Source organism: Bradyrhizobium sp. 164 (assembly GCF_023073715.1).
Classification (GTDB): domain Bacteria; phylum Pseudomonadota; class Alphaproteobacteria; order Rhizobiales; family Xanthobacteraceae; genus Bradyrhizobium.
In genome coordinates, this window is the sequence record NZ_JADPKA010000029.1 from 165,619 (window position 1) to 275,670 (window position 110,052).

The following is a 110,052-nucleotide window of genomic DNA, read 5'->3' on the forward strand; positions in this document are numbered from 1 at the left end:
CAAGCAGTCCCCCATGCTGGGGTTCCAGTAACAGTTATGGTTGTCGTGCTATTGAGAGAGACAACACCACTTGCGATTGCCAGCATGCAAAAATCTGAGCCGCCGCTGATTGAAAAGTTGCCTTCCGAAGCAATATTGCCGTTCAGATACGCGCGACAATGGAACGTTGGCGCCGCGCCGAAATCCACGTTACGGAAGTAAATAGCGCCGCCGTTGATCGCGTCCAGACAACCGCCGCTGGTGGTCGTCTTGAGCTGCATGCCGCGGATTTTCCACGGATCTGTCCCATCGGATTGGAAACACGTTGCACTTGTAGGGTTGACTACAACATTCGTCGGGGTAGCCTCATTCCCAACAATGATGGGTTGAAGCGTGCCTAGATAGCTCCGGAGTGTACTAGCGCCGGCATAAGTGCCATTGGCGACCTGAATGGTCACCTGATAGGTTCCCATGTCGAGTGCTGAAGTCGCATCGATCGCCTTCTGGATCGTCAGGAAGGCGCCACCGGCGGTATTCGTTAGACCGTTGTTGCTGTCGCTACCATCCGTGCGGACGTAGTAGGTTCGGGCAGCGGTTAGAACCTCGCGAACAGGAGCCCAAGAACCATCACCGCGCCAGAACGTAGAAGACGATGCTCCTGATCCGCCATTAAGCTGAGAGACGGGGAGATTGCCCGTCACAGTATGATCAGCATCCCACTTCGGGCCGTCAACCAACACCTTAGGGTTTGCGGCGGCTCCCGTCAGGGACGCGTGCTTGATGCTAAGCGTCAAGTGGCGTGCCCTCCGAAAACGCCGGAAGCGAAAACGGCGGATGCGAAGACCTTATCCGGCTTGGGCACCACAGTGTCCGACATCAGATGATCCTCAGAAGGTAATTCAGGACGATCGTTGGCTGAACGATGGCGAATGCTGTACTCGATCCACCCTGCGCGTTGCCGGTGAACGTGAACTGATTGCCATTCAGCGTGACGCTGGCATTGTTTGTGAGGGGGACCGTATTCGATCCACCGGCGTTTACCGTGATGTTACTGGTGTTCTTTTGGATAGTAGTTTCACTGCTCAATCCTGTCCCGCTAATGGCGCCAGAGGGCGTATAGGGTGGCAGGTTAGCGGTAATCAGGGTGCGCGTTTGAGCGCCACCCGACTCACCAAGACCATCACCAAAACCAGCCGCCGCATCGGTTAGCCGCCCAGCAGCCGAGCCGCCCATCGTATCAAGCCCAGCCACCACGCGACCGCGCAAATCCGGGACGTTGAAGGTGGTCGACCCATCGCCGGAGCCATAGGTCGTTCCGAGCAATGAGAACAGCGACGAATACGTCGTTCGCGAGATTGCTTGGCCATAAGGCAGCACGAATGAACTGTTTGGCGCCGCTGAGCCCGTATAGGGCATAAGGCCGCCGATCGGAATGTTGTACGGATTTCCAAAAGAATTGTGGAGATTAAACTCGCCAGCGCTTGAATTGTATACGACGAGGTATGGCGTATTCTGGATCAACACGCCGGATGTCAGATCGACATTGTGAAACTGACGAATTGGAGCGGCACCCAACCCATCAACGTTGAGCGTGCATGCTCCGGTATTGGTGGTGTGGGGGACGAACGCGATCATCTGGCCGTTGAGCCGCGAAATGGCGTCAAAGCTCTGGTGGCTGGTCACCGTGTAAGCAGTAGACGTGCCGCCCGTTGCAATCGCCCCAGCAATGTCGTCGCGCCACTTGGCCGCGGAGGCCATCAGAGCACGCGCGCTGTCATTGACGGAGCTAGGCGATTGTCCTTCTGCCCAATTTATAGCGGGATCGAACGTCGCGTTGTTCGCCGCCGTCTGCGACCACCATGCAACGCCGCTCATGCGTGCTCCTGACACTTGGCAATGACGGGATAGGTGCGCACCACCCGATCACCGTCCAGGCGAAGGGGGAGCGGCTTCAGCCGCCAGTGCTTGGCAGGGTCGAAAGGCTCGGTGTCCTCGTTCTCGATCGGCAGCCACTCGCCGCCATCAGGATCTTTTGCCGGCTTGAAGCTGGTCGAGATCAGCTCGCCATCCCGAACCAGGCAATATTGCTGCTCGCCCACAGGGAAGCCCTCAGACGCCAGCGCAGCGTCTGCAATCGATCGTAGGTAGGCAGAGACAGTCAGCCCCTTGCGCTCGGCAGCGGCCTTTAGAAGCTCCTCGCGGGCATATCGAAATTCAGGCACGGACGACCATCTCCATCAGCGTAAACCTCTCGTGGCTAGAAACAGGGGGATGCCGGGGATCTTCTCGCCAACCTTGTAAGCGAGGTCGCCGGCATCAGTTTGCGGCTGATGCGGTTCGCCAAAGACCGCCTGCGCTAACGTCGCGATCTGCTCGGAGGTCGGCAGAAGCTGCGGCCGCTGAGCGTAAATCTGGCGCATTGCCTCAGCAGATGGGCCTTCGTACCCAAGACGGTGCTCAATCGGTCTGATGTAGGCGTCATGTCCGGCCGCAATCATCTGTCGCACGTCACCAGGCAGACCAGCCAACATGCCGGCGCCGTGCGTCAGCCCGCTACCGAATGAGCGAGCAACGTCCGAGAAATCCCAACCGGATCGGTCCGGGATCGACGGCGGCATATCGGCGCTGAGCGGTGGGGATGCCCCATCGTTACCAGCAAGGTAATCAAGCAGTCCCGCCATCAGCGGCGCGCGCTCCCTCGCAAATCATCTCTCCAAATCATGCAGAGAGTGTACGGCGAGCGTCCGATAATTGCCATGACGTTTGTACGTAGCGTGTTACGTAGTGAGAATGCCTGATAAAAATAATGCGTTTTTCGGCTTCAAACGCGGTCCTTCGGCAGAACCAGTTTCCGCCTAGGTGCCGATTTGCTTAGCGACGCGCGCTCTCAGATCATCCTCGATCCAGCCGAACACGATCTCAGGATCGACTGCGTTAGCCGTCGCCTGGATCAGCCCCACCAGCCGCCGCATCATCTGCATCTCGGCGGAGTCCATCGGACCAGTGCGGTTTTCGATCGAGACCGCGATGTCTTTCGGGATGATGGAGAACAGGACGCGGAGATACGTGCTCGGGTCGGTCGCCCTCACGCGCTCGAGCGTGTCCTTGCCGTTGGCTGTCCAATCCGCCAGTGCGTCGGCGCATGCCGCCTCGGAGAACTTGCTACGGCTGCCCTGCGGCCTTCCCAGCGGGTTGCCAGACTGCCCCGGCTTCCAAAGCTGCGGCTTATTGCTCTTCGCCTGTTTATTCACAATCCACATTCCTTCTGTTGCGCTGTTGCGCTGCTGTTGCGCGTAACGTTGCGGTAACGGCTGTTGCGCTGTTGCGTTACTCCCCACCACCCTAAAGGGGTGGGGGTAACCGCAACGCGTAACGCGACTGACACATGACCAACCCTCAACCTCTCAACTTGGGTGTTTTACCTGGTGGAGTGATCTTCCAACCCCTTTGCTGTATCAGCTCCAGGGCGGCTCTTACCTGCATGTCTGAGAGCTGACAGAGTGGCGTATGGTGCTGGAGCATCCGTGCGAGCTCGCTCAATTCGGTGCCGGTGAGATCAGGCATTATTCACCTTCCATGTGCCGGCGTATTCGCGCACAAGCCCCTTGTCTCGGAGCTGGGCCTTGACGTTGACGAGAGTGGCCCTCCGGCCGCCTAGACCGTTCTCTCGAGCCTTGGCGTTCCAATCCTCGGTGCTCAGTCCGGCCGCTCCAGCATCGCGGAGAAGGCGATACATGGCCTCCTGCGTCTCGGTCAGCCTCGCCTCTCTGGGTTTTCGCGCAACTTGCCCAGAAACTTCCTCGCTGCTGACAATGTTGACCGTGATCGGGTCGCCATCCTCATCGAGGCCGAAGTCGTGAACCTCAGACTTGAACGAGAACAGCGGACCTTCCGGCGCGTCGTTGGCCTTAGTGATCGTCACCATCTTGATGTCGTCGCCTGAAATTGAAACCATCACATCAACGTCGCCGAGAAGCGCATTAGATCCTCTGGCACCGCGGCTCTCGTCCTTGCCGGTGTGACCGATCAAGGCGACATGGACGCCGGTAACGCTCTTCACCCGCTGGAGGTTGGCGAAGACGGCTCCCTGATCCTTGGCGCTGTTCTCGTCACCGCCGCCGGCAGCAATGAGCTTGGCAAAGGTGTCGATTACAATCATCCCGATCTCGGCGGACAAAACCGCGTTGGCGGAGCGAATGGTATCGATGACCTTCTTGAAGGCTTCAGGATGAGTTAGGTCGATCGTCTCGCTGGAGACTGCGATAGGCGTTCCCTCCAGCCCCAACAGGCGCTTGTGGGCTCGCAAACGTCGTTTCACGAGGTCGGAGCGTTCAATGGCGAAGTAGACAACGCCTGCAGCATCCTTATTCCGATGTCCGTGCCAGTCGAGACCGGCGGCGACGCAAACGGTTGCCTCCGCCAACAATGCGGATTTCATCGCTCCAGGCGGAGCAATCCACGCGGAGGTTTCCCCCCGCGCGAAGATGCCCTTGATCAGCCAATCCTTTGCCGGCGCCTCAACGTCCATTTCATCGAACGTGACGAACCGATACCCGGCCATCATGCTGGCCCGGTCTTTCTGGATTACCTTGATGTCGAGTGCGCGGTTCACATCGGCCGGCAATGGGGTTTCCTGGAGAACCTGATAGGCTCGATCAACGAGCGAGTCCGGGAGCGGCTTGAGCCGCGCCCGAACCGCCATTGCGCGGTTCGCTGCTTCTTGCCGCTCAATCTCAACGGTCTTGTGGTCATAATCGTCGGGAAATTCCGGCTCAATCATTCGGCACCCATCAATTCCGGGTAAACCAGATCCAACGCGCCCATCTCCTCCAGCTTGTCGTCAACGTCGTCACAGGTCATGTTGCCGGCCTTCAGAGCGATCCCAAGCTTGGTGGCCTCGCTTTCTAGCCATCGCGCGCGGCTGCACATGAAGCGCAGGCCGGCAAGCTGGAGCATCTTGCGGATTTTCGGGTCAGTGACGGCGAGAGGCCGAGTTTCCGACAAGTTGCCGGTAACTTGCGCAACTTGCGCAGGTTTGACATGCATCATGCCGACACCCTCCGCATGAGCCGGCGCCGCTTCCGTTCAACTACGGGCACAATGGGCTTGCCGAACACGATCGCGGCGAGCTGATACGCAAACGCGCGCTCCGCCACGGGATCAGCTTGAATTGGAGGGAGATCGGCGATAGATTCAGAAGTGATCGAAGCGCCCGCTAGATCATCAATCTGAACCCCGCGCGCCGCCAGCGTTGCGGGGTTTCCTTTGGGGATCTGCATCAGGCGGCAACCTCCGCCGCCGGCTTCCACTCGCCGCGTTGCCAAGCGATCACTTCATCCTCCCACCAAACGACGGCTTGGCCGTTCGGGTCGAGCTTGTGCGGCTTGGGGAAAACTTTTTCGACGTTCATCTTGCGATAGAGCGTCGGTACTGACCAACCCGTGGCCTCCAGAACGCGGGGCCGGCGAATTGCCTTGCGTAGCGCTGTCGTCATTTAGGTGCTCCGTGCGTTCTTGGGACTATCCTCAAGAACGTGGGCACCTAGTTATACCGATCGGACTCGCGACAGAATCGAAAGGTCGGGACACTAATTCCGATCTTGGGACACTAATTATTTTCGACGGAAGGGTAGCACTTTCGCGCTCGGGCGCTTGGATGCGTGCTGCACCTTCACGAGCTTGTTGATAACTCGCCGTATCCGCTTCTCATGTGAGGCTGTTGTTGCCTTGCTGTCGAGCGCATAGCCGCGGTTGCGAATGGCATCATTGATGATGCTTGCTAATGAGCGTCCCGTCGTGTCGCTCAAATATTCGACGATGATAAGGGCGTCCGGCCCGTCGATCATTTCGTCCATCGGCCGTCCAGGTCCACGGATGCTCATCGACGTGCTCCAATAGCCACTACATTGTCGCCTACCGGCGCCTTGCTTTCGCAGTAGTTCGCCCAGTCTTCCATCAGCCGACGGCGCTTCTCGAACATGTCGCCACGGCGATAGGCCGCCTCGACCTTGTTTGAGACCGTGTGCGCCATCGCCATTTCGCTCAGTTCGTTGGCGTAGGAGGTCTGTTCCGACGCCCAATCCTTGAACGTGCTGCGGAAGCCGTGAACGGTGGCGACATCGCCGCTATAGCCCATCTCCTTGAGCGTTTCGGCCATCGCCATGTTGCTGAGCCCTTCGCCTTCCTTAGCACCGGGGAAAATGTACTCGCCCTCTCGGGGGAGATCCTGCAGGATCGCCAGCGCGCGATCGGAGAGGGGGATAACGTGGTCAGGACGGCGCCGGCCCTTCTTTCCCTTGAGCATGGCGCCCGGGATGGTCCATTTCTTCTCAGCTTCGTTGATTTGGTCCCAACGTGCGCCGATCGTGTTGGCCGTGCGGGTTACGTTCAGAACCGTAAACTCCAGAGCTCGCGCGCTGATGCCGTCACGCTTGCGAAGCTTCACCATGAAGCCGGGCAGTTGCTTGTAGGGCAGGGCGGCGAAGTGCTCCACCGGGGAGACCTGCGTCTTACGGGGTAAGAGCTGGTCCAGGTGCCCAACCCAGCGGGCCGGGTTCTCGCCATCCCGCAGACCGATCGCCTTCGCCCGATCCAGTATCTTCTCAATCCGGCCGCGAACTCGGCTGGCGGTCTCGGTCTTGGTTGTCCAGATTGGCTCGAGAATTTTCATGATGTGGTTGCGGTCGACCAGCGCCACCGGCAGCGAGCCGATAACCGGGTAGGCGTAGGCCTCAAGAGTAGCAGTCCACTGGCTGGCATGCTTAGAACTCTTCCAGCCGGACTGATGGGCCTTGATGTAGGCCTCCGCACACTGCTTGAAGGTCGTCGCCTTGGCCTTCGCGGTTTCCCGCTCCACTGCCAGCGCATTTTTGCGGGCCTTCCGCTCCTCGATCGGGTCGAAGCCATCAACAACCAGCAGCCGCTTCGCCTGGGCCAGCTTGCGGGCGTCCTTGAGGCTTACCTGATCGATATCGCCCAAGCCCATCTTCCGAGCCCGGCCGCGGATCATGAACCGGAAGATCCACGACTTCGTAGGGCTCTCGCCCTCGGTGTTGGATGGGCTGACCTGAAGGTAAAGGCCGTTCCCGTCGCCATATAGGCCCGGCTTGATATCGGTTTTCCTGATCCACTTGTCCGAAAGCTGATTGACCGGCCGCCCCATGGTCCCCTCCGTGTACGGATAAAGCTACGTACAAAACAGAATGAGAACCTACGATAAGTTGTGATAGCTGTCTAGACTCCTTGACGAGAATTTCTACAGGATTCAAAGTAGGTTGCGATAACGCCTGAGAGCTCATGAGAGTAGGAAAATGATCCCTCCGTCTCCGCCAGCCGAGCTGTACTGATCTTCAATATCCCCCGCGCCCGCCCCTAGAATACTGCCGCCTCTACGGCGGGTGTCGCCGTGACCGCATGGCGCTATCGCAGAAACTGTAACCAGGACAGTATGTTGCGAGAGGGAAGGCGGCTAACCGGAGTTAAGGCCAAGGGAGCCAAGCTCAGGACGCCGCCATCCAGCTGATCTGGAACAAGATTCGGGCATCGACCCGCGCACGGCGACCAGATACGGCGGGCATGCTTTCACCCGAAAGATGGCGCGGCTATTCCACGCTGCCGGTGCCGCGGCGCAGGTCGGCCTCGATCTGCAACCGGGTGCCGCCGCCGAAGCGGGCGCGGTAGACCTGAAGGTTTTCCATGATCCGCTGCACGTAATTGCGCGTCTCGGAGAACGGAATCAGCTCCACCCAATCGACCGCGTCAACTTTCGGATCGCGTGGATCGCCGTAGCGCTCGACCCATTTCTTCACGCTGCCGCGACCGGCATTGTAGGCGGCAAAGGTCATGATGTAGGAGCCGCGATAATCCTCGAGCAGCCCACCGAGTTCGGCCGAGCCGAGCGTGGCGTTGTAGACCGAATCGTTCTTCAGCCGGGACAGGTCGTAAGTCGCGCCGTGGCGTTTGCAAACGTAGCGCGCGGCGTCCGGCGTCACCTGCATCAGCCCGTAGGCCTGCGCCGGCGAGACCACCGACGGATTGAACGCGCTCTCCTGTCGCGCGATCGCATAGACGATGCTGCGCTCGACCTCGGGCCCGATCGGCGTGAACTGCGGAATGCCGTTGACGGGATAGGCGTAGAAGTCGAACGGCAGGCCGCGATTGAGTGCGGCCTTGCCGAGCAGCAGCATGCCGCGCGCGTCGCCGTAGCGCTGGGTGAGCTCGCCAAGGCCGGCAAGCGCTTCGGGATCGCCGTTCTCGCCCATGTCGGCGAGCAACGGCACTGCTATCTCACGCTCGTCAAGCTCGTAGAGCAGTTGCGCGGCGCGCACGATCTCGAGCCGCTCGGCGCCGCGGCCCCGCGGCTGACTGTGGAGCTCGATCTGGGGCAGTCCGAGTTTTGCGCGCGCGAGCTGGCCGTAATAGCTGGTCGACTGCTCGGCTGCGCGGGCATAGGCGTTGCGCGCCTCCTGCTGGCGGCCCATCGCTTCCGCGGCGCGGCCCTGCCAATAGCCGGCGCGCGCTAGCGTCGTCGGATTGACGCTGCCGACCCCGATGCGGGCGAAATGCTGGGCGGCGGTCGCGGGATCGTTGAGGAAGCGGAGTGCGATCCAGCCCGCTGTAAATTCCTGCTCGGTCTTGTAGATGTCGCGCGAGGGCAGGGCGGCATCGCGCGCGATCAGATAGGCGCTGCGGAATTCCTCGGTGTCGATCATCTTGCGCGCCAGGAGGCGCCGCTCGATCCACCATTCGTCGAGATTGTAGAGCCGGTTCGGATCCTTCGGCGCCGACAGCATGAGCTGCGCCGCTTCGGCAAACTTCTCCTCGCGGCGCAGGAGCTGGATCTTGCTGAAGACGAAGCCGGGATCGTTGTGCAGCTCACGCGGCACGGCGTCGAGCAGCGCGCGCGCGTTCGGCGCCTTCTTGACGGCGGCGATGCGAGCCTTGGCGAGCGCGACATAGCCGGCGCCAAGGCGCTTGGCGGCGCGCAGCGCGGCCTCGTTCTCGCTGCCGTAGAGCAAAGTGTCCATCCGCGCCTTCTGATCGCCTGGCGTCAGCAGGGCGCCGAACTGGTCGAGCGCGTTGTTCTCGGTGTCCTCCGACATCGGATCGCTGCGCCAGGCGTCGCGCACCAGCCGCTCGGCGTTGGCGCGGTCGCCGCGCGCCAGCATCGCCTTGGCGAGCGTGAAGCGGCCCTTGGCGGAGATCGGCGACTCATTCTCGAACCACGACCACGCAACTGAATCGTCGCGCCTGTCGTCCCACATCGCGGCCTCCAGGCGCCGGCGGAGGAAAGTCTGCGACGGCCAGCTCGGATTGGCGGACAGGAAGGCGCGGTAGCGCTCCACGGTCGCGCCATTGTCCTCGCTGCGCAGGATGATCCATTCCGCGAGCTTTCGCGCGACGGGATCCAAGATCGAAGCTGCATAATTGGTGGCATCGCCCGCCTTGCGCTTGCGCACGAGCTCGATGACGGTCTCCAGCGTGTCCTTGTCGGCCTGCGAGGTCGACGACGTTGCGGCGACCGCAGCCGGTATGACCGGCTTGCGCGGCGCTGCATGCTGGCGGGTCGCAGGAGCCAGCACGGGAGCTGCGACGGGTTTGGCCGCGGCCGGGGCGGCCGGTCTGACGGTGGCCGTTGAAGCCGGGGCGGGTGCGGTTTTGGGCGGCGCGCCGTTGGCGGCCGGTTTTGATGCTGGCGCGGGGGGAGCTGTCGCGGGCTTGGATGCTGCCGCGGGCTTGGACGCTGCCGTGGGATTGGGCGCTGCCGCGGGTTTTGGCCTGTCCTTCGCGGGTTCCTTGCCGGCGTTCGTCCCAGCGTCCTTGGCAGATTTCTTCGCGGTATCTTTCGCCGGGGCGCTGGCGGCACCCTTGCTGGCCCCCTTGGCCGTATCCTTCGAAGTTGCCTTGCCGGTTCCCTTGGACGAGTCCTTGGCGGCTGGCTTCGCGGAATTCTTAGCCTCGTCCGCAGTCGTCTCGTTGGACTTGTCATTGGACTTGGCCAAGGCAGCACAGCCGACCGACAGCCCTGCCATCAGGCACACGACCAGACCGGTGGATCGCCATGCGGCACGAGGGAGGGAGGTCACGGCGTTTCGTCGCCCCGAATCAGTCAAGTGGCCCAAGATCTAGCTGAATTTGATTGAATATGCGGACAAAATACCAACAGCCGCTTACCTCGGGCCGATTTGCACCATCACCGCGGCAAAATCGCGGCCTAAACGGTGAGTCACACGCGGCGGGCCTTTTACCGGCCGGACAGACCCGATATGAATGGGCCTTGCTCAAGAGATCGCCGCGTACGGAGGAAGTCCATGGCAGCCAAGACGAAATTCCGGGGGTCGTTCACCGCCTTGGTCACGCCGTTCAAGAACGGCTCGCTGGACGAGGCGGCGTTCCGCTCCCTGGTGAATTGGCAGATTTCAGAGGGCACCAACGGCCTGGTCCCGGTCGGCACCACCGGCGAGAGCCCGACGCTCAGCCACGACGAGCACAAGAAGGTCGTCGAATGGTGCATCGCTGAAGCCAAGGGCCGCGTGCCGGTGATCGCGGGCGCCGGCTCCAACTCGACCAAAGAGGCCATCGAACTCTCCCAGCACGCCGAGAAGGCGGGCGCCGATGCCGTGCTGGTCGTCACGCCCTACTACAACAAGCCGACCCAGGAAGGCATGTATCAGCACTTCAAGGCGATCAACGACGCGATCGGCATCCCCATCATCATCTACAACATTCCGCCGCGCTCGGTGATCGACATGTCGGTCGACACCATGAAGCGCTTGTGGGAGCTCAACAACATCGCCGGCGTGAAGGACGCCACCGCCAGCATGGTCCGCGTGTCGCAGCAGCGCGCGGCGATGGGCGAGGATTTCAATCAGCTCTCCGGCGAGGACGCAACCATCCTCGGCTACATGGCCCATGGCGGCCACGGCTGCATCTCGGTGACCTCGAACGTCGCGCCGCGCTTGTGTTCGGAGTTCCACGTCGCCTGGCAGAAGGGCGACCATGCCACCGCCTTGAAGCTGCATGACAAGCTGATGCCGCTGCACAACAACCTTTTCATCGAGAGCAATCCTGCGCCGATCAAATACGCGATGTCGCTGCTCGGCAAGCTGGACGAGACGCTGCGGCTCCCGATGGTGCCGGTCTCCGAGCCGACCCGCGTTGCCGTGCGCAGCGCGATGGTGCACGCGGGCCTGATCAACTGACGCGTTGGCCTTCGGGGAGCCTTTCATGAGCGTCGAGGAAAAGGGCACGCGTATGCTCAAGGAGTTCCGCGAGTTCGCCATGAAGGGGAACGTCGTCGATCTCGCGGTCGGCGTCATCATCGGCGCGGCCTTCGGTGCCATCGTCAACTCGCTGGTCGGCGATGTCATCATGCCGATCATCGGCGCCGTCACCGGCGGACTCGACTTCTCGAACTACTTCACCCCCTTGTCGGCGAAGGTCACAGCCACCAACTTAGCCGATGCAAAAAAGCAAGGCGCCGTACTTGCTTGGGGCAGCTTTCTCACGCTGACGATCAACTTCATCATCATCGCCTTCGTGCTCTTCCTGGTGATCCGCGCCATGAATACCTTGAAGCGCAAAGAGGAGGCGGCACCTGCCGCTCCGCCGAAGCCGTCGGCCGAGGTCGAGCTGCTGACCGAGATCCGTGATCTCCTCAAGAAGTCTTGACGCGCGCGCTTCATCCGACCTGTTAGAATCCGTGCGCATCTTGATCAGGTTTGTCTGCGATGGCCGATAAGAACGAACGTCCGATCAAGGTCATGGCGGAAAATCGCAAGGCCCGCTTCAACTACGCCATCGAGGATACGATCGAGGCGGGCATCGCGCTGACCGGCACCGAGGTCAAGTCGATCCGCAACGGCAAGAGCACGATCGCGGAATCCTATGCCGACTCGAAGAACGGCGAGATCTGGCTGATCAACGCCACCATTCCCGAATATCTCCAGGGCAACCGCTTCAATCATGAGCCCAAACGGCCGCGAAAACTGCTGCTTCACCGCCGACAGATCAACAAGCTGATGGGCGCGGTCGACCGCGAAGGCATGACGCTGATCCCGCTCAAGCTGTACTTCAACGAGCGCGGTCGGGCCAAATTGCAGCTGGCGATTGCCAAGGGCAAGAAGCTGCACGACAAGCGCGAGTCCGAGAAGAAGCGCGATTGGAGCCGGGAGAAGGGCCGCCTGATGCGGGCAAGGGGATAGGGGATGATCCAGAGGAACCTGCTCGAGGTCGATTGGAGCCAGATTCCCGCGCCGGCCGACGACGGCGGCGCCGCGCATCTGACGGGCATGACGTTGCCGGCGATCGGCCTGCGCGCGACGGACGACACGTCAGTCACGCTGTCGGCGCTGCGCGGCCGGACCGTGGTGTTCGCCTATCCCCGCACAGGCGAGCCCGGCAAGATCGCACTGGTCGACGATTGGGACATGATCCCGGGCGCGCGCGGCTGCACCCCTCAGACTTGCGCGTTTCGCGACCTGTTTGCCGATTTGAAGGCGGCTGGCGCCTCGCACGTGTTCGGTCTCTCGGCCCAGAGCAACGACTACCAGATCGAGATGGCCTCGCGGCTGCATCTGCCGTTCCCGGTGCTGTCGGACGAGAAGCTGAAGCTGACGCGCGCCCTGAATTTACCGACGATGCAGGTCGCAGGCCTGACGCTGATCAAGCGGCTTGCACTGATCATCGACGACGCCAGGATCACGCACGTGTTCTATCCGGTGTTTCCGCCGGACCGGAACGCCGGCGATGTGCTCGGTTGGCTGAAGGCCAATCCAGTCAGGGGCTAGGTCGGGGCCTAATCGAGGTCGGCTTTCACCTTCGCGAACACGGACCGGAACATGTCGGGCGTCAGCACCCCTGTGTTGGTGTTGTAGCGGGAGCAGTGATAGCTGTCGTAAAGCTTGACCGCGCCCGCCTGGTGCACGGCGCCGTGGCCGAAGGGAGCTTGCGAGCCCTTCAGATTCAGCGGCTTGAGCACGCTGTCGTGCGCAATCCGCCCGAGCGCGACGATGGCGCGCAGGTTCGGCATGGTCGCCAGATTGGCGACGAGAAACCGGCGGCAGGTGGTGATCTCGATCGGAAGCGGCTTGTTCTGCGGCGGCACGCAATGCACGGCATTGGCGATCCGGCAATCGACCAGCTTCAGGCCGTCATCGGGGCGCGCCTGATAGGTGCCCTTGGCGAACCCATATTCGAGCAGCGTCGCGTAAAGGAGATCACCGGCATAGTCGCCGGTGAAGGGACGACCGGTGCGGTTGGCTCCCTGCATCCCCGGCGCAAGGCCGACGATCAGCAGGCGCGCCTTTATGTCACCGAAGGGCGCAACCGGCGCATTGTGCCACGACGGCTCACGCGCGCGGTTGGCCTCGCGAAAGGCGACCAGGCGCGGACAGAGGGGGCAGTCACGGTCGGGAACGACGGTGGATGGCTGGCGGCTTGGCCGGGCCGCCTCACTCCTCGAAGTCGTCATCGCCCCTCGGCGCCATCGTGGTTGCGCGCTGGAGGAATTGCGGGGCGTGGTGGCGTCCCTCGCGCTCGCCGCGATCACGCGGGGCGGGGCGTTCGGACGGGTCGCGGCCGAGCTTGGATTGCAGCTCGACGAGGTCGGTGAAGACGTCGGCCTGGCGGCGCAGCTCGTCGGCGATCATCGGCGGCTGGCTGGCAATGGTGGAGACCACGGTGACCCGCACGCCGCGGCGCTGGACGGCCTCGACCAGGGAGCGGAAGTCGCCGTCACCCGAGAACAGCACCATCTGGTCGATATGCTCGGCGAGCTCCATGGCGTCGACGGCGAGCTCGATGTCCATGTTACCCTTGACCTTGCGGCGGCCGGAGGCGTCGATGAATTCCTTGGTCGCCTTGGTGACGACGGTGTAGCCGTTGTAGTCCAGCCAATCGATCAGCGGGCGAATCGAGGAGTATTCCTGATCCTCGATGATAGCGGTGTAGTAGAACGCCCGAAGCAGAGTCCCGCGGCTCTGAAACTCCTTCAGCAGGCGCTTGTAATCGATGTCGAAGCCCAGAGTTTTCGCCGTCGCGTAGAGATTGGCGCCATCGATGAAGAGCGCGATCTTGTTGGTAGGAGAAATTGACATTCAGTTTGCTCGCGTAGTGGTCGTGATTGATCGTTTATTGTTGGCGCGGCGGCAGCAAGCCGCGCAGTTCTAAGGCGCCGTCGAAAGCCGTCGAAACCGCAAATCCGGAGAAGTCGGGGCAATCAAGGTATAGTTATGGCGGACTTCCACACGCCCGGCGTTACCTTCGATGGCAGCCCGGGAAATCACCCATCCCAGCCCCAATGTGGGGGTAGCAGAGCCGTTTGGCGAGGCCAAATCACAAATTGGCCTTGCGAAAGCGGCCCGGTCCCTATAACTAGCCCCGATCACCCACATATTTCGTCCCACCCACAACGGAGCGACAGTCCATGGCTCGCGTCACCGTAGAAGATTGTATCGACAAGGTCGACAACCGGTTTGACCTGGTCCTGCTGGCCGCCCACCGCGCCCGCATGATTTCGTCCGGTTCACAACTAACGGTTGATCGCGATAACGACAAGAACCCTGTTGTGTCCTTGCGCGAAATTGCCGAGACGACCATTTCGCCGGAGGACCTCCGCGAGGAGCTGGTGCACTCGCTCCAGAAGTTCGTCGAGGTCGACGAGCCGGAGCCTGATACGGTGCCGCTGATCGGTTCCGCGGGCGCGAGCGTCGATGCGGACGATACCGAGGTCGCCGTCGAACGCATGACCGAAGAGGAGCTCCTAAAGGGTCTCGAAGGCCTCGCACCGCCCGAGGAGCAGCCGGAGGAGGACGAGTAGGTCGTCCCGTCGCAATCATCGACCTCTTGTGATCTTATCAAGGCCCGAACCGTTGTTCGGGCCTTTGCTTTTGTTGGCGTTTTCGTGGTTACCATAGTGTTGTCGGTTCGCGCTGCGCCCTGTCACTGAATTGATCGGACGCGCCGGGGATCGGCGTTAAGATGTATGCAACGGGTCGCGTCGGGGTCCGTTTGAAGGCAGGACTTATGGTGTATCGGCGCTGGAAACCAATGCAGATGCAGGCCGCAACCGAATCGGTTGCCGTGGCCCCGACTGCGCCGGTGGCGCGCCCGGCGAAGCCTCGCGCACGCATGATGCGTCAATATGACCTCGTCGAGCGCGTCAGGTCTTACAATCCCAACACCAACGAAGACCTGCTCAACCGTGCCTATGTCTATGCGATGAAGGCGCACGGCTCGCAGACCCGCGCCTCAGGCGATCCGTATTTCTCGCACCCGCTTGAAGTGGCGGCGATTCTCACCGACCTCAAGCTCGACGACGCCACCATCGTGGCCGCGCTGCTGCACGACACGATCGAGGACACTGAAGCGACACGGGCCGAGATCGACCAGATCTTCGGGCCCGAGATCGGCGCTCTGGTCGAGGGCCTGACCAAGCTGAAGCGGCTGGAGCTGGTGTCGCGGGAGGCCAAACAGGCCGAGAACCTGCGCAAATTGTTGCTGGCCATTGCCGACGATGTCCGAGTGCTTCTGGTCAAGCTCGCCGACCGCCTGCACAACATGCGCACGCTGGACTTCGTGCCGACGGAATCGCGCAGGCGCATTGCCGAGGAGACGCTCGACATCTATGCGCCGCTGGCCGGCCGCATGGGCATGCAGGAAATGCGTGAAGAGCTGGAGGATCTGTCCTTCCGCACGCTCGATCCCGAAGCCTATTCGGTGGTGATGCAGCGGCTCGATGCGCTCGCCGAGCGCAACCGCAATCTGATCGGCGAGATCGAGGACCAGCTCTCCAACAATCTGCGCCACCGGGGGCTGGGCGCAAGGGTCTATGGCCGCCGCAAGAAGCCGTTCTCGATCTGGACCAAGATGGAGCGCAAGTCGGTCGGCTTCGAGCAATTGTCCGACATCTTCGGCTTTCGCCTCGTCGTCAGCGACATCGAAGCCTGCTATCGCGCGCTCGGCATCGTCCACACCACCTGGCCGGTCGTGCCGGGGCGTTTCAAGGACTACATCTCGACGCCGAAGCAGAACGACTACCGTTCGATCCACACCACCGTGATCGGCCCCGGCAACCAGCGCGTCGAGCTCCAGATCCGCACCGAGGCGATGGACCAGATCGCCGAGCGCGGCATCGCCGCGCACGTCTTCTATAAGGAGGGCGTAGGCTCGCCGACCGAATACCTCAAGCGCGAATCCAACGCCTTCGCCTGGCTGCGCCACACCATCGGCATCCTCTCCGAGAGCGCCAATCCCGAGGAATTCCTCGAGCACACCAAGCTCGAGCTGTTCCATGATCAGGTGTTCTGCTTCACCCCCAAGGGCAAGCTGATCGCGCTGCCGCGCCATGCCAACGTGATCGACTTCGCCTATGCGGTGCATACCGACGTCGGCAATAGCGCGGTCGGCTGCAAGATCAACGGCAAGTTCGCGCCGCTGTCCTCGGAGCTCCAGAACGGCGACGAGGTGGAGGTGCTGACCTCGGAAGCGCAGTCGGCACCGCCGTCGGCCTGGGAGACGCTCGCGGTCACCGGCAAGGCGCGCGCCGCGATCCGCCGCGCCACGCGCACCGCCATGCGCGATCAATATGTCGGTCTCGGCCGGCGCATCGTCGAGCGCCTGTTCGAGCGCGCCAAGATCGAATATGCCGACGACAAGCTCAAGGGCGCGCTGCCGCGGCTGGCGCGGACCTCGATCGAGGACGTCATGGCGGCGGTCGGGCGCGGCGAGATCAAGGCTTCCCACGTCGCGCGCGCGATGTATCCGGACTACAAGGAGGAGCGCATCGCGCGCTACGGCATCAAGAAGGGGCTCGCCGCCAAGCTCAAGGAGAAGTCGTCGGAGTCGCCACGCAGCCCGGTCGCCATTCCGATCCGCGGCATCAATTCCGACCTGCCGGTGAAGTTCGCGCCGAACGGCGGCGCCGTGCCCGGCGACCGCATCGTCGGCATCGTGACGCCGGGCGAGGGCATTACGATCTACCCGATCCAGGCGCCCGCCCTGAAGGATTTCGAGGAGGAGCCGGAGCGCTGGCTCGACGTGCGCTGGGACATCGAGGATTCCTTGCCGCAGCGCTTCCCGGCCCGCATCAAGGTCGAGAACGTCAACGAGCCCGGCGCGCTGGCACAGATCGCGACCGTGATCGCCGAGCACGATGGCAACATCGACAACATCAGCATGCAGCGCCGCTCACCTGATTTCACGGAGACGACGATCGACCTCGAAGTCTACGATCTGAAGCATTTGAGCGCGATCCTGGCCCAATTGCGCGCCAAGGCGGTCGTCGCCCGCGTCGAACGTGTTAATGGATAGACGCTTCTCGCATGCGTCTGTCCCCCTGAGCTCGAGAGTCCTGCAATGCCCGCACTTCCGCTCCGCCTCGGCGTCAACGTCGACCATGTCGCGACCCTGCGCAACGCCCGCGCCGGCCGCAATCCCGATCCGGTGCGCGCCGCGCTGGTGGCGATCGAGGCCGGCGCGGATGGCATCACGGCGCATTTGCGTGAGGATCGCCGGCACATCCGCGACGAGGACATGGCGCGGCTAAAGGCGGAGATCTCCAAGCCGCTCAATTTCGAGATGGCGGCGACCGACGACATGATGCGGATCTCGCTCGCCACAAGGCCCCACGCGGTGTGCCTCGTGCCGGAGCGGCGGCAGGAGGTGACGACCGAGGGTGGGTTAGATGTCGTCGGCCAGCACGATGCGCTCGCGCCCTACATCGCGCGGCTGAGCGATGCCGGCATCCGGGTCTCGCTGTTCATCGCCGCCGACCCCGCGCAGATCGAGATGGCGGCGCGGCTGCGCGCCCCCGTGATCGAGATCCACACCGGCGCCTGGTGCGACGCCGTCCTCGACGGCCCGACCGGCAAGGCCGATGCCGAATGGCAGCGGATCGTGGCGGGGGCGAAGCTGGCGAAGGAAGCGGGGCTCGAGGTCCATGCCGGCCACGGGCTCGACTATACGACGGCGGAGACGATCGCGGCGCTGCCTGAGATCATGGAGCTCAACATCGGCTACTACATGATCGGCGAGGCGCTGTTCGTAGGGCTCGCCGAGACCGTGCGCAGCATGCGCGCGGCGATGGACCGCGGCCGGAGCCGGGCATGATCATCGGAATCGGCTCGGACCTGATCGACATCACCCGCGTCGGCAAGGTGATCGAGCGCCATGGCGAGCGCTTCCTCGACCGCATCTTCACCGCGGCCGAGCGGGCCAAGGCGGAGCGGCGCGCCAAGAACGAGAAGATGGTGGTGGCGACCTACGCCAAGCGCTTTGCCGCCAAGGAGGCCTGCTCCAAGGCGCTCGGTACCGGGATCCGGCGCGGCGTCTGGTGGCGCGACATGGGGGTGGTCAACTTGCCGGGCGGACGGCCGACCATGCAACTGACCGGCGGCGCCTTGGCTCGGCTTCAGGCCCTGACACCGGAAGGGTTCGAGGCGCGGATCGATGTTTCGATCACAGACGACTGGCCGCTCGCGCAGGCCTTCGTCGTCATTTCCGCCGTCCCGCTGGCCAAGCCCTGACCGGATCCTGTAATCTCATAATTCATTTGAAATACCAATATCTTATGCAGTTTTGATGCGATCCTTGATTGCGCGGTCTCCGACAACCGTCTAAAAGTCCGTCGACGCAAATCAGGCTGGGTGAATTCGGCTTTACGCCGGAATTGGCCCTCACTATCAGAATCAGGACAATCTCCTTGGGCCGCGAGCCGATCGGCTGTTCGCGGGAGGAGGGCGCTCTGTGACCGCCGGCCGGAATTGAGAGAGCAATGAGCGTGACTTCGGGAACGAAAACTGAGAGCGGTGTCGGCGAAACGATTCGGGTCGTGATCCATGCTCTGCTGATCGCGCTGGTGATCCGCACGTTCCTGTTCCAGCCGTTCAACATCCCGTCCGGTTCGATGAAGGCCACGCTGCTGGTCGGCGACTATCTGTTCGTCTCGAAATATTCCTACGGCTATAGTCACTATTCGATCCCGTTTTCGCCGCCGCTGTTCTCGGGGCGGGTCTGGGGCTCTGACCCCGACCGCGGCGACATCGTCGTGTTTCGGCTGCCCAAGGACGATTCCACCGACTACATCAAGCGCGTGATCGGTCTTCCCGGCGACCGCATCCAGATGCGGGACGGTCTGCTCTACATCAACGATACCCCGGTCGAGCGGCAGCGCATGAGCGAGTTCGTCGGCGAGGATCCGTGCGGCTCCGAAGGCGGGGGCATCTCCCGGGTGAAGCGCTGGAAGGAGACGCTACCGAACGGCGTGTCCTACGAGACGCTGGACTGCGCCGACAACGGCTACATGGACAACACCAACGTCTACACGGTGCCGCCCGGTCACTTCTTCATGATGGGCGACAACCGCGACAACTCGACCGACAGCCGCTTCCTCGGCCAGGTCGGTTATGTACCGCAGGAGAACTTGATCGGCCGCGCGCAGATGATCTTCTTCTCCATCGCCGAAGGCGAGCATGCCTGGATGTTCTGGCGCTGGCCTTGGGCGGTGCGCTGGAATCGTTTCTTCAATATCGTCCGATGAAAGACGAAGCCAAGGACATCGCGACCCCACTGACGGAGGCGCAAGCCGGCCCCGAGGGCGAAGCTGCGACCAAACCGCTTGCGAGCAAGGCGCCCGCGAAGAAGAAGCGGACGCGAAGCAGCAAGGCCAAGGGCGCGGACGCGAACGCGGCGCTCGAGGCGCGCATCGGCCACAGCTTCACTGACCCGAACCTCTTGATGCAGGCGATCACGCATGTCTCGGCACTGAAGTCCGGGCGCAAGCGCGGCGACAGCTATCAGCGGCTGGAATTTCTCGGCGACCACGTGCTCGGGCTGGTCGTCTCCGACATGCTCTATCACACCTTTCCGAACGCCGACGAAGGCGAGCTGTCCAAGCGGCTTGCCGAGCTCGTGCGCAAGGAGAGCTGCGCCGACGTCGCAAAATCGCTCGGTCTGCTCGACGACATCAAGCTCGGCTCGGTCGGCCCCAGCGCCGACGCCCGCCTGCGCAAGAGCGTGCTCGGGGACATCTGCGAGGCCGTGATCGGCGCCGTTTTCCTCGACGGCGGGTACGCGGCGGCGGCCGAATTCGTCAGGCGCAACTGGACCGAGCGCATGCACAAGCCGCGCCGTCCCTTGCGCGACCCCAAGACCGTGCTCCAGGAATGGGCGCAGGGGAAAGGCTTGCCGACCCCTGTCTACCGCGAGGTCGAGCGCACCGGCCCGCATCACGATCCGCAATTCCGCGTCGCCGTCGACCTGCCGGGATTGGCCCCGGCCGAAGGCATCGGCGGCAGCAAGCGTGCGGCAGAGAAGGTGGCGGCTTCAGTGATGATCGAACGCGAAGGCGTTGGCGGCGGCAATGACGGCTGAAGCAAGCGGCGAGGCGCCCACTGCTACGCGCTGCGGCTTCGTTGCGCTGATCGGCGCGCCGAATGTCGGCAAGTCCACGCTGACGAACGCGCTGGTCGGCGCCAAGGTCACGATCGTTTCGCGCAAGGTGCAGACCACGCGCGCGCTGATCCGCGGCATCGTGATCGAGAACAACGCGCAGATCATCCTGGTCGACACGCCCGGCATCTTCTCGCCGAAGCGCCGGCTCGACCGTGCCATGGTCTCGACCGCCTGGAGCGGGGCTCACGACGCCGATCTCGTCTGCGTGCTGCTCGATGCCAAGACCGGGATCGACGAGGAGGCCGAGGCGATCCTCGCCAAGGCGGCCAGCGTCAATCACGAGAAGATCCTGGTGATCAACAAGGTCGACCTGGTCCAGCGCGAGAAGCTGCTGGCGTTGGCCCAAGCCGCCAACGAGCGCATGAAATTCGCGAAGACCTTCATGATTGCGGCGATCTCGGGCGACGGCGTCGACGACATCCGCACGACGCTGGCCGAGATGGTGCCTCCTGGTCCATTCCTCTATCCCGAGGACCAGATGTCGGACGCGCCGATGCGGCAGCTGGCTGCCGAAATCACGCGCGAAAAAATCTATCAGAAGTTGCACCAGGAATTGCCCTACCAGTCCACGGTCGAGACCGACAAGTGGGAGGAGCGCAAGGACAAGTCAGTCCGCATCGAGCAGACGATCTTCGTCGAGCGCGAAAGCCAGCGCAAGATCGTGCTCGGCAAGGGCGGCGCCACCATCAAGTCGATCGGCGCCGACTCGCGCAAAGAACTGATGCAGATCCTGGATGTGCCGGTGCATCTGTTCCTGTTCGTCAAGGTGCGCGAGAACTGGGGCGACGATCCGGATCGCTATCGCGAGATGGGCCTGGACTTCCCCAAGGAATAACCAAGAAAAGATCGGTATCCGATGAGCGTGCCCAGCAACGTCCGGCGCTTCGAAGCGCTGCTCTATGCATCGTTGATGCTGGATGCCCTGTCGGTCGCGGTGCAGGACCGCACGCCCAACGCCGAGATGGCCGAGCAAATGATCATGACCGCCACCCTGCTCGCCGGCGGCATGATCCTGCTTCTCGTCTATTTCGTCTGGCTCGCCGCGCATGGACGCAAGAACTGGCCGCGCTGGGTGCTTGCGGCAGCCCTCGTGCTGTCGGTGATCTCGCTCGGCCAGATCATCGGCGAGAAGGGCATGGAGCTCGACAGTGCCATCGAGATCGTCTCCTGCGTGCTGACGACGATGGGCCTGTATTTCTCCTTCACGGGCGATGCGCAGAGCTGGTTCAACGCCTAGCGTCTCGCGCGACGCCGCAGGGTGGGCTACACTTCCTGCCATGGAATGGACCGACGAAGGCATCGTGCTGGGGGTGCGGCGGCATGGCGAGAGCAGCGCCATCGTCGAGTTGCTGACGCGCGCGCACGGCCGGCATCTTGGTCTCGTCCGCGGCGGTGCCGGCTCGCGGATGCGGCCGCTTTTGCAGCCGGGGAACAGCGTCAGTGCGGTGTGGCGGGCGCGGCTCGACGAGCATCTCGGGACCTATGCGATCGAGGGATTGAAGCTGCGCGCGGCGACGCTGCTGGCATCATCCCACGGCGTCTACGGCGTTACCCATCTCGCTTCGATCGCGCGGCTGCTGCCCGAGCGCGATCCGCATGAGGCGATCTTTGCTCTGCTCGAACATTCGCTCGACGATTTCGACGATATCGGCGGCGCCGCCGTGCATGTCATCCATTTCGAGCTGGCGATGCTCGCCGAACTCGGCTTTGGGCTCGCGCTGGAGAATTGCGCGGTGACCGGGGAGACCACGGACCTGATCTATGTCTCGCCCAAATCCGGCGGCGCGGTGTCGCGCGGCGCGGGCGAGCCGTGGCGCGATCGGCTGTTGCGGCTGCCGTCATTCCTGCGCCAGGGCGAGGTGCACACCGACCTTACCGAGCAGGATCTCCAGGACGGCTTTCGGCTCACCGGCTTGTTCCTGCTGCGCCACGTGCTGGAGCCGCGCGGGCAGGGCCATTCCGACGCGCGCGCCGGATTCATCAACGCCTTGATGCGGCAGCAGGCAAGGGCGGAGATTCCGGTGCCATGATGAAAAGCGCCTGGGCCTGCCAACCTACTTGAAAGTTCCCCGGGAACCAAATCTCGGCCGGCCGAATTGACCCGCCGGTTCCACAGCGGGGTTAGCCTAAATGTTGATCAAGGGATTCGCCTTATCGGCGGCGCTGCTCGCGTGCGCGCCTGATGCAATGGCCGGCGAGCCGCAACCTGGCGTGTTTCGTCGGGCATCCTGCACCGTCATCCGGTACTATGTGGCCAAATATTCGGCTGCAGCCGCAGAGGCATGGGCGCGGTCCAAGGGCGCGAGCGAGGCTGAGATCGAGACCGCCCGGCATTGCCTGGCGAATGCACCGTCCAGCACGCAGGCTCAGAGTCCGCAAACCACCCAGCCTGTGACGGCCGGCTGGGCGGGGCACTAGCCACCCACAAGGAACCAATCCATCCTTGCCCGATTCGCTTCCACGGTTTAACCGGGCGACATGGGAAAACGAATCGTTCCGCCGGAAGAACCGGCCGAAATTCACGAGGTGCCGCTGCGTGAAGCGCTGGAAGAGCGCTATCTCGCCTATGCGCTCTCCACCATCATGCACCGTGCGCTGCCGGACGCGCGCGACGGCCTGAAGCCGGTGCACCGGCGCATCCTCTACGGCATGCGCCTGCTCCGGCTCGACCCCGGCACGGCCTTCAAGAAATCCGCAAAAATCGTCGGCGACGTGATGGGCTCGTTCCATCCGCATGGCGACCAGGCCATCTATGACGCCATGGTGCGTCTCGCGCAGGACTTCTCCTCGCGCTACCCGCTGGTCGACGGCCAGGGCAATTTCGGCAATATCGACGGTGATAACCCGGCCGCCTACCGTTACACCGAAGCGCGCATGACCGACGTCGCGCGTCTTCTGCTCGATGGCATCGACGAGGACGGGGTCGAGTTCCGCGCCAATTACGACGGCCAGTCGAAGGAGCCGATCGTCCTGCCCGGCGGCTTCCCGAACCTGCTTGCCAACGGCGCGCAAGGAATCGCGGTCGGCATGGCGACCTCGATCCCGCCGCACAACGCCGCCGAGCTGTGCGACGCCGCGCTGCATCTGATCGAGAAGCCCGACGCGAAATCCAAGGCGCTGCTGAAGTGGGTCAAGGGTCCGGATTTCCCGACCGGCGGCATCATCGTCGATTCCAAGCAGGCGATCGCCGAGGCGTACACGACGGGCCGCGGTTCGTTCCGCGTGCGCGCGCGGTGGGAGCAGGAGGAGGGCGCTCGCGGCACCTGGGTGGTCGTTGTCACCGAGATCCCCTGGCTGGTGCAGAAGTCGCGGATGGTGGAGAGGATCGCCGAGCTTTTGGATCAGAAGAAGCTCCCGCTGGTCGGTGATGTCAGGGACGAATCGGCCGAGGACGTCCGTCTCGTCATCGAGCCGAAGTCGAAGAACGTCGATCCCGCGCTGATGATGGAGTCGCTGTTCCGGCTGACCGAGCTTGAAAGCAAGATCCCGCTGAACCTGAACGTACTGATCAAGGGCAAGGTGCCCAAGGTGGTCGGCCTGGCCGAGTGCTTGCGCGAGTGGCTCGACCATCTGCGCGACGTGCTGATCCGCCGCAACAATCACCGCAAGGCGCAGATCGAGCACCGGCTGGAAGTGCTCGGCGGCCTCCTGATCGCCTATCTGAACATCGACAAGGTGATCAAGATCATCCGCACCGAGGATGAGCCGAAGCCCGAGCTGATGAAGGCGTTCAAGCTCACCGAGGTGCAGACTGAAGCCATCCTCAACATGCGGCTGCGCAGTTTGCGCAAGCTCGAGGAGATGGAGATCCGCACCGAGGACAAGAAGCTTCGCGCCGAGCTCAAGGGCATCAATGCGGTGCTCGCCTCGGAAGCCGAGCAATGGAAAAAGGTCGGCGAGCAGGTCGGCAAGGTCCGCGACATGTTCGGGCCGAAGACGCCGCTCGGCAAGCGCCGCACCACCTTTGCCGACGCACCCGAGCACGATCTCGCCGCGATCGAGGAAGCCTTTGTCGAGCGCGAGCCGGTGACGGTCGTGGTCTCTGACAAGGGCTGGATCCGCACCATGAAGGGCCATGTCGAGGATCTCTCCGGCCTTGCCTTCAAGCAGGACGACAAGCTCGGTTTCGCCTTCTTTGCGGAGACGACCTCGAAGCTGCTGCTGTTCGCCACCAACGGCAAGTTCTACTCGCTCGATGTGGCGAAGCTGCCCGGGGGCCGCGGCCACGGCGAACCGATCCGCCTGTTCATCGACCTCGAGCAGGAGGCTGCGCCGGTTGCGCTGTTCGTCAACAAGGGCGGGCGCAAATTCCTGGTCGCGAGCCACGAAGGCCAGGGTTTTGTGGTCAACGAGGACGATTGCGTCGGCACCACCAAGAAGGGCAAGCAGGTCCTCAACGTCGAGATGCCGAACGAGGCGCGCGCGATCACCGAGGTAACAGGCGACACCGTTGCTGTCATCGGCGAGAACCGCAAGATGCTGATTTTCCCGCTTGACCAAGTCCCCGAGATGGCCCGCGGCCGCGGCATGCGCTTGCAGAAATACAAGGACGGCGGCCTCTCCGACGTCGCGGTATTCGATGCCAAGGCGGGGCTGACCTGGAAGGACTCCGCGGGGCGCGAATTCTCGGCAACGATGAAAGAGCTCGCCGAATGGCAAGGTAACCGCGCCGATGCCGGCCGTCTGGCACCGAAGGGGTTTCCGAAGTCGAACAAGTTCGGCCGGGCGATTGGGTAGCACTCTCTTGTCCCGGACGCGCTGCAACGCTTTTCGCGTTGCTGCGCAGAGCCGGGACCCGTGCGGCACGGATCGCTCGGAGACATGGGCGCCCCGGCTCAGCAGCGCACCGCTGAAGTAGCGCTGCGCTGCGTCCGGGGCACCAGAGGGGAGCGCCGTCTCACATGGTCATTGCGAGCGCAGCGAAGCAATCCAGAATCCCGCCGCGGAAAGACTCTGGATTGCTTCGCTGCGCTCGCAATGGAGCAAGTGGCGAGGCCATCGCTCTCCGATTCGCATCTCAAACAGCAGACATACCATCGCGTTCTCGCGGCGCATCTCGCCCGAGCTTTGCTTCACGGCGCGCCCTCGGAAAAGACAAGGGCGCAGGGAAGGCCAGGCGCCGGCGGCACCCGAGTCCGTGTGCGATAGAAATGCACACGGGGTGGACAACAGGTGATGCCGGTCGCCCGGCCTTCCCTGCGCGAATGGTTTTAACGGTGTCCTTCGTGCTCTCCTCGGGGAGCGATGCACTGTTGCCCCCGTCGCCATGCAGATGACTGATGCGCGGGCCCGGTCGGGCCGCTACATCACCACAGGACTTGACGCACAGACCCCGGGCGTCAGGACCACACGACTTCTCCGTCCGCGCACGTCTTCGCTGGGAATCCGAGGGGTGGCGTGTGCTCGCCCCCGAAGCCATGCGAAGACGCTGTCGGCGTCGTGTCGTTCGCGCGAAGGCATTGCTCACGGCTGAAGCCGCCCTGCAATGCCTGTTACGCTCGACGCCGTCGCGTCCATCGCTGCCCAGCCCGCGGTTCGTGACGATCGCGATCCGCCCCTTGTCTCGGGCCAGGGTGCTTTTTTATACGACAAATCCGAATTTCGGTAAATATGAATATTTTGCAGAGCGGGTCTTGACAGCCGAGGGTGCGGAAGTGGTCAGCTGTTTTGCCCGACGGGTGATGGCCGACGGGTGCGCCGTGACGAGCTTTTGTTTTGAGGGCTGGTGCTCCTGAACGGCATCTTCTAAGGGGCAAAGCGGAAGTCGCCCCGCTCGAGCATTATCGAGGGCTCCTGACCCCTCCGGACATCGGGATCGAACTGCCGCGGCGCAGCAGTTAACGGCTTCGGCATCCGCCGATTGTCGGTGAAGCCATATTCCTGATCCTAGTCGGTGTCGTCCTTCGGCACCACGCGAATGCCCGCTTGCCTGCAGCACCCGTGCGGTGTGGCCTTCCGGTCAGGGGACTCGGGGCGTATTCTAGAAGGACAGGAGTAGCCAGCTCAGGAGGACCAATGTTGCATTGGGTTGAGTCCCATTCGATTCCCGGCATCATGCTTCTTGTATTCGGCTTCTGTTACGTGTTGGCGATTGCGACTTTCGGCGCAGCGGCAATCCTGTCCCGGCGCGCAGTGGTGAGGCAGCTGAAGGCGGCCTCGCCTGTGACGTTGACGCCTCTGGCGGTTATCCTGGCCCTGCTCCTCGCCTTCCTGTCCTCGCGCGTATGGACAAATGTCGATCGGGCCGGGGAATATGTCGGTCAGGAAGCCAGTGCTCTCCGACAGGCCATGCTCCTCGCGGATGCTTTGCCACCGGATGTTCGGAACAATCTGCGCGATAGCCTCAAGCGCCACCTTCATTTCATTGAAACGCAGGATTGGCCAGCGATGGGCAGGGGCGAAGCCACTTTGCAAGCAATCCCGACTGGATTGACTGACGCGATGGCGGCGGTCCTTTCCTTTACGCCCGCACAACCCGCTCAGCAGCTGGCCCAGGAGCGCGCCTTGGTCGCGATCGAACATGCGTTTGAAGTCCGGCGAGATAGAATTCGGCTCAGCCAGCTTCAGATCGCGCCGATCCAGTGGGCAGTCATCATTGTCTTGACGATGCTGATCCTCGTGACGATCGCAATGATACATATCGATAATCGAGCGGCGATGGCGGCGACCTTGTTTATCTTTTCTACGGCAATCGCTGTGTGCCTCGTCCTGCTCATGGTCTATGACCGGCCTTTTGGCTTTGGCGGCGTGTCCATGGCGCCGACAGCGTTTCGACAGGTCGCTGTGGATTGACACCCTATACCCTTGGGGATGGGAGGCGTGACCACTTCTGCGCAGCACGATGGCAGCGCGGTGATCATGACCCACGAGGTGGAACGAATTCTTGCCAATACCGATGCCGATCACTGCGATCGCTGCATTGAGGTTCTGAGACATGGCGTGCTCCTTGCCTTGAGCGCCCCTTGCCACCTTCTCGCAGTGGCGGGGCTGGAGCACAGCCGGACCATCCCATGAGCGGACGGTTTGCTCATCTCGTTCTGCCCACACTGTGATTTCCTATCCGATGGGCTTTCTGCCGGCTACGAGGGCCATCGATCGGCTGCAAGCACGAACATCATCCGATTGCCGTACTAATCTACGGGAACCAAGAGGATTGTTGTGCGTTGCCGGGCTGCTCTTGAGTGTCACTCCGTTCAATCTAGCTCGCCTCTGCTGGGTGACTTAGGACGGAAGGCCGGGCGAGGTAGAGCAGGTGCTTCGTATCCGACTACTGATAGCAGATCGTCGTCCGATCGTTCTGCAGGGTTTTGGGACGCTACTTGCGGCGGAGCGTGACTTCGAGATTGTTGCGTCATGCACTAATGGAGCGGCTTGCCTCGAAGCAGTCCGGAGGTTGACGCCAGATGTCGCCCTTTTGGAGGACGGATTTTCTGACGTGACGGCTTCTGAAATGCTCGCCGCCGTTACTGCGGAAAACCTTCCCACGCGCTTGGTATTCTACACAGCATCGGTTGCGCGAGGCGATATCGCTGACGCCGTCGCGGCGGGCGCCTGCACTGCGATTCCGATGCGCGAGGAGCCCGAAACCTTGTTCCGGTCCCTGAGGCTGGTGGCACCGACCGCCGATCGGGCGGCTATCCGCAAGCCCGGCAAGGGCGCGTGCGGCGAAAATGGACTTGCAGCGTCGACGGACCTGGAGCGCAAGATCCTACGTCTGGTCGCCTGCGGTATGTCGAACAAGGAGATTGCGCGCCAGCTCAACGTCGCCACAGGCACGATCAAGGCGCGAGTTGATCACATGTCTGCGCAGTCTGAGATCAAAAACCGAACCGAGCTCGCAACGTTCGCCCTATCGCGCCTTTACGGCAGGGTCGGCGCGCTTGCAGCTCTGATTTGGGCAGCGCTGGACGACGTTCAGCCCGCGAGCGCGAGCGCAGTTCATCATGCGCTTACCGATAGTGTCACGGTAATGGCCGCAGACGACACCGGCGCTGTCGTGACCATCAAAATCAGCCCCCCAAAAACGACCGCGGCTTCGGGTAAAACGGCCAGAGCCGTGGGTAAAGCCGATCGTGCCGAGAACTCTGGAGCTGACATCCCGACGCGGGGCAGCAAGCTCATCGAGTCCCGCGCCGATATTGCCGCCAGCACGATCACATCGCCGGCACTCAACCCTCCAAGGTCAAGCATCAGTGACTTTGGCGGGTTTATGCTCATGGCGGTCGGAGTTTCGATTTACGAACTCCTTAACAGTCCTGCGCAGGCGTTCACTTTTTGGGATAGCTTTGCGTCGGCTGCCGAAAACGCCACCAGCGAATTGGGCGCCCTTAATATGCCTGGCAGCGCCGATGCGACCCTAAACGAGTTGGAGAACCTAGCCCGGCTTAATCCCGAAGGCCGCCATGAATCATTCGTTTTCGAGGCTGGCCGAAGCGATGCCATCGGCAAAAGCGACGAGCATCAGATCGTCGATGCAGCCGCAAGCGAGCATAGCGTAGGCGCCGGCGGCAACCCTCACGTCGGATCCGGCGCCATCGACGCTCCGATCGATCATAGCGGCTTCGAGCAGGCGGCCGCGACGGACGCGTCGAGGAATGCCGAACACGGCACAATACACGCGACCGCAGCCGACGGATCCAATGATGAACAATCGCAGCGTGATTTGCATGTTTCGGAACAGGGAGCAGCAGCCGGTAAGCCACACGCCGGAGACGGGCCACCGGGAGACGATCCAGATCATGGACAATCGCAGCGTGATTTGCATATTTCGGAACACGGGGCAGCAGCCGATAAGCAGCCCGCCAAGCACGACTCAACCGGACACGATTCTGACTGGGGGCAATCGCATCGCGACTTAGACGCTTCGGAGGAAGGTTCCGCAACTGCCGATCAGCACGCCAAGGACGATGTACAGAGTAGCCATTTCAATTCCGGCCAATCGCAGGCTGACTTGCCCAAGGTGCCCATAAGCGGTTCTAAAACTCTGCATGCGGGGCCGGACCAGAATGCAACGGCAGCTGCGCCCCAGTTCGAAGATTCCTTTCATTTCAAGAATGATAGGGCAGAGGTCAGAGTTTCAGAGAATTCTGGGAACGGCCACGGACCGGATGCAGTGGAATATACTCTGCACGATGCCGGAAAAAATGGACTGGCGCTAATTCAGGATGCGGACCTGATTGGCCCTTCGCACGCCGAGCAAAGCGCCCTTGATCACGCAAGCGTTGAGCACCATCTGACGCATGATTTGTTTGTGTAGCTTACTCGGCGCCTCGCTAGCGTCGGTACTGCTGCTTTGAGCGTTGCCGGCGCGTCCGCAGCGTCTGCTTCTAGGCCCTTAGCCGCCACGCAGCCCTGTCGGTTCAAGTCGCGTTCCGGCAGCAGCTTCTAAGGGCGAATCGGAAGTCGTCCCGCTTGGTCATCATCGACGGCTTGCGACCCACCCCGGACATATCTTGCACCGGGACAAGTAGCCCTTCTGAGTGTCCGGTAAGGCCGCCGCCTCACCGGACTGATCAGCTTCGACCGCTTTAGTTGAATGTTTGCAGCCTCAATTTGAGCGATCCATCGGCTTGGCGTTCGAATACGTGCATCGCCAGACCACCCAATGGAGACGGCTTGCCCTCCTTGTCCTTACCCGTGGCACTCCACTTGGCTGTCCCGAACACAACCTTGTCGTCTCCGCCGGCGTCAATCATCTCCAACTTGTGACCCGTCACGCCGTTCGCGAACAGTCCAGCAAAGAAACTCTCGATCTCAGCCGGACCTGACGCCACCTGATGTGTAGGCGGCATCAATTTTGCCGTCGCGACATAGGAAGCGCCGATGGCTTTTGCGTCGTGCTTGTTGAATGCGGCATCCCAAGAGGCGTATGCCTTCTCCACATCCCCCTTGGCATCCGCAGCCAGCGAAATCCCTGGCGCGCCAAGCAGACAAATGACTAGTGCTGATGTTTGAGCCAACTTCATAGGATACTCCTCTGTTGGATAATGCCTTTCCCGATTGATCAGATTATCAGTCCGGTCGTCCGGCGCGGCTGCGCTCCCGCGGGCATGACGACACCGTCGCCGGTCGCGTTGTGGCCGGCCATTGGTTCATTAAGGAAGAGGTGCAGGCGATGGTAACTTCAATGACGCCGTTCACCTCGGGAGTCCGTATCGCGCGCCATGGCACCGCTGATGCAGCCGGTCACACATGCGCCGAACTTCAACCACCACGACCAGTTTTGCGAAGGCATATTGATCATGGCTGGTTGCCCGAAGACTCCATCCAATAGCTCGCGGAACAGCAATTCCGGGCAACTACCGTCAACCACGTTGACGAATGGGAGAGAGCGCCGGCGCACAGTACGTAGGCCGGAAATCCCTGCGCTGGTCACGGTGTAATTCGCCATTTTGGGCAAGACCGCCATGTAGCGCTGTCGCCTTCAACGTCGCCTTCCGATGGCAAGTCGGGCGCGACGGACTCGTGGGTGCAGGCCCTAAATTACCCCCGCTAACCGCATCGCCACGCCCGCGGCACAACTGCCGGCGAGAACTGTGAGCATGCCGAGCTTGAACCGGAAGATCGCGGTGGCCGCTGCAATCGACAGCACCAGCGCCGGCACGTCGACGCTCGTCAGCACCGGCATGTCGAAGTCGAACGGGAAGGCGGTCACCGGCACCGTGGCGCGGAACAGCGTGTGCAGCGCGAACCAGATCGAGAGGTTGAGGATCACGCCGACAACCGCGGCGGTGATCGCACCGAGCGCGCCGGCCAGTCCCGTGTTGCCGCGCAGGCGCTCGATATAGGGCGCGCCGAGAAAGATCCAGAGGAAGCAGGGCGTGAAGGTGACCCAGGTCGCGAGCAAGCCGCCAAGCGTTGCCGCCAGCATTGGCGACAGGCCGCTCGGGTCGCGGTAGGCGGCCATGAAGCCGACGAACTGGAGCACCATGATCAGCGGGCCCGGCGTGGTCTCGGCCATGCCGAGGCCGTCCAGCATCTCATGCGGCTTGAGCCAGTGATAATGCTCGACCGCCTGCTGTGCGACGTAGGCCAGCACGGCGTAGGCGCCGCCGAAGGTGACCAGCGACATTTTCGAGAAGAACAGTGCGATCTGGCTGAACACATTGTCTTGCCCAAGAGCGAGCAACAACCCGATCACCGGTATCAGCCAGAGCGCCAGCCACAGCGCGCCGACGCGGATCGCGCGCGCCGTATTGGGCCGCACGTGCTCAGGCACAGCTTCGCCGAGCATGCTGTCGATCGCGGCGCCGCTGCCGCCGTGGCCGTGACCAGCCGGTGCGAATTCCGGACGGCCAGCGCGCGCGCCGGCATAGCCGATGATGCCGGCGGCGATGATGATGATCGGGAAGGGGACCGCGAAGAAGAAGATGGCGACGAAGGCCGCGGCCGCGAGCGCGATCATGATGCGGTTCTTCAGCGCGCGCTTGCCGACGCGGACCACGGCCTCGACCACGATGGCGAGCACGGCGGCCTTCAGTCCGAAAAACAGCGCCTCGACGAAGCTGACATTGCCGTAGGCGGCGTAGACGTAACTCAGGCCCATGATGGCGATGATGCCGGGCAGGATGAACAGCCCGCCCGCCATCAGCCCGCCGGCGGTGCGATGCATCAGCCAGCCCACATAGGTCGCGAGCTGCTGTGCTTCCGGTCCCGGCAGCAGCATGCAGTAATTCAGCGCATGCAGGAAACGGGCTTCAGAGATCCACTTCTTCTCCTCGACCAGAATACGATGCATCACCGCGATCTGGCCCGCGGGCCCGCCAAAGCTCAGGCAGGCGACGCGGAGCCAGACACGAAAGGCCTCATTGAAGCTGACCCCGTGACCGGCGTCAGCTCCTGCTTGAACGTTGCGGATATCCATTACGCCTTCACCTTGTTGGTCGGCCAGTTGTGGGTCTCGGTGGTGGCGTCGCGGCACCAGCGGTAGAAGGCGTCGTAGAGCAGCATGCCGGCCTCGAGCTGCGCGAGGTCGTCGTCATACATGCGCGATAGTCCGAGCGAGGCCGCGAGCAGGCCCGGCGCTTCTGGCGCGAGATCAGGCCGCGCGGTGTCGGCGCCGCGCACCAGCGTCGCCAGCCGGAGCAGGGGTGGCGAGGCGATCCCGAATTCCTCGATCATGACGTCGAAGGTGCAGAGCTCGCCGCGGTGGCTCCAGAACACGTTCTCAATGTCGAAGGGAGCTGCATTGAACCGCTCCCCGACGCCGATCACCTCGGACGGTGCCACATACAGGAACACCGCATTGGGATCGACAAAGCGGCGGATCAGCCAGGGGCAGGCGATGCGGTCGACCTTCGGCCGGGCCCGCGTGACCCAGACAGTGCGCCCTCTGGCATCGCGCGGCGGCAGCTTGCGCGTGTCGAGCAGCGGCAGGTTTGCCGCTTTCCAGCCCTCGAAGCCGCCCTCCAGCGTCTCAGCCTCGACGCCGAGCTGGCGCAGCCACGCCGCCGCGCCCTGCGCGAGCTTTTCACCGCGCAGGCAGGAGACGATGGCCCGGCGGCCGGCGAAGTCGCCGCCCCAGTCCGTCACCTTGTCGTGACTGAGCTTAATGGAGCCTGGGATCAGCCGCCGGTCGACGGCAAAATCCTCCTCGGTGCGCACATCGATGAGGGCCGGGCTGTTCGCGGTGCCGACCAGCCGTGCCAATTTGTCAGATGAGATGGTCGTGAAAGTAGACATGATGCGTCCTCGCAAGAAACGAACGGGACGCGATGCTTGGGCGTGTCGCCTCGTGGGGAGATCGCTCAAATCCCCATGGCGCCGATTACAGCGAAACTAAGCAGGACTGTCAATCCGCGGCACGATTGGGCCTTAGAAAATCGCGCCTCGGCGGTCTATACTGCAGGCCGACAGACCTGAATCTTCTGGAGAATTCGATGCATTCCCACTCCATCGAACAATGGACCCATGACCACGCCTTTCTTGGCGACAAGCACGACGAGAACGAGCGGCGTACCTGGCTCGTGGTCGTCCTGACGCTGGTCATGATGGTCGGCGAGGTCGTCGCCGGCTCGCTGTTCGGGTCGATGGCGCTGCTGGCCGACGGCTGGCACATGGGCACGCATGCGGCGGCGCTCGGCATCGCCGCCTTTGCCTATCGTTTTGCGCGCCGGCACCTGAAAAATGCGCATTTCACCTTCGGCACCGGCAAGTTCGGCGATCTCGCCGCCTTCTCCAGCGCGATCATCCTCGGCCTGATCGCGATCGAGATCGCCTATGAGAGCGTGCTGCGGCTGATCACGCCGGTGCCGATCGTCTATGGCGAGGCGATCGCGGTCGCCGCGCTCGGCCTGTGCGTCAATCTCGCGAGCGCGTGGCTCTTGCGCGGCAACCACGATCATCATCACGGCCACAGCCACGCCCATGATCATCACGACGATCATGACCACGACCAGGATGATCATGGCCATCACCATCATCATCACGACAACAATCTTCGTGCCGCCTATGTGCACGTCATGGCGGACGCAGCGACCTCGGTGCTGGCGATCGCAGCACTCGCCGTCGCGATGTATTCGGGCTGGGTCTGGGCCGATCCAGCCGTCGGGCTGATCGGCAGCGCCGTGATCGCGAGCTGGGCGTTCGGCCTGATCAAGTCATCGGGGGCGGTGCTGCTCGACGTGCGCGCCGACGAGAAGCTGGAGCGGGTGATCCGGGCGCGGATGGAAGTTGGCGACGACCGCGTCACCGATTTGCATCTGTGGCAGGTGGGGCCCGGCCATTGTGCCGTGCTGCTCTCGGTGGTGTCGGACCAGCCGAAGCAGCCGGCCGTCTACAAGCGGCGGCTCGCGGGGCTAAAGGGCCTCAGCCACGTCACGGTCGAGGTCGAGACCTGCCCGCATTGATTTGCTTGACGGGAATTGCGCGAACGGGCCGGGGTTGATCCTCGGTCTTCGCCCTGTACGGGAGGAACAACAATGATGCCCAGGATCAAGCTCGCGCTCGCCATCGCTGCACTCGCTCTGCCCGGCCCTTCGGCGCTGGCGCAATCGGAGAAGACCGGGGTCGAAAAGCTCTACGTGCTCAATTGCGGCGAGGGCACCGCCGGCGACATCTCCCGCTGGACGCCTGGCCTCAACGAAGGCAAGACGATGGACTTCGTCGACAGCTGCTATCTCATCAAGCACGCCAAGGGCTGGTTCCTGTGGGACACCGGCATTGCCGATTCCGTCGCCGCGATGCCGAATGGACTCGCGCCCGCCGATCCCAAAGCCGTCACTTGGCGCCGGCCGAAGACGCTTGCCGCCCAGCTCGAACAGCTCGGGCTGAAGCCCGACGACGTCAAAGTGGTGGCCGTCTCGCACACGCATCCCGATCATACCGGCAATGTCGAGCTGTTTCCGCAGGCCATGCTCTACGTGCAGAAGGCCGAATATGACTGGCCCGGGCCCAACAACGCGCCGCGCTTCAAGCCGTCGCATCCGGTCGAGCTGCTCGCAGGCGACAAGGACGTGTTCGGCGACGGCAGCGTGACCATTCTATCCACGCCCGGCCATACGCCGGGACACCAGTCGCTGCTGGTGAAACTGCCAAAAACCGGCGCGGTGATCCTGTCGGGCGATGCCGTCCACTTCAAGGACAATTGGGACAACCGCCGCGTGCCGAGCATGAACGTCAACAAGGACCAGAGCGCGGCCTCGATGCAGAAGATTGCCGACACGCTCGCCAGGGAAAAAGCGCAGCTCTGGATCAACCACGACAAGGCCCAGCGCGACAGCCAGAAGATGGCGCCCGAGTTTTACGAGTAGAGCGTTTTCGAGCGAAGTGGGCACCGGTTCGCGCCAAGAAAACGCGTCAAAACAAGCATCCAGAGCTTCCGTTCCGATCGCATCGGACCGGAAGCGCTGGGCGTGTGAAGAAGCTGCTGCCACGACGATGGCAGCAGCTTCGTGCTAGGCCCGCCAAAAGCTCCGCGACAGGAGACAGCGGTGGGCGAATGGGCCGGGGTTGCGATCGCGCTGGCGTCGAGCAGCCTCGGTGGCACGGCGGCGGCTATTACCCGCTATCTCGTGGGCGGCGCCGATCCGATCATGCTCGCGATCCTGCGCTGGGGGATCGGCTTTCTCTGCCTCGTGCCATGCGCGCTGCTGCTTGGCGTGCGTTGGCCGCAGCGGTCCGATTGGCCGACCGTGGCGCTGCTCGGCATCTGCTTCTTCGGTCTGTTCTTCATCCTCTACAACATCGCGGTGTCCTACACGACCGCTGCCCGCGCCAGTCTTGCGCTCGCGACGCTGCCGCTTCACACGATGGTGGTGGGGGCGCTCCTTGGCGTCGAGCGGCTGACGGTGCGGAAGATCATCGGTGTCGGCATCGCCGTGCTCGGCGTGGCGGCAGCGCTGGCTACCGGCCTGGCGCACAGTCCGCCAGGGGCCTGGCGCGGCGAATTGATCATGACTGCAGCCGTGTTCTGCATGGCGTTCTACAACGTATTGTCGCGTCCGTTGATGCAGCGCTCGAGCGCGCTCGGCTTTCTCACCGTGGGCATGGGTGCGGGTGCCGTCGTGCTGGTACTGGCGGGTCTGGTGAGAGGCAGCTTTGCGGCGCTCGAGCACTTCACCACGGCGCAGTGGATTGCCGGCATCTATCTCGGCATTGGCGGCGGCGCACTCGCCTTCATCCTCTGGGTCATGGCGCTGGAGCGGGCAACGCCGACTCGCGTCGCCAACACGATGACGATCAATCCGATCGCCGCCGCTCTGCTTGCTGCGCTCCTCATCGGCGAGCCGATTACGGCTCATCTGCTTGTCGGATTGGTTGCGGTGTTCGCCGGGATCTGGATCGCGACCAGCGAGACGAAGCCCGCCTAGCTCCGCGGGACGGTCACCGTGGGCGGACTCGCTTCCGGCGTCTTCTTCGGCTTCAGCGTGCCGGCATAGAACGAGAGCAGCCAGACCAGCAGGACGGCGAGGAGATAGACGCCCCAGGCCTGGGGCGCCGTGGTCGCCCAGCGCAGGAGGCCTTTGAACGTGCGTGGCGGGCCGGGGTCTTCGCTCATGGCCCGCTTGTGCGCGAAAGGGGCCGGGCGGTCAATCCGGGCGCGGCCCGGCACGGATCAGGAACAACGCCGCCAACGCCGACAGGCTGAGCGCGGAGGAGACGATCAGCACCTTGGCCCCCATGATGTCGATCAGCAGACCGAAGGCGAGCGGCGCCACCGCCTGCGCCATCCGCGCCGGTGCGCCGATGATGCCGAGACGGTAACCAAAGTCCTTTGGTCCGAAAATCGCGAGCGGCAGCGTGCCGCGCGCGATCGTCAGGATACCGTTGCCGGAGCCGTGGAACAGCGCAAACGCGCTCGCCGCAGCGCCGCCGAAGATCGCGACGACCACCGCGCCGATCGGATGGGTGAGGCAGGCGAGCCGCGTCGACCACAGCGGATGGAAACGGCTGAGGAAGCCCGCCTCGAGCATGCGCGCGCCGACCTGGGCCGGGCCGATCAGCGCGCCGGCCGCGATGGCTTCGACGGGTGTTGCGCCCGTCGTCTCCAGGATGCGGGGGAAATGCGCGGCCATCGCGCCGGTGACGGTCCAGACCGCGGCGAAGATGAAGGCCAGCAGGATCATGGTGCGGTCGAGCGGCAAATGCGGCTTCTCGGCGGTCGCCGCCGTCTGCCTCGCACCCCTGATCACCGGCAGCATGAAGAAGTTGAGGGGCAGGCCGATCAGGATATTGGCAGCCGCCCAGGCAAAGCAGGTCTCGCGCCAGCCGATATGGGACAGACCCCAGGCGGTGAGCGGCCAGCCGACCGTGGAGGCGAAGCCCGCCATCAGCGTGATGCCGGTGATGGGCCTGCGCGCCTCGGTGCCGTAGATGCGCCCCAGAGCGGCGAAGGCGGCGTCATAGAGGCCCATCGCCATGCCGACGCCGAGCACGAGCCAGGCGATCGCCATCACCGCCACCGAGTGCGAGAGGCCGAGGAGGACGAGGCCGGCGGCGATGGTCAGGTTCGAGGCCGAAAGCACCTGCCGTCCGCCGACGAGATCGATCTGCCGCCCGATGCGCGGGCCGAGCAGCGCCGCGATCACGAGCGAAGCCGAGAACGCGGCAAAAATCCAGTTGGAGGAAATGCCGAGGTCGTGCGCCATGGGATCGGCGAGCAGCGCCGGCAGATAATAGCTGGAAGCCCAGGCCAGGGTCTGCGTGGCGCCGAGCGCCAGGATGATCGGAAGCTGGCGCCGGCTCATCTGCGCGTGGCTCCGATTCTTGCCGACAAGCTCGTCATTGTGGGCATCTGCCGCGCGCGCGGCGAACACGTCAACCGCCCCTGCGACATATTCGATCTGCAAGGGATGGGAGCCTTGCGCACGGCCCGCGCGTGGCTCGCGCCTTTCGCTCGTCACGAATGCACGCCATAATGGCGCATGCAATTGACCTCGCGCCTCGAATTGATGAACTGGATCGCCGGCCAGGGCCTTACCAGCCTGCCCGAACCGGAACTGCTGCGTGGCTTCTGCGAGCGCTGCCGCGCCGAGGGGCTGGAACTATCGCGCGGGCTCGTCGTCATCGACACGCTGCATCCGATTTATGAAGGGCGCGGCTTTCGCTGGAGCGACCGGCCGAGCAACGAGAGCGATGCGTTCGAATACGGCTCGACTGCCGAAGGCGATGCAGCCAAGAGCTGGCGCCGCTCGGTCTTCTTCCACATGCTCGAGCACGGCCACGACGAGATGGTGATCGATCTCGCCGACGCGCCGTCGCTGGATTTCTCGCAGATCGGCGAGCTCGCCGAGAAGGGGCACAAGCACTATCTCGCCTTCGTGCATCGCTTCGGCGAGAACGGCGCGCTCGGCCTGATGGATTGCCTCTATTCCTGCTGGACCACGCGTCGTGACAGCGGGTTCTCCGAACCCGAGCTCGAAGCCCTGCGCGATCTGGTGCCGGTGCTGGGGCTCGCGATCAAATCGGCACAGCAGGTCGACATCGCCCGCACGCTCGGCCGCGTCTATCTCGGCCGGGACGCCTCCGAGCAGGTGCTGCGTGGACGTATCTCGCGCGGCGTCACCGAGCGCATCAACGCCGTGCTCTGGTATTCGGACTTGCGTGGCTCGACCGGGATCAGCGAGAGCATCGGTCCCGACGAGATCATTCCGTTCCTCAACGACTATGCGCAAGCCGTGATCGACCCGATCCACGATGCGGGCGGCGACGTGCTGAAGCTGATCGGCGACGGCGTGCTTGCAATGTTCACCGGCGAGGACATGGCGGCGGCGCGCCGCGCCGCGCTACGGGCGGAGCATCTGTTTCGCAAGAACGTCGCGGCGCTGAACGCACGCCGCGCGGCCGACGGTCGTCCCACCACGTCGGCCTATATCGGTCTGCATGTCGGGGAGGTCTTCTACGGCAATATCGGGAGCGAGGACCGGCTCGACTTCACGGTGGTCGGACCGACCGTCAACGAAGTCAGTCGCATCGCCTCGATGAGCCGCTCGGTCGATCGCGAACTGCTGGCGTCCTCGGAATTTTACAAGGGCCTCGACACCGCCGGCCGCCGCTATCTCGTCTCCACCGGCCGTTACGCGCTGCGCGGCATCGGCCGCGCGCAGGATCTCTACACGCTCGATCCCGACGTCGATGTCAGCGAGCCGGTGACGGGGAGCTACGAGCGGTATCTGGCGGGCTAGGTGATTTCACCAGTCATTCCGGGCTCGATGCTCGCATCGCCCCGGAATGACCGGACTTCAGCACCCCGCCACCACTTCGTCCCTCACCATGTCCGGCTGCCGGTCGAGCGCCACCGCCGGTGACAGCAGGATCACCAGGGCCTGTACGCCGAACACTGCCGCTGCGAGATAGAGGCAGGCCTCCGCGCTCCAGAACCCGCCGACGATTGCGCCCAGCGCCGAGCCGAGCGGGCGGGCGCCGTAGCTCATGATGTTGATGGCGGAGACGCGCCCCAGAAGGCGCGGCGGCGTCACCGATTGGCGCAGCGTCGTGGTCGAGATCACCCACAGGATCGGTCCGACGCCGAGCAGGAAGAAGCTCAAGGCCGCAAGCCAGGGCGAGGGGACCAGCACCGTCAGCGCCATCACCAATGCTGCGACGAAGCCCGTGACGGGGCCGAGGCCGACGACGGTGCCGAACGCGACGCGCTGCATCACGCGGGTGGCGACCAGCGCGCCGATTACCATGCCGACGCCGTACATCGTCAGCACGGTGCCGACGCCGGCGGCGGTCAGGCCGAGATGGCGCACCGCGTATGGCACGAACACCGCGATCTGCAAGAACCATCCGGTGTTGAAGATGAATTGGGTGATGAACACCGGCCGCAGCAGCGGATGGTGAAACACGAAGGCCGCGCCTTCGCGGATATCCTGGAACGGATGGCGCCGCGGAGATGCTGCCCGCGCGGGCTCGTAGATGCCGGCAAGCAGCACCACGGCGATAGCCGACAGCGCAGCCGCAAAGCCGAAGGCCGGGCTTGCGCCCCACCAGCCCACGAGCACGCCGCCGAGCGCAGGTCCGCTCGCAAACGCGATGGTGCGCGCGAGCTCGATCCGCGCATTCGCCGCCGGCAGCAGGTCCGAACTCACTAGCGAGGGCACCAGCGCCGGTGCCGCCACACTATAGACGACGGTGCCGCACACCGCGGCAAAACCGAGCAGCGCCAGCAGCGGCAAATCGAGCGTCCCCAGCGCCAGCAGGAGGACGATGGCCGCGAGTGCGGCGGCCCGCACCGCCTCGGCTCCCGCCATTAGCCAACGGCGGGAGATGCGGTCGGCGAGCACGCCGGCAGGAATGGCGAACAGGACGAAGGGCAGGGTGAGGGCGGTCTGCAGCAGGCCGGTCTGGCCTTCGGCGACACCCAGCGTCAGCACCGCGACGATGGGCGCTGCGGCCAGTGCGATCTGCTCGGCCGATTGCGCCGCGAGGTTCGACCAGGCGAGGCGGTTGAAGGTGTCAGGGAGGCGCGGGGGCGTTGACATGGCTCATATCCTGCAAAAGGCGAATTTGCGCCCATGTTCGCCCGCGAGAACCGCCGAACCCACCCGCTTCCCGACAAGGGCCACGGGTCTGTGCTGAGAACCGGTGCGGCTAGATGCAGTTGCAAATGAGTTGCAATAAGAAGCAAGTTGGGTATTCTGCCGGCATGGATGCCCAATCACCCCATCTGACCCGAGACTTGAGCCAAGACGCCGCCGGCTGGCGCACCGATGCGCCCACCACCAAGAGCCTCGCCGAGGTCAATTCCACAATTGCCATTCCGGCCGCCGGCCGCTGGTGGCGGCGGCTGCTGGCGTTCGTCGGTCCGGGCTATCTCGTCTCGGTCGGCTACATGGATCCCGGCAACTGGGCGACCGACCTCGCCGGCGGATCGAAGTTCGGCTACACGCTGCTCTCGGTCATCCTGCTCTCGAATTTGATGGCGATCCTGCTGCAGTCGCTGGCAGCGCGGCTCGGCATCGTCACCGACCGCGACCTCGCGCAGGCCTGCCGCGCGACCTATTCGCCCGTGGTGAACTTCCTGCTCTGGCTTGCCTGCGAGGCGGCGATCATCGCGTGCGACCTCGCCGAAGTCATCGGCACCGCGATCGCGCTGAAGCTGCTGTTCGGCATTCCCCTGATCGGCGGCGCGCTGCTCGCCGCGCTCGACGCTTTCCTGCTGCTGCTCCTGATGAATCGCGGCTTCCGTTTCCTCGAAGCGTTCGTGATCGCGCTGCTTGGCGTCATCGCGGTCTGCTTCGCGGTCCAGATCGTGGCTGCGGCGCCGCCGGTCGCGGAGGTGCTGCGTGGCTTTGTGCCGAAGACCGAGATCTTCACCAATTCCGAGATGCTCTACATCGCGATCGGCATCATCGGCGCAACCGTGATGCCGCATAATCTCTACCTGCACTCCTCGATCGTGCAGACGCGCGCCTATGAGCGCAATGACGCTGGCCGGCGCGAGGCGATCAAATGGGCGACGACGGACTCGACCATCGCCCTGATGCTGGCGCTGTTCATCAATGCCGCCATCCTTATCGTCGCTGCTGCGACCTTCCACAGAAGCGGCCATTCCGACGTCGCCGAGATCGGCCAGGCTTTTGAACTGCTATCGCCGCTGCTCGGTCTCGGCATCGCCTCGACGCTGTTCGCGGTGGCGCTGCTCGCCTCCGGCCTCAATTCAACGGTTACGGCGACGCTCGCCGGCCAGATCGTGATGGAAGGCTTTCTCGATCTGCGTCTGCCGAGCTGGGCGCGCCGCCTGCTCACGCGCGGCATTGCCATCATTCCCGTGATCGTCGTCACCGCGATCTATGGCGAGCGCGGCACGGCCGATTTGCTGGTGTTCAGCCAGGTCGTGCTGTCGATGCAACTGCCATTCGCCGTCATCCCGCTGGTTCGCTTCGTCTCCGACCGCCGCAAGATGGGGAAGTTCGCGATTCCGATGTCAGTCGCCGCGATCGCGTGGATCGTCGCAGGCGTAATCGTTGTTTTGAACGTGAAGCTGCTGGCGGATACGCTGTTCGGGTGAGTGTCCGCCGAATGCACAGCTGTCGTCGCCTGGCTTGACCGCGCGACCCGTACTCGGTGAAGCCTGCGATCGAACGGAGAAGCCGCGGCGCACTGGATGCCTCGCATTCGCGGGCATGACACCAGTGCGCGTCGGCTAAATTAATCCTGCGGCTCGGATGCCACATCCCCCTGCGCGTCGACGCGTAGCCAGCCTGAGGGCGCGAGGCGCTGCTGCGGCAGGAAGCGGGCCTTGTAGTCCATCTTCTTCGAGCCCTCGATCCAGTAGCCGAGATAGACGTAGGGCAGCCCTTGCCGGCGCGCGCGGGCGATGTGGTCGAGGATCATGAAGGTGCCCATCGAGCGGCTGACCTGGCTCGGCTCGAAGAACGAATAGACCATCGACAGCCCGTCGCTGAGCACGTCGGTCAGCGCCACCGCGATCAGTTCCTCGCCGCGGCCGGTGAGGCCGCTGTCGGGGCCGCGCTTGCGGTACTCGATGATGCGGGTCTCGACATGGCTGTCCTCGACCATCATGGCGTAGTCGAGCACGGTCATGTCGGCCATGCCGCCATGGCGATGGCGGGCATCGAGATAGGCGCGGAATATCGAATATTGCTCGGAGGTGGGAACGGCGCTGCGCTGCTCGCCGATGATGTCGGCGTTGCGCGCCAGCACTTTCCTGAAGTTGCGGGACGGCCGGAACTCGTTGGCGACGACCCGCACCGAGACGCAGGCGCGGCACTGGTCGCAGGCGGGACGGTACGCAATCGACTGGCTGCGGCGGAACCCGCCATGGGTCAGGAGATCGTTGAGGTCACCGGCGCGCTCACCCACGAGGTGCGTAAACACCTTGCGCTCATGCCGGCCCGGCAGATAGGGGCACGGGGAGGGCGCCGTGAGGTAAAATTGCGGGGTATCGCGCGAGTGCTGGGTCAAGGGACGTCGTGGGCCTCCGAACTGTGTGTCAGCATCGCGCTACGGAAGCTCCGGGTCAATTGGCCTGCTCGGCAGATCAGATCAGTCAGCTTAGAAGATCCGGGTTGATAGGTCCTTGATCAGGACGTCCTTGCGGCCTGGGGCGCGGGTACGCGGACCGAATTGTTGATCACGACCGTTCCCAAGACGAAATCATGCAGCAGGCGACGGCGGCCGTTGAACAGGCCGACCAGCACCACGAAGGGCGACAGGAACGAGACGGTCACCCAGAACAGCACCGCATGGGTGGCGCCGAGCACGAAGTAGCCGGGCGCGCCGTACCAGGTGCGCAGTTCCAGATCCATCAGGCGCATGCCCACTGTCGCGGAGGAAGGGCCGCCGATGCTGGCGCCGTAATAGACGATGGCCCAGACCACCGAGGCCGGCCAGGCGATCCAGAACAGCGCCCAGCCGATGCCGAGCGTGACCACACCGAACAAGGCGATGAAGATATAGCCGAGGATCACCGGCACCGAGATCACGACCATGTCGACCAGGAAGGCGAACACCCGCCGCGTCGCAACACCGCGGAACAGCTCCGGATGCAGATAGGGATCGTAGGCGTGCGGCTGCACGCCGCTGTCGTTGCGCCAGGCGCCTGAATTGCCCGAGTCCGACATGTCCGTTCTCCCAGCGAACCCCCGTGGCAGGACATGGGAACAGGCCGTTCGCATGCCAAGGGCGCGCTGGGATCAACAAGCGAAAATATTCCGGCAATTCGGCGGCGGAGCGGCGCGGAGGCCGCGCTGGCGCGACGCTTCCGTCGTCCTGGCCAAGACCAGGACAGGTGGCCGGCCTTCGCCGGGACGACATCAAAGAGGCGGTGGGCGTTTATGACCCCTGCGCCCGCAGCTTCTCCGCGACCTTCGGCGCAAAGTAGCTCAGCACACCGTCGGCGCCGGCGCGCTTGAAGGCGAGCAGGCTTTCCATCATCGCGCGCTCGCCGTCGAGCCAGCCGTTATTGGCCGCGGCCGCGATCATCGCGTATTCGCCGGAGACCTGGTAGGCGAAGGTCGGCATCGCAAAAGTATCCTTCACACGGCGGACCACGTCCAGATAAGGCATGCCGGGCTTCACCATCACCATGTCGGCGCCCTCGGCGATGTCGAGCTCGACCTCGCGCAGTGCTTCGTCGCTATTGGCGCTGTCCATCTGGTAGGTGCGCTTGTCGCCGGTGAGTGTCTTGGCCGAGCCGATGGCGTCGCGGAACGGGCCATAGAAGGCGGAAGCGTATTTGGCCGCATAGGCCATGATCTGCACGTCGAGCAGGCCTGAGCAGTCGAGCCCCTCGCGGATCGCGGCGACGCGGCCGTCCATCATGTCCGACGGCGCGATGATGTCGCAGCCGGCTTCGGCCTGCACCAGGGCCTGGCGCACCAGCACCGCGACCGTCTCGTCGTTCAAGATCTTGCCGTCGGAGATCAGGCCGTCATGACCGTGACTGGTGAAGGGATCGAGCGCGACGTCGCAGAGAATGCCGATCTCCGGAAACTCCTTCTTGATCGCGCGCACAGTTTGGCAGACCAGATTGTTCGGGTTGGTCGCTTCCGATCCTTCCTCGTCGCGTAAGGACGGGTCGGTATAGGGAAACAGCGCGATACAGGGGATGGTGAGCTTCATGGCGCGCTCGGCCTCGCGCACCGCCTGGTCGACGCTGAGGCGGTCGACGCCGGGCATGGAGGCGACGGGCTCGCGCTTGTCGCTGCCGTCGATCAGGAACAGCGGCCAGATCAGATCATCCGTGGTGATGGCATTCTCGCGCACCATGCGCCGGGCCCACTCGGCCTTGCGGTTGCGGCGCGGGCGGACGGTCAGATCGAGGGCAGGGGAGGCGCTAGCGCCATCCCGGCGCGAAACCTCGCGCAGTTCGATCGGACGTCCGTATTTGATCGCCATCACTCTTCCTCCGGCTGGAATTATTCTTATACCAGCTCGCATGGTTCCCGTCACCGCGGCTTGACCTGCCGCAAGGGATGGCAGCCGATTGATTTTGCGAGGCGAAGCAGCCAGAAGGGGGCCATGTCCGAGATTTCCACACGCGATGCGGCCCGCGACAGCGCCCGGGACAATGCCAGAGACAGCGCCAGGGATAGCGCGATGTCGGTGGCGGCGATCTCGTCGGAGCGCTCTGCGTCCGATGACAATGTCTGGACGCGCCGGCTCGTGCTGTTCCTGCGTGTGATGGCGCTGCTCTCGATCCTGAAGGGTCTCTATCACTGGGCGCAAGTGACGGGTTTCGTCGGCGGCGACGACGAGGCCTTCGAGAACCAGGCGATGGCCTGGCAGGCCGCAACCGTCTACTTCGCCGTGATCGAGCTCGTCGCAGCAGTTGGTCTCTGGCTGGCGACGCCCTGGGGCGCTGTGGTGTGGCTGACGACCGTGGTGTCGATGGCGGTGATCGAGCTGATGTTTCCCGGCATCTACGGCGGCAGCCTGGTCGTGGTCGGTGTCGAAGCGTTCATGCTCGCCGCCTATCTCGCGCTCGCCTGGATGGCTGCGCGGGAACGACCGCCGTAGCGCGTTTCGCGGAAATGCTCTCGTGCCCGGGCGCAATGCAGCGCGCTGCATTTGCGGCGTAATGCTTGTAGAGCCGCGCCGCATCTTTTTACGGTCCCGATTATGGCATCTGAGTCCCGGCTCTGCGCCCTGCTTCGCGGCGCTTGTCGGGACAAGAGATGTTGCACTTGGTTGACCGTTGGTTGCCTAAAATTTGCGGTAAGTTTTCGTTGACCAGCATTGTTCCGCCACAGCTGTTACGCCCGCGTTTCGAAACGGGGCGCCGCTGTGCTGGAATGCGACAAGGGGGCGGACGGAGGGTGAACAGGACCTTGCGAGGGTCAACAGAGTGTTGCGAAAAGTGCTTGTAGTACAGGCTTAATCCGCAATTCACTGTCTTAAATTCATGATCTCTTTATTCTCTTATTTAAGCCGTTCTTCAAACGAGCCCCTTAAGTTGCACCTATCAGGCGGGACACAAGTTTCGTCGAATAAGTGTCGATAAAAACGACAACAGGGGAAGTGTCATGATGAAAGCCGTCGCAACTGCGGCAGATACCGCAGAGCGCGTCTCCGGCCAGCAGGGTTCGGTGCAGTCGCTCTATCTGGAAGCTTTGACTCTGGTGGAGCGGCTGCATCGCCGGCTCCTCGACGTGATCAAGGACGAGTTCGATCGCCGCGGCCGTGCGGACATCAACTCGGTCCAGGCGCTCTTGCTCTACAACATCGGTGACAAGGAGCTGACCGCGGGCGAGCTGCGCACGCGCGGTTACTATCTCGGCTCCAACGTCTCCTACAATCTGAAGAAGCTCGTCGAGCTCGGTTTCCTCGATCATCAGCGGTCGCGCGTTGATCGCCGCTCGGTGCGCATCCGCCTGACCCCGCAGGGCCAGGAAGTCCGCCGCATAGTCGATGCGCTCTACCAGAAGCACGTCAAGACGGTGGAGCAGGTCGGCGGCATCTCGGGCGAGGAGTTCTCGACCCTCAACAAGTCGCTGCACCGCCTCGAGCGGTTCTGGACCGACCAGATCCTGTATCGGCTCTGAGTTCCAAGGGATTAAGGCCAAGCCGGCCCCAAACAAGACCGGCAAACCGCCCGAACGTGCCTCAACTTCCCCAGAGCGCCGGCCCGGATTCGTCCGGACCGGTGCGCTTTACTTTTTGCGCTGCGAAGAAAATGTCTCGCCGTGAGGAACCAGTTCCGGGCTCGGCGCTTATCTCCTTCGGATCGGAGAAACGTCGATGCTGGTCGAGCGTGGGCTTCAGGCGCTGAACGTGGAACTTGTGAGCGAAGCCTACGCCATTGCCGCCAACTACCTTCGCCGCTCCGGCGCGATCCCAGATTCCCTCGTCACCGACGAGCGCCTGCTCGGGATCATCGTCAAGCTGCTCCAGCAGGGCGAATTCAACAAGATCAGGCTCGCCAACAAGGCGATCACCAGGTTTGAGATGCAGTCCGAGGCTCGAGCGGTTGCCTGATCAAAACTCCCAAAATTCGAGAGAACCAGAGGGTGCCATGGAAGCCGCCATCGACCGCATCATGCAGACCTATGACCTGCTCGCCAACCGCACCGCGGCGGCAAGCGAGGAGGCACGGGCCAAGGTCACGAACTATCTCAATACTTTGATGGAGGCCGGCGAGAAGGACCCGCACCGCTTGACGGTCTGCGGCCTGACTTATCTGCGGCAGCTCGACGGCAGCGTGGACCCCGTGAAAGCGGGGTATACCGGGCTCTAAAACGACGCCGGCTGCGGCCGCCGGCCGTTGGCGCGACGTGCGGTCCAAAGTGGTCCTGTCCGGACATTCGCGGAGGAGCGGTTCTATGAAACCGCTCCAATGCCGAAAACCTCCAATCCCCACCATATCTTGCACAAATCTCAGGCCCGACCCGCAAATGCTTGGCCGGGAGCGGGCAATGTGGTAGATCGCGCATTGCTTCCGACCGCCACACCAGACCCGCCCGTAGCCCGCCAACAGGCTGCGGCGGTGGAGATATTCGCAAGATGACCTCAGCCAAAACCGCTTCCGCGCCCGATTCGTTTTTCACCGCCTCGCTCGAGCAGGCCGACCCGGACATCGCCGCCGCCATCAAGGGCGAGCTGGGCCGGCAGCGCCATGAGGTCGAGCTGATCGCCTCCGAGAACATCGTCAGCCGGGCCGTGCTGGAAGCGCAGGGTTCGGTGATGACCAACAAATATGCGGAAGGCTATCCGGGCGCGCGCTACTACGGCGGTTGTGAGTGGGTCGACGTCGCCGAAAACCTTGCGATCGATCGCGCCAAGAAGCTGTTCGGCGCCAACTTTGCCAACGTGCAACCGAACTCTGGCAGCCAGATGAATCAGGCGGTGTTCCTGGCGCTGCTCCAGCCGGGCGACACCTTCATGGGACTTGATCTTGCGGCCGGCGGCCATCTCACCCACGGCTCGCCCGTCAACATGAGCGGCAAGTGGTTCAAGGCCGCGCACTACACCGTGCGCCGCGAGGACCAGATCATCGACATGGACGCGGTCGCCAAGCAGGCCGAAGAGGTCAAGCCGAAGCTGATCGTCGCGGGCGGCTCGGCCTATTCTCGCGCCTGGGACTTCAAGCGTTTCCGCGAGATCGCCGATAGTGTCGGCGCGTATCTGCTGGTCGACATGGCTCACTTCGCCGGCCTCGTCGCCGGCGGCGTGCACGCCTCGCCGGTGCCCTATGCCCACGTCACCACCACCACGACGCACAAATCGCTGCGCGGTCCGCGTGGCGGCCTGATGCTCTGGAACGACGAGACGCTGACCAAGAAGCTAAACGGGGCGATTTTCCCGGGCCTGCAGGGAGGTCCCCTGATGCATGTGATCGCGGCGAAGGCGGTCGCCTTCGGCGAAGCGCTGCGTCCGGACTTCAAGGTCTACGCCAAGAACGTCGTCGAGAATGCCAAGGCGCTGGCCGAGGCGATGAAGAGCCATGGGTTCGATATTGTCTCGGGCGGCACCGACAACCATCTGATGCTCGTTGACCTCAGGCCGAAGGGCCTGAAGGGCAACGTCTCGGAGAAGGCGCTGGTCCGCGCCGCCATCACCTGCAACAAGAACGGCATTCCGTTCGATCCCGAAAAGCCGTTCGTCACCTCCGGCCTCCGCCTCGGCACTCCGGCCGCGACCACCCGCGGTTTCGGTGTCGCCGAATTCCAGCAGGTCGGCGGCATGATCGCCGAAGTGCTCAACGCGATCGCACAATCCGACGACGGCAAGGCGCCGCTCGTGGAAGCGGCGATCAAGGAACGGGTCAAGGCGCTCACCGACCGGTTCCCGATCTACCAGTAAGGTCAAGGTACACGGATGCGCTGCCCGAACTGCAACAGTCTCGATACGCAGGTAAAGGACTCGCGTCCGACCGAGGATTCGTCCGTCATCCGCAGGCGGCGCGTGTGCGTCGCCTGCAATTTCCGCTTCACCACCTTCGAGCGCGTGCAGCTGCGCGAGCTCACAGTGATCAAGCGCAACGGCCGCCGCGTGCCGTTCGACCGCGACAAGCTGATGCGCTCGGTGCAGATCTCACTGCGCAAGCGGCAGGTCGAGCCGGAACGGGTGGAGAAGATGGTCTCCACCATCGTGCGCGAGCTCGAGACCGGCGGCGAGGCGGAGATCTCCTCCGAGGTGATCGGCGAGACCGTGATGGAGCATCTGCGCACGCTCGACGACGTCGCCTATGTGCGCTTTGCTTCCGTCTACCGCAATTTCCGCGAGGCCAAGGATTTCGCCGACGTGCTCGGCGAGCTCTCCGGTGAGGAGGAAGCGCGGCTCGCCGCGATCCGCAAATGATCTTCCGCATCCTGGAAGATCAGTTCGCGCAGAAGGCCCGTGAGGCCAAGGATGCGGATCTCCGCTTCATGCAGCTTGCGCTGGCGCTTGGGCGCCGCGGGCAGGGCCGCACCTGGCCTAATCCGGCCGTGGGCGCGGTCATCGTCAAGGACGGCGTGATCGTCGGTCGCGGCTGGACACAGCCTGGCGGGCGGCCGCATGGCGAGCCCGAAGCCTTGCGGCGGGCAGGCGAAGCGGCGCTCGGCGCCACGCTTTACGTCACACTGGAGCCGTGCTCGCATTTCGGCAAGTCGCCGCCTTGCGCCGATGCGGTGATCGCCGCCGGGATCGCGCGGGTCGTGGCGGCGATCGAGGATCCCAATCCTGAAGTCGGCGGCCAGGGTCATGCGCGCTTGCGGGCAGCCGGCATAACGGTGGACGTCGGTCTCTGCGCGGCAGAGGCTGCGTTCGATCACGCCGGGCATTTCCGTCGCATCCGGGACAAGCGTCCGCACGTGATCCTGAAGCTTGCGGTCTCGCCTGACGACAAGATCGGTGCGGCCGGCGGCAAGCCGGTCGCGATCACCGGCGAGGCGGTGCGCAATCGCGTGCACCTCTTGCGCGCTCAGAGCGATGCCATCCTGGTCGGCATCGGCACGGTGCTGGCGGACGATCCGATGCTCACCTGCCGCCTGCCGGGCATGGGGGCGCGCTCGCCGGTGCGGGTCGTGCTCGATCAGAGCCTGCGCATTCCCGGCGCGAGCAAGCTTGTCCGCACTGCGCGAGAAACACCGCTCTGGGTGGTGAGTTCTGAACTCGCCGAAGCCGCAGCCGCCACACGGCTTGGCGCGGCCGGTGCGCAAATGTTGCGTGTGCCGTCGGTCGGTGCATCAGGACTCGATCTCACGGCCGTGCTGCATGCGCTGGCTGAGAAAGGCATCACGCGGCTGATGGTCGAAGGCGGCAGCCGTGTCGCCGCGTCCTTCGTCGCGGCCGACCTCGCCGACGAAATCTGGCTGTTCCGCGGCACGGAAGAGGTGGGCTCTGGCGGCGTCGATGCGCTCGATGCATTGCCCCTGTCGAAAATCACGCAGTCGCGGGCCTACAAGGTTCATGCTAGCGAGACATTCGACAAGGATACTCTCACCGTTTACGAGCGCTCGTAATGTTCACTGGCATTGTCACCGATATCGGCGAGATCGTCAGTTTCACGCCGACGGCGCAGGGGCAGCTGCACCGTCTGCGCATCGCCTGCAATTATGATCGCGCCACCATCGCCGATGGCGCCTCGATCGCCTGCAACGGCGTCTGCCTCACCGTGGTCGCCTCCGGCGTTCAGGCGGGCAAGACGTGGTTCGACGTCGATGCCGCCGCCGAGACGCTGGCGCTGACGACCGCAAAACACTGGAAGGTCGGCACACGGCTGAACCTCGAGCGGGCGCTGAAGATCGGCGACGAGCTCGGCGGTCATATCGTCGCCGGCCATGCCGACGGTGTCGCGACGCTGCTCAGCCGCGAGGACCTGCCCGAGATGGCGAGGTTCGAGCTCTCGACGACGCGCGAGCTGGCGCGCTTCATCGCCACCAAGGGCTCGATCACGCTCGACGGAGTCTCGCTGACCGTCAATACAGTGAAGGACGTGACCTTTTCGGTGCTTATCATCCCGCACACGCTGACGGTGACGACGATCGGCGGCTGGAAAGCGGGGGACGAGGTCAATATCGAGGTCGATCTGATGGCTCGCTACGCGGCGCGGCTGACGGAAATGACGGCGTAGCCGTCATTCCGGGGCGATGCGTTAGCATCGAACCCGGAATCTCGAGATTCCGGGTTCGGCTCTTCGAGCCGCCCGGGAATGACCATGTCTTTAGAACTTGGCTTACCTGCTTCCGGCGACTACATAGCGCCGACCCTTTCGAAACGGATTGAACGATGGCAGACGCGCGGCGCGCACCCCTGAAAGACCAGACCGACATTTCCGGCGCCCGCGCGCTGATTGTCGAAGCGCGGTTCTATGACGATCTCCAGGACGCGCTTCTCCACGGCGCAATCGCCGAGCTGAAGGCGGCCGGCCTGACGCATGACGTCATCACGGTTCCCGGCGCGCTGGAAATTCCGGCGGCGGTCGCCATCGCGGTCGACGCGGCTGCGGCGAACGGCAAGCCCTATGACGCAGTGATCGCGCTCGGCTGCGTCATCCGCGGCGACACCATTCATTTCGAGATCGTCTCGCAGGAATCCTCGCGCGCGCTGATGGATCTTGCCGTGGCGCGAAAGCTGCCGCTCGGCAACGGCATTCTCACCGTCAACACCGAAGCGCAGGCCTGGGCGCGGGCACGCGCCAGCGAGCTCAACAAAGGCGGCGATGCCGCACGTGCCGCGCTTGCGATGCTGCGCATCAAACGCCGTCTGGCGCAGGCCTGAGCCATGGCCGACAACAACAAAAAGCCGGCGGGTGCTCCGGAGAAGAAGGCGAACCGCCGCGGCGCGGCGCGGCTCGCCGCCGTCCAGGCGCTCTACCAGATGGACATCGCCGGTGCGGGCATCAACGACATTTTTGCGGAGTTCGAGAGCCACTGGCTCGGCAACGAGGTCGAGGGCGATACGTACCTTCCGGCGGAGGCCGCCTTCTTCCGCGACGTCGTCTCCGGCGTCGTGCGCGACCAGAAGAAGCTCGATCCGCTGATCGACGAGGCGCTGTCGAAGGGCTGGCCCCTGAAGCGGATCGAGGCGATCCTGCGTGCAGTGCTGCGGGCCGGGGCCTATGAGCTCCAGCACCGCAAGGACGTCCCGGGCCGCGTCGTGGTCTCCGAATATGTCGACGTCGCCAACGCTTTCGTCGACCGCGAGGAGACCGGCATGGTCAACGCAGTCCTCGACCAGATCGGCCGCCAGTTTCGCGGTGACGAGTTCGGGCGTGGGTAGCGATACCCTGGGGTGGTGAAGTGATGCGATATGATTGCCCCATATACCGGCGTCATCACCGGCGAATCCAGTACGCCGCGGCCTATCGATGTCGCCCGACCGTCTCTGGAATACCGGATCGCCCGGTGGCTTTTTTGATGACGCGCTTCGCGCTTTTCCCGGGCGATGACAGAGAGGGGTGAGGCTGGCGCCGATGGCAGACACGCAAAATCTCTCTGGCGAAGACTCCCTTATCGCGCGTTATTTCAAGCCGCTGGCGATCGATCCCGGCGCGTTCGGACTGGTCGACGATGCCGCGATCCTGAGATCGGCTGGCGAGGACATCGTCGTCACCACCGACGCGGTGGTGGAGGGCGTGCATTATCTTGCCATTGATCCCCCTGACACCATCGCGCGCAAGGCGCTGCGGGTGAACCTGTCCGATCTCGCGGCCAAGGGCGCGGTCCCAGCCGGATTCGTGCTGACGCTGGCATTGCGCAACAGGGAGGATGCCTGGCTGCGGCCGTTTGCGGATGCGCTCGGCGAGGACGCCAAGAGCTTCGCGTGCCCGCTGCTCGGCGGCGACACGGTGTCGACGCCGGGGCCGCAGATGATCTCGATCACCGCCTTCGGCCGCGTCCCGCAAGGACGAATGGTCGGTCGCATCGGCGCGCGGCCGGGCGAGCGCATTCTGGTGACGGGAACGATCGGCGATGCCGCGCTCGGCCTCGACGTGCTCACCGGCGGCGCTGCGGCCGGCGCGCTGACATCCGATCCCGCCGCACGGGATTTTCTGGTCTCGCGCTATCGCGTGCCGCGGCCGCGCAACGCGCTGGCGCAGGCCGTGCGCGATCACGCAACCGCCGCGATGGATGTCTCCGACGGGCTTGCGGGCGATCTCGCCAAACTTTGCGCAGCGTCCGGTGTCTCGGCCACCGTCGACGTGGCGAACGTACCGCTATCGGCTGCGGCAGCTGGCCTGGTCGCGCGGATGGCCGTTGGCATCCAGACGCTACTGGCCGGTGGCGACGATTACGAGGTGCTGTGCACCGCGCCGCCGGCGCAAAGCGATGCGCTGATCGCCTCGGGGCGGGCGGCTGGCCTTGCCGTCACGGCGATCGGCACGATTGTTGCGGGCCAAGAGCCGCCGCGCTTCCTTGATGGGCAGGGGCAGGAATTGACTTTGAAGCGCCTTTCGTACAGCCATTTCTAGGAATCGCTCCAAGCCGGCGCCAGACGCTCAGGGCCTGGCCTAAATACCTGCCGAGATCGGCTGTTTCGGCCTTATCCGGCGTTGCACCCTCAATTTGATTTTGGCAAGCTCGCAACCGACTGGGGCCGCCCCTTCGGGCAAGGGCGGCTTTGTTCAAAATCAAGGCGCCGCACCGCACGACGGAGAACAAAAGGCGCCGGGGGTACATCAAGGATCTGAGGCAAAAAATCACATGACAGCATTATGGTTGATAGTACTCTGCGGAGTGCTTTCCGTCGTCTACGCGATTTGGGCGACGTCTTCGGTGTTGAGCGCGGATGCGGGGTCGCCGCGCATGCAGGAGATCGCAGGAGCGGTGCGCGAAGGTGCACAGGCGTATCTGCGGCGCCAGTACACCACGATCGGTCTCGTCGGCATCGTCATCTTCGTGCTGCTTGCCTATTTCCTTGGGGTTTATGTCGCGATCGGTTTTGCCATCGGCGCCATCCTGTCGGGGGCGGCCGGCTTCATTGGCATGAACGTCTCGGTCCGCGCCAATGTGCGCACTGCCCAGGCCGCGACGACCTCGCTCGCCGGCGGCCTGGAGCTCGCCTTCAAGGCGGGCGCCATCACTGGCCTTCTGGTCGCCGGTCTCGCCCTGCTGGGCGTGACCCTCTATTTCGCCTTCCTGGTCCACTCGCTGAAGCTCGCGCCTGACAGCCGTGTCGTCGTCGACGCTCTGGTGGCGCTCGGCTTCGGCGCCTCGCTGATCTCGATCTTCGCTCGTCTTGGCGGCGGTATCTTCACCAAGGGGGCCGACGTCGGCGGCGACCTCGTCGGCAAGGTCGAGGCCGGCATCCCCGAGGATGACCCGCGCAACCCCGCCACGATCGCCGACAATGTCGGCGACAATGTCGGTGACTGCGCCGGCATGGCCGCCGACCTGTTCGAGACCTATGCGGTGACCGCGGTCGCCACCATGGTCTTGGCGGCGATCTTCTTCGCAAAGACGCCGATCCTCGCCAACATGATGACGCTGCCGCTCGCGATCGGCGGCATCTGCATCATCACCTCGATCATCGGCACCTTCTTCGTCAAGCTCGGGCCAAGCCAGTCGATCATGGGCGCGCTCTACAAGGGCCTGATCGCGACCGGCATCCTGTCCCTGATAGGCATCGCGCTGGTGATCTACTACTTGATCGGCTTCGGCAAGCTCGACGGCGTCGACTACACCGGCATGGCTCTGTTCGAATGCGGCGTGGTCGGCCTCGTCGTCACGGCGCTGATCATCTGGATCACCGAATACTACACCGGCACCGATTATCGACCGGTGAAGTCGATCGCCCAGGCCTCGGTGACCGGCCACGGCACCAACGTGATCCAGGGCCTCGCCGTCTCGATGGAAGCGACCGCGCTGCCCGCGATCGTCATCATCGCGGGCATCCTGGTCACCTACAGCCTCGCCGGGCTGTTCGGCATCGCGATCGCGACCGCCACCATGCTGGCGCTGGCCGGCATGATCGTCGCGCTCGACGCATTCGGTCCGGTCACCGACAATGCCGGTGGCATTGCCGAGATGGCGGGCCTGCCGAAGGAGGTGCGCAAGTCGACCGACGCGCTCGACGCGGTCGGCAACACCACCAAGGCGGTGACGAAGGGCTACGCGATCGGCTCGGCCGGTCTCGGTGCGCTGGTGCTGTTCGCGGCCTACAACCAGGACCTCAAGTTCTTCGTTGCCGACTCCGCGCGCCATCCCTACTTCGCCGGCGTCAATCCGGACTTCTCGCTCAACAATCCCTACGTGGTGGTGGGCCTGTTGTTCGGCGGCCTCTTGCCGTATCTGTTCGGCGCGATGGGCATGACGGCCGTCGGCCGTGCGGCCGGCGCGATCGTGGAAGAGGTGCGCCGGCAGTTCCGCGAGAAGCCCGGCATCATGCAGGGCACCGACAAGCCGGACTACGGCAAGGCGGTGGATCTGCTCACGAAAGCGGCGATCAAGGAGATGATCATCCCCTCGCTGCTGCCGGTGCTGTCGCCCATCGTCGTCTACTTCCTGATCTACGCGATCGCGGGCGGAGGTGCGGCCGGCAAGTCGGCGGCGTTCTCGGCGGTGGGCGCGATGCTGCTCGGCGTAATCGTGACGGGCCTGTTCGTCGCGATCTCCATGACCTCGGGCGGCGGCGCCTGGGACAACGCCAAGAAGTACATCGAGGACGGCCATTTCGGCGGCAAGGGCAGTGATGCCCACAAGTCGGCGGTGACCGGCGACACTGTCGGCGATCCCTACAAGGATACGGCCGGCCCCGCGGTGAACCCGATGATCAAGATCACGAACATCGTGGCCTTGCTGCTGCTGGCGATCTTGGCGCATTGAGCGGCGGAAGTGGAACGAGACAAAACCCCGCGGCGCGAGCCGCGGGGTTTTCTTTCTCATTGTCATTCCGGGGCGGTCCGCAGGACCGAACCCGGAATCTCGAGGTTCCGGGTTCGGCTCGTTGGAGCCGCCCCGGAATGACGCTGTGCGTTACTGCACGTCCATTTGCAGGCCTTCCTTCTGGATGATCGCGGCGAACTTCTTTGTCTCGGCATCCACGAAGACGGCGAATTGCTGCGGCGTGCCGTAGTCGGCGCGGGCCCCCATGGCGGCGATCTGCTTCTTGATGTCGTCGCGCTCCAGCATCGCCTTCACTTGGAGATTGAGCGCTTCGAGCACGGGCGCAGGGACGCCCTTCGGCAGGAAGACGGCGAACCAGGAGGAGACGTCGAAGTTCGCCAGCTCCGGCGCGCTCTCGCGCATGGTCGGCAGATTGGGCGCGAGCTCGCTGCGCTCGGTCGTGGTGACGCAGAGGCCGTTGAGCGTGCCGTTCTGCACCTGCGGCAGGCTCGGATAGAGATTGTCGAACAGGATCTGGATGTCGCCCGCGAGCGCGGCCTGGAGTGCGGGGCCCGCGCCGCGGAATGGGATGTGGGTCATCTTCAACCCGGTGAGCTGGAGGAACCAGGCGCCGGTGAGGTGAGGGCTCTGGCCGACGCCTGAGGAGGCGTAGCTGAGCTTGTCCGGATTGGCCTTCAGGTACGCGATCAGCTCGGGAATCGACTTGATGCCGGTCTTCGGATGCGCCGAGACGATGTTCGGAATCCGGATCATGTTGGAGACCGGCTGGAGCTGGTCCGGCTTGTAGGTGAGGTTCTTGAAAATGCTGTAGGCGATCGCGTTCGGCCCCGGATTGCCGATCAGGATGGTGTGACCATCGGGCTTGGCGCGGACCACCTCGGCTGTACCAATAGTGCCGCCACCGCCCGAGCGGTTCTCCACGACCGCCGACTGGCCCCAGGCAGTCTGCAGATGCGCGGCCAGGAGCCGGCCCATGACGTCGGTCGAGCCGCCAGCCGCCGCCGGCACGACGAGGCGAACGTTCTCGGTGGGCTTCCAGTCGGCCAGGCTCGATCGCGGCAGGATTGCTGCGGCCGAGAGGCCGGCAGCGCCAGCGAGCACACCACGACGGGACAAAAAAGTCTTGGGCACGAATCCACTCCCTGCTTCTCGTTTTGCAGCGAGCGTAGGGAACCCGACGCGCGACGGCAAGTCGCACGAAACGGCACGACGCCGCAGGCTCGAGCCGATTCCGGTGCAATCGGAACGGGTTCCAGATTCTTGTTTCACGCGTTTTCTTTACGCGAACCGGTATCCACTTGGCTCGAAAACGCTCTAAGGGCTCAGTTAAAGCTGAGCAGCTTGAATAGCGGGGCGAGGTAGCTCATCTCCTGACCCGACGTCGCCGTGGTGCGGCTGATGAAGTCGAAGATCTTGCCGTCCTGAAGGCCGTAATTCGCCAGCCGGCGCACGCGCCGGTTCTTGTCGAAATAGATCGCGATCACGCGTTGGTCGACCACCTTCTGGTTCATGAAGGCGACGGGGCGCTCGGAGCGCTGGGAGATGTAGTAGAACACCTCGCCGTCCAGGGTCGCGACGGTGGAGGGCGTGCCCATCACGATCAGCACCTGGTCCTGGCTCGCGCCAATCGGAATCTGCTCCAGTGCCCCAGGCGGCAGGATGTAGCCCTTCTGGAACTGCTCGCCGGTGCAACCCGCAAGCGCCGCGCCGACCAGGGTCGCGGCCGCGAGCATGCGCAGGCCGCGCCAGCGTGCGTAAAGGCCGCGCCGCTGACGTGCGCGCTGGCTGGTCTGGTTCGTTATCGTCATTGCGGAACTGATTCCGTCCCCTTGCGTCGCACGAGGCGCTGAAGTACCGGGCGGAGGCTCTGAATGCAACACGCGCGCGCCCGCTTGCGGAAACCACAATGCTTTGGCCGTTCAATCACTTCAGGAAACCCCGGCTAGCCCCGCGGGGCACCATCGAGGCCATCTATGGCATGATCGTGACGCAGGCGCGAGAACCCATATTTTACCGTGACTTGGGCGTGCCGGATACGGTTAACGGGCGTTTCGACCTGTTGCTGCTGCATCTTTGGCTGCTGCTGCGCCGCCTGCGGACGGTCCAGGGCGCCACCGAGCTGTCGCAGGCGCTGTTCGATCGGTTCTGCGAGGACATGGACGACAATCTGCGCGAGATGGGGGTGGGGGACCAGACCGTACCGAAGCGGATGCGGGCTTTTGGCGAGGCCTTCTATGGCCGCGTCCAGGCCTATGATCAGGCCATGGAGGGCGGCGGCGAGGCGCTGGCATCGTCGATCTGCAAGAATATCTTGAACGGGACCGGCATGGATCAGGCGAAGAGGCTCGCGGCTTATGCTCGGGACACGGAAGCCGATCTCGGCCGGACCGACGAGGCCGCGCTCTTGCGCGCGTCCTTCAAGTTTCCCCCGGCCCTCCCAGAGGATGTCACGCCATGAGCCGACCGACGACCGGATCCGAGCCCGATCCCTGGCGGGCGCCCGTCATCGTGGCGCAGGTCCCCGACACCGGCCTGCATCGCGTACTCGAGGCCTCGGCGGCCGAACGGCAGGCCATGGCCGAGCTCGCAGGCCTGCGGGAGATCCTGTCCGCCCATGCCAGCTTCGATGTCGTGCCGAAAAGCGGCGGGCGGATCCAGGTCACGGGGCTGGTCCGCGGCCGGATCGGCCAGACCTGCGTCGTCACGCTCGATCCAATCGAGAGCGAGATCGAGGAGGAGGTGGACATGATGTTCGCCCCCGAAGCCGAGGCGCGCCGGCTGGCCGACCTGATCGAAGAGGGGCGGGACGACGAGGCGCTGCCTGCGGTCGCCGACCCGCCGGAGGCGATCGTCAATGGCATCATCGACCTCGGCCGTCTCGCCACTGACGCGCTGTTTCTGGCGATCGATCCCTACCCGCGCAAGGAGGGGGCCGTGTTCGAGGCGGACGTCACCGCCCTCGATCCCGAGGACCATCCCTTCGCAGCCCTGAAGGCCCTGCAGGACAAGAAAAAGGGCAAATAGCTCGGCATTTGCGGCGGGACCGCTTCGGACCGGGCACAAGCCGTTTGCTGCGATGGTTTGAAGAACGGTTTCATCCGTTTGATTTCAATGCGTTTCCGGCCTGATTTGTCGGTCCGCTCGCGGATCGTCCTGAATGCAAAAGGCTGGGGGCAAGAGGTTGTTTCGGGGGTACAAAACGCTATTGTCGCGGCCCGTCCGGGTGCGGCGTGGCGCTCGGCCAATCGCCATGTCCGTGGCGAACCCATTTGCGGCCCCACTAGCTCAAGACCGCACGAGACCAGGTTCCAGGACTTTCATGCTAAGCAAGATTCGCATCGCGCTGGACGCCATGGGAGGCGATGTCGGCCCCGCCGTGGTCATTCCCGGCGCTGCCATCTCGCTTGGCAGGCACCGCGATAGCGAATTCCTGCTGGTCGGGGACAGCGCCAAGATCGAGCCCGAGCTCGAAAAGCACCCCGCGCTCAAGGCCGCCTCGAAGATCATCCATACCGACGTCGCGGTCAGCATGGAGGACAAGCCGAGCCAGGCGTTGCGGCGCGGCCGCAAAACCTCCTCGATGTGGCTCGCGATCGATGCCGTGAAAAAGGGCGAGGCGGATGTTGCGATCTCCGCCGGCAACACCGGCGCGCTGATGGCGATGGCGCGTTTCCACCTACGCATGCTGCCGGGCATCGACCGCCCGGCGATCACCGGAATATGGCCGACCAAGCGTGGCCAGTCCGTCGTGCTTGACCTCGGTGCGACCATCGGCGGCGACGCCCACCATTTGGTGTCGCTCGCGCTCATGGGCGCGGCCATGGCGAGCGTGCTGTTCGACAAGACGCGGCCCACGGTCGGGCTGCTCAACATCGGCGCCGAGGAGATCAAGGGCCATGAGGAGATCCGCGAGGCCAGCGAGATCCTGCGTGCGAGGAACCTGCCGGAGCTCGACTATATCGGCTTCGTGGAGGGCGACGGCATCGGCAAGGGGCTGGCCGACGTCATCGTGACCGAAGGTTTTAGCGGCAACATCGCGCTCAAGGCCGCCGAGGGAACCGCACGGCAGATGGCGGAATTACTCCGTAACGAGATGCAGCGGAGCTGGCTGTCCAAGCTCGGCTATCTGTTTGCGCGCAGCGCTTTTCAGGCCCTGCGCGACAAGATGGACCCAAACAAGTCGAATGGCGGCGTGTTCCTGGGTCTGAAGGGACTAGTGGTCAAGAGCCATGGCGGAATCAGCGCCGAAGGCTTTGCCTATGCGATCGATGTTGGCTATGAGATGGCTCACTACGATCTCCTGAACAAGATCAATCAGATGCTCAACCGCGAGGGTGGTGCACTCAGTTCCGTGCAGGCCGCGCAGGAGGCTGTTTCGTGACGAAAATTCGTTCGGTCGTGCTCGGCTGCGGCTCTTATCTGCCGGAGCAGGTGGTGACCAACGCCCAATTGGCGGCGCGCATCGACACCTCCGACGAGTGGATCGTACAGCGCACCGGCATCCGTGAACGGCACATCGCGGCTGAGGGCGAGTTCACCTCGCACTTGGCGCTGCGGGCGGCGCAGGCTGCGCTGAGCGATGCAGGCGTGGACGCGCAATCGATCGAGCTGATCGTGCTGGCGACCTCGACGCCGGACAATACGTTCCCCGCAACCGCGGTCGCCGTGCAGCACGGGCTCGGCATCAACCATGGCGCGGCGTTCGACCTCCAGGCGGTCTGCTCCGGCTTCGTGTTCGCGCTCGCCACCGCCGACAATTTCCTGCGCACCGGCGCCTATAAGCGCGCGCTGGTGATCGGCGCCGAGACCTTCTCGCGCATCCTCGACTGGAACGACCGCGGCACCTGCGTGCTGTTCGGCGACGGCGCCGGCGCTGTCGTGCTGGAGGCGCAGGAGCAGCCGGGCAATGCGGCGACCGACCGCGGCATCGTGACCACGCATCTGCGCTCCGACGGCCGCCACAAGGCAAAGCTGTTCGTCGACGGCGGGCCGTCCTCGACACAGACCGTCGGCCATCTGCGCATGGAGGGCCGTGAGGTCTTCAAGCATGCGGTCGGCATGATCACGGACGTGATCGTCGATGCCTTCCAGGCGACCGGGCTCAACGCCGACAGCATCGACTGGTTCGTGCCGCACCAGGCCAACAAGCGAATCATCGACGCTTCCGCCCACAAGCTGCACATCGCGCCGGAGAAGGTGGTGCTGACAGTGGACCGCCACGGCAACACCTCGGCGGCTTCGATTCCCTTGGCGCTGTCGGTGGCACGCAGGGACGGCCGCATCAAGAAGGGCGACCTGGTTCTCCTGGAGGCCATGGGCGGCGGCTTCACCTGGGGCTCCGCGCTCGTGCGCTGGTAGCAACAGTCGATAAAATTTTGCCGGAATCAGCGCGATTATCGATGCGTCTGCATTGATGAGCGCTGTTGACCGTTGTATCGTAAGCTCCTAATTTCAGACAACAATTGTTCGCCGTGATGTGGGGCAGGGCGATGACCGATCAAAGCAAAACCGTAACGCGTGTCGATCTGTGCGAAGCCGTCTACCAGAAGGTGGGCCTGTCGCGCACGGAATCGTCCGCCTTCGTGGAACTCGTGCTCAAGGAGATCACCGACTGCCTTGAGAAGGGCGAGACGGTGAAATTGTCCTCGTTCGGCTCCTTCATGGTGCGCAAGAAGGGTCAGCGTATCGGCCGTAATCCGAAGACCGGCACCGAGGTGCCGATCTCGCCGCGCCGCGTGATGGTGTTCAAGCCGTCGGCGATCCTGAAGCAGCGGATCAACGCCCAGCACCGCACCAACGGCGACGCCAGCAAGGCTCAACCCGAGGCGTAACCGCCTTTCGGAAAGGATTGGCATTTGGACAAGGCGCCGGATGCGTTCCGAACCATCAGCGAAGTAGCGCAGGAACTCGACATTCCGCAGCACGTGCTGCGGTTCTGGGAGACGCGGTTCTCCCAGATCAAGCCGATGAAGCGCAGCGGCGGCCGCCGCTACTACCGCCCCGACGACGTCGACCTGCTCAAGGGCATCCGCCGCCTGCTCTACGGGGAGGGCTACACCATCCGCGGGGTGCAGCGGATCCTGAAAGAGCACGGCGTCAAATCGGTGCAGGGCCTCGCCGACAGCGCCGCCGCGGTCTCGTTCGGGGCCATCGAGGACGCCATCGGCGCGAGCTTGATGGAGCCCGACGACGAGGCGCCGATCAAGGGCGTCACCGACAGCGACGATGACGATTACCAGGGCGACGAAGAGGAGGGCATCGACTTCCGCTTCGCCGAGATCGACGACGAGGACATCCTCACCACCTTCCGCAAGGGCGGCACTGCCGCCGCGCCGGCCGGCCCCAGCGCGCTGGACCGGGAGCGGCTAGGGCGGGCGCTCGCCGACCTCGTTGCCTGCCGTGAGATGCTGGATCAGGCGCTGAAGGACGGGTAGGGCCGCTCGGCCGGCTTTGCGGGCAGTTCCGGGAATTTGAGCCGACACCAATTTGGTGCGGGCGCCTTGCACAAAGCGGCGATCCTAGCTAATGGAACGGCATTCGGAGCGTGGCGCAGCCCGGTTAGCGCACTAGTCTGGGAGACTAGGGGTCGGAGGTTCAAATCCTCTCGCTCCGACCATTTTTAAGAATAAAATCAATAGGATGGACTGGGAGGCTCGGGTGGCGCGCAGACGGTCTCGGGTCATGTAGGCACCTTGTCGGCACCGCATGAACCAGCTCCAATTCTTCCACCGCCGAGCCGTCATCCAGTACCCGCCCGCAGACCAGAGCGCGGACAGCCTGGGTAGCGTCGAAGCCGATGACGGGTTTCGGTACTATGTGAAGGGCGATGCGCACGGCCGGCCGGTGCGCGCGAGCGAGTGGATTTCGACGCACATCGCGGAGGCTGTCGGTGTCACGTCGCCAGGCGCGGTGACAATGGAAATGCTCTCCGGAGAGGTGGTGTTCGGATCGCGGCGCGTTCCGAGTGTCGCCAGCCGGATCGAAACGCAGGCGTTTCTGACCTCGCCATCCATAGGAAATGTCGGTCAGAACCTGCCGGGGCTCGGCTCACTGCTGTCGAAAATCTATGCGCTCGACCTGGTGCTGTTTAACGACGACCGGCACCTCGACAACTACCTTTCCGTCAACGACAACGGCGTTCGGCGGCTGTACACCTTCGATTTCAGCCGCGCGCTCTTCTGGCACTGGCCCTGGAATGGCTACCCTCCACCGGCGTGCAACACGCGATTGTGCGGTGGGCTGCTCAGGCAACTTCATGGTTTCGACCCAGTAGCTGCGAATTCCGTGCTCGACGCCTTAGCAGCGTTGGGACCTGTGTCGGTTGAGGGGATTATCAACCAGATGCCGCCAGACTGGCTGTCGGCGCCGCTTCGAGCGGAATTTATGGACGTATGGACAAGCGTTGTGCGACGGTCGCGGATAGATGGTGTTCGGAAGGGCTTGAGTGATGGCTCCCTCCTATAAATTTTCGGTGGTTCAGCTCGCGACCGAAGAGGATCGCGGGGAGCGCTTAAACGTCGGAGTGGTGATCTTCAATGAAGATCGCTTGGACATTCGCGTCGGCAGGCGACTTGAGAAGGTGCGAGCCATTTCAGCAGCGATCGATCCCGACGACGTGCAGCGCGCCCTCGAAGGTATGTCCACGCTCGACCAAAAGCTCCGAGACGGCGGAGCGGAGTTTAGCGATCGCCTGAAATTCTTGTCGAAGCTCGGACCGCTGACGCTGTCGAAGTTCGGCGTTTTCGAGGCTGAGGGGGCTTCGTCTTACGAAACGCGTGTCGCAGCAATTTTGAAGGCTCTGGTCGACGCAGAGCCAGCGCCGCTGCGATCGAAGGAAAAGCGCTCGAAGCTGCTCACCCAGATGAAGCGCATCTTCCGCGACGAGAAGGTGCTGGCCAAGAGGCACGAGGATCTCTCGTCCCATCGAATTGTCTCGCAATACGAAGTCGCCGAAGGCCTGACTGCTGATCTGGTACTAAAGAATGGCGCGTATCACGTTGTTGAAACCGTCGACGCGTCGGGAGACGAGAGCACCTTCCGCAAGGCGGTCTCTGAAATCGGAGTGGCAGCTCTCGTCCTTGAGCGTGCTCGCATGAAGTTTGGCGAAGGTACAAGCGCACGTCTGGTGTACGAAGCATCCGCCTCCCTCGAGCGGGTAGCTATGCCGTCTTTAGAGGCGGCTGCTCATCAGGGAGCGGAGCTTGTGAACTGGGCGAGTGTAGCTGACCGAAGTAAATTCGTGCACCATCTCGCGTCGCTGGCGACCCCCGTTGAGACAAAAAGAAAGCGGGGCGATAGACAGCATCGCACCGGACCCAGCTTCATCTGATCCGGCGAATTGGGCAGCAGCTATTGGCTCAGAACACGTTCGCGAGCCGGTCGAGCAGCTCTTCCCCTTCGCCCGGCTCTTAGGCGATCAATTGGAAGTCCCCAGCCTTAGTCCACCGCAGCTCGAGCACCTTGCGACAAGGTCGAAACATAGCTGCGCCTTCGAGCGGCTTCTCCGGGACATATCTCCGGCTCGTTTTGGTTGCGACTACAAGATGTAGGTGCAATAAGATGAACTGTTGCGGGGGGCAGCCGAGTTGACACCAGACCAATTCATAACGAAGTGGCGAAACGCCGAACTTACGGAGCGTGCGGCTGCGCAGTCCCACTTCATCGACCTATGCCGCCTTCTAGGGGAGCCGACCCCAAGCGACGCGGATCCGAAAGGCGAGTGGTACGCTTTCGAGCGCGGAGCAACCAAGACGACCGGTGGCGAAGGTTGGGCGGATGTCTGGAAGCGTGATCATTTCGGCTGGGAGTACAAGGGCAAGCGCAAAGACCTGACCGCTGCATTCGCGCAGCTCCAGCAGTATGCACTCGCGCTCGAGAACCCCCCGCTTTTGGTGGTTTCCGACATGAACCAGTTTCGCATTCAGACGAACTGGACCAATACCGTTTCGCAAAGTCACGAGTTCAAACTGGAGGATCTTCGCGATGCGAAGGTCCGCGAGCAACTGAAGTGGGTTTTCACCGACCCCGAGCGCCTCCGACCGGGAAAGACACGGCAGACCCTAACGGAGGAGGCCGCGGCGGAATTTGCTGCGCTAGCGCAGCGCTTGCGTACCCGAGGCCTCGAGCCAACTGCGGTTGCCCACTTCGTAAACCGATTAGTGTTCTGCATGTTTGCGGAAGATGCCGAGCTGCTTCCAAACAAGATGTTCTTGCGCATGCTGCAAGCGGCGCAAGCGGAGCCAACGCAATTTCGACGCCACGCCTCAACGTTGTTTGCTGCGATGAAGGACGGGCTAGCGGTTGGTTTCGAGCAGATCGAGTGGTTCAACGGAGGCCTGTTCGATGACGGCGAAAGCCTCGACTTGCATGAAGATGAAATCGAAATTTGCCTGCGAGCCGCGAACCTTGACTGGAGCGAGATCGATCCTTCAATCTTTGGCACCCTTTTTGTTCGCGGACTAGATCCCGACAAGCGCTCGGAAACCGGTTCGGAGTACACGGATCGCGACAAGATAATGATGATTATCGAGCCGGTGATTACGCGCCCTCTACTCGGAGAATGGGACCTCATCAAGTCTGGGATTAGGAGCTATCTCGACCCGGCCGAGCGAAACGTTGACATTGCTGTTGAGAATGCGTCCTCATTCCCGGAATTGCAGGAAGAAATCCGAGCGGTGAGATCGCATCTCGCGAAACGTCCACAGCTAGAACTGTTCGAGGAACTGCCGAAGCAGCGAAGAGTAAGAACATTGGATGCCGTCCGCGCGAGCTTGCGCTCCGCGGACAAGGTGCTCGTCGACGCGCGGCAAAGAGCTGAAGGTGAGTTGAGGCAGTTTCAGGCGAAGCTGCGAAGCTTTCGTGTACTCGACCCGGCCTGCGGATCTGGAAACTTCCTCTACATCGCGCTTGTTGAGCTAAAGAACGTGGAGCGTCGAGTTGCCGTTGAAGCCGAGCTGCTCGGTTTCCCTCCCAGTTTCCCATCGATCGGTCCAGAAGCGCTATTTGGAATAGAGCTAAATCCGTATGCCGCGGAGCTAGCGCGGGTGTCGGTTTGGATCGGTGAAATTCAATGGATGCGCCGTAACGGCTTCGACGTCGGTCGCAAGCCCATCCTGAAGCCACTGCAGAACATACGGCGCGCGAATGCAATCATTGATGAAGAGGGGCAGCATGCAGTTTGGCCGGCAGCGGATGTGATCGTAGGTAACCCGCCGTACCTCGGCGCCAAGCTCATGAAGCGTCGCTTGGGCGTCGCGGAAACAGAGGCCATTCGTGCACTGTATACGGACCGGTTGCCGGGATTTACAGATCTGGTCTGCTACTGGTTTGAACGAGCACGCGAGCTAATTGAGAAAGGAGCAGTCAAGAGGGCAGGCTTGGTGGCTACAAACTCGATCCGAAAGAACACTAATCTTCCCGTCATGCAGCGGATCGCGGCCACAACTCGCATCTATGAAGCCTGGAATGAAGAGCAATGGACGGTTGACGGCGCCGCGGTTGACGTTTCGCTCATTTGTTTCGGCGAAAGTGATAATCTAGAGACTAGATTGAACGGGGGGTTGTAGGCTCGATCAATCCCGATCTCACAACGGGCCTAAATCTGACCCTCGCAAAGGCTTTGCCAGAAAACAGAAGCGCTGCGTTTTTGGGAATTCAAAAGAGCGGCCCGTTCGATGTATCTGGCGAGATAGCCCGAAAATGGATGCTCGCCCCGACAAATCCGAACGGAAAGAGCAACGTTGAGATTTTGAAGCCGTACTGGAATGGCGACGACGTTGCGGGGAGGCCGCGTGATGTATGGTTCATTGATCTCCCCGCTGGATGCTCGCGGAAAGAGGCCGCGCTTTATGAGCTGCCCTGCTCATTTGTCGACAACTCCCGATGAGAATGGAAAGCTTCTAGAGACACTAAGAAAGGAAAGTGGCAGTTCCAGCGAGAGCTATCCATGGTGGCAGCCATGGCGCCCTCGTCCCGATATGAGATCAAGAATTGAGCGCTTGAGCCGATATATTGTCACTCCAGAAACGGCGCAGCACCGGCTTTTTGTCTGGCTCTCCTACCCGGTGCTTCCGGATAAAAATCTGATCGTCGTTCCGCGAGAGGACGATCTGATGTTCGGGCTTTTGCACAATCGCTTTCACGAGCTTTGGGCGTTACGGAAGGGTTCCGATTTGGAGGATCGTCCGCGCTACACTCACACAAGCACCTTCGCGACGTTTCCTTTTCCTGCTGGCATGACACCGGATGTGCCACTCTCAGAAGCGAGAGCTCATCCCTCTGCAGAGAGGATCGAGCAGGCGGCTCGCAGGCTGAATGAACTACGCGTTGCATGGCTTTATCCAGAAAATCGCGTCACGCGAACTGCTGAAGTGGTATCCGGCTTTCCAGCCAGAGCTCTTCCAAATGGCCCCGACGCAGCGCGTGAGCTATCCAGTCGGACGTTGACCGCGCTCTATAATGAACCTCCCGCTTGGCTTGTGAGTGCGCATGCAGAACTGGATGCTGCTGTCGCAGGCGCGTACCAATGGGCCGCCGATATCAGCGAGACCGAGGTTCTTTCTGAGCTGTTCAGATTAAATCAAGAGCGTGCCGGCAGGCAGGTTGATCGGGTAAACGCGATCAATGCGGCCCGTGATTGACCAATTCCTCAACCGCTAGGGCGAACGGAACTGAAAGCGAAAGATGGCCGAAATTGTCTACGTCCTAACGAACGGGGCTATGCCCGGAATAGTAAAGATTGGCTGCACCCAAAGCGATTTGGCGACGCGCGTCCGGAGCCTTTTTCAGACGGGCGTACCGCTTCCATTTGAGGTGTTCTATGCTTGCGAGGTTTCAGATTGCAGGTTTGTCGAGAGGCAACTTCATGACGCTTTTGGAGACCATCGAGTAAGCAAGAGCCGCGAGTTTTTTCGGATTGCGCCCGAACGTGTCAGGGCCGCCCTTCTCGTCGGAGCGAAAACGGAAATTAAGATTGGCGAGGAGATCTTCGAGAACCTGCCCGAGACCTCCGAGACTGCTTCCGAGGTGAAAGCAGAGGTGGAGGCTGCCAAGCGAAGAGGGCGGTTCAAGTTTTCAATGATTGGCATCAAACCCGGGACGGAGCTGCAGCTTGAACGAGACAGCAGCATCGTGTGTCGGACAGTCGATGAAAATAATCACGTCGAATACCTTGGCCAGGTTCTTTCCATCAGCCGAGCGGCTCTTCAGGCAGTACAGTCATTGGGACTTGAATGGGACAACGTGTCAGGACCTTGGGCATGGACTTATCAGGGTAAGCGGCTTGACGACATCCGCCGGGAGATCGAGGGTTTGGACGACCTTTGAAATTAACGGTCAACGTAGAGGGGCAATGCGTTTGACGCATGATCGAACATATTGCACGGAAGCGAATGCTTAGATGATTGCTGAATATGCAAGCGCCTTCTGGGAAGTCGCGAAAGGCACCAAAAGTGAGGTCTGGGCGGCTTGGTTTCAGGCCGTCGGTTCCGTCGGCGCGATCGTCGCCGCGATCTGGGTCGCACGGCACCAAACTAATGTAACCCGTACGATTGCGAAAGAAGAGCTGGCCCGTCAGAGCGAAGCGGTCTCCGCTTTAGCGACGGTCCATGCCCTCAATATCAGAAATGAAATTCGACGCATCCGCAAAATCATCGCGGATAACGAAGCTAACCTTGAGGTTCTGGGAAAATCTGGCGCCCAGGCTGCTCTCGTAGATCTTCTTTTCACTTCGACGGGCATAGATAGTTACCTGCTTTCAAGTGCCAGTTCACTGCCCAAAGAAGCGCGGTTGTCTTACCCGCAGCTGATTGCTTTGAAAGAAATGTACAATGCCAGAATGCGAGAGCTCTATGAAGGCATGGAAAAGGCGAAGGATACGAACCTGCCGGCGGTGAACAACGCTGCCCACACTCTCCTCGGCGCAATCGAAACGTTGCTAGACGAAATACGAAAGGCGACCGGCGCTACTAACGACGGCGCCGTCCTGCAGATGCGAGATGTGCAATAACTTCATCGGCAAAGAAACGGCAGCGTCTGAGTGAGGCTCTAGGTGACGGTCAAAGCGGCTTCGGGATCGATGCGGTGGCAAGTCATGCTGCTCCATGATCCGTTATGTCGACGACCCGAAAACCCATCATCGCAGCTGTCCGGGAGGGAGGCCGCCCCGCTATTGCCGCGAAATAGCCAGAGGCTGCCCGAATTGGTTAGCGAGTTGTTAATCCGCGTTCGGCAGGCTTGCGGTAAGCGCTGCCGATTAGCCCCCCAGCCACGGTAGCGCGACGCGATGGCCGGCGGCAGTGATGCCCGTCGGCCATTTCGTTGGTGACCGGCGCTCGCAAACGCCGCGGTGGATCTCCCCAGAGGGCGGGGCTTGTGGACGCGTCGGTCATGAGGTCAACGCTTACCGCCCACAACCGCCACAATCCGTTCTGTCAAGCCAGAACGTCGGGCAAAGTCTTTCCAAAGAAGGGCAAGTCCTTTCCAACAAACAGGAACGGACTACGGACGAAAGACGAACCTCCGGGGTTTGATCAAGCTGTCCAATTTAGCGCTTGTCGAATGCCTTCGCACGCTGGAACAGAACGGTTTGAAGTCCGGTGATGATCAACTTGTTCAGTGTCTGGCAATCGCTGGGCGACAGATAAGGAAGCTGGCGCGAACTCTTCCACTGCTCAATGGCGGCAGTGACCGTGGCGCATAATTCGTCATCAGTCGGGCTGGTCATTTGTCGACCTCAATGCGATCGGATCGGCGCTACCTAATCCGCTGCGGATGTGACCTTGCCACCTTAAAGTCGACCGCCGCCGCTCGATCACTCTAGTAACTGAGCAAAGATTTTCCCAGTCTTCCTACTCGCTCGTCCCCGCTGCTTCTGAAAACGCTGCAAGCGAGCGTAAACCGCTTGCTGGGTGCGGCCTAGCCGTTCGCCCACCTCCTCAGCTGTAGCACCTGCGCCAGAGAGCGAGAGCAGTTCCACCTCTTCGTTCGGCAACCACGGACGCGTCGATGTGCGATTGTTCGTCATGCGCGACGCTCTCAACGCCTAAATACGCGGAGGCGCCGGGCGCCGGGATGGGTCGGAAAACCGAGTTGGCTGCTCTGAGCGCGGCGGCGCGGGCAAGCGGCTGGCTCTGGCACGCGATTACCGCGCGTCATCCACGCTGCCAGTCGAGCGTAGCTTCGCCTGAGAGCCGGAACGAACCAATCAGATGCGCCCTCATGATCCATGCGCAGAACAATATCCCCGATCCATTTAGAAAAGATTGCCGGTTGTTCCCGATCCGTAACTGATCGTAAACCATGCGATGGCAACAAACGGCCATGGAAGCCGAACACCCGCTTGAAGCGATGGGTCAAGACATCGGTCGGGAGGAAAGGCGCAGGCCCCTTTTCAATCAGCATCACCGGCAAATGCTCGATCCTCTCCGTGACCGCGATTGGGTGTCTTCTTCTAAGCTTACCGATCACCCCGGAACAAAGCTTGCCCTTCTACGGAACGGATGGATGGAGCGACGCTCAACCGGCAAAGGTCTCGAATATCGTTTGACCGAAGCCGGCCTGACAGAACTTAGCCGCCCCCGATAAGGTGCAAACCGCTGAGAACCGACGAACGTGTCACAGGCCATGGAAATGATCGTCGCCGGCTACGTGAAGGTGCGGGACCGACGTGCATTGGCAGATTTGTTAGCGCATCGCCGCAAGGTGCTGGGCGAACTACAGGCGGTCTCCGGCATCAATCCCGCGAACGCTGTTCAAGCCGTCCAAGACGAAATAGCAATTATTGAAACCGGCCTAGAAGAACTCAAACCGCCGCCCGGCTCGCTGCCCGAAAACGAGTGGAGCTAGCGCGTGCGCGTTAAACAAGATCAATTGGGACAGGATCGGCCGCATGACGGAGCCCGGCCGTTACAGATACTTTTTCGGTTATCTAACCGTCACGGCGGACGACATCGAAGTGTGGACGCGATATCCCAACGCGACGTTCACCTTGATCGCGCGAATGGCCGACGAGCAATCGGTGGGCGAAGAATATCGTCTAGGCGCATTCGACATCGGCGATCCTCAACAGTAGGACGAAGCTACCGAAGGTAACACCATCATCATCTACCGCGGCCCGGTTTGTGATCTGGAATAGCCTCGGGGCCAATACGGATTGTCCAAGCACATGGCGGGAAGTCCCGCCGCTGCTGCCCGGCACTGATCCCAAGATGTAAACTTGCACTCGAAGTATGTGCTGCCACCCCAGACCCACCTTTGCAGGCAAACCGGGTATCTGGGATCGTAGGTCTGCGCCGTGGCGGACGCGACCGCGGACACTGTCGCACCGCCGAGCAATAGCCAACGTAACGTCTTGCGCATGGGCCGCCTCATTTTGTCGAACGATAAACGCACCGACTGGCAAGTGGGTCAAGTCGGCCAGCATTCCGCACGGCGTTGGCCGACGTCCGATCGTTTTCACCTTCGCGCTCCCCCAGCACTTCCGAGATCAAATGTACGAGCATTGTTGGACGTTCTCAACGCACTGCGTAGCGGTTCCAGAATTAACTCGCCGCGGCGACATCAAGCTTAACCCGCGGTTTCGATTGCGCCGGAGCTGCTGAGCGTTAGCCTCTCTGCACCGGACATTGCTCCCGTCCGGGCTCACCATGGCGACGCCGTCGCGCCATTATATTCGGCGCGGCGGCTTCGTTTATCGGCCACAACGGTATGAGCTTCATTTGGCGAATAGGCCCAAGGATGACCGGTCCGATCTCGTTGAGATGCGGCGACAGATCACGAACTTGCGCTCGCAACACTCTGACAATCGTCTCGTCACATCGCGATTGAACCGCTTCCTCGTGAAGATTGCTTTTCTCTCAGAGCCAAAAGATGCGGCCCACGCCCGACATCTTCAGTCTGAATTCGCTCGGATGCTGCGAACTGTTGACGAAATCGTCTCACGAGGCCGATCCACGAAGTCGCGGCCCAAGTAACACTAACGCACGAACGTTGTTGCGCCGATCCGGACTAGCGCAGATGCTGGATGCAGTCGCGAAGTCGTCCTCGTTTCGCGTATCGGCGCCTTCGCGGCGAGGGGTCGCCGTCCCCTCGGTCGGCGGCCCCGCCCATGGGCAGCCTAGTAAGCACGCCGCACTACTCGCGGCAGAGATGGCAATCTCGGAGAAAACCGGTGGGCAAGCGCGAGCACTGCGGCTTCGTCGGTTTCGAGCGCGATCTTCTGGGCGAGCATCACATCGCCAGCCGCCAAAGCACGTTCGGGAACGAAACACCAGCCGATCGCGGGCTGCCCTGATGCGTCGAGCTCTACAACATTGCTCAGGGTACCATATTGAACTCGATATCGTCTGCCCGTGTGAGAACCGGTGACTTCGAAATAGTTGTTGGCATCGAATTGCGCGCGCTGCTCTGGAGATAACCAATCCCGCAGCAGACGCCGCGAACGCGCTTCCGGGCCATTTTGCTCGGTGAAGCTCCGATAAAGCTCACGGAGGGCACGGAAGCGCGTTCTGTTAGCGTCGCTGCGTCTGAACGGAAACATTGCCGTATCGCGATAGCTTAGCCGCCGACGAGACGCGGATAGAATAGTGTCTCATCCGCGGTGGGATCAAACGACCGTGTGACCTTCAGTTCACTGCCCGCCTTTCGCGTCGCGGCAGTAAACCCCTGATCAGTGAGTTGCTTAAAACGCCGTTCAGCCTCGGCGAGCGCCTTCGGCTCAGTTTGCTCAAAGAAATGTCTGCTGTCGCCTGTGTGGTCCATCACAATCTGGGTAGCCATGGAAGAGAACTCCGCAACGTCTAGGGCTCTGATGAAGGAAAGAAACCTAGCTGCACTAAAAAGTGTTCCTAAGTTCGGCATGACTGGCAGTTCTTCTGGCGACGCTCGAACTCGACAAATACCCGATCCGCCGCCACCTAACGCCGGCACGGATCGGCGCGGTCGATCCGACGCGACGCGACCCGCGCCAAGGCGTAAGGTACCTATCTAGACCGTTTCACGACGTCGCGTACCAACCGTCAGGAAATGAAATGAGCGGCCAGTGCGTGTTTTCGGCGTTGTCGTTCGCGGCGGCGGGTTTACTCGCAGTTGTAATATCGGAGGGGCAGTCCTCCACCTCAGCATCACTCGCCGAGCTGCGCTCGGCGCACCTCAAATCGATCTGCATGAACAAAGCTCCCCACCGGAAGCACGGTTAAATTTGCAGAGTTCAAAAACAGCGATCAAGACATAATCACTCGACAAGATATCGGGCCGCGTTGGCTAGCGATAGGAGCGCGAACCTGACCTAGCCGATGGGATGGTTCTCGTATGCGCAGCCGCGGCCTGACAATAAGCTGACGACGAGACCGGAACAGCAAAGAGCAATGCATAGGTCGACGAGCAAAAAGCAGGTGCTCGCGATCCTCGTCGCGCATGTGCCACCGCAATCAGCCCTTCAACAGCTTTGCAAACCACCGCCGCAGTACATCATCGTCAGTCAAAGAAGGCCTCAGCGGCACCGGGGGATACGCTGAGGCGGATCAAGTCGCGCTGCCGAGGCTACGCCTCTGACGTGCCTTCGACCTTGTCACTGCCGATCAAGCTGCCTGCTTCCCGTGCTTCCAATGCCATGGTGACCTCCTCCAAGATGATGATGCCAGAAGCCAATGGAGCGACATGGCAGCGGCTCCTCCGGTGCTCGCCGAAATCGACGAAAACCTGATCCGACGCGACCTGACGCCGGCGCAGCGGACGAAACTGACCGCGAAGCGGAAGGCGGCATATGAGGTCGTGCATCCTGAAACCCGAAACGGCGCCCGCTGGGCGGAGCCGCGCTAAGGTTTCGCAAGTTGGGAAAGCTATCGACAGCTTTACGGCCGATACAGCCGCCAGAAGCGCGCCGGTCCGTCGCTTCCGTAGCCCGCGACGCGACCGGCGCCAAGGCGCTGGGCCCCGATCTTGATCGCGTCGCCGGGACCTCGCTGGACAAGGGCGCCGAACTGGACGCTCTGGCGGCGATGGCTGCCACGACAGTCGCCCGGTTAGCGCTCCGAACAGCATTGCTCGGCTGTCAGAACACGTTCGCGAGCCGCTCGAGCAGCTCTTCCCATTCGCCGGGCTCGTAGGCGACCATCTGAAAGTCACCGGCCTTCGTCCACCGCAGCTCCAACACCTTGTGACCGAGGTGACGAACCTGAATTCGCGAGAACTCATAGGGGCGCCCAGATCTCGATGGGGTCACATACGAGCCCGACAGTCCGCGGTGCTCGAACTCACGCAGATATTTGTCCTCGCCCTCGACGGCGATGATGCCGACGAGATCCTCAAACCGAAGCATGTCGTACGCCAGCCGCCCGAGCTTTTTGGCTCGCTTCAATCTTGACTGGCGGTCGATCGCTCTCATCGGCAGCTTCTCGTGGATGAGGAGCGGCGGCTCAGCGCCGCCGCTCCGTTGGCCTGATCTCCTTTTTGCGTCTCGCTCAGTTCGAGCCGTACTTGCGTTTTAGCGGCCCGTCGCCGGCTGGAACGACGAACTTCCACGCATGCGGGAGATCGGCGCTACGCTCATCTAGGAGATGAGCACTTGCCGCAGCAGCTTCGTCACGCGCCGTTCTGAGGCTAGTCGGATTTGAGGTGCATCGCCGCCCCGAACAACAACGTCCATCTCGGAAAGAGCGCACTCGATTTGAAACCTCGCTCCCGTAATGCTTTGCGGTCGAAGATGATCGGCGTAGAGCGCCAAGTCGACGAGCTTGCCTTGGATCTTGTCTTGCCCCGTGGTGTCGTGCTCACGGTCGAGGTCGAACCACTGCTTCGCGAGCAACTCATACTTTTGAACGAGGGTAAGCACCGGGCAGTTCTCTTGCATGTCGTTTCTCCTCTTGCGCTGATGCGCTGTTGTTGAACGAGAAGAAGCGTAACGGCGTGCCCAGGAATGCCAAGCGTAGAGTTGCATCGTGTGGGATACTACAATCTGTAGTATTTGCGGACTCTGATGCGAAAATTGCCTTCGATGTCAGATGGAAGGCAACGATCCTACGGAATGTAGTTGACGGACTACGCTTCGTAGCCAAGCCATTTTTTTTAAGCGGCGTTTGATGCAGAAGGCTAGTTCGGCCGGCTCAGTCCGCAAAGCTGGAGTAGTTCTTGCGGCGCTGAGCGCAACGAGAGCGCGCCTTTCCAGCGCACGAAGGGGAGCGGCCGCGAGTTGGCGAGCACGAACGCGAAGTGCTCGGGCGCGTACCACCGGCTCGCGTGGGACCGGACGCAGTCGACGATGTCAACCATGCCGATCACGCCCCCGAGCTGCGGCTCGCCCCTGAGACGCACTCCGAAGCGCCTCTCGATCTCGTCCGGCCGGATCGCGTCTGGACGTTGGCTTGCGTGGATCAGCACGGGACCGCGATAGGTGGTCGCCCAAGAGCGGTTCTCGACGTCCTTGAGCGCGTTGGCGCCGGTCTGGACGTCGGTCCCGCCGGTGACGATCAAGCTCGCCCAAGGCTGTCGTATCGAGATTACCCGCATTGCGAGATCAGAATAGCGGCAGACCTCGCAATGCCAATGGAAAAGCCACTCGTTACGACAGATAATCCAGCAACTGATGAATGTATTCAGCAGCCGGCACTCGCCACACTGAGGAAGCCTGACCAAACCGCTAGCTCATCTTGACCGCGCGGTTGTTCCTCTTCCATTCCTCAACTCGTGCCTTCCACCTGCCGTTCAAACTTGTCAGCTCAAGATATGCGGCGCCGTGATCAGGACGTTGCCTAAGACGCTTGATCAGAAGTTCGCATTCGTTGCAGTGGCGGATCAGAGTATCAGCCCAAAAGTGGTAGGCAACGTCCTCATCAATGACGTCCTTCCTGATACCGACAGCAAGCAGCTCGTGAATGTTGAGATACGACCTTACGTGCGAGTATTCGTCGCTAGCCTCAAACCGGGCCATCAGCGCCGAGTTTCCCGTATGCGTCGCCAAGACCAGCGCCGCCGCTTCATATTTCGAATGCGCGGTAAGCATCGGCTGATCCATCTCAGTCTTGATAAAGAAATCAACGGCCGCTCTATTCTTCGCGATGCTACGTTGCACTCGGATCGCTCGCATTGCCACGATGCTGGCTATCAACGCGACGCTCGCTGTTGCAATAGGCGCGTGCGCCGCTAACCAATCCCAGTCCATGCAATTTCCCTCCAAAACCTTACAAAACACACGCGCGTGTATTACAGCTCAGATACACCCACCATCATCATTTAGTCGAAAGAGCAACTAGTCCGGCGTCGGCGTTGGGAATTTACTTGCTTCGCCAACACCGCCAGCAGCGCGGCCCTCTTCGCGTCGAAGAACTCGGCGTAGGGGAGCGAGGGATCGTTCGCACGCGGGGCTTTGAACGAGGCGTTCAGCTCCCGCAGCTCGCCTCTCGACTTCATCGCCGCGAGGCGAGCATTCACCTCCGCGACCGCCGCGCGGGCGCGATCGATCGCGATGGCGTGCGGCGTGATGCACACGCCGCCCTGACCGGCAAGCTGCTCGAGCTGCGCGCCGCCTGGCTGGGCAGCGACGTGATCGTGCTCCTGCTTGAAGCTCGCCGGCAATTCAGATGTAAGGCGGAGCGGCCCGGCTGCCTACCTCGGGTAATCGCTGTCCAGTTCGAAAACCTTCCGGCAAGGCGGTATCCACGTCAATTGTGTCGATCGAGCTCCGGATTTCCTCCATACCAGCCAGGCGTAGCCCGTCGCGGTGGATGCCTTCCGATCTAGCCGTCCCTTCACCATTGGAACTCGCTCTGTGTACTGAGCGCAGATCAACGGTGGCGTCTTCTCAAACAGATTGCGGTACCTTCCAACGCTCTCAATGAACACGGTGCGCACTAGGACGGCAACGCCTTCTCTGGCGACGACGAGTGAACGTTGGACAAAGTCCTCGGCCAACCGGAACGGCGGGTTCGTGATCACCCAATCGACGGCATTCGCCTCGTAGGGGACGTCGAGATAGTTTCTTACGGCGCCATAGCCGTACTTATAAGCGTCGGAAGCGCGCACCTCGCCGAAATGTTCTTTTAGCACTTTCGCCATGTGACCGGCGCCGCACGCCGGCTCAAGGCAGCTTTGGCTCTTGAACGGACCGAATTCAGCCATGACGTGCTTCATAAAGCCGCGCGTAGCCCAGGGAGGCGTCGGAAAGTCGTCGCGGCTGTTCGCCGCCTCGGTACGCTGCGCCATGACGGCGTGCGATCGGTTCTGCATCCCCTTACCCCATCCCTCGATTAGATTCGGTCTAGCAGATCATACAGTTGCTGCTTGAAATAGGCATTGGCTTCTTCGACGAGATCGTAAACCGGAAAGCCGAAGTGATCGTTAAGCTCCGGTCCGACCAGAGAGTGCGGCCTCGGTATGGACCGCCGGCCATAATAGAAAATGATCTTCGCTTCGGCCCTTTCAGCCTTGTACCCTGCAAGCTCGCCGTAACTCTTGAGCAGCATCTGAGTGACGATCAGATCCCTCCTGATTGACCGGATCTTGCCGGCGTCGAACTTCCCGAAGCCTCTTTTGACCTCATAAGCTCGGAGCGTTTGGTCAGCGCTGTCGAAGACCATCATGTCAATTTGGAGCGTGCGGATGCTCTCGCCGTACGGCAACAAGGCCATATCCGCCTGGTGCCCGATAAGCTGATCTGCGGCGTGCGAAACGCGGAAAGCATCTTCTCTCCAGACCTTGTGCCGATTGCTTTCGCGAAGGCTCTCCAACATGGCACGCTCGAGGATCGTGCCATGGCGCTTGTAGGCCGAGCTGATGATGCTGGTCTGCCGCGAATATTTTTCGCCAGCGATCGGATCGGTCTCGAAGTTGGCAGATGCCAGCGTCGAGATCGTCTGATTGACTATCGGCTTAACCCGGTCAAGATAGCTCATGAAAAGATCGCAGGTTCTGAAAAGATCCTGCAACCTTACATATTGCACCGATGACCGCGGCCAACACATGAAGAGATGGTTAACGCTCAGTCCCCCCAGTGCCGTCTGCCAGCCGCCGAAGTGCCGATGAATTTGGCCTGATGCTGTCGGACCTTCGCGGCTTTTCGCCCTTAAGCTTCGCGGCAACCTTCAAAAGACGTTGTCGTGTTGTCCTTCGCTCACTGCCTGAGCCGCCATCCCGCCCCACATCGACGCCGCCTCAGCTCTCAGCCCGTAACGGGCCGGATTTCTGTCTCGATCGGTCGGTCGCGTGGTTCGCTCACCCGTGCGACGCCATCGAGCGCCGCCAGCACGTGGCTCGGGTGAGTGAGTTCAGTCCCGTCAAAAATGGTCCCAGGACCGTCGGCATCAACCAACCGAATCTGCCAAAACGGGCTTGGACGTACTGGCGGCTCGGCAGGATGGAAGGAGATCTGCTCGAACAGCGCCTTGTGACAGCGGATCGCTGGAAGTGGCGCCATGCGCCGGATCATCCCACGCCCATTACCGATGTCCTCGACCGCATCCGGGTCGCCGATAATGGCGCCATTGTCTGAACGTACCCACAAACTGAGACGTTTTGAGCCAATCTCCTCGCGAGCTCGTCCTTGACGAGCGCGAGCGAGCATGTGGGCGGAGACAAGGGGCTCAAGGCCAGCCGGCAGGGCGGCGTTAATTTCCGCGTCCTCCATAGCTGCGGCTGCCACCTCCCGAAGCAGCGCGAGTGCTTCGCGGTTGATCTGGGAGAGTTTCTCGGAAATCCGTTGAGCCAGCTCACTGTTAGTGGCCCGCTGTCGGTTGTGCCGCTCTCGGAGCGCGATCTCTGCCTCAGCGGTGTCTTCCCTCTCCAGTTCGCTCTGGAGCGTCTCGATGAGAACCGACAGGCGCTCCTTTTCCATCGTCCGCCAGTCGTATTCGTCCTTCCAAGAGGCGAAGGCTTCGCGACCTGCCTTGCTGGCGTCGGCCTTAGCTTCGGCAAGCGCTGCAAGGCCGCTTTCGTTTTCTGTCAGTTCTACGCGCGCCTGTTCGAGGCGCGCGCGACGATCGGTTATGACATCAAGCATGCAGGCTCTCCAAGCGTTTGCGGTTGAGGGTGAATTCGGCGCCGCCGGGTCAAACACCCGAAAAACCCGGCGGCGCACGCACGGCTGTCCGAGGCTGCGACAGCCGGTGAGCTGCGATCACTGCTTTGAGGTTGACTGTGCTCACGATCGCGCTCAGGCACTGAAGTAATCTCAGAATTGCGATGCTCGCGACAAGCCCGTCGTCGCGCGGAAATGCGCGCCGGTCTCTACTCGCAAGCCAGCATCGCCGTCAGGAGGTGTGAGGTCCGCTATGCCCCTGATCGCGGCTCAATACCGGAACTTCACCGAAGGTCCGATTTGGGCCAGGAACAGACGTCTACCGCCTTGTCCAATCAGCCCGTCGCCTAGGGCGCTCACCTTGGTTTGATGGCTGTGGTATTTGACGCCGATTGTCGCTAACGTCTTCAAACAAGTGCCGGTTCAGACCGGTGGGGTTAAACGCTTCACGCCTCGGCGGGAGAATCCCTTGACCCGCGCACCGCTCGTGCGACGTCTTACAGCGATATTCGCGGCCGACGTCGCCGGTTATAGCCGTTTGACGGGCATGGACGAGGAAGGCACGCACGTCCAGCTGAAGGAACATTTGCGGGTCTTGATTGATCCAAAGATTGCCGCCTATCGCGGGCATATCGTCAAGAACACCGGCGATGGCCTTTTGGCCGAGTTCAATAGCGTTGTGGACGCGATGCGCTGTGCGGTCGATGTTCAGCGTGGCATGGCGGAACGCAATTCAGACGTACCGGCGAACAATCGAATTGAGTTTCGGATCGGTATCAATGTCGGCGATGTTATCCAGGATAATGGGGACATATTCGGCGACGGTGTCAACGTAGCAGCGCGTCTCGAAGCGATTGCGGAGCCCGGTGGCATTTGTGTATCGGATGATGCCCACCGACAACTCCGAGATAAACTTGATGTTGTGTTTGATGATGCCGGCGAGCAGAACCTCAAGAACATTGGACGCCCGGTCCGCGTGTTCAAAGTGAGGGATCGTGGTGCGGCAAGCCACAGGCCCACATTGGCGCTCCCGGACAAACCCTCGATTGCCGTACTACCTTTCCAAAACCTTAGTGCAGATCCAGAACAGGAGTATTTCGCAGATGGCGTCGTGGAGGATATCACGATGGCGTTGTCGCTCTTTCGTTGGCTATTTGTGATAGCGCGTAATTCGAGTTTTACGTACAAAGGCCGGCACGTGGACGTGAAGCAGGTCGGAAGAGAGCTGGGAGTGCGCTACGTGCTCGAAGGTAGCGTGCGCAAAGCCGGAAACCGCATTCGTATCGCCGGTCAGCTGATCGATGCTGAAACTGGAGCACATCTCTGGGCGGACCGTTTTGAGGGTGCGCTTGAAGATATGTTCGATCTACAGGACCATGTAACCGCCCGCGTCATTAGTGCTATCGCCCCCAAGCTGCAGGTTGAGGAGATCAGGCGGGCCAAGCGCAAACCAACCGAAAATCTGACTGCGTATGACTTTTACCTGCGCGGACTGGCGAAAATTCGCCGGTGGACAATGGAAGCGAACCGCGAGGCGCTCGAGCTCTTTTGCAGGGCGATCGAGCTCGACCGTGGTCTGGCGTGCGCCTATGGCATGGCCGCGTGGTGCTACGTACAGCGCAAGGCGCGTGGCTGGATGATCGAGCCTGTGCGAGAGAGTGCCGAAGCTACGCGGCTGGCCCGGAAAGCCGTGCATCTCGGCGGAGATGACGCCGTCGCGCTGTCCAGGGGTGGATATGCACTCGCCTTTGTGGCCCAGGAGTTCGACGACGCCGCGGCGTTCATGGATCGGGGACTGGCGGTCAGTCCCAACTTGGCCGAAGCTTGGACGCTTAGTGGCTGGCTGAGAGTTTGGGGAGGTGAGCCGGACTTGGCACTTGAGCATGTTGCGCGTGCCATGCGCCTGAGCCCGCTCGATCCGTCCATGTACGGCATGCAGGGAGCCATGGCATATGCCCATTTTCTCGCGAGCCGATATGATGTGGCATCGTCATGCGCCGAAAAGGGAATGCGCGACAATCCGAATTTTCTGCTGACGATCTGCATTTTCGCTGCCAGCAAGGCGCTTGCCGGACAGCTTGAGCCAGCACAGAAAGCCATGGCACGGGCGCTCGAACTTAACCCTGACTTGCGGGCCTCCAATCTCAGAGATCTAGCACCATTCCGCCGAGCGGAGGACCTCGCTACGTTCGCCAAGGGTCTCCGCAAAGCAGGCCTTCCGGAATGACGTTGCTTGCCTCGGCCGCGCGTTGAATGAAACGGCCGCGCATAGGCTCACGTCCGAAACGGGTCACGAGCGGTAATGCTCCGACCTGTCGTAGGGCTTCCGCTCGATCATCAGAAGCCGACATTCCCTAGTTCCACGTGAGCCTTACACACTGCCTTGCGCTTCTCGGCCAGCCTCGCCGGTGTTTTCCTTCGGCGGTATCACCTCGCGGAAACGAGCAAGATTACGCATCGGCACGCTCATCAAGAACGGCAGCGCGACGACTTCCCACAGGTCAGCCCTGCCTGATTTCTTTCGTCCGTAGCCTTCAGGGTTCAGACCATAAACGTTCAGCTGACAGAGCCTGCGCATATGGCTCTCGGATACGCCCGCAATGTATGCGGCTTCCTTCAGTCCTATAGTGTGAAGCTCACCGGCCGCCCCGCGCTCGCGCGAACGAAGAAGCTGAAGCACTACCTCCAGCTTTTCGATCAATGTCTCGTTGGTTTCGCAGCAGTTCATCCAAGCGATCCCAATTCCAGCGGAGGAGACCGCCCACGGCTGGTCAACGAGAAAAGGCGGTGCCGCCGCCGATAGCCCGCGACTTCGACATGGCCACGGGCCATGAGCCGGCGGAGAGCGCGCCTGACAGAGACAAGTTGCGAGCGAGAACAACGCGACTGCCTAAATCCCCGAAGCTGGGCGCCATACGCAAGAGAAGCGAGCTCGCGAGCTGATGCCTGATCAAACCTCTGCAATACCTGGAGAAGGCGCCGGCGTAAGCTAAGGGGCCTGTTGGCGAAACCGGTTCGAGGATTAGGAGCGGAGATCATAGGCATCTCCAATCCAAATTAAACTTAGCTTCCGCCTTTGCCAGATACGGTGAAATAGCGGGCCCATCGCGCTCGCATGGCGGCGAGGCGGTGAAAGATACTTACCGAAAACGGGCGGAATTCGCGGGCGCCGAGCGGCTTCCGAGCGCGCAGGTGGCTCGCTGCCAGCCGACACGTGAAAACAGCGGCCAGAAAAACACCGCCTCCAGCGCGCGGCGCACGATGGGCGTTGCCGCTGATTGGGCGGGCCATGATAGCGGTCCCGCCGGTCCGCGTCTCCGCGACCTCGCGCCCCGAGCAGTGGCTCAGCGCCGCGCGCACGCTGACGCGCGCTCGCTCTGAACTCTATTTGCTTGGCGGTGCTGTTGAGGTGAGGGGCGGCTTTGACGTCGAGGCTGTTTCCCCACACACCGGTGTCAGGCGTGGAGCCGCCCCCTAAAGGGGCGGCTTCCAACGCCCGGGGGTTATAGGGGGTTGGGAGACAGGGGGTTGGAAGGCGGTTGGAAGGCGTTGGTAGGGTGGTTGGCATAGGGGTTGGAAGGGGGGTTGGAAGCCGACTTTTGGCGTTGGAAGGGGGTTGGAAGCTATTCTGAGCTGTTCGCTTCCGCGGGTGCACCCAGCGCGAGGTACTGTCGTCGGCGGCTGGGGGGTCCATCGAACGCCACGTGGATCGCCTTCGCTCTGAGAAGCCGCTCCATGGACGCTTTGAAGGCGCTCTGTCGGAAGCCCCCAGCATCAGGATCGTCGGCAAACACCTTCGGTGCGTAGCTGACTGACGGGGAGGGGCTTACTTTCCTGCCCTGATCGCACACTTGGCCGAGCAGGCGGATGAACACCTCATCGGCCGCGCTCGCTCGTTTCTCGATGGCAGCTGCGCGCTCGGCGTCGGATCCACCATCATCCCGAACAAAGACGCCGTCCACCCACCTGATCGGGATCGTCGCCCCAAGACGCGCGTAATTTACCTTCTTGACTGTGATGGTGCGACGATCCTGGTCGGGCTCTTCGCCGTCGGCCCCCTTGGGACGCTCCACATAGAAGCGCGAGCGGACGGAGTTTGACCACCCTGTCGTGCCCGACGTCCCCGATCCGCTCGCCATGCCGGTGAGCGAAGGGTGAGCGAGGATGAGCGTGGCCATGTCGAATTCCAACGAGAGACTGCGGAGCAGTCCGATAAAGGAACGCGCTTGAACCCGTTGAAGCTCGTCACCTCCGAACACGTCAGCGAGCGTATCGATGATCGTGAGTTTCGGTCTGAGGATAGCCAGTTCCCTTTTCAGCCGTTCAAACAACCGCGTCGGCTTCATGCCGCCTCGTTCGCCGTCGCGGACGGCGAGCAGGGCGTCCTTGCCCGCAAGGGGGAGAATGTGGAGGGCGCCCAACTCCGAGATCTCAATCCCCTCGTATGCGCAAATGCACGCGAGCCTGCGATGAACCTCGTCCAACTCATCTTCTGCCGTCAGATACAGGGCCGGCCCTCGCTGTGTTCGTAGACCGAGCCAGGGTCGGTCCAACGAAACGCACGCTGCCATGTGGAGGGCTATCAGCGACTTGCCGACGGCGCCATCGCCGAAACCTAGCGTGACATTTCGATCAGGCACGAGATGCTCGACAACCGATCGCCTCGGTGGAACCTCCTTGCCGGCGAGATCGGCGGCCCGGACTAAACCCAATCTGGAGACTTCCGGTTCACTAGTGGATGTTTCAGGCGGCTCATTAATCATGTCGTGCTCAGCGTCAGCCGGCCCGTATTGCTGCCACACGTCGATCTCTGAATGAGGCTGTGCGTCGTCAGCCATCAGCGGCTCCTCGATCGAAGTCTCGTTGATTGGCGTGACTTCCGCCGGCATTAACTTCGCAAGACCGCGCGTGATCTTTTCGATTGTGGGTTCGTTTGATCGATCCGTGCCCCATAGGTCGAAGCGATCAGCAACGTCGCGGACGAGAGCCATGACCGCCTCTGCGGTCATCTTGTGCTCGTCATATAGCGGCAGCAGGACGGCGGCGTTCGTCCAGAGAACATCGAGCCGGTCCTCGGGCGCGGCGCCCTGGAGAAGCTGCTCGAGCTGCGAAAGCTCGACTTGCTTCTCTTCGGACTGCGCCGCTCGCGCTTCTCGATGATCTGCTACTACGGTTGCGACCGATCGGGAGACCGGTTCTTCGTCCGTCGGACGAACTGCACGCTTAACCTCGACTGCCAGCGTCATTTCGCTTCTCGCTCGAGTTGATAATGCTCCCCGTAAAGCGCTCGGCCGACGGCCTCGGCGAGTGCGTAGATCGCCTCGCACTCGCAATCGTCGCAATCGATGCCAAGGGTTCTCAGCTCGGCACAGACCTTCTCCAGCTCTCGCGTGAAGTATTTTTCCGCATCAATGTCCGACATCGCGCGCATTGCGCGCGCGTGTCTCTCGACAAGGTGACGGCGATGGCCGAACGGGAATACGACGACCTCTGTTTTCGTTGGGCGCGGCTCCGGTGAGCGCAGCTTGAGTGGAAACCTGATTATGTTGCCCATCCCACTGACCTCGAAGTTGGTGAAAGAGATGCGCCCCCAGGCAGTGAAGCTGAACACCTGGGGGCGCTGTGCCGCGAGCTGTGCGTCCGAGCTCGCGGCGGCTGCGCCTGCGCCGGAGACTGCCTCGGCGCGGCTGCAATTCTGCGTGGTTCAGCCTGGGACGACGCGGCAGGCGTCGCGGAAGGCGTCGAGGTCAGCTTCTTTGTAGAGAATGCGACCGCCGATCCGAATATAGGCGGGACCGGTGCCGGCGCATCTCCACTTAGCCATCGTGCCCTCGGTCATGCCGATGTAGGCAGCCGCACTCTTCGGTTTGTGGTAGCCGGATGGAGCCGGCGTGCTGGCTTCGCGTGCGTGCTCGCGCCTCTTGCCAGTCGAGCCCTTGGGGCGCCCGCGCGTTCGTCGCGCGTCATTCTGGCCCGGGCCGTGGTTAATATGCTGCATGATGAGCTTCCTTCCGCCAACCCAACGAACCGTTGTTGATGCGGAAGAAAGTGAGGAAAACTATTTGGCGGTTCTAGTCCCTGTTCGGGGCTGAAAGGCGAGCTTTAACAGGGACCAATCTTCGGCCGTCGCTTTGGTGAAGATCGCTTTGCCGAGACCACTACGGCCGGAATACTCATCCCAGCCCAACAAGGACCAGCCGGCATTTGCGAACTCCACGAAGGCACCGGTTCTCGCCGTAGGCGGCTGTCGTCCAAACAGGGTTTGCCACAACGCCGCAAGGTTCTCGATGAAGAATTCGGTCAGCGGTTCGCGCTTGCCTATGTCGAGCTTATCCCAATGATCGGAAACGTAGTCGAGACCAGGGAAGGTGTGCTCGATCAGCTCGGCTGCTTCTTCCAGCTTCTCGAAGACAATCTCATCGCGCATCTGCTTCATCAAGAGCGTGGGATCGTACAACCGCCTTGCGTCAGTTTTAGCTCGGCCCCGCTGCACAATGGCGGCGAGCTCTTGCGCGTCCGCGCGTATCTGTCCGAGAAGCGCATGCTTCTTTGCAAGGCTTTTCCGGATGGTCTCTTTGTTGCTCGACCAGTAGCTTGCTCGCTCCCAAGCGGTGATGCCAGCGACGTAGACAGACCTTCTGACAAACGGCAGTTCGCCTTGGAGGCCAGATTTTTTTAAGAGGGTGATCGCATTCGGAGACAGACCAAACCGCGCAATCTGCGCGGTCGCGATCTTGTCGAGTTCGGCGAATGAGTTCGACTTCGCCTCAAGACGCGCACGTCTCGGCAGTTCCGGGCAGGGCGGCAAACGCTTGCTCATTTACGGCGCCCTATTGACCGCACATCGGCGGCGGGGCGAGGTGGCTCGCCCATAGCAGCCGCGATTTCGATTGCGATCCGCTCCGACGCTCGGCGGAGCGGGTCATTGTCGAGGTGCGCGTACTTGGCAGTCGTGTCCGGATGGCGGTGACCGAGCAGCCGACCGATGATCGGAAGTCCTAGATTGGCGCCAGCGCCAACGCTGGCATGGGTGTGGCGGAGATCGTGAATGCGAAGGCCGCCTAGCGCGGCGCGCTTCACGAGCGCGCCCCACGGTCGCTGCAGGTCAGCGCGGGGCTGCTCATCCTTTGCGCCGGCCGACTGTCCAGCGATCACGTATTTCCCGATGCGGGGAAGGTCGGTCAGGATTTGCAGAGCCGGCGCGTTCAGTATGATAGGTTTGCGGCCGGTCTTGCTGTCATCGAGGAAGAGTAGTCCGCGCTCGAGATCGACGTTTCGCCACTCAAGGTGCAGGATCTCCCGAAGTCGCGCGCCAGTGAAGATGAGCAGGCGAATAGCGGCGGCGGCGAACTGGTCGATCTTCGTGAACCTGTTCTCGGGCTTCCGGGCGTGCTTGGACTTCTTCGTGTCGTCGACAAGGTGAGGCAGGCCCGTCGTTTCGGCCTCCCGGAGCGCGTCTCCCAACCGAGACAGCTCCTCCGAGGTAAGGTATCGCTCGCGCCCTTCTTCGCGAAATAGGTCAATCCCCTTGGCAGGGTTGTCCATGCGAATTTTTTGGTCGGTGATCGCCCAAGAGAAGAAGCCCGAGAGAACCTTGATCAGGCGGTTCGCAGTCACCGGCTTCTCCACACCGACATCGCGATGCAGCTTCACCACGTCTGCATCCGTGACGTCCTGAACGCGCTTGGAGCCCAACGCGGGAAGAATGTGCACCCGGAAATACAGATCATAAAGCGCTAGGGTCGATGCCTTGCGATCGACCTTCGTTTCGGGCTTGAGGAAGATCTTCGACAGCTCGCCCACCGTGGGGGCCGCGCGGGCGCTCTGCCTATCCTTTGCCGGGTCGGCGCCCAAGCGCGCGGCAGCCAGGAGGTCTTTCGCAGCGCCGCGCGCTTTCTCGGCGGTTAGGGTGGCGAGTGGTCCCAGTGTCATCCGACGCGACGGAGCGCGCCGGCCACCACCGCCGGCGCGGTATTCGATGATCCACGCTTTCGCGCCATTGGGCGTCACTCTAAGCCCGAACCCGGGGAGATCAGCGTCCCATTCGATAAACGTGATCGCCCGCGGCGCGAGCTCGGCCGCGACCGTCTTGGTGAGTTTCGAAGTCCCCACAGCTGCCTCCGCCAGAGCCCGTGTCGGCACCATGTAGGCACGGCGCGGGGAAAGTCCGGGAAAAGTCAGCTACTCCGATACAAGATTTTTGGCCGAAAAACAACGAAATATCAGATATTTGAGCTATTTTTTGGAATTTCTGTGCAAAGACGAGAAACGCCGGAAAATGCTTAAATTCAATCTGGGAGACTAGGGGTCGGAGGTTCAAATCCTCTCGCTCCGACCATTTTTCTCAACTCATCTGTCGGGCGGATTGACCGTCGGCGTGGAGCCTGCTCCCGGCCGTCACGGATGCGTGGCGACAAGTAATGGGTGGCCCCTTCGGTGGTCGGGAAACAATAACGCCGAAAACAACCCCATGCACAGTAGCGATCTCATTGGAGAATAACGGTTTTCCGAAGCGGTTTGACAGCGGTGGAGAAGAGGCTGCTGAGGCACTTAAGTAGAGGATCGGGGGTGATCGCATTTGCACCATTCGGCGCTGCCGTCGGCCCGCAGAGTAAATGGTATACTGACGAGAACAATGGCGCAGTAGCGTCGGAGTTCTTTTGATTGCAGGCAATTTCGCTTCGACGCCGGTTGTATGTTCACAACACCTCTGCACGAATCTGAGCCACGCCACGATCCGTAATCCCCAAGCTGCGCGCAGCAGCCAGCGAAAGGTCGAGGACGCGACTGCGGACGAACGGACCGCGGTCATTGACTGTCACGATGACGCTTCGGCTGCCGTGAGTGACGCGCAACTTGGTGCCGAAGGGCAGGTGGCGGTGCGCCGCTGTTAGCCGATTACGATCAAACGATGAACCGCTTGCTGTCTTGCCTTTGGGATAAGAATAGTAGGAGGCTTTGCCGGAAATGACTCGATGAGAAGATTGGGCTCCTAAACTATCTTTCGAGGGCTCTTCCGGAGTCAGAGGTTGCGCTTGCTGTGGGGTCGAAGGTTGCGATTGCGTTTCGTCCTTCTTTGTCTGGTCGAGCCCTTCAGGAGCTGGCTCCGCGTGAGCTTTTGGAATGATGGACCACCTATCATCGAAGCTTTGCGCGACAGCAGGAGTCGAGCAGATCGTCATCCAAGCTGGGATTGTCGCAATCGCGATCATTCTACAAAGAACTTGCATGGTCGGCCTCACGCATAAAACTGATGGACAATGCAAACTCATCGGCCTGTGTTCCTGCACCCGCATTCTCGTGCAGACAAAGGTGAATGCATACCGCTGGTTCGATGCCTAGTTCCGAGAGTACTAAGGGCAGCGCAGCAAGCACTTGTTTCGCTGCGGCGCATCACGCCGTAGATCTGCAACCCAAAGACACGAAATTGCCGCGTGCAGCAGCCGCTACTTGGCTTCTACTTCGATAGTACAGTCCTTCGATCTCCAAACTGCTCGGGCTTCGCAATTTGTGTTAGCTGCCACAACGCCCAGTCAGACAAGGTAGAGACCCAACCTTCGGGGCTTGTCGATGCTCTCGCAATGAGCGCTCGCAATATCGACTGCTAAGCGGTTGCTCGCAAATACCCCACCACCATCCGCGTCGTCTCGTCCGCCAGCGTCCTCACCATTTTCTCTGGCAGCATCTCGGCCTGGTTCAGCACTGTGTTGTGTGCGACCGCTTCGATCGCGCTGACGCAGATGAACGTCGCAAGGCCCGGAGCGATCTTGCGCATCTCCTTGCGGTGGCTTTCGAGATAGGCGCGCACGAGAACGTGGACAATCGCGGTTGAAGGCTTCGAGGTCCCTCAGCTGGCCGGTGCGTGGGATCTGCTCGGCGAGGACGCGGTGCAGGTTCGGGTCGATACGGTGGCTTCGATTGCCTCATGCATGGAACTACCATTTAGCTCCTTGCGAAATGCTCCGGCACATTTGGCGCGCGGGCCGCAGCGATGTTTCGCTGCGGCCATCCTCGTCAAGGCTCGGGTCAATCGGCGACCCTCTCAACTCTCATTGCGCACGTGACTTCTTCGTCGAAGTCGGCGGCTTTGCTGCGCCGCCGCTGCTCGGATTGTCATAGTGTGCCGAGTTACGTCCCCCTCCCGGCTTGCCATCCATTTTGCCCGCGGATACTGGCGATGTCATGAAACCCGCGGCGACTACAACACATCCGAAGGCAAGGATCGTAAACAGGGCAACAGCTCTTACTATTGACATTGATTTCTCCGATCCAAAATATCGCCACGACAAACGTGGCTTCGGCAGCCTACTCCAGGCCTATTACACTGGCGAGCGTATCTTGAGCCGGATCGATTACGTTCGTAGCCAGAGCGTGCGAGGACTCAGCCGTCGGCCTGCTGCGATTGGTTGTTGCTGACCGCAGCGGTCGCTTTTGCCAGTCACGGTCAGCATCTCGCTGACTTTCCCACGTAGCAAACTCGTTTGAATTCTTCGTAGGAGCTCGGCGCTAACAGTTCGTGCGGTGTGCGCCTCCGGGGCGTTTCCTCGACGTCGTAGTTCTACGGGCCTAGGCGTGGCCCTTGATCTCGTAGTGACCAGGCACGCATTTGTAGCGCTCGAGGCGCCAGTTGGCGCGATAGATGGGATGCTCGCCCATCCATTTCGCGAGCGGGGCCTGTGCGCCGATCGCGCATTGCATCATCGACATCTCGGGCGTCATGTTGCTGTCGGTCACGATTTCCTCGACGCAACTGCTTGAGCTGGCTGCGCTTAGCCGGCAGAGCACGGCAACGACGGTCACGAACATTCCTGTCACCTCATCGGTTATTTCTGACCACGAAGAGGATGCAAGCGGAGTGCCAGAGCCTGTGAATCGCAAGAAATACGCTGGCCTGGGCCGGACTTGCCCCAGCGTATGGAATCGATTTGACGATTCGGATTGTAAAAAAATTCCCGCTAACACGAAGCCGGACAAATACGGGGTCAGCCTCAGCGACGGGCGGATTGTGGGCTATCGCATACGGTTTTGAGCAGTCTTGCGCGTCGTCCTTGAGACGACCACTTCACGCGGTCTGCTCAGGATGAGGCTAACGGCATTGGTGCTCGCTCAAGCTGCTGCCGCGCACCGCTCCTCATCTCGACCGCGGTGACCTCGACGAGGCTGCCGATGCCTTCATGTGAATAGTCCGCGGCCCGAAATCACCGGCGTCGAATGATCGCGCCGATGCGCTTTTACCTGCCGAGCGACGCTGCTACATTTTACGCGGCGCCCCGCAGCGCGGGCAGCTCTGAAGAAACATACCGACAAGGGGAGGGACCGAAGTCCCATGAAGGATTTTGCAGGAAAGATCGCAGTCATCACCGGCGGAGGCACGGGAATGGGGCGCGAGCTCGCACGGCAGCTCGTGGCCGAGGGCTGCAACGTTGCGATGTGCGACGTCTCGGAAGCCGCGATGGCCGAGACCAAGCGGCTCTGCGAGGTCGAGAAGCTGCCGCAAGGCCTGCGCGTCACGACGCATGTCGCCGATGTCGCGATCGAGGACCATCTGAAGCGTTTTCGCGACGAGCTCGCCGAGCAGCAGAAGACGGACAGGATCCATTTGTTGTTCAACAATGCCGGCATCGGCGGCGGCGGCAGTCTGTTCACCAACACGCGCGAGCAGTGGGAGCGCACGTTCAACATCTGCTGGGGCGGCGTCTATCTCGGCGTGCGCACCTTCCTGCCGATGCTGGTCGCCGCGGACGAGGCGCACATCGTCAACACCGCGAGCGTCAACGGCTTCTGGGCCTCGATCGGCATGAACCAGGCGCACACCGCCTACAGCTCGGCGAAGTTCGCGGTGAAGGGATTTACCGAAGCGCTGATCAACGACCTCCGCCTGCACGCGCCGCACGTCAAATGCTCGGTGGTGATGCCCGGTCACATCGGCACCTCGATCGTCTCCAATTCGCGCAAGGTGCAGAGCAGTGACGGCTCGGACCGGCTCAATGCCGACGAGGTCGCGCTGACCCGCAAGCGCATGATCGCGGCCGGCGTGCCAGATGCCGACAAAATGACTGAGGAGGACATCCAGGCGGCGTTTGCCGAGCGCGCCCGCAGCTTCCTGGAGGATGCGCCGACGACGGCGGCCGAGGCCGCGAAGACCATTCTCGACGGGGTCAAGGCGGAGCGATGGCGCATTCTCGTCGGCGAGGACGCCAAGCGCCTGGACGAGCGCGTGCGCGCCGCGCCGGAGCAGGCCTACGACCGCGCCTTCTTCGAAAGTTTTACGCAGGAGGTCGGCTGGCGGCTCGGTTGAGACCGCCTGTGAGCGGGGTGCCAATGTGGGTATGATGATCGTCATGGCAAGAGGTGCTCAGGCAATTTTGTGTGCCACCTCTTGCCAATGTGACGTCCGCATCATGACCGATCGGTATGTCACGCATGCGACACGACAATGTTCAAGCGATGGTGATCTCGAACGGCTTTCATTTTGGTCGCGGCTGCTTGGTTGGGGACCTGAAATAGTTTAGTCAACCAGGCGTAACGCGACGATAGAGCGTAGCTCCCGATGATGCCCGCATGCCTCTCCGACGACTGGACCCTCTGCCCGGAGCGAGAGGACATCTCCGCTGAATTCACGCGGCTGCTCACCGCCGCCCAGGAGGGCGGCGCCACCATCGCCGAATGCCTGATGATCGCGCGGCAGCTGAAGCGGGGCGACGGCCGCTCCTGGCACCGCGAGTGGAAGAAGCTGGCGCAAGCCAATCGGCAGCGCGCCGAGGCTGCCTCCGCAGAAGGCCACATGGCGAGCGCACGGCGCAACTGGCTGCGCGCCATGAACTACTATGGCGCGGCGGCGATGCCGCTCGAGCAGGACGACGAGCGCCGCTGGGTCGCTGTGCTCGCAATGCAGGAATGCGCACGCAGCTACCTTTCGGCGCGCAGCCCGGTCGGCGAAGTCGTGACCGTGCCTTGGCTCGACGGACATGCGCTGCAGGGCTACTTCCTCCCTGCGCCGACGGGAAGCGGGCGGGCTCCGACCGTGATCTGCATCGGCGAACCCGGCCACCGCAAGGAGGAATTTCTCTTCAAGCTCGTGCCACATGCGTGCGAGCGTGGATTCTCGGTGCTGGCGCTGGACCTGTTCGGCGATCAGCGCGACGATTATATCGATGTGCTGTTGCGGCGCCGGGATCTCGAGAGCGCGATACCGTGCGTCATGGACTATCTGGAGACGCGCAGTGACGTCGATTTCGCGCGCGTTGCAATCGTCGCGGATGGCTGGGGCTCTTCGTTCGTGGCGCGCGCGGTGTTGCAGGAGCCGCGGCTTGCCGCCGCCGTCTGCGACGGCGGCCTGTGGGACCTGCACGAGCGGGCCTTCTTCGCCAGCCGATTCGCACTGAGCGACGTCAGCATCGTGCCGGTGCCGCATGCGCCGCTGATGGCTTCCAGCATCGACTGCCCTGTGTTGATCACGCTCGGCGAGGATGGCTGGCTCAAGGCCGACCGGGCGCGTCAGATCGTCCAGAGCTCCCGTATTGGCAGCTCGTCGGATGTCATGTTGAAGGTGTTCACTGCGGCCGAGACTGGCGCGGCGCAGGCCCATGCGGACAATCCGAGCCTTGCCAACGAATACATCTTCGACTGGCTCGAATCGCGGCTCGGCGCAACCGGCCAGATATGATCTAAAGCGCGCGTCAGAAATCGAGTGTGAGGCGGACGCAGGCCTTCTCGAGGCGGGACTTCAGCATTGCGAGCTTGGCGGTGAATTCGGTGAGCTCTTGCTCGTCGAACTCCTGGAAGACGAATTCCTTGATGGTCTTGTACTGCTCGTTGAGGCTCGCCAGGTGCTTCTGTGTCTTCTCGGTCAGGGACAGCCGGACCACCCTGGCGTCGGTCGGCGAGGGCCGACGGCGCAACAGGCCCTTTTTCTCGAGCAGCTTGGACTGGGTGGTGACGAACGACGGATCGACGTGGAGAAGCTTGGAGACGACGTTGACCGGAATGCCGTCGTCCTTATCGAGGTCGGAGATGGCCATCAGGATCAGCCATTGCGGGCCGCTGATGCCGAGCGTCCTCGCCCAGAACTGACGCAGCTCCTCCAGATACATGTTGATCGAAGAGATCTCCCAGGTGAAGCGCCTGATGATATCCAGATTGCCGACGGAGCGCAGGCGTGAACCCTCTTTCCTCGTTGCGGACACAGCGTCACTCCCGGTGAACTGATTCTTCAGGCCAGTGTTCGTAGCAGGCCATAGTCCACGCAAGCCTGTCCTGACGCAAGTGCAGAGCAGGGTAATTTTGTCACTAAAACTACAAAGATGATCAGCTCAGTTGATTGCTCCTTGAGCCGTCGGTGTTGCGCGCCGGGCACAGGTTCAGCAAAACCAAAAAGCTGATCTAATAAACTATTTTGATTACCGAACGACGCAGGCATATTGATCCATGACGGTGGGGGGTTCTCGATCGTCCCGTTGCAGGTGGTTCGCTCACGTCCCTCGCTCGAAGCGGGTGTGTCCGAAAGCGCAAAGCGGCCGAGCGGATTTGAGAGACGGAGATCTGGGGGGCCATACGGTCTGGTCTCCGTAAAATGAGCAACTTGGAGGTTTTAAATGAAACTGGTGAAGAGCCTTTTGCTCGGCACTGCGGCGGGTCTGATCGCCGTCGGTGGAGCCCAGGCGGCCGATCTTCCGGTCAAGGCCAAGGCGGTCGAATACGTCAAGATCTGCACGCTCTATGGTGCGGGTTTCTACTACATCCCAGGGACCGACACCTGCATCAAGCTGGGCGGTTATCTGCGTGCTGAAGTCGCCCTCAACGCGGGCGGCAATTACAGCGCCCAGTACAACGGCGTCTTCGCGGCGAACAACCGCTTGACGAACTACTACTCGATGCGCGCTCGTGAAGATCTCAACATCGACACGCGCACCGCGACCGAGTACGGCGTGGTCCGCACCTATTTCGACGCGGTCTTCACCTGGACGACCGGCAATTATGTCGGCACCGGTTCGGGCACGGGCGCCACCCAGTACAGCGGCACCCTCGGCCTCAACGCTGCGGGCACGGGCCTCGTCGGCTCCTCCAGCGGCAACGTCAACGGCACCGACGGCGGCATCTCGGGCGGCGCGCTCGGCGTCTACTATGCCTTCATCCAGTTCGCCGGCTTCACGATGGGTAAGGCGGTATCGCAGTTCGACGCGCCCTGGGTCAACTATCCCGGCAACAACTTCGACCAGTTGGTCGGCGGCAGCGGCTCGACCAACGGCGTCGCCCAGTTCACCTACACGGCCGATTTCGGCCAGGGCGTGACGGCGACGATCTCGGCGCAGGACCAGACTCAGTTCTTCACGACCAACCTCTGGAACACGGCGGGCATGAGCACCACCGGCGTCCTCGGCGGCGCCTACGGCTCGAACGACATCGGCGGCACCCGATCTCCCGACCTCGTCGGTATGGTCCGCGTCGACCAGGCCTGGGGTATGTTCCAGGCGTCGGTCGCCGCACACGACAACCACGTCGGCTATTACGGCGCCACTGAAGTCACCGGTCATCCGGAAGACAAGTGGGGCTGGGCCGTCCAGCTCGCTCTGTCGATCAAGAACATTCCGACCGGCGCCGGCGACGTGATCAATCTGTCCGGCGTCTACACCGAGGGCGCGAGCCGCTACAACTTCCAGTCGCTGGCAGCGACCAGCTACTCGATGTTCGGCAGCTCGAACGCCGCTTATCAGAGCATCGGCTTCGCCGGCGTGTCTGACGCGGTGTTCGGCCCGGGCGGCAACCTCGAGCTGACCAAGACCTACGGCTTCCGGGGTGCCTACACCCACAACTGGAGCCCGTACTGGAACACGGCACTCTATGGTGCGTGGGCTGCGGTCAACTACAACGGCACCGCCAAGGGCCTGATCTGCGGCAGCGCGGCGTTCGCCACCCTGACCGGTACCTGCAACCCGGACTTCAACATTGGCCAGGTCGGCGTCATCACGCGCTGGACGCCGGTGAAGAACCTGACGTTCTCGGCTGACTTCACCTACAGCCATCTCGACCAGAAGTACTCGGGCGCGATCACGACCGGAGCACTGACGACTGTCGCCAAGCCGGCGGCCACCTACGAGCTGAAGGACCAGGACACCTACAGCCTGCTGCTGCGCGCACAGCGCAACTGGTAAGCTCGGTCTTCGAAGATGAAGCAGCCCCGGCGGGAAACCGCCGGGGCTTTTTTACAAGGAGGCGGTTCGGAATCGGCAGCCTCCCACGCAGTCGATGAAGACGTGCTATGCGATTCAATCGCCTCAGATTTATTTACTTACCTGAGTTACTAAGCTATATAGCTCTCAGCCGATTACGAAAGTTGCGGCTCTTGGCTTCACGCTAAGCCTCCAGAAACCTCCGGTGATGCCCCACCGGAGGTTTTTCGTTGTGGGAGTGCCTGTTTCAGCCGCGGATAGCGCGGGTGCGTGAGTTCGGCCGGTAGGCGAGGCGGCTGTGGCCGCCGCAGTAGGATTGGCCCTCCGGCGCAGCATTGCCGCAGAAGCAGAAATCGTCTTCGCCCGGCGTCGAGATCGGCCAGCGGCAGCGATTCTCAGACAGCTCCAGCAGCGAGCAGCGGTTGCCGTCGTCGATCGGCTCTGCAACCACGGGCATGCCGGTCTCGCCGTAGATCGTGGCGAGCATCTCGTATTGCAGCCGCGGGACGGCCCTCGACGCGCGCGCCGGCGCAAAGCCCCTGTCGTGAACCTTGCGGTCATCGACCGTCCGGCCCCGCGTCAGATTCAATCGGGACAGCTTGCCGATCACGGCGTTGCGGCTGACGCCGATGTCGGCGGCGATCTCTCGGCAGGAGAGGCCGGCGTCGAAGTGCCGCTTCAAGAGTTCAATGCGTTCGTCGGTCCAAGTCGGTGAAGCGGTCTGAGAAGGAGTCGGGGAAAGAGCAGGCATGTGTAACGGTCCCAGGTTGCAGATGTCGGCCATCCGCCTCTCGAGATCGGTCCGCCTCACGTCAGGCGCGCGCTCACGTCCTGCCATTGTCGCGGATCGACAAAAGCCCGTCCTTGATGGCGAGACGGATGCCTTCCTCGATCAATGTCCGCGCAACGCCGGGAACGCTCGTGCCGTGGGTGCCCTGTCTCACCAGTTTCTCCAGATAGGTGATGGTCGAGAGCGCCAAGGTTACGGGAATGCGGTCAGTCTCGGCTTTTTCGGTGGCCATGGCCCGAACGCTAGCCTCTTACTCGGGTACATAAAAGTAACGATTAAGACTCTATTTAGGTTCGGGGGTGCAAGTCAAATCCGGGCCAGACCGGTATGTCAGCCCGTTGGAATCGCTGGAGAAGTTCGGGCATGGCGCGGCACGTCGCCCGAAAGCCGGGCGGCGGCGTGGCGTCACCACATCAGGAGAGGCGCGCCGGCTCAGCCGTGCACGATCGCCTTTTCGATCATGCAATGGATACCCTTGGCGCCGTTAACGGTCTGCGTCACCCGCAGATCGGCGGCCAGGCTGCACAGCGTGTAGGCGTCCTCACGCGACAAGTTTCGCGTCTCGCCGAGCAGCGCGATCATGTCGCGCAGCGCGCGCACCACGCACTGGTCGAGGTCGGGGTCCATCGCCATGGTCATGTAGTGCGTCGCCGTCTCGGCGCGGGGATAGTCGAACTTGAGATCCTTGCGCAATGTCAGGCGGAAGCGGCCCCGGAGTGCAGTCTCGATCGCGGTGACGCAGACCTCGCCGTCGCCTTGCACGCCGTGCCCGTCGCCGCAGGAGAACAGCGCGCCCGGCACGAACACCGGCAAATAAAGTGTTGCGCCCGCGCCGAGCTCCTTGTTGTCGAGATTGCCGCCCATCGCGCGGGGGACCAGCGAGGAGATGCGGCCCCAGGCCGGCGGCGGCGACACGCCCATCACGCCGAAGAACGGTTTGAGCGGCAGGTCCAGACCCCATGGCATGCGGCCGGTCATCCGCGTTCGGTCGAGCGGGATGTTCAGGATACGCGTCGCGTGGAAATCGTCGGGCAGGGTGCCGGACAGCGGCTTGATCATGTTCCAGCCCCAATCCTGCCGGAGCTCGACGTCGAGGATCTCGACCGCGAGCACATCGCCGGGCTCGGCGCCTTCGACCGCGATCGGACCGGTGAGGATGTGGCCGGGCAGCATGCGCTCGTTCCTGGCGTGAACCTCCAACATCTCCGGCGGAATGTGAAACTGATTGCGGTCGGGCAGCATGTCCGGACCGCCGCTGATGGTGTCGATCGTCACCTCGTCGCCGCTGGCGATGGTGAGGACAGGCCTGAGCGCGGCTTCGAAGAAGCCCCAATGGCAGGTTTCGGGGCTGGAATGCAGGTGATGATGGGTCATTTGCCGGGTCCGGTTGGTTTCATCGGCCGCGGGCTTGACCCGGCGATCGATCCTCTTTCAAGAAGATTTCTGAAGAAGGCCGGGCCGGTCAAGCCCGCGCATGACGGGCACGATCATTCCAGCGAGGCTCTCCTGTTTTTCGCTCTTTCCAAGACCCTTGGTGTCGCGCTGCTGCCGATCAATCTCCTGGTCGAGCTTGGGATCGTGTCTGTCGTGCTGATGGCGACGCGCTTTGCCGCGTTCGGCCGCAAGCTTGCCGCAGTCACGCTGGTTCTGCTGGCGCTCGCAGCGTTCTCGCCGCTCGGCAATCTCTTGCTCTATCCGCTGGAGTCGCGCTTTGCGCCCTGGGATCCGTCGCGCGGTGCGCCCGACGGCATCATCGTGCTCGGCGGCTCCGTCGACACCGATCTGTCGGCGGCTCATCGCACGCCGGTGGTCGCGCACGCGGCCGATCGTCTGTTTGCGCCGGCCGAGCTCGCGCGCCGCTATCCCAATGCGCGTATCGTCTTCACCGGAGGCACGTCGAACCTGGTCTCGACCGTCGCGAGGGAAGCTGATTACTCCGCGCCAGTCCTGGAGAATGTCGGCATAGCGAAGCAACGCCTGATCCTCGAGCGGGACTCCCGCAACACCTGGGAGAATGCCATCTTCACGAAGCAATTGGTGTCGCCGAAGCCGGGCGAGCGCTGGCTTCTGGTGACGTCGGCCTTTCACATGCCGCGCTCGATGGGGATCTTTCGCAAGGCCGGATTTGACGTCGAAGCCTACCCGGTGGACTGGCGAATGGGCGGGCGTGACGATCTCTTTTCCTTCACCAATATGGGTGCGGACGGGCTTGGCCGAACCGACGTCGCCGTGCGCGAGTGGATCGGCCTCGTGGCCTACCGCCTGATGGGCAGGACCGGCGAGTTGCTTCCGGGGCCCACCAAGGACTAGAACGAGAGCCGCAAACAACAACAGGCGGCGCGCGATCGCCGGACCGGAGGACGCCATGCAACAGCAGAGCGCGGATAGGATCGACCTTGCTGCACTCGTCGCCGATCTCAACAGCCTGCTCCGGCTGAAGACGACGGTGATCGGCATGAAACTGTTCGCGCGCGCCGCGGACATGGAGGCGATCCCAAAAATCCGGCGGCCGAACGCGATCCACACCACCGACCAGATCGTCAGCATGGCCGCGCGTCTGGGATGGACCGTCGGCATCACCGCCGACGATCTCGTGGGTGCGCAATGCCGCGCCGTGATCGGTCTTGCGCCGCAGGATGATAAATGGCTCGCGGGCGACAGTTACGTCGGGGTGTGGCACGGCACGGCGGAAGATGCACGCAAGCGCCAGGAAGCGCTCGATGTGGTGCCGTTCGGGCAATATCAGGCGCTCGCCGTCAGCCCGCTCGCGAGCGGCAGGCTCGATCCGCCCGACATTTGCCTCGTTTACGCGACGCCCGGGCAGATGATCATCCTGATCAACGGGCTGCAATATACCGGCTACAGGAAGTTCGAATGGGGCGTGGTCGGGGAGACCGCCTGCGCGGATTCCTGGGGGCGGGCGCTCAAGACCGGCGAGCCCAGCCTGTCCTTGCCATGCTATGCCGAACGGCGCTATGGCGGCGTGCCGGACGAGGAGATGCTGATGGCCTTGAAGCCCTCGCACCTCGCCAAGGCAATCGAGGGCATGAAGGCGCTGGCTAAGAATGGCCTGCGCTATCCGATTCCGCCCTATGGCATTCAAAGCGACGTCCGTGCCGGCATGGGCGTGAGCTACGCGAAAAAGTAAAGGCCGATTATGAGCTCTGCGAAATTCGACATCGTCGTCTACGGCGCGACCGGTTTCACCGGCCAACTCGTCGCCGAATATCTGTCGGCGCATTACAAGGACGGCAAGGCGCTGACATGGGCGCTGGCCGGCCGCAGCCTCGACAAGCTGAGATCGGTGCGCGAAGCGATCGGCGCACACGCCGAGACGCCATTGATCGTGGCCGACGCGTCGGATGCGGCTTCGCTGAAGGCGATGGTGGCGCAGACCAGATCGGTGATCACGACGGTCGGACCGTATCAGTTCTACGGCGAGGAACTGCTCGCGGCCTGCGTCGCTGCGGGCGTGGATTATTTCGATCTCTGCGGCGAGCCGGTCTGGATGCGGAAGATGATCGACAAATACGAGGCCGCGGCCAAGGCAAGCGGCGCGCGCATCGTGTTTTCCTGCGGCTATGATTCCGTGCCGTTCGAGCTTGGCACTTTCTTCGTGCAGGAAGAGGCCAAGCGCGTGTTCGGCGCGCCGGCGCCGCGCGTCAAGGGCCGCGTGCGCGACATGCGTGGTACGCTGTCAGGCGGCACCGCGGCGAGTGCAAAAGCGACCTTCGATGCGGTTGCCAAGGACCTCAGCCTTGTCGCGATCCTGAACGATCCGTTTGCGTTGACGCCCGGCTTCACCGGCCCGAAGCAGCCGAAGGGCAACAAGCCCTTCGTCGAGGAGGACCTGCAATCCTGGGCGGCCCCGTTCGCGATGGCGCTGATCAACACGCGCAACGTTCACCGCTCCAACATGCTGATGGGCTTTCCCTACGGCAAGGATTTCGTCTACGACGAGATGGTGCTGACCGGTCCGGGCGAGATGGGCGAGGCCAACGCGAAGCGCGTGATGGCGGCAAACGCCGGCAAGACCGGCCCCGGCGCACCGAAGCCGGGCGAGGGACCTTCGAAGGAAGAGCGCGAGAACGGCCTCTTCGATCTGCTGTATGTTGCGATCGCGCCCGACGGCCGCCAGGTGCGCGCCGGCGTCACCGGTGACCGCGATCCCGGCTACGGCTCGACCTCGAGGATGATCTCCGAATGCGCGATCTGCCTGCTGCGCGATGCGGCTGACGTTCCGGCCGGCTTCTGGACACCGGGTGCAGCGATGCAGCACAAGCTGATCAAGCGGCTGCGTGACAATGCGGGGCTGACGTTCGAGGTGGAGACGTAGCTCCTCGCCTCTCGTCGCAAGCTGCGGGGCAATCGCATATGGCGCTTTGCGCGCCCTGAGCGCGCGCCTCGTCCTTCGAGACGCCCGCTTCGCGGTCTCCTCAGGATGAGGCTAAGCATCATCGGTGCTCGTTGAAATGAGTGCCGCGTACCCGGTCGTCATCCTGAGGGCCCGCCAAATCACACCGCCCGCGCGTCGTAGGCGTACATGAAATCCATGCCCTTGGCGCCGAGTGGCAGGAGCCACTTCAGCATCTGATTGCGAACCCACGCACCGGTGGCGCTAAACTCGCGCTTGCTGTTGCCATTGCGGCGCGCCATGGCGACGATCTTTTCGGTGCGCGGGCGGCGCGCGGCCTCGAAGGTCTGGAACGTGGCGCTGAGCTCCTGCCCCTCCTGCATCAGCCGCGCGAGCCGCATCGCATCCTCCAGCGCCAGCGAAGCGCCTTGGCCGGCATGGGGGCTGGTCGCATGCGCCGCATCGCCGATTAGCAGCGAGCGCTTGCGCGACCAGGTCGGCAAGGTCGCGACGTCGAGCGTGTCGGTGACGACGATGTTCTCGGCCGCTTCGATGATGTCGGAAATCGGATCGTGCCAGCCGCGATGAAAGCCGCGCAGATGCTGCTTCATCGTCGCGTGGTCGAGCGCGCGAAACATCACCGCGTCCATGCCGTGCGCCGGCTGCGTGCTCCACCACATCACGCCGTCGTCCGGTTCGGGGCTGCAATAGCCGTAGCCGAAGAAGCCACTCTGTCCGAACGTCGTCTCGACGTGGCGGCCGATCGGCCTGCCGTCGAGCACCGCGTGCGGCACGAAGCCGCCGAAGCCGATCAGTCCGGTGTTGAACGGCTGCGGCCCATCCGGCACCACCTGGCGGCGCGCCACCGAGTGAACGCCGTCGGCGCCTATCAGGAAGTCGCCCTCGGCCGTGGTGCCGTCGGCGAAGTAGGCGATGATCGGCTGGTCGCCGCGGTCCTCGATCTTGATCAGGCGCTTCTCGAAGTAGAGTGAGACGCAGGCACACCAGGCCTTGTCGATCAGGATTTCGTTCAGCGTGGCGCGGGAGATGTTGACGGCCGGCTGGCCGAAGCGCCGCTCCATGTCGCGGTTGATCGAGCCGAGCCGCTCGCCGTCCTGCGAATAGAAGTCGAAGGCCTCCGCGACCGAGCCGCGGCTGATCAACTCTTTCGCAAGGCCGATCTCGTCCATGACATGCATGCCGTTCGGTGCGATCTGAAGGCCGCCGCCAATGCCCTTCGAATAGGGCCAGGCCTCATAGATCGCCGACTCGATGCCGGCCCGGCGAAGCAGGATCGCAGCGACGGGCCCGGCGATGCCGGCGCCGATGATCAGGGCCTTGCGGGGACGATAGGACATGGCTTGCTCCCGACGTTTCCGCGGTGCTAGGAGAAATTACGGCTAGCTAAATCTCTTAGTAGCTAAGATGTATACCGACTAAGTGATGAGGCGGATCTTGTCAAGGACGAAGGCGCGCGATGCGCTGTTGCAGGAGCTCGAGGAGGCGATGCGCAGGTCGTCCGCGCAGGGCGTGCTCTACGGCCAGACCGTTGCGAACGTTGCCGGAATTGCCAATTCCGACCTTGAATGCATGGACATCCTGTATCTCGAAGGCCGTGTCACTGCGGGCCGGCTGGCCGAGGTCACGGGGCTCACGACCGGCGCCATCACCGGCGTGGTCGACCGGCTCGAAAAGGCTGGCTTGGTGCGCCGTGAACGCGACGAGACCGATCGCCGGAAGGTTTTCATCGCGGTCGTGCCGGACGCGGCGATGAAGATCGGTCAGTTCTACGTACCGATGCAGCAGGCGATGGAGAAGGTGTTCGGCGGCTATTCAGACGAGGAACTGCGTCTGCTGCTGCGCTTCGCCAATGAGGGCTACAAGGCCGTGCTCGCAGCCACGGAGGCGCTCAAGGGCCTGCTCGAGACCCCGCCGGAGAAGCGTCCCGCTCTCAAGCTGAAGAAGCTTCGTCGTCAGCCTTGATTTTGTAGACCTGTGCGGCCGCGATCATGCCCCACATCGCGCCCAGCATCATCCAGAAGTGCCGCCAGTGGTCGGTGTCGATCACAAAATTTTCGCCGATAGTGCCGATGAAGGCAGAGAACACCGCGAGATAGGCGCGCTGCCAGGGCACGCGGACGAAGATGTGGCGGAAGCCCATGATGACGGTGGTGAAGACCAGCGCGGGATAGCACACGCCGGAGAGCCAGCCGCCGGACATGAAGGCGTTGAGATAGGAGTTGTGGGTGTCCTCGGGGAAGAAGCGGTGGAATTGCAGGGGGCCGATGCCGAACGGCAGGTCGAGCGCCATCTCGGCGCCGAGAATGTGGCGGCCGAACCGGCCGAAGCGGCCCTCGTCATAGCTCTGGTCGAAGCTCGCGCGCTGCTTGAACATCTCGGCAATCGAGTCGAATGACAGCAGCACCGCGATCAAGGCCAGTCCCAGCACCGCGGCGACGATCGCCATGACGATGATGCGGGAGCGCTGCGCGTTGGTGCGGCTGGTCAACACCATCAGCGCCAGCATGAAGGCGGAGGTCAACACCAAGCCGCCCCAGGCGGCGCGGGAGAAGGCGAGCAGGATCGCCAGCGACATGAGGCCGAAGCCGATGACATTGCGGAACGCCTTGCCGAGCTTGTCCGAAACCACGCTCTGGAGCGAGAACAGCGCCGGCAGGATGAGGAAGGCGCCGAGCACGTTCGGATCCTTGAACGTGCCGCGCGCGCGTCCGTAGAGCGTGAGGAGATCGTCTCCGCCGGGGATCAGGTGGAAGTAACCGGCGACCGCCAATAACGAGGCCACCATGGCGCCGACCACGAGCCCGCGGCGAAGCATGTCGAGCCGGGCCGCCGTATCCTCCGAGGTGACCATCGCGAAGAACACCACGGTCACCGCCATATACCAGGAGGTCGCGATCCAGCTCGCCACCTCGGACTGATCGAGCAGCGGGATCGCGCTGATGGTGTAGCCGACATTGAGCAGGACCAATATCAGCACCAGCGGCATCAGCGCGAGCTTCAGCCGCAGACCGGTGGCAAAGAAGGTGACAGTCGCGAGCAGCGTCGCGATCTCGTAGGGACTCGGCTCGATGAACACGATCGCGCCCGACGCGCCGACCAGCCATACCAGCGCGCGCTGGAGGGCCAGCACGCCGGGTGCAGCCCGTACGGCTACGTTCACTTCACCGGCTGTCGCCGCATACGCCATCGCACGCTCATACGCTTACGCTACTGGTACGCCACAATACCGCTGTCATCGCCCAGCTTGACCGGGCGATCCAGTACTCCGCGGCGCCTATTGCGGACAACGGTTGGCGCTGCGGAGTACTGGATGCCCCGCCTTCGCGGGGCATGACAGATAAACTCAATTCAATACGCGTTCTCGTTCTTGGTTAGCAGCGAGATCGGCGTCTTCAGGAGAATGTAGAGATCGAACAGCACCGACCAGTTCTCGATGTAATAGAGGTCGAACTCGACGCGTTTCTGGATCTTCTCTTCATTGTCGATTTCGCCGCGCCAGCCGTTGATCTGCGCCCAGCCGGTGATGCCGGGCTTGACGCGGTGGCGCGCGAAGTAGCCGTCGACGGCTTCGTCGAACAGGCGGCTCTGGAGCTTGCCCTGCACCGCATGCGGACGCGGGCCGACCAGCGAGAGGTTGCCCGAGAAGACCACGTTGAAGAGCTGCGGCAACTCGTCGAGGCTGCTCTTGCGGATGAAGCGGCCGACGCGGGTGACACGTGGATCGTTCTTGGTCACGACCTTCGAGGCGGTCGGATCGGCCTGATGGTGGTACATCGAGCGGAATTTGTAGACGTCGATCCGCTCGTTGTTGAAGCCGAAGCGTTTCTGGCGGAACAGCACCGGGCCGGGGCTGTCGAGCTTCACGGCCAACGCCACCAGTCCCATAACCGGCAGCGCGGCGAGCAGCGCGAGACTGCCGACGATGCGGTCGAACAGCCATTTCATCACCAGATCCCAGTCGGTGATCGGCGCCTCGAACACGTCCAGCGTCGGCACTTCGCCGAGATAGGAATAGGAGCGGGGCCGGAAGCGCAGCTTGTTGGTGTGCGCGGAGAGGCGAATGTCGACCGGCAGCACCCAGAGCTTCTTCAGCATCTCCAGGATGCGGGTCTCCGCCGAGATCGGCAGCGCGAACAGCACGAGGTCGACACGAGTGCGGCGAGCGAATTCGACGATATCGTCGACCTTGCCGAGCTTGCGCGCGCCGGCGCAGGTGTCGAGCGCGCGGCTGTCGTTGCGATCGTCGAACACGCCGAGAACGTGGATGTCGGAATCCTCCTGCGCCTTCAGCGCCTGGACCAGTTGCTCACCGTTGCTGTCGGAGCCGACGATGATGGTGCGGCGGTCGAGCCGGCCCTCGCGCGCCCAGCCGCGCACCAGCGAGCGCAGGACGAGACGCTCGGCCATCAGCGCGGCGAGCCCGAGGAAGTAGAAGGCGGCAAGCCACAGCCGCGACACTTCGCTGCCGAATTTGGCGAAGAACGAGATGCCGATGAAGAGCAGGAAGACGAACGACCAGGACGAGATCATCCGCGTCATCTGCCGAAGCTGCCCGCGGAACAACTGCACCTGGTAGATGTCGGCGGCCTGGAAACAGACCACAGCGGCGACCGCCACCGCGATAATCTCCGCAGGATAGACCCAGTTGAACCCACCGGCGAGCGGCATGACATAGCCGGCGTAGAGCGCAATGCCGACGAGGCTGAGCAACGCGAAATCAGCCAGGCGGACGAAGCCGGCGATCACGATGGGCGAATAGGCGCGGGCGACCTTCTGATTGACGACCTCGAGCGCTGCGGGCGAGAGCCGGCGGCGGCGCTCCACAAAGGGTTGGTCAGCAGGCTTCGCCGCGGCGCTGGTCGCGGCATCGAGCATCGAGCGTGCGTTGAGCGGTTCCACGAGCGTCCACGTCCATTCCAAAGCCCGCGGCACGGTTTTGCGCGCCCGGGCATCCCCCGCACTTCGATTATCGAACAAATCGGAAGATTTTCTAAAGCGGGCTTAAGAATGGTTAATGATTGGCAAATGCGTCGCGATAAGCGGCGAGCACGCCGTCGACCATCGCCTGCTGCGAAAAATGCGCCGAGATGCGCGCGCGCAGGGCGGTTGCGCGCTGGGCCGTCCCTTGCGGATCGTCGAGCGAGGCCGCGATCGCCTCGGCCATGGCCTCGGAATTGCTCGGCGCGAACAGGGCGGGGCTCTCCGGCCCGAAGATCTCGGGAATGCCGCCGATGCGGGCCGCGATCATGGGAATGCCGGCAGCACCAGCCTCGATCACGACATAGGGCATGGAATCGCCACGCGAGGGGACGACCAGCAGCCGGCCCTTGGAGAAGCCGTACCGCGCCTTGACGTGCCCGATGAAACGGATCGCGCTGGAGAGGCCGAGCCTCTCGACCTGAGCCTTCAGCGCCGCGGTTTCCTCGCCGTCGCCGCCGAGCGTCAGCGTGACCTTCTTGCCGTTCTCGTGCAGGCGCGCGACGGCATCGACCAGCAGATCCGCGCCCTTGATGTGCCTGAACTCGCCGACATAGGCGAGGTCGGTGGCATCCTCGGCAGTCGCGACGGGCTCGAACTCCTCCGCCGTGACGCCGTTGAAGACGCAATGCACCACGCCCTTGGGCGTGCCGACGATGCGTTGATAGGTGTCGCGGGCAAATGCGCTCTCGAACAGGAACAGGTCGGTCGCGTCCATCAGCGTGCGCTCGAGCCGCGCGTAGAACTCGCCCTTGAATGTGTTGAGGGGATAATGCAGCGAGCCGCCATGCGGGGTGTAGATGCGGATGGTGTCGTCGGAGCGCCGCCGCATTCGGATGAAGGCGCCGGCCTTGGCGCCATGGCCGTGCATGACGTCGGGCCTGAGCGTCGCGATCAGGCGTCGCATGCGAAGCCACACCAGGACGTCGTCAGGTGACGGTTCGCGGCGGATCGCGAGCCGGTGCACGCCGAGCTTCAGTCGCGGCGCGAGTCCGGCAAGCGCCTTGTCGGCACGCTCGCCGCCGGTGAGGCTGTCGGCGAGGATGCCGACATGATGGCCGCGGTCGACCTGGCCATTGGCGACGTCGAGGATGTGGCGGAAGATGCCGCCAACTGGTGCGCGCACGGCGTGCAGGATGCGAAGCGGCCGGTCGGGAGAAGGGGGCATGATCAAAACCAGCGCTCGACGGCAACTGCCGAACAATTTCGCGAAATAATCGAGACGGATTAAGGGCCCTCGTGGTTAACAAACGGTGACGGGCGCGCATGCGTCAGTCGCTGGACGCAGCGATTAACCCAGCGGCAACCTTAATGGAGTGTAGTCGCCCTGGTGGGGTAGCTTGTGGCGTTGCCCCTGCGGGAGTGTTCGATGCGTTTAGCGTTCTGGCGTGCCGGCAAGGACAAGGCGGTGATCGAGCGGGCTGTCTCAAAGTCCAAACCCGAAGCCGCGCCCAAGGTCCAAGCGAAGCCTGCGCCGGTCGTCGCGAAGCAGGCGCAAGTCGAATCCGGCGACATCGACCTGCACGGGCTCGGCGCGGCATTGGCGCGCAAGCGCGGCTGGATCATCGTGCCGACTGTGCTGGTGCTCGTTGCATCGGTTGTTGCCATCAATCTCGTCACACCGCGCTACAAGTCTGAATCGCGGATCCTGATCGATGGCCGCGAGAACGTGTTCCTGCGCCCGAATAGCGATCGCACCGAAGAGCGGCAGGCGCTCGACGCCGAGGCCGTCACCAGCCAGGTGCAGCTCGTGCTGTCGCGCGATCTCGCGCGCGAGATCATCAAGAAGAACAAGCTCGCGGAGCGGCCCGAATTCGATCCGGTGCTGCAAGGCATCTCGCCGCTGAAGTCGCTGGCAGCGCTGGTCGGCATCGCCCGCGATCCGTTCTCGATGACACCGGAAGAGCGCGTGCTGGATGCCTATTACGAGCGCCTCCAGGCTTACGCCGTCGACAAGTCGCGCGTGATCGTGGTCGAATTCCAGTCCGCCGATCCCGAGCTCGCCGCGCGCGTCGCCAACTCTATCGCCGACGTTTATCTCGTGCTCCAGCAGGGTGTACGCCAGGAGCAGGCCAAGAACGCCAGCCAGTGGCTGGCGGGCGAGATCGAGAATTTGCGCAAGAAGGTGTCCGAGGCGGAGGGGCGGGTCGAGGACTTCCGCTCCAAGTCGAGCCTGTTCGTCGGCACCAACAACACCACGCTGTCGAACCAGCAGATGGGCGAGATCAATACCCAGCTCAACAACGCGCGCTCGATCAAGGCCGACGCAGAATCCAAAGCGCGGCTGATCCGCGAAATGCTCCAGAGCGGAAAGCCGATCGAGGCATCGGAGGTGGTGAACTCCGAATTGATGCGGCGGCTCTCGGAGCAGCGGGTGACGCTGCGTGCGCAGCTCGCCGAGCAGTCATCCACGCTGCTCGGCAATCATCCCCGGATCAAGGAGTTGAAGGCGCAGCTTGGCGACCTCGACAATCAGATCCGCGACGAAGCGGCGAAGATTTCGCGTTCGCTCGAAAGCGACGCTCGAATCGCCAGCGGCCGGGTCGACGGTCTGACGGCGAGCCTCGAGCAGCTCAAGAAGCAGGCGGCATCCACCAACGGCCAGGACGTGCAGCTCCGCGCGCTCGAGCGCGAGGCCAAGGCGCAGCGCGACCTGCTGGAAACCTATCTCGCCAAATATCGCGAGGCCAACACCCGCGAGACCATCGATACCGCCCCGACGGACGGCCGCATCATTTCGCGCGCCATCGTCTCGAATACCCCGGCCTACCCTAAGAAGCTGCCGATCGTGCTGATCGCGACGATTGCGACGCTGCTGCTGTCGTCCGGCGTCGTCGTCACCGGCGAGCTGCTGCGCCAGACTGCGCCGCGGGCTGTGGCTGCGGTCCTACCGTCACGGGCGACGGTGCGCCAAGAACCGGCAGCGGAGCCGGTGGTCGAGCCGAGGGTCGATCCCGTCGTCGGCGAGCCCGGGCCGCTTCAGCCGGCGATGGCCGCTGAGGCCGAGATGACCGAATTCGCCGAGATCGAGCAATTGGCCGAGAGCCTGCGCGCCGCGGGCGCGGCGGCGAAGAAGATTACGGTGCTCGGCACCGCGGCCGGCGACTCGATTACGCTCTCAGCGCTGACGCTCGCCCGGCATCTCGCGCGTGACGCACGCGTCGTCGTGGTCGATCTCGCCGCGTCCTCGCCGACCATTGCCGCGGTGGCCGTCGATGCCTCCGCGCCCGGCCTTGCCGAGCTGATGCAGGGCGAAGCGTCTTTCGCGCAGGTTATCACCCGGGACAAGCTGTCGCGGCTGCATCTGGTCATGGCCGGCCGCCCCGGCTTCGATCGCAGCCTGCTGCAATCACCGCGGGTGACGCTCGCGATCGATGCGCTGCTCCGGGCCTACGACCACGTGCTGCTGGATGCCGGCGGTGCCTCCGACCTGCCGGCCGAGTTGCTGACGGCCGATGCCCGCGCCGTCGTGGTACCGGATGCATCGATGGCACAGGATGCGCGCACGCTGATGTGCGAGCAGCTGAGGGCCGTCGGCTTTAGCGACGTGACGATGCTGAGCAGGCCGGTGCAGCCGTCCAATGCGATGGACGCGCCGCGCGTGGTGGCGGCGTAGGCGAGGGCGCTGCCCCCGGTAATCTACCGATCAGTGCTGCTCTTACCTCCCCCTCCAGGGGAGGGAAGAGGCAGCCCGCAAATGGAGAGACGAGGGCGCCGACCTTACCCGAACGCCTGACGCAGACTGCGCGCCAGGTCGAGCAGCATCTGGTTCTGCTTCACCAGCCGCTTGCCACGGTTCAGCGAGGACATTGCCACCGCCGCGAGCCTTCCGCGCGAGGTCAACGGGACAAAGCTGTCAAAAATGTCTTCGTCGTCCTTGCAGAACATCCGCTTGTAGTCGTCCGAGCCGATGCCGAGGTCGAGCGAGCGGTACCCGCGCTCGGCGCAGCGGTCGATGATGTAGCGCATCAGGATCAGACCGGGACTGTAGCGGGCATTCTCGGACATCGTGTAGGTGTTGAACATCATCGAGAGGCGCTGGCCGTCGGCGACGCCGGCAAAGATCGCGATCACTTCCTCGTCGCATTCGAGCGCGTGGACGTCGATCACGCGTCCTTCTCCTCGCCGGGCAAGGCAGGCGCTGCGGATGAATTGTTCGACGCCCGGTTCGGCGAAGACGTTCGGCAGCTTCTGCTCCGCCATCCGCGCCGGCTTGACGCGGAAGAACCAGTCGAGCAGGCGCACGATGTCCGCATCCGTGGTCGCAAGGTGGTAGCGGTAGCCCGCGAGGGCCTGGAGCTTCTTCTCCTTGCTCTTGAGGCGACGACGGAAGGAATTGCTGATCCGCGATGCGGGCGGACCGCCCGGCTCCATCGCCAGCAACGGGCAGCCGTTGACCGAGCTCTGCCGCGGCAGCAGCGCAAACGGGTTCTGCTGATCGTGCCAGCGCTTAGGCTGCTGCGTCAGCGAGAGGACGTCGACATGCTCGCGCAGCGGCGCAAACAGCGCATCGAGATCGGCGAGGACGGCCTGTGCCGCGAATTCGACGTTCCACAGGCCCATGTTGAAGGTGGTATGCTTGCCGCCCATGAAGCAGGCCGTGCGCACGCCGTGGGCTTGGCGCAGCGACAGCGGCAGCAGCACGAGCGGCCGGTACTCGACGTCGCGGGCGATCACGACGAACGGGCGCGCGCCCTCGCGTTTGCCGACCAACTGCTGCCAGGGACCGAGCAGGTCAAACCGCTGATACGGCGTGAAGAGGTGGCCGCTCTCCTCGAAGGCGCGCCAGACCGCCTCGGCCTCGTCGAGATCAGCGACGATATCGACCTGGCCGATGCGGCCCGCTTTCGACCGCGCTGGCGCTTCTGCCGTCCGGCTTTGCATCGCCGCAGCCATGGTCATTCGCGAAACCTGTCGAGAAATCGAAAATATACGTATTTCGGCCGGTGGCCGACCTTTGCAAACAAATGTCAACAAAGGGTAATGACGATAGGAAAGGGAACAGGGGGGCTGCGCGAAGGTGGGGACCTTGGCATCCGACGACAGATGGCTGGAGCGTCTTCGGCTTGAGCTGGCCTGGTTCAGCGGCCAGGCTGCGTTGCGCAGCCGTGGTGCCGGCGCCATCCTGCG

At 62.6% G+C, this 110,052-nt stretch carries 117 protein-coding genes, 1 tRNA gene and 1 pseudogene (2 of these 119 cut by a window edge); 60 read left to right on the forward strand and 59 right to left on the reverse strand.

The window, feature by feature from the left end:
* The 12 genes from IVB01_RS11915 to IVB01_RS11970 form a co-directional block, all read right to left on the reverse strand.
* Window positions 1-773 carry the 5' portion of a hypothetical protein gene (locus tag IVB01_RS11915; RefSeq protein ID WP_247494544.1) on the reverse strand. 178 nt of this gene lie to the left of the window's left edge, so only the first 773 of its 951 coding nucleotides appear in the window; its start codon is at window positions 771-773; its stop codon lies beyond the left edge, outside the window.
* A gap of 82 nt (window positions 774-855) precedes the next feature.
* Window positions 856-1,854, reverse strand: coding sequence for a tail fiber protein (locus tag IVB01_RS11920; protein ID WP_247494545.1), 999 nt, complete (start codon window positions 1,852-1,854; stop codon window positions 856-858).
* A complete protein-coding gene (locus IVB01_RS11925; RefSeq protein WP_247494546.1) occupies window positions 1,851-2,201 on the reverse strand; it encodes a hypothetical protein in 351 nt (116 codons plus the stop codon). The genes IVB01_RS11920 and IVB01_RS11925 overlap by 4 nt, the downstream gene beginning before the upstream one ends.
* 15 nt (window positions 2,202-2,216) lie before the next feature.
* A complete protein-coding gene (locus tag IVB01_RS11930; protein ID WP_247494547.1) occupies window positions 2,217-2,660 on the reverse strand; it encodes a hypothetical protein in 444 nt (147 codons plus the stop codon).
* A gap of 174 nt (window positions 2,661-2,834) precedes the next feature.
* On the reverse strand, window positions 2,835-3,230 hold the full coding sequence (locus IVB01_RS11935; RefSeq protein ID WP_247494548.1) for a DUF5681 domain-containing protein: 396 nt from the start codon (window positions 3,228-3,230) through the stop codon (window positions 2,835-2,837).
* Between the two features lie 305 nt (window positions 3,231-3,535).
* Complete coding sequence (locus IVB01_RS11940; protein WP_247494549.1) at window positions 3,536-4,759, reverse strand: AAA family ATPase; 1,224 nt, start codon at window positions 4,757-4,759, stop codon at window positions 3,536-3,538.
* On the reverse strand, window positions 4,756-5,028 hold the full coding sequence (locus IVB01_RS11945; protein WP_247494550.1) for a hypothetical protein: 273 nt from the start codon (window positions 5,026-5,028) through the stop codon (window positions 4,756-4,758). Before IVB01_RS11945 ends, IVB01_RS11940 begins: the two co-directional genes overlap by 4 nt.
* A complete protein-coding gene (locus tag IVB01_RS11950) occupies window positions 5,025-5,258 on the reverse strand; it encodes a hypothetical protein (RefSeq protein ID WP_247494551.1) in 234 nt (77 codons plus the stop codon). Before IVB01_RS11950 ends, IVB01_RS11945 begins: the two co-directional genes overlap by 4 nt.
* Window positions 5,258-5,473, reverse strand: a complete 216-nt coding sequence (locus IVB01_RS11955) for an AlpA family phage regulatory protein (RefSeq protein WP_247494552.1) — start codon at window positions 5,471-5,473, stop codon at window positions 5,258-5,260. The genes IVB01_RS11950 and IVB01_RS11955 overlap by 1 nt, the downstream gene beginning before the upstream one ends.
* A gap of 117 nt (window positions 5,474-5,590) precedes the next feature.
* The gene (locus tag IVB01_RS11960; RefSeq protein WP_247494553.1) at window positions 5,591-5,860 is read right to left on the reverse strand and encodes a hypothetical protein; all 270 of its coding nucleotides are present in this window, start codon (window positions 5,858-5,860) and stop codon (window positions 5,591-5,593) included.
* On the reverse strand, window positions 5,857-7,140 hold the full coding sequence (locus IVB01_RS11965; protein WP_247494554.1) for an integrase arm-type DNA-binding domain-containing protein: 1,284 nt from the start codon (window positions 7,138-7,140) through the stop codon (window positions 5,857-5,859). The genes IVB01_RS11960 and IVB01_RS11965 overlap by 4 nt, the downstream gene beginning before the upstream one ends.
* Window positions 7,141-7,579: 439 nt before the next feature.
* Window positions 7,580-10,009 carry a lytic transglycosylase domain-containing protein gene (locus IVB01_RS11970; RefSeq protein WP_247277184.1) on the reverse strand — a complete coding sequence of 810 codons (2,430 nt, stop codon included), beginning with the start codon at window positions 10,007-10,009 and terminating at the stop codon, window positions 7,580-7,582.
* A 279-nt stretch (window positions 10,010-10,288) separates the two neighbouring features.
* Here IVB01_RS11970 and dapA point away from each other — a divergent pair, with 279 nt between their 5' ends.
* The 4 genes from dapA to IVB01_RS11990 are packed head-to-tail and all read left to right on the forward strand — an operon-like array spanning window position 10,289 to window position 12,766.
* Window positions 10,289-11,179, forward strand: coding sequence for a 4-hydroxy-tetrahydrodipicolinate synthase (dapA, locus tag IVB01_RS11975; RefSeq protein WP_247277034.1), 891 nt, complete (start codon window positions 10,289-10,291; stop codon window positions 11,177-11,179).
* Window positions 11,180-11,231: 52 nt separating this feature from the next.
* Window positions 11,232-11,648: a large conductance mechanosensitive channel protein MscL gene (gene mscL, locus IVB01_RS11980; protein WP_247277185.1), complete on the forward strand. Its 417-nt coding sequence runs from the start codon at window positions 11,232-11,234 to the stop codon at window positions 11,646-11,648.
* A gap of 59 nt (window positions 11,649-11,707) precedes the next feature.
* Entirely contained in the window at window positions 11,708-12,181 is a 474-nt protein-coding gene (gene smpB / locus IVB01_RS11985) for an SsrA-binding protein SmpB (RefSeq protein ID WP_145629990.1), read from the forward strand.
* 3 nt (window positions 12,182-12,184) lie between these two features.
* Window positions 12,185-12,766, forward strand: a complete 582-nt coding sequence (locus IVB01_RS11990; RefSeq protein WP_247277035.1) for a peroxiredoxin — start codon at window positions 12,185-12,187, stop codon at window positions 12,764-12,766.
* A gap of 8 nt (window positions 12,767-12,774) precedes the next feature.
* On the opposite strand, the gene IVB01_RS11995 is transcribed toward IVB01_RS11990, so the two are convergent.
* Both IVB01_RS11995 and IVB01_RS12000 read right to left on the reverse strand, forming a co-directional pair.
* Complete coding sequence (locus IVB01_RS11995; RefSeq protein WP_247277036.1) at window positions 12,775-13,449, reverse strand: uracil-DNA glycosylase; 675 nt, start codon at window positions 13,447-13,449, stop codon at window positions 12,775-12,777.
* The gene (locus tag IVB01_RS12000; RefSeq protein ID WP_247277037.1) at window positions 13,430-14,074 is read right to left on the reverse strand and encodes an NYN domain-containing protein; all 645 of its coding nucleotides are present in this window, start codon (window positions 14,072-14,074) and stop codon (window positions 13,430-13,432) included. The genes IVB01_RS11995 and IVB01_RS12000 overlap by 20 nt, the downstream gene beginning before the upstream one ends.
* A 329-nt stretch (window positions 14,075-14,403) precedes the next feature.
* On the opposite strand from IVB01_RS12000, the gene rpoZ reads away from it, so the two are divergent.
* The 13 genes from rpoZ (at window position 14,404) to IVB01_RS12065 (ending at window position 27,221) form a co-directional block, all read left to right on the forward strand.
* The gene (gene rpoZ, locus IVB01_RS12005) at window positions 14,404-14,796 is read left to right on the forward strand and encodes a DNA-directed RNA polymerase subunit omega (protein ID WP_007603391.1); all 393 of its coding nucleotides are present in this window, start codon (window positions 14,404-14,406) and stop codon (window positions 14,794-14,796) included.
* 206 nt (window positions 14,797-15,002) lie between these two features.
* Window positions 15,003-17,288 (forward strand): bifunctional (p)ppGpp synthetase/guanosine-3',5'-bis(diphosphate) 3'-pyrophosphohydrolase, encoded by a 2,286-nt coding sequence (locus IVB01_RS12010; RefSeq protein ID WP_247277038.1) that lies wholly within the window; start codon window positions 15,003-15,005, stop codon window positions 17,286-17,288.
* A 45-nt stretch (window positions 17,289-17,333) separates the two neighbouring features.
* Window positions 17,334-18,086, forward strand: a complete 753-nt coding sequence (locus IVB01_RS12015) for a pyridoxine 5'-phosphate synthase (protein WP_247277039.1) — start codon at window positions 17,334-17,336, stop codon at window positions 18,084-18,086.
* A complete protein-coding gene (gene acpS / locus IVB01_RS12020) occupies window positions 18,083-18,502 on the forward strand; it encodes a holo-ACP synthase (RefSeq protein ID WP_247277040.1) in 420 nt (139 codons plus the stop codon). The genes IVB01_RS12015 and acpS overlap by 4 nt, the downstream gene beginning before the upstream one ends.
* A 248-nt stretch (window positions 18,503-18,750) precedes the next feature.
* Window positions 18,751-19,515 (forward strand): signal peptidase I, encoded by a 765-nt coding sequence (lepB, locus tag IVB01_RS12025; RefSeq protein ID WP_247277041.1) that lies wholly within the window; start codon window positions 18,751-18,753, stop codon window positions 19,513-19,515.
* Window positions 19,512-20,348: a ribonuclease III gene (gene rnc / locus IVB01_RS12030; protein ID WP_247420676.1), complete on the forward strand. Its 837-nt coding sequence runs from the start codon at window positions 19,512-19,514 to the stop codon at window positions 20,346-20,348. Before lepB ends, rnc begins: the two co-directional genes overlap by 4 nt.
* The gene (gene era, locus IVB01_RS12035) at window positions 20,338-21,264 is read left to right on the forward strand and encodes a GTPase Era (RefSeq protein ID WP_247277043.1); all 927 of its coding nucleotides are present in this window, start codon (window positions 20,338-20,340) and stop codon (window positions 21,262-21,264) included. The genes rnc and era overlap by 11 nt, the downstream gene beginning before the upstream one ends.
* A 21-nt stretch (window positions 21,265-21,285) precedes the next feature.
* Window positions 21,286-21,666: a hypothetical protein gene (locus tag IVB01_RS12040; protein ID WP_247277044.1), complete on the forward strand. Its 381-nt coding sequence runs from the start codon at window positions 21,286-21,288 to the stop codon at window positions 21,664-21,666.
* Window positions 21,667-21,706: 40 nt separating this feature from the next.
* Window positions 21,707-22,459, forward strand: a complete 753-nt coding sequence (gene recO, locus IVB01_RS12045) for a DNA repair protein RecO (protein WP_247277045.1) — start codon at window positions 21,707-21,709, stop codon at window positions 22,457-22,459.
* Window positions 22,460-22,559: 100 nt separating this feature from the next.
* Complete coding sequence (locus IVB01_RS12050) at window positions 22,560-22,847, forward strand: hypothetical protein (RefSeq protein WP_247277046.1); 288 nt, start codon at window positions 22,560-22,562, stop codon at window positions 22,845-22,847.
* 60 nt (window positions 22,848-22,907) lie between these two features.
* On the forward strand, window positions 22,908-25,166 hold the full coding sequence (parC, locus tag IVB01_RS12055) for a DNA topoisomerase IV subunit A (protein WP_247277047.1): 2,259 nt from the start codon (window positions 22,908-22,910) through the stop codon (window positions 25,164-25,166).
* Between the two features lie 662 nt (window positions 25,167-25,828).
* Window positions 25,829-26,164 carry a hypothetical protein gene (locus tag IVB01_RS12060; protein WP_247494555.1) on the forward strand — a complete coding sequence of 112 codons (336 nt, stop codon included), beginning with the start codon at window positions 25,829-25,831 and terminating at the stop codon, window positions 26,162-26,164.
* Between the two features lie 280 nt (window positions 26,165-26,444).
* Window positions 26,445-27,221 carry a DUF4239 domain-containing protein gene (locus IVB01_RS12065; RefSeq protein ID WP_247420680.1) on the forward strand — a complete coding sequence of 259 codons (777 nt, stop codon included), beginning with the start codon at window positions 26,445-26,447 and terminating at the stop codon, window positions 27,219-27,221.
* A 36-nt stretch (window positions 27,222-27,257) separates the two neighbouring features.
* Here IVB01_RS12065 and IVB01_RS12070 read toward each other — a convergent pair.
* Window positions 27,258-27,365, reverse strand: a pseudogene (locus IVB01_RS12070) (IS110 family transposase); the annotation flags it as partial.
* Window positions 27,366-27,822: 457 nt separating this feature from the next.
* Here IVB01_RS12070 and IVB01_RS12075 point away from each other — a divergent pair.
* Window positions 27,823-29,685: a response regulator transcription factor gene (locus IVB01_RS12075; RefSeq protein WP_247420683.1), complete on the forward strand. Its 1,863-nt coding sequence runs from the start codon at window positions 27,823-27,825 to the stop codon at window positions 29,683-29,685.
* Between the two features lie 271 nt (window positions 29,686-29,956).
* Here the strand turns inward: IVB01_RS12075 and IVB01_RS12080 are convergent, their stop codons facing one another.
* The 4 genes from IVB01_RS12080 to IVB01_RS12095 all read right to left on the reverse strand — a co-directional run bounded on the left by IVB01_RS12080 (window position 29,957) and on the right by IVB01_RS12095 (window position 33,110).
* Window positions 29,957-30,394 carry a nuclear transport factor 2 family protein gene (locus IVB01_RS12080; protein ID WP_247277050.1) on the reverse strand — a complete coding sequence of 146 codons (438 nt, stop codon included), beginning with the start codon at window positions 30,392-30,394 and terminating at the stop codon, window positions 29,957-29,959.
* 158 nt (window positions 30,395-30,552) lie between these two features.
* A complete protein-coding gene (locus IVB01_RS12085; RefSeq protein ID WP_247277051.1) occupies window positions 30,553-30,837 on the reverse strand; it encodes a hypothetical protein in 285 nt (94 codons plus the stop codon).
* A gap of 69 nt (window positions 30,838-30,906) precedes the next feature.
* The gene (gene chrA, locus IVB01_RS12090) at window positions 30,907-32,292 is read right to left on the reverse strand and encodes a chromate efflux transporter (RefSeq protein ID WP_247450876.1); all 1,386 of its coding nucleotides are present in this window, start codon (window positions 32,290-32,292) and stop codon (window positions 30,907-30,909) included.
* Window positions 32,292-33,110, reverse strand: a complete 819-nt coding sequence (locus IVB01_RS12095; RefSeq protein WP_247277053.1) for a chromate resistance protein ChrB domain-containing protein — start codon at window positions 33,108-33,110, stop codon at window positions 32,292-32,294. Before IVB01_RS12095 ends, chrA begins: the two co-directional genes overlap by 1 nt.
* Window positions 33,111-33,307: 197 nt before the next feature.
* Between IVB01_RS12095 and dmeF the strand changes: the two genes are divergently transcribed.
* The 3 genes from dmeF (at window position 33,308) to IVB01_RS12110 (ending at window position 36,238) form a co-directional block, all read left to right on the forward strand.
* A complete protein-coding gene (dmeF, locus tag IVB01_RS12100; RefSeq protein ID WP_247277054.1) occupies window positions 33,308-34,276 on the forward strand; it encodes a CDF family Co(II)/Ni(II) efflux transporter DmeF in 969 nt (322 codons plus the stop codon).
* A 72-nt stretch (window positions 34,277-34,348) separates the two neighbouring features.
* Complete coding sequence (locus IVB01_RS12105; protein WP_247277055.1) at window positions 34,349-35,179, forward strand: N-acyl homoserine lactonase family protein; 831 nt, start codon at window positions 34,349-34,351, stop codon at window positions 35,177-35,179.
* Window positions 35,180-35,359: 180 nt separating this feature from the next.
* Entirely contained in the window at window positions 35,360-36,238 is an 879-nt protein-coding gene (locus tag IVB01_RS12110) for a DMT family transporter (protein WP_247277056.1), read from the forward strand.
* Here the strand turns inward: IVB01_RS12110 and IVB01_RS12115 are convergent.
* Both IVB01_RS12115 and IVB01_RS12120 read right to left on the reverse strand, forming a co-directional pair.
* Window positions 36,235-36,426 carry a hypothetical protein gene (locus IVB01_RS12115; RefSeq protein WP_247277057.1) on the reverse strand — a complete coding sequence of 64 codons (192 nt, stop codon included), beginning with the start codon at window positions 36,424-36,426 and terminating at the stop codon, window positions 36,235-36,237. The two genes, IVB01_RS12110 and IVB01_RS12115, sit on opposite strands and share 4 nt — an antisense overlap.
* A 31-nt stretch (window positions 36,427-36,457) precedes the next feature.
* Complete coding sequence (locus IVB01_RS12120; protein WP_247277186.1) at window positions 36,458-37,615, reverse strand: MFS transporter; 1,158 nt, start codon at window positions 37,613-37,615, stop codon at window positions 36,458-36,460.
* A 177-nt stretch (window positions 37,616-37,792) separates the two neighbouring features.
* Here IVB01_RS12120 and IVB01_RS12125 point away from each other — a divergent pair, with 177 nt between their 5' ends.
* Window positions 37,793-39,052, forward strand: a complete 1,260-nt coding sequence (locus IVB01_RS12125; RefSeq protein ID WP_247277058.1) for an adenylate/guanylate cyclase domain-containing protein — start codon at window positions 37,793-37,795, stop codon at window positions 39,050-39,052.
* A 57-nt stretch (window positions 39,053-39,109) separates the two neighbouring features.
* On the opposite strand, the gene IVB01_RS12130 is transcribed toward IVB01_RS12125, so the two are convergent.
* Entirely contained in the window at window positions 39,110-40,354 is a 1,245-nt protein-coding gene (locus IVB01_RS12130; RefSeq protein WP_247277059.1) for an MFS transporter, read from the reverse strand.
* A 164-nt stretch (window positions 40,355-40,518) separates the two neighbouring features.
* On the opposite strand from IVB01_RS12130, the gene IVB01_RS12135 reads away from it, so the two are divergent.
* Window positions 40,519-41,883, forward strand: a complete 1,365-nt coding sequence (locus tag IVB01_RS12135) for an Nramp family divalent metal transporter (RefSeq protein WP_247277060.1) — start codon at window positions 40,519-40,521, stop codon at window positions 41,881-41,883.
* 140 nt (window positions 41,884-42,023) lie between these two features.
* Here the strand turns inward: IVB01_RS12135 and IVB01_RS12140 are convergent, their stop codons facing one another.
* The 3 genes from IVB01_RS12140 to hemB all read right to left on the reverse strand — a co-directional run bounded on the left by IVB01_RS12140 (window position 42,024) and on the right by hemB (window position 44,735).
* Window positions 42,024-42,800 carry an arginyltransferase gene (locus IVB01_RS12140; RefSeq protein WP_247277061.1) on the reverse strand — a complete coding sequence of 259 codons (777 nt, stop codon included), beginning with the start codon at window positions 42,798-42,800 and terminating at the stop codon, window positions 42,024-42,026.
* A 119-nt stretch (window positions 42,801-42,919) separates the two neighbouring features.
* The gene (locus IVB01_RS12145) at window positions 42,920-43,459 is read right to left on the reverse strand and encodes an RDD family protein (protein WP_247277062.1); all 540 of its coding nucleotides are present in this window, start codon (window positions 43,457-43,459) and stop codon (window positions 42,920-42,922) included.
* A 211-nt stretch (window positions 43,460-43,670) separates the two neighbouring features.
* A complete protein-coding gene (gene hemB, locus IVB01_RS12150; protein ID WP_247277063.1) occupies window positions 43,671-44,735 on the reverse strand; it encodes a porphobilinogen synthase in 1,065 nt (354 codons plus the stop codon).
* A gap of 123 nt (window positions 44,736-44,858) precedes the next feature.
* Between hemB and IVB01_RS12155 the strand changes: the two genes are divergently transcribed.
* The 12 genes from IVB01_RS12155 (at window position 44,859) to IVB01_RS12210 (ending at window position 55,585) form a co-directional block, all read left to right on the forward strand.
* Window positions 44,859-45,356 carry a DUF6163 family protein gene (locus IVB01_RS12155; RefSeq protein ID WP_247277064.1) on the forward strand — a complete coding sequence of 166 codons (498 nt, stop codon included), beginning with the start codon at window positions 44,859-44,861 and terminating at the stop codon, window positions 45,354-45,356.
* Between the two features lie 506 nt (window positions 45,357-45,862).
* The gene (locus IVB01_RS12160; RefSeq protein ID WP_018320040.1) at window positions 45,863-46,381 is read left to right on the forward strand and encodes a MarR family winged helix-turn-helix transcriptional regulator; all 519 of its coding nucleotides are present in this window, start codon (window positions 45,863-45,865) and stop codon (window positions 46,379-46,381) included.
* A gap of 196 nt (window positions 46,382-46,577) precedes the next feature.
* Entirely contained in the window at window positions 46,578-46,814 is a 237-nt protein-coding gene (locus IVB01_RS12165) for a hypothetical protein (protein ID WP_247277065.1), read from the forward strand.
* A 37-nt stretch (window positions 46,815-46,851) separates the two neighbouring features.
* Complete coding sequence (locus tag IVB01_RS12170; protein ID WP_014494771.1) at window positions 46,852-47,073, forward strand: hypothetical protein; 222 nt, start codon at window positions 46,852-46,854, stop codon at window positions 47,071-47,073.
* A gap of 266 nt (window positions 47,074-47,339) precedes the next feature.
* Window positions 47,340-48,638, forward strand: coding sequence for a serine hydroxymethyltransferase (gene glyA / locus IVB01_RS12175; protein ID WP_247277066.1), 1,299 nt, complete (start codon window positions 47,340-47,342; stop codon window positions 48,636-48,638).
* Window positions 48,639-48,653: 15 nt separating this feature from the next.
* A complete protein-coding gene (nrdR, locus tag IVB01_RS12180; protein WP_011087793.1) occupies window positions 48,654-49,136 on the forward strand; it encodes a transcriptional regulator NrdR in 483 nt (160 codons plus the stop codon).
* Window positions 49,133-50,281: a bifunctional diaminohydroxyphosphoribosylaminopyrimidine deaminase/5-amino-6-(5-phosphoribosylamino)uracil reductase RibD gene (gene ribD, locus IVB01_RS12185; protein WP_247277067.1), complete on the forward strand. Its 1,149-nt coding sequence runs from the start codon at window positions 49,133-49,135 to the stop codon at window positions 50,279-50,281. The genes nrdR and ribD overlap by 4 nt, the downstream gene beginning before the upstream one ends.
* Complete coding sequence (locus IVB01_RS12190; RefSeq protein WP_247277068.1) at window positions 50,281-50,892, forward strand: riboflavin synthase; 612 nt, start codon at window positions 50,281-50,283, stop codon at window positions 50,890-50,892. The genes ribD and IVB01_RS12190 overlap by 1 nt, the downstream gene beginning before the upstream one ends.
* A 155-nt stretch (window positions 50,893-51,047) precedes the next feature.
* Entirely contained in the window at window positions 51,048-51,539 is a 492-nt protein-coding gene (gene ribH, locus IVB01_RS12195) for a 6,7-dimethyl-8-ribityllumazine synthase (protein WP_247494556.1), read from the forward strand.
* 3 nt (window positions 51,540-51,542) lie between these two features.
* Window positions 51,543-52,040 (forward strand): transcription antitermination factor NusB, encoded by a 498-nt coding sequence (gene nusB / locus IVB01_RS12200; RefSeq protein WP_027548253.1) that lies wholly within the window; start codon window positions 51,543-51,545, stop codon window positions 52,038-52,040.
* Between the two features lie 193 nt (window positions 52,041-52,233).
* Window positions 52,234-53,232: a thiamine-phosphate kinase gene (gene thiL / locus IVB01_RS12205; RefSeq protein WP_247277070.1), complete on the forward strand. Its 999-nt coding sequence runs from the start codon at window positions 52,234-52,236 to the stop codon at window positions 53,230-53,232.
* Between the two features lie 232 nt (window positions 53,233-53,464).
* Window positions 53,465-55,585 carry a sodium-translocating pyrophosphatase gene (locus IVB01_RS12210; RefSeq protein ID WP_247277071.1) on the forward strand — a complete coding sequence of 707 codons (2,121 nt, stop codon included), beginning with the start codon at window positions 53,465-53,467 and terminating at the stop codon, window positions 55,583-55,585.
* 150 nt (window positions 55,586-55,735) lie between these two features.
* Here IVB01_RS12210 and IVB01_RS12215 read toward each other — a convergent pair whose 3' ends face one another.
* The gene (locus IVB01_RS12215) at window positions 55,736-56,737 is read right to left on the reverse strand and encodes a tripartite tricarboxylate transporter substrate binding protein (protein WP_247277072.1); all 1,002 of its coding nucleotides are present in this window, start codon (window positions 56,735-56,737) and stop codon (window positions 55,736-55,738) included.
* A gap of 191 nt (window positions 56,738-56,928) precedes the next feature.
* Window positions 56,929-57,414: an outer membrane protein assembly factor BamE gene (locus IVB01_RS12220; RefSeq protein WP_247277073.1), complete on the reverse strand. Its 486-nt coding sequence runs from the start codon at window positions 57,412-57,414 to the stop codon at window positions 56,929-56,931.
* A 98-nt stretch (window positions 57,415-57,512) separates the two neighbouring features.
* Between IVB01_RS12220 and IVB01_RS12225 the strand changes: the two genes are divergently transcribed.
* The 13 genes from IVB01_RS12225 to IVB01_RS12285 all read left to right on the forward strand — a co-directional run bounded on the left by IVB01_RS12225 (window position 57,513) and on the right by IVB01_RS12285 (window position 68,612).
* On the forward strand, window positions 57,513-58,064 hold the full coding sequence (locus IVB01_RS12225) for a ubiquinol-cytochrome C chaperone family protein (protein WP_247277074.1): 552 nt from the start codon (window positions 57,513-57,515) through the stop codon (window positions 58,062-58,064).
* The gene (locus IVB01_RS12230) at window positions 58,061-58,630 is read left to right on the forward strand and encodes a DUF177 domain-containing protein (RefSeq protein WP_247277075.1); all 570 of its coding nucleotides are present in this window, start codon (window positions 58,061-58,063) and stop codon (window positions 58,628-58,630) included. Before IVB01_RS12225 ends, IVB01_RS12230 begins: the two co-directional genes overlap by 4 nt.
* A 295-nt stretch (window positions 58,631-58,925) precedes the next feature.
* Window positions 58,926-59,987, forward strand: a complete 1,062-nt coding sequence (plsX, locus tag IVB01_RS12235) for a phosphate acyltransferase PlsX (protein WP_247277076.1) — start codon at window positions 58,926-58,928, stop codon at window positions 59,985-59,987.
* Entirely contained in the window at window positions 59,984-60,964 is a 981-nt protein-coding gene (locus IVB01_RS12240) for a beta-ketoacyl-ACP synthase III (RefSeq protein WP_247277077.1), read from the forward strand. Before plsX ends, IVB01_RS12240 begins: the two co-directional genes overlap by 4 nt.
* 131 nt (window positions 60,965-61,095) lie before the next feature.
* Window positions 61,096-61,437, forward strand: a complete 342-nt coding sequence (locus tag IVB01_RS12245) for an integration host factor subunit alpha (protein ID WP_018456841.1) — start codon at window positions 61,096-61,098, stop codon at window positions 61,435-61,437.
* Between the two features lie 24 nt (window positions 61,438-61,461).
* The gene (locus IVB01_RS12250; protein WP_247277078.1) at window positions 61,462-62,040 is read left to right on the forward strand and encodes a MerR family transcriptional regulator; all 579 of its coding nucleotides are present in this window, start codon (window positions 61,462-61,464) and stop codon (window positions 62,038-62,040) included.
* 104 nt (window positions 62,041-62,144) lie between these two features.
* Window positions 62,145-62,222, forward strand: a tRNA-Pro gene (locus tag IVB01_RS12255).
* Between the two features lie 89 nt (window positions 62,223-62,311).
* Window positions 62,312-63,070 carry a hypothetical protein gene (locus IVB01_RS12260; protein ID WP_247494557.1) on the forward strand — a complete coding sequence of 253 codons (759 nt, stop codon included), beginning with the start codon at window positions 62,312-62,314 and terminating at the stop codon, window positions 63,068-63,070.
* Window positions 63,054-63,935, forward strand: a complete 882-nt coding sequence (locus IVB01_RS12265; protein ID WP_247494594.1) for a DUF3037 domain-containing protein — start codon at window positions 63,054-63,056, stop codon at window positions 63,933-63,935. The genes IVB01_RS12260 and IVB01_RS12265 overlap by 17 nt, the downstream gene beginning before the upstream one ends.
* Before the next feature lie 256 nt (window positions 63,936-64,191).
* On the forward strand, window positions 64,192-66,171 hold the full coding sequence (locus tag IVB01_RS12270; RefSeq protein ID WP_247494558.1) for a DNA methyltransferase: 1,980 nt from the start codon (window positions 64,192-64,194) through the stop codon (window positions 66,169-66,171).
* 432 nt (window positions 66,172-66,603) lie between these two features.
* Window positions 66,604-67,245 carry a hypothetical protein gene (locus tag IVB01_RS12275; RefSeq protein WP_247494559.1) on the forward strand — a complete coding sequence of 214 codons (642 nt, stop codon included), beginning with the start codon at window positions 66,604-66,606 and terminating at the stop codon, window positions 67,243-67,245.
* A 43-nt stretch (window positions 67,246-67,288) separates the two neighbouring features.
* The gene (locus IVB01_RS12280; protein WP_247494560.1) at window positions 67,289-67,930 is read left to right on the forward strand and encodes a GIY-YIG nuclease family protein; all 642 of its coding nucleotides are present in this window, start codon (window positions 67,289-67,291) and stop codon (window positions 67,928-67,930) included.
* Between the two features lie 73 nt (window positions 67,931-68,003).
* Entirely contained in the window at window positions 68,004-68,612 is a 609-nt protein-coding gene (locus tag IVB01_RS12285) for a hypothetical protein (protein WP_247494561.1), read from the forward strand.
* A 537-nt stretch (window positions 68,613-69,149) separates the two neighbouring features.
* Here the strand turns inward: IVB01_RS12285 and IVB01_RS12290 are convergent.
* Window positions 69,150-69,329, reverse strand: a complete 180-nt coding sequence (locus tag IVB01_RS12290) for a hypothetical protein (RefSeq protein WP_247494562.1) — start codon at window positions 69,327-69,329, stop codon at window positions 69,150-69,152.
* An 899-nt stretch (window positions 69,330-70,228) separates the two neighbouring features.
* On the opposite strand from IVB01_RS12290, the gene IVB01_RS12295 reads away from it, so the two are divergent.
* Together IVB01_RS12295 and IVB01_RS12300 are read left to right on the forward strand one after the other, a co-directional pair.
* Window positions 70,229-70,450: a hypothetical protein gene (locus IVB01_RS12295; protein ID WP_247494563.1), complete on the forward strand. Its 222-nt coding sequence runs from the start codon at window positions 70,229-70,231 to the stop codon at window positions 70,448-70,450.
* A gap of 43 nt (window positions 70,451-70,493) precedes the next feature.
* Window positions 70,494-70,676: a hypothetical protein gene (locus IVB01_RS12300; RefSeq protein ID WP_247494564.1), complete on the forward strand. Its 183-nt coding sequence runs from the start codon at window positions 70,494-70,496 to the stop codon at window positions 70,674-70,676.
* A gap of 32 nt (window positions 70,677-70,708) precedes the next feature.
* Here the strand turns inward: IVB01_RS12300 and IVB01_RS12305 are convergent, their stop codons facing one another.
* From IVB01_RS12305 to IVB01_RS12365, 13 genes are all read right to left on the reverse strand, one after another.
* On the reverse strand, window positions 70,709-70,975 hold the full coding sequence (locus tag IVB01_RS12305; RefSeq protein WP_346659333.1) for a DUF3551 domain-containing protein: 267 nt from the start codon (window positions 70,973-70,975) through the stop codon (window positions 70,709-70,711).
* 745 nt (window positions 70,976-71,720) lie between these two features.
* Entirely contained in the window at window positions 71,721-72,143 is a 423-nt protein-coding gene (locus tag IVB01_RS12310) for a hypothetical protein (RefSeq protein ID WP_247494565.1), read from the reverse strand.
* Between the two features lie 17 nt (window positions 72,144-72,160).
* Window positions 72,161-72,382, reverse strand: coding sequence for a hypothetical protein (locus IVB01_RS12315; protein WP_247494566.1), 222 nt, complete (start codon window positions 72,380-72,382; stop codon window positions 72,161-72,163).
* A gap of 217 nt (window positions 72,383-72,599) precedes the next feature.
* Window positions 72,600-72,770, reverse strand: coding sequence for a hypothetical protein (locus IVB01_RS12320; protein ID WP_219680802.1), 171 nt, complete (start codon window positions 72,768-72,770; stop codon window positions 72,600-72,602).
* Window positions 72,771-73,144: 374 nt separating this feature from the next.
* Window positions 73,145-73,381 carry a hypothetical protein gene (locus IVB01_RS12325; RefSeq protein ID WP_247494567.1) on the reverse strand — a complete coding sequence of 79 codons (237 nt, stop codon included), beginning with the start codon at window positions 73,379-73,381 and terminating at the stop codon, window positions 73,145-73,147.
* Window positions 73,382-73,655: 274 nt separating this feature from the next.
* Window positions 73,656-73,922 (reverse strand): hypothetical protein, encoded by a 267-nt coding sequence (locus tag IVB01_RS12330; protein WP_247494568.1) that lies wholly within the window; start codon window positions 73,920-73,922, stop codon window positions 73,656-73,658.
* 231 nt (window positions 73,923-74,153) lie between these two features.
* Window positions 74,154-74,453: a hypothetical protein gene (locus IVB01_RS12335; RefSeq protein ID WP_247494569.1), complete on the reverse strand. Its 300-nt coding sequence runs from the start codon at window positions 74,451-74,453 to the stop codon at window positions 74,154-74,156.
* Between the two features lie 239 nt (window positions 74,454-74,692).
* Complete coding sequence (locus IVB01_RS12340) at window positions 74,693-75,073, reverse strand: hypothetical protein (RefSeq protein ID WP_247494570.1); 381 nt, start codon at window positions 75,071-75,073, stop codon at window positions 74,693-74,695.
* Window positions 75,074-75,239: 166 nt separating this feature from the next.
* Complete coding sequence (locus IVB01_RS12345) at window positions 75,240-75,761, reverse strand: DUF4760 domain-containing protein (protein WP_247494571.1); 522 nt, start codon at window positions 75,759-75,761, stop codon at window positions 75,240-75,242.
* A 71-nt stretch (window positions 75,762-75,832) separates the two neighbouring features.
* Window positions 75,833-76,174: a hypothetical protein gene (locus tag IVB01_RS12350; RefSeq protein ID WP_247494572.1), complete on the reverse strand. Its 342-nt coding sequence runs from the start codon at window positions 76,172-76,174 to the stop codon at window positions 75,833-75,835.
* Between the two features lie 30 nt (window positions 76,175-76,204).
* Complete coding sequence (locus tag IVB01_RS12355) at window positions 76,205-76,825, reverse strand: SAM-dependent methyltransferase (RefSeq protein ID WP_247494573.1); 621 nt, start codon at window positions 76,823-76,825, stop codon at window positions 76,205-76,207.
* Between the two features lie 20 nt (window positions 76,826-76,845).
* Window positions 76,846-77,490: a hypothetical protein gene (locus IVB01_RS12360; protein ID WP_247494574.1), complete on the reverse strand. Its 645-nt coding sequence runs from the start codon at window positions 77,488-77,490 to the stop codon at window positions 76,846-76,848.
* A gap of 266 nt (window positions 77,491-77,756) precedes the next feature.
* Complete coding sequence (locus tag IVB01_RS12365) at window positions 77,757-78,593, reverse strand: hypothetical protein (protein ID WP_247494575.1); 837 nt, start codon at window positions 78,591-78,593, stop codon at window positions 77,757-77,759.
* Window positions 78,594-79,080: 487 nt separating this feature from the next.
* Here IVB01_RS12365 and IVB01_RS12370 point away from each other — a divergent pair, with 487 nt between their 5' ends.
* The gene (locus IVB01_RS12370) at window positions 79,081-80,838 is read left to right on the forward strand and encodes an adenylate/guanylate cyclase domain-containing protein (protein ID WP_256464842.1); all 1,758 of its coding nucleotides are present in this window, start codon (window positions 79,081-79,083) and stop codon (window positions 80,836-80,838) included.
* Window positions 80,839-80,982: 144 nt separating this feature from the next.
* Here the strand turns inward: IVB01_RS12370 and IVB01_RS12375 are convergent, their stop codons facing one another.
* The 9 genes from IVB01_RS12375 to IVB01_RS12415 form a co-directional block, all read right to left on the reverse strand.
* Window positions 80,983-81,339, reverse strand: coding sequence for a hypothetical protein (locus tag IVB01_RS12375; RefSeq protein ID WP_247494576.1), 357 nt, complete (start codon window positions 81,337-81,339; stop codon window positions 80,983-80,985).
* Window positions 81,340-82,234: 895 nt separating this feature from the next.
* Window positions 82,235-83,857, reverse strand: coding sequence for an AAA family ATPase (locus IVB01_RS12380; RefSeq protein ID WP_247494577.1), 1,623 nt, complete (start codon window positions 83,855-83,857; stop codon window positions 82,235-82,237).
* Window positions 83,854-84,222, reverse strand: a complete 369-nt coding sequence (locus IVB01_RS12385; protein ID WP_247494578.1) for a DUF6074 family protein — start codon at window positions 84,220-84,222, stop codon at window positions 83,854-83,856. The genes IVB01_RS12380 and IVB01_RS12385 overlap by 4 nt, the downstream gene beginning before the upstream one ends.
* Window positions 84,223-84,315: 93 nt before the next feature.
* Window positions 84,316-84,609: a helix-turn-helix domain-containing protein gene (locus IVB01_RS12390; RefSeq protein ID WP_247494579.1), complete on the reverse strand. Its 294-nt coding sequence runs from the start codon at window positions 84,607-84,609 to the stop codon at window positions 84,316-84,318.
* 60 nt (window positions 84,610-84,669) lie between these two features.
* Window positions 84,670-85,431 (reverse strand): hypothetical protein, encoded by a 762-nt coding sequence (locus IVB01_RS12395; RefSeq protein WP_247494580.1) that lies wholly within the window; start codon window positions 85,429-85,431, stop codon window positions 84,670-84,672.
* Window positions 85,428-86,723 (reverse strand): site-specific integrase, encoded by a 1,296-nt coding sequence (locus tag IVB01_RS12400; protein WP_247494581.1) that lies wholly within the window; start codon window positions 86,721-86,723, stop codon window positions 85,428-85,430. The genes IVB01_RS12395 and IVB01_RS12400 overlap by 4 nt, the downstream gene beginning before the upstream one ends.
* A gap of 587 nt (window positions 86,724-87,310) precedes the next feature.
* Complete coding sequence (locus tag IVB01_RS12405) at window positions 87,311-87,841, reverse strand: septal ring lytic transglycosylase RlpA family protein (protein WP_247474468.1); 531 nt, start codon at window positions 87,839-87,841, stop codon at window positions 87,311-87,313.
* A 374-nt stretch (window positions 87,842-88,215) separates the two neighbouring features.
* Window positions 88,216-88,419, reverse strand: coding sequence for a hypothetical protein (locus tag IVB01_RS12410; protein ID WP_247277080.1), 204 nt, complete (start codon window positions 88,417-88,419; stop codon window positions 88,216-88,218).
* A 758-nt stretch (window positions 88,420-89,177) separates the two neighbouring features.
* Complete coding sequence (locus IVB01_RS12415) at window positions 89,178-89,417, reverse strand: hypothetical protein (RefSeq protein ID WP_247277081.1); 240 nt, start codon at window positions 89,415-89,417, stop codon at window positions 89,178-89,180.
* Window positions 89,418-89,937: 520 nt separating this feature from the next.
* Here IVB01_RS12415 and IVB01_RS12420 point away from each other — a divergent pair.
* Together IVB01_RS12420 and IVB01_RS12425 are read left to right on the forward strand one after the other, a co-directional pair.
* Entirely contained in the window at window positions 89,938-90,909 is a 972-nt protein-coding gene (locus IVB01_RS12420; protein WP_247277082.1) for an SDR family NAD(P)-dependent oxidoreductase, read from the forward strand.
* Window positions 90,910-91,161: 252 nt separating this feature from the next.
* A complete protein-coding gene (locus tag IVB01_RS12425) occupies window positions 91,162-92,277 on the forward strand; it encodes an alpha/beta hydrolase (protein ID WP_247277083.1) in 1,116 nt (371 codons plus the stop codon).
* 13 nt (window positions 92,278-92,290) lie between these two features.
* On the opposite strand, the gene IVB01_RS12430 is transcribed toward IVB01_RS12425, so the two are convergent.
* Entirely contained in the window at window positions 92,291-92,797 is a 507-nt protein-coding gene (locus IVB01_RS12430; protein WP_247277084.1) for a MarR family transcriptional regulator, read from the reverse strand.
* Window positions 92,798-93,205: 408 nt separating this feature from the next.
* On the opposite strand from IVB01_RS12430, the gene IVB01_RS12435 reads away from it, so the two are divergent.
* The gene (locus IVB01_RS12435) at window positions 93,206-94,762 is read left to right on the forward strand and encodes a porin (RefSeq protein ID WP_247277085.1); all 1,557 of its coding nucleotides are present in this window, start codon (window positions 93,206-93,208) and stop codon (window positions 94,760-94,762) included.
* Between the two features lie 265 nt (window positions 94,763-95,027).
* Here the strand turns inward: IVB01_RS12435 and IVB01_RS12440 are convergent, their stop codons facing one another.
* The 3 genes from IVB01_RS12440 to IVB01_RS12450 all read right to left on the reverse strand — a co-directional run bounded on the left by IVB01_RS12440 (window position 95,028) and on the right by IVB01_RS12450 (window position 96,944).
* Window positions 95,028-95,531, reverse strand: coding sequence for a GcrA family cell cycle regulator (locus IVB01_RS12440; protein WP_247277086.1), 504 nt, complete (start codon window positions 95,529-95,531; stop codon window positions 95,028-95,030).
* A 73-nt stretch (window positions 95,532-95,604) separates the two neighbouring features.
* Window positions 95,605-95,802 carry a hypothetical protein gene (locus IVB01_RS12445; protein WP_007603456.1) on the reverse strand — a complete coding sequence of 66 codons (198 nt, stop codon included), beginning with the start codon at window positions 95,800-95,802 and terminating at the stop codon, window positions 95,605-95,607.
* A 200-nt stretch (window positions 95,803-96,002) separates the two neighbouring features.
* Window positions 96,003-96,944, reverse strand: a complete 942-nt coding sequence (locus IVB01_RS12450; RefSeq protein WP_247277087.1) for an acetamidase/formamidase family protein — start codon at window positions 96,942-96,944, stop codon at window positions 96,003-96,005.
* Between the two features lie 168 nt (window positions 96,945-97,112).
* Here IVB01_RS12450 and IVB01_RS12455 point away from each other — a divergent pair, with 168 nt between their 5' ends.
* Genes IVB01_RS12455 through IVB01_RS12465 form a run of 3 tightly spaced genes read left to right on the forward strand, consistent with a single transcriptional unit; the run spans window position 97,113 to window position 99,906 of the window.
* Entirely contained in the window at window positions 97,113-97,880 is a 768-nt protein-coding gene (locus tag IVB01_RS12455) for a YdcF family protein (protein ID WP_247277187.1), read from the forward strand.
* Between the two features lie 55 nt (window positions 97,881-97,935).
* On the forward strand, window positions 97,936-98,718 hold the full coding sequence (locus IVB01_RS12460; RefSeq protein WP_247277088.1) for a DUF169 domain-containing protein: 783 nt from the start codon (window positions 97,936-97,938) through the stop codon (window positions 98,716-98,718).
* A 9-nt stretch (window positions 98,719-98,727) separates the two neighbouring features.
* Window positions 98,728-99,906: a saccharopine dehydrogenase NADP-binding domain-containing protein gene (locus IVB01_RS12465; protein WP_247277089.1), complete on the forward strand. Its 1,179-nt coding sequence runs from the start codon at window positions 98,728-98,730 to the stop codon at window positions 99,904-99,906.
* Between the two features lie 179 nt (window positions 99,907-100,085).
* Here the strand turns inward: IVB01_RS12465 and IVB01_RS12470 are convergent, their stop codons facing one another.
* Entirely contained in the window at window positions 100,086-101,282 is a 1,197-nt protein-coding gene (locus tag IVB01_RS12470; RefSeq protein ID WP_247277090.1) for an FAD-dependent monooxygenase, read from the reverse strand.
* 148 nt (window positions 101,283-101,430) lie between these two features.
* On the opposite strand from IVB01_RS12470, the gene IVB01_RS12475 reads away from it, so the two are divergent.
* On the forward strand, window positions 101,431-101,907 hold the full coding sequence (locus tag IVB01_RS12475; RefSeq protein WP_247277188.1) for a MarR family transcriptional regulator: 477 nt from the start codon (window positions 101,431-101,433) through the stop codon (window positions 101,905-101,907).
* Here the strand turns inward: IVB01_RS12475 and IVB01_RS12480 are convergent.
* From IVB01_RS12480 to IVB01_RS12490, 3 genes are all read right to left on the reverse strand, one after another.
* A complete protein-coding gene (locus tag IVB01_RS12480) occupies window positions 101,876-103,132 on the reverse strand; it encodes an O-antigen ligase family protein (protein ID WP_247277091.1) in 1,257 nt (418 codons plus the stop codon). The genes IVB01_RS12475 and IVB01_RS12480 overlap by 32 nt on opposite strands.
* Before the next feature lie 161 nt (window positions 103,133-103,293).
* A complete protein-coding gene (locus tag IVB01_RS12485; RefSeq protein WP_247420701.1) occupies window positions 103,294-104,844 on the reverse strand; it encodes an undecaprenyl-phosphate glucose phosphotransferase in 1,551 nt (516 codons plus the stop codon).
* Window positions 104,845-104,956: 112 nt separating this feature from the next.
* Window positions 104,957-106,090, reverse strand: coding sequence for a glycosyltransferase family 4 protein (locus tag IVB01_RS12490; protein ID WP_247277093.1), 1,134 nt, complete (start codon window positions 106,088-106,090; stop codon window positions 104,957-104,959).
* 201 nt (window positions 106,091-106,291) lie between these two features.
* On the opposite strand from IVB01_RS12490, the gene IVB01_RS12495 reads away from it, so the two are divergent.
* Window positions 106,292-108,538: an exopolysaccharide transport family protein gene (locus IVB01_RS12495; RefSeq protein WP_247277094.1), complete on the forward strand. Its 2,247-nt coding sequence runs from the start codon at window positions 106,292-106,294 to the stop codon at window positions 108,536-108,538.
* Window positions 108,539-108,642: 104 nt separating this feature from the next.
* Here IVB01_RS12495 and IVB01_RS12500 read toward each other — a convergent pair whose 3' ends face one another.
* Window positions 108,643-109,824: a GNAT family N-acetyltransferase gene (locus IVB01_RS12500; protein WP_247277095.1), complete on the reverse strand. Its 1,182-nt coding sequence runs from the start codon at window positions 109,822-109,824 to the stop codon at window positions 108,643-108,645.
* Between the two features lie 127 nt (window positions 109,825-109,951).
* Here IVB01_RS12500 and IVB01_RS12505 point away from each other — a divergent pair, with 127 nt between their 5' ends.
* Window positions 109,952-110,052 carry the 5' portion of a polysaccharide deacetylase family protein gene (locus tag IVB01_RS12505; protein WP_247277096.1) on the forward strand. The gene runs 943 nt beyond the window's last position, so 101 of the gene's 1,044 nt are visible here — the first part of the coding sequence; its start codon is at window positions 109,952-109,954; the stop codon falls past the right edge of the window.

What these genes read in the sequence shown, in the direction of transcription:
- IVB01_RS12120 (WP_247277186.1), bottom strand. Translation starts at nt 37,615, where the DNA reads ATGAGCCGGCGCCAGCTTCCGATCATCCTGGCGCTCGGCGCCACGCAG.
- IVB01_RS11955 (WP_247494552.1), bottom strand. Translation starts at nt 5,473, where the DNA reads ATGACGACAGCGCTACGCAAGGCAATTCGCCGGCCCCGCGTTCTGGAG.
- IVB01_RS12155 (WP_247277064.1), top strand. Translation starts at nt 44,859, where the DNA reads ATGTCCGAGATTTCCACACGCGATGCGGCCCGCGACAGCGCCCGGGAC.
- IVB01_RS12315 (WP_247494566.1), bottom strand. Translation starts at nt 72,382, where the DNA reads ATGGCTACCCAGATTGTGATGGACCACACAGGCGACAGCAGACATTTC.
- IVB01_RS11995 (WP_247277036.1), bottom strand. Translation starts at nt 13,449, where the DNA reads ATGACGACTTCGAGGAGTGAGGCGGCCCGGCCAAGCCGCCAGCCATCC.
- IVB01_RS12065 (WP_247420680.1), top strand. Translation starts at nt 26,445, where the DNA reads ATGTTGCATTGGGTTGAGTCCCATTCGATTCCCGGCATCATGCTTCTT.
- IVB01_RS11940 (WP_247494549.1), bottom strand. Translation starts at nt 4,759, where the DNA reads ATGATTGAGCCGGAATTTCCCGACGATTATGACCACAAGACCGTTGAG.
- IVB01_RS12080 (WP_247277050.1), bottom strand. Translation starts at nt 30,394, where the DNA reads ATGAAGTTGGCTCAAACATCAGCACTAGTCATTTGTCTGCTTGGCGCG.
- ribH (WP_247494556.1), top strand. Translation starts at nt 51,048, where the DNA reads ATGGCAGACGCGCGGCGCGCACCCCTGAAAGACCAGACCGACATTTCC.
- IVB01_RS12170 (WP_014494771.1), top strand. Translation starts at nt 46,852, where the DNA reads ATGGAAGCCGCCATCGACCGCATCATGCAGACCTATGACCTGCTCGCC.
- IVB01_RS12085 (WP_247277051.1), bottom strand. Translation starts at nt 30,837, where the DNA reads ATGGCGGTCTTGCCCAAAATGGCGAATTACACCGTGACCAGCGCAGGG.
- IVB01_RS11970 (WP_247277184.1), bottom strand. Translation starts at nt 10,009, where the DNA reads ATGGCAGGGCTGTCGGTCGGCTGTGCTGCCTTGGCCAAGTCCAATGAC.
- IVB01_RS12445 (WP_007603456.1), bottom strand. Translation starts at nt 95,802, where the DNA reads ATGGCCACCGAAAAAGCCGAGACTGACCGCATTCCCGTAACCTTGGCG.
- IVB01_RS12360 (WP_247494574.1), bottom strand. Translation starts at nt 77,490, where the DNA reads ATGAGCTATCTTGACCGGGTTAAGCCGATAGTCAATCAGACGATCTCG.
- lepB (WP_247277041.1), top strand. Translation starts at nt 18,751, where the DNA reads ATGAGCGTGACTTCGGGAACGAAAACTGAGAGCGGTGTCGGCGAAACG.
- rpoZ (WP_007603391.1), top strand. Translation starts at nt 14,404, where the DNA reads ATGGCTCGCGTCACCGTAGAAGATTGTATCGACAAGGTCGACAACCGG.
- IVB01_RS12325 (WP_247494567.1), bottom strand. Translation starts at nt 73,381, where the DNA reads ATGCACGACCTCATATGCCGCCTTCCGCTTCGCGGTCAGTTTCGTCCG.
- IVB01_RS12260 (WP_247494557.1), top strand. Translation starts at nt 62,312, where the DNA reads ATGAACCAGCTCCAATTCTTCCACCGCCGAGCCGTCATCCAGTACCCG.
- hemB (WP_247277063.1), bottom strand. Translation starts at nt 44,735, where the DNA reads ATGGCGATCAAATACGGACGTCCGATCGAACTGCGCGAGGTTTCGCGC.
- IVB01_RS11930 (WP_247494547.1), bottom strand. Translation starts at nt 2,660, where the DNA reads ATGGCGGGACTGCTTGATTACCTTGCTGGTAACGATGGGGCATCCCCA.
- IVB01_RS12395 (WP_247494580.1), bottom strand. Translation starts at nt 85,431, where the DNA reads ATGAGCAAGCGTTTGCCGCCCTGCCCGGAACTGCCGAGACGTGCGCGT.
- IVB01_RS12375 (WP_247494576.1), bottom strand. Translation starts at nt 81,339, where the DNA reads ATGAACTGCTGCGAAACCAACGAGACATTGATCGAAAAGCTGGAGGTA.
- IVB01_RS12355 (WP_247494573.1), bottom strand. Translation starts at nt 76,825, where the DNA reads ATGCAGAACCGATCGCACGCCGTCATGGCGCAGCGTACCGAGGCGGCG.
- IVB01_RS11945 (WP_247494550.1), bottom strand. Translation starts at nt 5,028, where the DNA reads ATGATGCATGTCAAACCTGCGCAAGTTGCGCAAGTTACCGGCAACTTG.
- IVB01_RS12095 (WP_247277053.1), bottom strand. Translation starts at nt 33,110, where the DNA reads ATGTCTACTTTCACGACCATCTCATCTGACAAATTGGCACGGCTGGTC.
- IVB01_RS12345 (WP_247494571.1), bottom strand. Translation starts at nt 75,761, where the DNA reads ATGGACTGGGATTGGTTAGCGGCGCACGCGCCTATTGCAACAGCGAGC.
- IVB01_RS12300 (WP_247494564.1), top strand. Translation starts at nt 70,494, where the DNA reads ATGACGGAGCCCGGCCGTTACAGATACTTTTTCGGTTATCTAACCGTC.
- IVB01_RS12165 (WP_247277065.1), top strand. Translation starts at nt 46,578, where the DNA reads ATGCTGGTCGAGCGTGGGCTTCAGGCGCTGAACGTGGAACTTGTGAGC.
- IVB01_RS12365 (WP_247494575.1), bottom strand. Translation starts at nt 78,593, where the DNA reads ATGCTTGATGTCATAACCGATCGTCGCGCGCGCCTCGAACAGGCGCGC.
- IVB01_RS12330 (WP_247494568.1), bottom strand. Translation starts at nt 73,922, where the DNA reads ATGCTTCGGTTTGAGGATCTCGTCGGCATCATCGCCGTCGAGGGCGAG.
- IVB01_RS12480 (WP_247277091.1), bottom strand. Translation starts at nt 103,132, where the DNA reads ATGGCGTATGCGGCGACAGCCGGTGAAGTGAACGTAGCCGTACGGGCT.
- IVB01_RS12280 (WP_247494560.1), top strand. Translation starts at nt 67,289, where the DNA reads ATGGCCGAAATTGTCTACGTCCTAACGAACGGGGCTATGCCCGGAATA.
- dapA (WP_247277034.1), top strand. Translation starts at nt 10,289, where the DNA reads ATGGCAGCCAAGACGAAATTCCGGGGGTCGTTCACCGCCTTGGTCACG.
- smpB (WP_145629990.1), top strand. Translation starts at nt 11,708, where the DNA reads ATGGCCGATAAGAACGAACGTCCGATCAAGGTCATGGCGGAAAATCGC.
- IVB01_RS11990 (WP_247277035.1), top strand. Translation starts at nt 12,185, where the DNA reads ATGATCCAGAGGAACCTGCTCGAGGTCGATTGGAGCCAGATTCCCGCG.
- IVB01_RS11965 (WP_247494554.1), bottom strand. Translation starts at nt 7,140, where the DNA reads ATGGGGCGGCCGGTCAATCAGCTTTCGGACAAGTGGATCAGGAAAACC.
- IVB01_RS12000 (WP_247277037.1), bottom strand. Translation starts at nt 14,074, where the DNA reads ATGTCAATTTCTCCTACCAACAAGATCGCGCTCTTCATCGATGGCGCC.
- IVB01_RS12145 (WP_247277062.1), bottom strand. Translation starts at nt 43,459, where the DNA reads ATGTCGGACTCGGGCAATTCAGGCGCCTGGCGCAACGACAGCGGCGTG.
- IVB01_RS12495 (WP_247277094.1), top strand. Translation starts at nt 106,292, where the DNA reads ATGCGTTTAGCGTTCTGGCGTGCCGGCAAGGACAAGGCGGTGATCGAG.
- IVB01_RS12490 (WP_247277093.1), bottom strand. Translation starts at nt 106,090, where the DNA reads ATGCCCCCTTCTCCCGACCGGCCGCTTCGCATCCTGCACGCCGTGCGC.
- IVB01_RS12475 (WP_247277188.1), top strand. Translation starts at nt 101,431, where the DNA reads ATGCGCAGGTCGTCCGCGCAGGGCGTGCTCTACGGCCAGACCGTTGCG.
- IVB01_RS12460 (WP_247277088.1), top strand. Translation starts at nt 97,936, where the DNA reads ATGCAACAGCAGAGCGCGGATAGGATCGACCTTGCTGCACTCGTCGCC.
- IVB01_RS12295 (WP_247494563.1), top strand. Translation starts at nt 70,229, where the DNA reads ATGGAAATGATCGTCGCCGGCTACGTGAAGGTGCGGGACCGACGTGCA.
- IVB01_RS11950 (WP_247494551.1), bottom strand. Translation starts at nt 5,258, where the DNA reads ATGCAGATCCCCAAAGGAAACCCCGCAACGCTGGCGGCGCGCGGGGTT.
- IVB01_RS12105 (WP_247277055.1), top strand. Translation starts at nt 34,349, where the DNA reads ATGATGCCCAGGATCAAGCTCGCGCTCGCCATCGCTGCACTCGCTCTG.
- IVB01_RS12225 (WP_247277074.1), top strand. Translation starts at nt 57,513, where the DNA reads ATGCTTTGGCCGTTCAATCACTTCAGGAAACCCCGGCTAGCCCCGCGG.
- IVB01_RS12015 (WP_247277039.1), top strand. Translation starts at nt 17,334, where the DNA reads ATGCCCGCACTTCCGCTCCGCCTCGGCGTCAACGTCGACCATGTCGCG.
- plsX (WP_247277076.1), top strand. Translation starts at nt 58,926, where the DNA reads ATGCTAAGCAAGATTCGCATCGCGCTGGACGCCATGGGAGGCGATGTC.
- chrA (WP_247450876.1), bottom strand. Translation starts at nt 32,292, where the DNA reads ATGGATATCCGCAACGTTCAAGCAGGAGCTGACGCCGGTCACGGGGTC.
- IVB01_RS12210 (WP_247277071.1), top strand. Translation starts at nt 53,465, where the DNA reads ATGACAGCATTATGGTTGATAGTACTCTGCGGAGTGCTTTCCGTCGTC.
- IVB01_RS12320 (WP_219680802.1), bottom strand. Translation starts at nt 72,770, where the DNA reads ATGCAGATCGATTTGAGGTGCGCCGAGCGCAGCTCGGCGAGTGATGCT.
- IVB01_RS12420 (WP_247277082.1), top strand. Translation starts at nt 89,938, where the DNA reads ATGAAGGATTTTGCAGGAAAGATCGCAGTCATCACCGGCGGAGGCACG.
- IVB01_RS12450 (WP_247277087.1), bottom strand. Translation starts at nt 96,944, where the DNA reads ATGACCCATCATCACCTGCATTCCAGCCCCGAAACCTGCCATTGGGGC.
- IVB01_RS12470 (WP_247277090.1), bottom strand. Translation starts at nt 101,282, where the DNA reads ATGTCCTATCGTCCCCGCAAGGCCCTGATCATCGGCGCCGGCATCGCC.
- ribD (WP_247277067.1), top strand. Translation starts at nt 49,133, where the DNA reads ATGATCTTCCGCATCCTGGAAGATCAGTTCGCGCAGAAGGCCCGTGAG.
- IVB01_RS12465 (WP_247277089.1), top strand. Translation starts at nt 98,728, where the DNA reads ATGAGCTCTGCGAAATTCGACATCGTCGTCTACGGCGCGACCGGTTTC.
- acpS (WP_247277040.1), top strand. Translation starts at nt 18,083, where the DNA reads ATGATCATCGGAATCGGCTCGGACCTGATCGACATCACCCGCGTCGGC.
- IVB01_RS12115 (WP_247277057.1), bottom strand. Translation starts at nt 36,426, where the DNA reads ATGAGCGAAGACCCCGGCCCGCCACGCACGTTCAAAGGCCTCCTGCGC.
- IVB01_RS12040 (WP_247277044.1), top strand. Translation starts at nt 21,286, where the DNA reads ATGAGCGTGCCCAGCAACGTCCGGCGCTTCGAAGCGCTGCTCTATGCA.
- IVB01_RS12405 (WP_247474468.1), bottom strand. Translation starts at nt 87,841, where the DNA reads ATGCAAGTTCTTTGTAGAATGATCGCGATTGCGACAATCCCAGCTTGG.
- IVB01_RS12435 (WP_247277085.1), top strand. Translation starts at nt 93,206, where the DNA reads ATGAAACTGGTGAAGAGCCTTTTGCTCGGCACTGCGGCGGGTCTGATC.
- IVB01_RS12130 (WP_247277059.1), bottom strand. Translation starts at nt 40,354, where the DNA reads ATGTCAACGCCCCCGCGCCTCCCTGACACCTTCAACCGCCTCGCCTGG.
- IVB01_RS11960 (WP_247494553.1), bottom strand. Translation starts at nt 5,860, where the DNA reads ATGAGCATCCGTGGACCTGGACGGCCGATGGACGAAATGATCGACGGG.
- IVB01_RS12425 (WP_247277083.1), top strand. Translation starts at nt 91,162, where the DNA reads ATGATGCCCGCATGCCTCTCCGACGACTGGACCCTCTGCCCGGAGCGA.
- IVB01_RS12390 (WP_247494579.1), bottom strand. Translation starts at nt 84,609, where the DNA reads ATGCAGCATATTAACCACGGCCCGGGCCAGAATGACGCGCGACGAACG.
- IVB01_RS12265 (WP_247494594.1), top strand. Translation starts at nt 63,054, where the DNA reads ATGGCTCCCTCCTATAAATTTTCGGTGGTTCAGCTCGCGACCGAAGAG.
- IVB01_RS12500 (WP_247277095.1), bottom strand. Translation starts at nt 109,824, where the DNA reads ATGACCATGGCTGCGGCGATGCAAAGCCGGACGGCAGAAGCGCCAGCG.
- IVB01_RS12335 (WP_247494569.1), bottom strand. Translation starts at nt 74,453, where the DNA reads ATGCAAGAGAACTGCCCGGTGCTTACCCTCGTTCAAAAGTATGAGTTG.
- IVB01_RS11920 (WP_247494545.1), bottom strand. Translation starts at nt 1,854, where the DNA reads ATGAGCGGCGTTGCATGGTGGTCGCAGACGGCGGCGAACAACGCGACG.
- IVB01_RS12190 (WP_247277068.1), top strand. Translation starts at nt 50,281, where the DNA reads ATGTTCACTGGCATTGTCACCGATATCGGCGAGATCGTCAGTTTCACG.
- IVB01_RS12380 (WP_247494577.1), bottom strand. Translation starts at nt 83,857, where the DNA reads ATGACGCTGGCAGTCGAGGTTAAGCGTGCAGTTCGTCCGACGGACGAA.
- IVB01_RS12220 (WP_247277073.1), bottom strand. Translation starts at nt 57,414, where the DNA reads ATGACGATAACGAACCAGACCAGCCAGCGCGCACGTCAGCGGCGCGGC.
- IVB01_RS12290 (WP_247494562.1), bottom strand. Translation starts at nt 69,329, where the DNA reads ATGACCAGCCCGACTGATGACGAATTATGCGCCACGGTCACTGCCGCC.
- IVB01_RS12305 (WP_346659333.1), bottom strand. Translation starts at nt 70,975, where the DNA reads ATGAGGCGGCCCATGCGCAAGACGTTACGTTGGCTATTGCTCGGCGGT.
- IVB01_RS12230 (WP_247277075.1), top strand. Translation starts at nt 58,061, where the DNA reads ATGAGCCGACCGACGACCGGATCCGAGCCCGATCCCTGGCGGGCGCCC.
- glyA (WP_247277066.1), top strand. Translation starts at nt 47,340, where the DNA reads ATGACCTCAGCCAAAACCGCTTCCGCGCCCGATTCGTTTTTCACCGCC.
- IVB01_RS12440 (WP_247277086.1), bottom strand. Translation starts at nt 95,531, where the DNA reads ATGCCTGCTCTTTCCCCGACTCCTTCTCAGACCGCTTCACCGACTTGG.
- IVB01_RS12010 (WP_247277038.1), top strand. Translation starts at nt 15,003, where the DNA reads ATGGTGTATCGGCGCTGGAAACCAATGCAGATGCAGGCCGCAACCGAA.
- IVB01_RS12285 (WP_247494561.1), top strand. Translation starts at nt 68,004, where the DNA reads ATGATTGCTGAATATGCAAGCGCCTTCTGGGAAGTCGCGAAAGGCACC.
- IVB01_RS12310 (WP_247494565.1), bottom strand. Translation starts at nt 72,143, where the DNA reads ATGTTTCCGTTCAGACGCAGCGACGCTAACAGAACGCGCTTCCGTGCC.
- era (WP_247277043.1), top strand. Translation starts at nt 20,338, where the DNA reads ATGACGGCTGAAGCAAGCGGCGAGGCGCCCACTGCTACGCGCTGCGGC.
- IVB01_RS12245 (WP_018456841.1), top strand. Translation starts at nt 61,096, where the DNA reads ATGACCGATCAAAGCAAAACCGTAACGCGTGTCGATCTGTGCGAAGCC.
- IVB01_RS12160 (WP_018320040.1), top strand. Translation starts at nt 45,863, where the DNA reads ATGATGAAAGCCGTCGCAACTGCGGCAGATACCGCAGAGCGCGTCTCC.
- nrdR (WP_011087793.1), top strand. Translation starts at nt 48,654, where the DNA reads ATGCGCTGCCCGAACTGCAACAGTCTCGATACGCAGGTAAAGGACTCG.
- IVB01_RS12125 (WP_247277058.1), top strand. Translation starts at nt 37,793, where the DNA reads ATGCAATTGACCTCGCGCCTCGAATTGATGAACTGGATCGCCGGCCAG.
- IVB01_RS12050 (WP_247277046.1), top strand. Translation starts at nt 22,560, where the DNA reads ATGTTGATCAAGGGATTCGCCTTATCGGCGGCGCTGCTCGCGTGCGCG.
- thiL (WP_247277070.1), top strand. Translation starts at nt 52,234, where the DNA reads ATGGCAGACACGCAAAATCTCTCTGGCGAAGACTCCCTTATCGCGCGT.
- mscL (WP_247277185.1), top strand. Translation starts at nt 11,232, where the DNA reads ATGCTCAAGGAGTTCCGCGAGTTCGCCATGAAGGGGAACGTCGTCGAT.
- parC (WP_247277047.1), top strand. Translation starts at nt 22,908, where the DNA reads ATGGGAAAACGAATCGTTCCGCCGGAAGAACCGGCCGAAATTCACGAG.
- IVB01_RS12415 (WP_247277081.1), bottom strand. Translation starts at nt 89,417, where the DNA reads ATGTTCGTGACCGTCGTTGCCGTGCTCTGCCGGCTAAGCGCAGCCAGC.
- recO (WP_247277045.1), top strand. Translation starts at nt 21,707, where the DNA reads ATGGAATGGACCGACGAAGGCATCGTGCTGGGGGTGCGGCGGCATGGC.
- dmeF (WP_247277054.1), top strand. Translation starts at nt 33,308, where the DNA reads ATGCATTCCCACTCCATCGAACAATGGACCCATGACCACGCCTTTCTT.
- IVB01_RS12135 (WP_247277060.1), top strand. Translation starts at nt 40,519, where the DNA reads ATGGATGCCCAATCACCCCATCTGACCCGAGACTTGAGCCAAGACGCC.
- rnc (WP_247420676.1), top strand. Translation starts at nt 19,512, where the DNA reads ATGAAAGACGAAGCCAAGGACATCGCGACCCCACTGACGGAGGCGCAA.
- nusB (WP_027548253.1), top strand. Translation starts at nt 51,543, where the DNA reads ATGGCCGACAACAACAAAAAGCCGGCGGGTGCTCCGGAGAAGAAGGCG.